We start from the raw sequence: 115,343 nt of genomic DNA, 5'->3' as shown, positions 1-115,343 counted from the left end.
AATATACTAATCGTGGTTTACAATTTTTAGATTTAATTCAGGAAGGTAATATTGGCTTGATGAAGGCTGTAGATAAATTTGAATATCGCCGTGGGTATAAATTTTCCACTTATGCTACTTGGTGGATTCGTCAAGCTATTACTAGATCTATTGCTGATCAAGCTCGTACTATTCGTATTCCTGTCCATATGATTGAAACTATTAATAAACTTAATCGTATTTCACGTCAAATGTTACAAGAAATGGGACGTGAACCGACTCCAGAAGAGCTTGCTGAACGTATGTTGATGCCAGAAGATAAAATTCGTAAAGTACTTAAAATTGCTAAAGAGCCAATTTCTATGGAAACACCAATAGGTGATGATGAAGATTCGCATTTAGGAGATTTTATTGAAGATACTACGCTAGAACTACCTCTTGATTCAGCGACATCAGAAAGTTTACGATCAGCTACACACGAAGTTCTAGCAGGTTTAACTGCTCGTGAAGCAAAAGTTCTACGTATGCGCTTCGGAATTAACATGAATACTGATCATACTTTAGAAGAAGTAGGTAAACAATTTGATGTAACTCGCGAAAGAATTCGTCAAATTGAAGCTAAAGCTTTACGTAAATTACGTCATCCGAGTCGTTCAGAAGTATTACGTAGCTTTTTAGATGAGTAATATTTTTATTTTTAGATAAATTAGATGTACTGTAATTTAAAATTAATATAAATATTAATTTTAAATTAATATAAAAAATTTATTTACTAATACATAATAAGTATTATAGTATTTTATGTTTCTTAGGCCCCTTAGCTCAGAGGTTAGAGCAGGCGACTCATAATCGCTTGGTCGCTGGTTCAAATCCAGCAGGGGCCACCAAAATTTAAAATACTAATAAATTTATTTTATTATTTTCTAAACACTAACATCTAGTGCTTTTTACAAGGATATAAAAGTAATAAATTACTTACTTATGTCATTATTTTAAAATAATTTATTATTTATTTTTTTTTTGTCATATTGAATTTATATTCAATAATACATAAAATAGTTTTATATAAAAAAATATTAAAAATCTTAAATAGTATGTATAGTAAAATACATTTATAACCTATCAAAAAGTTAAATTTATCAAAATAAATATAAATCTTATTTAACTATATTTTTTAATTGTATAATCATATAAATAACTAAAAATTATATAAAATTTGTCTAATAATATATTTCAATATATATTATCTATATAAATTTTAATTTAAATTTAAAATATAAATAGTAAGTATTAGCTGCCATTTCATCAGTACTACTTTAAATTTTCTCATCTTCTGTCTATTCTTAATAGATAGGGACATGGTTTATTTTAGATATAATTAAATAATTAAAAGATCGTTTTATACGATATAAAAGTTAATATTAATTATGAGTGAATGATAATTTCACTTATCCAAAAATATTTAATTATTGCTAATATATATAGCATTATTTAATTTAATATGAAATTAATAAAATACAAATTTTCAATTTGTTTTTTTTAAAAAAAGTAAAATCAAAAGGATATATTATTATGGTTAAACAAACATCTTTTGAACATTTACGTACAGAATTAAAAAATATAACTAATAATCTAGAAGAAGTGATTAGTAGTTCAGCAGATAAATCTAAATTTGAAGTTAATAAACTGCGTAACAAAGCAAAACACGTTTTAGATAGTTCACTTGATCGTATTGATCAATCTAGCGCCTATATTGCAAAAACTACACGAGAAACAATAAAAAAAGCAGATAATTACTTACATAAGAATCCTTGGCAAGGTACAGGTATGGGAATAGTAATAGGTTTTATTTTAGGAATTTTGATTATACGACGTTAATATGAATAATAAACAGATAAACAAAGGACAAGGACTAGGAAAAAGTATTTTTAATATTAGCCAACAAGTAATAACTACATTGGTTAACATAGTAGATACTCGTTTAAAGTTAGCAATAGTAGAATTAGAAAAAGAAAAAAATAATTTAATTCAAATATTTATTTTAATTGGATTGACTATACTCTTTACAGCTTTTGGTTTAATGAGTTTAATATTACTACTAATATGGAGTTTAAATATTAAATATCGTTTAATAGCTATAACTATAATTACATTCGTTCTATTTATATTAGCAGTGTTTTTCGGTATTTGTGTTCTTATAAAATCACGTAATTCTAGGTTACTACGACATACTCGTCAAGAATTAGATAATGATCGTAAATTATTAGAGGAATATGATTGAGGAATATGATTTATGAATCATAAAATGAGTAAATATCAAATTTATAAATTAATAGATAAAATAAACAAACAACGTAAATCTTTAAACACTGCTTGTACTAATTGGCTAAATAATACTACACGATATGATCGTATTTGGATGATATTATTAAACATACGTCGTTACTTAACACTTATTAGTAGTATTTTAGCAGTGATTTCTATTAAAAGTCCTTATCGTTTAATACGTTGGATAAAACGTGGGTTTGGCTTATGGGGTTTATGGCGAATTATCAAATCAATTATGGTTTCTCATCATATTTCATTAAAATAAAAATTAAATAGTTTTGATGGAACTAGATATTATATTTTTATAAACTAGTTCCTAATTATTTTAGGATATATAAAATATAAATAATATTTTTTATTATATAAAAATAAATATAAATAAATCAAATTAATTTAAGTCAAATTAATTATTGAAACTAACCTATAAGCCGGGTTCTGTCATGGACAGTCATTCATCTAGGCCAGTAATTACTTACTGGCTCAAGCGACCTACCCGAGTATTAGTACGGGCAATACTATATCCCCCTATTTGGTCTTGCTCCGAGTGGAGTTTACCGAGCCACGATCTGTTACCAGCCGTGCGGTGTGCCCTTACCACACCATTTCACCCTTACCTAATCTCATATGTATACTACAATAGTATCATACATAATTATCGGCGGTTTATTTTCTGTTGCACTAGTCGTAGGTTTACACCTCCCAGGTATTACCTGGCACTCTGCCCTATGGAGCCCGGACTTTCCTCTCCTTTATTTATATGGTTTGCAACACATAAAAATATGTTTAAGCAGCGACTGTCTGGTTAGTTTCAATAATTAGATTATAAAGAATCAATTTTTATTTGTCATCTTTTTGTTGATTTAAAACATATTTATAAAGAGTATTTTTAGTTATTCCATGAATTTTTGCTGTTAATTTAGATGCTATTTTTAATGGTAGTTCTTGTTGTAATAATATTAGAGTACGTAACGTTGAAGAATCTAAAATATTGGCATCAACTTTTTTTACATAACCTTTTACAATTAATACTATTTCTCCTTTATAGCGATTTTTATCTTCCAATACCCACTCTAATAATTTTTCAATTGATGCTCCATATAAAGATTCCCAACTTTTAGTTAATTCCCGAGCTAAAACTATATAACGTTTGGAGCCCCATTCTTTTATCATATCATGTAAGCTATATATTAGACGATGAGGAGATTCGTAAAAAATTAAAGTACGTGATTCATAAGCTAAATTCCGAAGGATATCACGACGAGCCTTAGTTTTAGATGGTAAAAATCCTTCATAACAAAAACGATTAGAGGGTAATCCAGATGCACTTAATGCTGTAATTGCTGCACATGCTCCTGGTAATGGAATAACTCTTATATTTATTTCACGACAACAACGTACAAGATAATATCCAGGATCGTTAATCAATGGAGTACCTGCATTGGATACTAAAGCTATGCTTTTACCATCTTGTAGTTTCTCTACTAATAATTTTGTTTTTTGCTGCTCATTATGAACATGTAACATAAATAATTTATTTTTAATGGAAAAATGTTTAAGCAATAATCCAGTATAACGTGTATCCTCAGCTGCAACTAAATCAACATGAGATAGTACTGTTAATGCCCGTTGGGTAATATCATTTAAATTACCGATTGGAGTAGGAACAATATAAAGAGTACTAGCATAAATTTTTTCTTGATAGTGATATTTCATCAATTATTAAACCCACATTAAGCTTTTATTTATTAAATATCATAAAAAATTTATATTATAATAATGCTCATTATTATAATAATATATATAAAATACAGTGATGATTAAGATAGAATATAAAAAGATATTTTTATAATAGGTAGAATTTAAAAATATAAAAAAATGAAGTTAAAGTAATTAATTTTATTAAAAATAAAGTTATATTTTTATTGTAAATTATGATAATCATAAAACTAAGTAAAAATACTAACCATACTAAATATGTTAACAACATATACTTTTTATTTTTAATAAGTCTTTATTTAAATAAAGCATTACTATTCAAATGGTTGCTAATATTTAATATTAGTATAGCAGATTAATATAATCTCTACTACAAACTTAGGATTTAATATTAATAACAATAAATAATAAATATAATTACCTAATATTAATACTGTAGTAAATTAAAAGTCTAAAATAGAAACTATTTTTATTTACTATTATCTCTAGATGATGAGAATCATCATATAATACTGAATAGAAATTATGATCTATATGGTCAAATTTATACTAAAAAATAGAAAAATTATTTAAAAGGAAAACATAAAAAATATATATTTATTTTTAACTAAAGATAAAATTCGATTACTAATATTGTAGTATTTTATACTAAAGTTAATAACAACCATGCAAATAAATACATTAAAAAATATTATCATTTTATTATTATCTATATTATTACAGGGGTGTGTTACCATAATTGCTAGCAACGCTGCTGTTGCTACTAAAAGTATTAACGATCCTCGTACAATTAGTATGCAGATAAAAGATAATCTATTACAACGCTCTATAACTAACACGATATCGCAGGATCATGCTATTAAAAATCAAGCTCACATTATAGTTATCGTATATAATGGAAAAATATTATTAATTGGTCAAGCTCCAACTCAAAAATTAGTTCATCGCGCCATATATCGTGTAATGACCATAGTAAAAAATACAAGAAAAATATATAATGGAATTCGTGTTAACCATCAAAAAATTAGTATACCTATTTCTTTATCGGATACTTTGATAACAACACAAATCTGTTTATATATATTCAATAGTAATCAAGTAAAATTATCTAATATTAAAGTTATTACTGAGAATGGAGAAGTTTTCTTATTAGGTTTAGTCACACAGCAAGAAGCAGCAGCAGCAGCAAATATTGCTAGTCGAGTAAAAAATGTAAGACATGTCATAACGGTATTTACTATTTTAAAATAGATTATTAATCAATATAATTGAAATTGAATTAGTATATATAAAAAATATTACTTGAATTTGCATAATTTATATATTATTAAATTAAGTATTAAAAGATAAAATATATAAATGATTTTGATAATTAAATATAAATATATTGAATAATAATTCATTAACTTTTAAAAATTACTAATCAATACATATCCATATTATAAATTTTAATTATATATGTTCTACTTTCTATTCATTAATTATTCACCTAGTTAATAATTTTTATATTAATTTAATTATCATTTTTTTTATAATTCTTTTTCTATAAAATTAAAATATATAAATATTTATAATAGTATTTCTCAAAGAAATGATATTTAGCCAGCCAACTATATTATTATTACAATATTTAATGTATAATAATCTGATTACACCATAATTAATTATTTATTGTATTTAATTATAAATTAAATACATAATATTTAACTAAAGTTAAGTTTTAAGATAGATATGATGAAAAATTATTTACCAGCAATGTTCATTTCAGGTAATAAAACTGAACCACATTGGATATTACTACGTGTTTCAATATCATCACCAATTGTTATCATATTGCGCCACATGTCTTTTAAATTACTGGCAATGGTGATTTCGCTTACAGGATATTGAATCTCATTGTTTTCAACCCAATAACCTACTGCACCTCGCGAATAATTACCATTAATATAATTAACACCTTGTCCCATGAGTTCTGTTACTACAAGACCACGATTCATTTGTTTTAGTAGGTCTTTAAAGCTATACCCTTGTCCAGGAATATACCAATTATGTATACCACCAGCATGACCAGTTGTTTGTAAACCTAATTTACGTGCTGAATAACTAGTCATTAACCAATTCTGTAATATCCCATTATTAACAATATTACTTGTTTGAACACGTACACCTTCACTATCAAATGGTTTTGAAGCTAAACCTTTTAATATATGTGGATTTTCTTTAATGGTTAACCATGATGGAAAAATAGATTGACCAAGAGAATTTAGTAAAAAAGTAGATTTAAGATATACACTAGTTCCGCTAATAGCATTAATAAGATGACTAAATAAATCAACTGATACTTCTGGAGTAAAAAGTACCGGTGCTTTCATAGTAGAAAGTTTACGAGGTAATAAGCGTGATAATACACGATGAGCACATTCCTTACCTACCCACTCAGCACTCTTAAGATCATCAATGGAACGACCAATAGTATAAGCATAATCACGTTCCATGCTACCATTTTGCTCTGCAATAACACAACTAGAAAGAGAATGCCGACTAGAACAGTAACTTTGTAACATACCATAGTTACTTCCAAATACTTTAATACCTACATGGCTATTAAAATTGCCGCCTTCAGTATTAGTAATTCGTTTATCTGCATTTAACGATACTTGTTCAGCATGTGCTGCTAAGTTTATAGCATGTTCAACGTTAATTTCCCAAGGATGGTAAAGATCAAGATCTGGAGATTCAAACGCTAATAATTCACAATCAGCTGGTGCTGCATAAGGATCAGCTGAAGTATAGTACGCAATATCGATTGCTGCTTGTACAGTAGCTTTAATAGCTTTTGGAGTTAAATTAGTTGAAGATGCTATACCTTTACAATTTTTGTGATAGACAGTAATATAAAGTGCACCATCATTATTAAACTCAACATTTTCAACTTCACCATAGCGAGTACTAACACAAATACCTATAGTTTTAGTAATAGTTACTTCTGCGCCATCAGTACTAGACTTTGCTAACTCCAAAGCTTGTGCAGCTGCACTTTCTAATAATTTACGTTGTTCGTTAATCTGAGTCAATATGTTCATTATGTAGTTATTTAACCTTAATATATATTGTACATACATATATATAGAATGATACTATCATCACATTGAAAAAATATTTTTAATACTATTAAATAGAAAAAAAACGTTTTAACCTTAAAAAACAATAAAAGTAATTAAATATTAATTTTCAAATTTATTGGTAATAATCTTTTCTATAATTAAATATTATTTTTTATTAAAATAATATAGCTAACTATAATTAAGAAAATTTAAGTATATTTAATACTTACTATAAAAAATTAGTAAAATACTTTATATATTAAATTAAATAATTATAAATCTAAAGTTATAAATTTTTTAAACAAGCCAAAAGCTTTTGGTAAATGTTACTAAAGTATGTATTAGTGCTAATGATTAAAATAGAGTCACCTAGCTAGGCTGCTTTCACTACTATTTCTAATAGTACATCAATATCTGCACTTCAATGTGCAGGCTGTATCCATGAATTAATAATATCTAATGCTTGCTATTAGCTATCATGTAGCTATTAGCTATCATTTAATTAAAAAAAACACTTCATCAGCACGCCCTAATGATAGCCCTATCTCGTGATTATTTATACCTATTTTCATGGTATTAGAATTTAGTTCTACTATTGCCAAAATATGTGCAGTGCCTCCAATTTTACTACGTAACGCTGCTAACGTAGCAAGAATAGCTATAGGATGATTAGCAAAATCTTCTTATATACTTTAATTCCATTTAATACCCCACACAATTCAATACGACGACGTACATTAATAAATTTATTAAGAGCTTGACTAGCATCAGATGGCTTAACTCCAACATGACGAGTAGCAGCAATTGCCATTAAACCATTATGCATATTATGCTCTCCTATTAGATTCTAATTTACTTTTGCTATTTTTTTATTATTAAACCATATTTCCCAACAAGATGCATCTAAAGTAATTTTTTTCGCTTGCCCTTGACTATAAAAACCTATCATTCCCTGTTCGCTCCAACATCCCATTGCCATCACTTGCTTTAAGTGATTATCATATTTTGGTGATAAAATCTTTCCATAATCTGGTACAGTATAAATTAAATAATGAAATTATTTTTGAATTGAGTATAAATCATTAAAAATATCTGCGTAGTTAAATATAAGATTATTAAGTATTAATGTACGAGGGCAATAATAAATAAACTGAAAGCGTTTATCAAAAAAGCGCTATCATATTCATCTGCTTCAACAACAAATAACGTACTTTTTCCTAATTGAGCTAAAACATTAAAATTTCTAGGAATATCTTAGATAGTAAATCCAGGTTCAAATCCATAATATTCTAAAATCCATGCTATCATTCCTGCAGTAGTAGTTTTTCTATGAGTACCTGTTACTGCAACTACCCAACGATCACCTAATATAAAATCATGCAACCATTGTGGACCAAAAATAAGGTATATTACGTTCTAAAACCATTTATATACATAGATTACCACGATTAATTGAGTTACTAAACTAATAATAACTATATCTGGAATTGGATTTAATTGACTTGTATGATACAATTTAATCAATTTAAATGATTGCTTTTTTAAAATTTTACTTGCTGGTGGATAAAAATTAACATTTGTACCAGTTGTGATGTCCTAATGAACGAGCTAGTATTGCAATTCCACTCATGAAAGAACCACAAATCCCAATGATATGAATATGCATACAAGAGATCCATTACTTAAAAATTTAGTAAATTCTCACTTTCAGTGATTTAACAGACTTTAATAAAAAGTAAATAAATTTATTATTAGTCATAAGCGATACTTATTTCATTTTATTCATGGATTAAATGATAACAATCATTTCTTATTTACTTACTTTAAATATTTAATTCATTTATTTATATCAATAAAAAGATTAAAAAAAGGAAATTAGATTAGTATTTATTAATTCCAATTTATTCTCACTAAAAAATATAATGTTACGACTAGCAATAAAGCAATTTATAATGTCTTAACTGAAATAGTATCTAGTAAAATAATATTTTATTACTTACCGTAGCTAATAAATTAGCGATGATTTTAAAAATTTTAGTAAGTAAGAGTAATATTTATTATTAATTAAATAAGATTTAAAACTTACATTTATTGTAAATAATGTATATTATAATAAATAAATAAATAAAATAATACTATTTAAAATTAATCGTTATAACATGCGCTATTATCAAGGTAAAAATTATGGCTAATTATGATTCAACTATTATTATTATTTGCCTTGCCGTTCTTAGCTATTTTGTACATAATAACGCTGTTACTATTTCCATTTTAATTTTACTAACGATTCAGTTAACTCCATTATCTCAATTATTACCATATATTGAAAAACACGGTATCTACATAGGTATTATTATACTCACTATATCAGTAATGGCACCTCTAGCAAGTGGTTCTCTAACAAGTTCTTCTTTATTAAAATCTTTTTCTAATTCACAGTCAATTTTAGCAATTATTATCGGTATTTTTGTTGCTTGGCTAGGAGGGCGCGGCATTCATTTTATGACAGTGCAACCATCTATAATAGGTGGATTATTAATTGGTACAGCAATCGGTGTAGCTTTCTGCCGTGGTGTACCAGTTGGACCATTGATTGCTGCTGGTATCGTTTCTTTATTTTTTACGACAAGATAAATATCTAATAATTTCATACATTAAAAATGTATGATTAATTTTTTTAGATGATATAGTAATTTTAATTTAATAGAATAGTTTAAGGATATTTAAATGTATTTAAGCCAAGAAATACCTACAGGTAAAAATGTACCGGAAGATATTTATGTTATTATAGAAATTTCTGCTAATAGTAATCCAATAAAGTATGAAATAGAGAAAAATTCTGGTGCATTATTTGTAGATCGTTTTATTCCTAGTACCATGTTTTATCCATGTAATTATGGTTATGTAAATAATACGTTATCTCTAGATGGTGATCCAATTGATGTATTAGTCCCATCTCCTTATCCTCTTAATCTTACATCTATAATCCTTTGTCGTCCCATAGGAATATTAAGAATGATTGATGAATCGGGAATAGACACAAAAATAATTGCTGTACCTCATACAACAGTGAGCAAACAATATGATGATATTAAAGATATAACAGATCTTTCAAAATTACTCCGTTCTCAAATTACTTACTTTTTTGAACATTACAAAGATCTAGAAAAAGATAAGTGGATAAAAATTGAAGGATGGGATGATGTAAAAGCTGCAAAAGAAGAAATTATTTCATCTATTAAACGTGCACAAAGAATAAATTAATTTTTTAATATAATTTATTTTCTTCTTAGTAAGAATTACATGTGATTATTACTAATCAATAGATTAGTACATTTTTTATATTAGTTAAACATTATTAATATAAATACTCAAATACAGTCAATTAATATTTTTATCACTATTTATTAAATTTTCAATTTTTCTAAATTTAAATGAATTATTTTAATATAAAAATTAATTAATCAAAATTCAAATTGATATATTAAATCTATTGCTTGATTAAGCCCTGATATAATTTCTAAATAAAATTTAGGCATAAGACGATAACGAATAGTGAATGTAGACAGTGAATTAAATATTCCAATATCATATTTTACTTGTAAATTCGGTAATAAATAACCATTTAGCTGTACTTGACGACTATTACCAATATTTAGTACAAGACTACTAATACCAAATCTTTGTCCAATTTCAGTGATAATATGTTCACTTTTTGCAATTCCTATACTAATAAATATTGAAGTTAGTACATTAATATCACTATCTCTACTGAATTCTTTACCATGTAATAAATAAGAGAGAGCTTCTTGTTTGGACATTACTGGATTTGAAAAAACTTCTATTTTAGGCGCATTAATTAAACCAACAACATGCAATCCAGAGGTCACATTATTTTTAGTAATACTAGGATTACGAATCGCTTCTAAATTAATATAAGGATTATATAGTGGTCCTGAAAATTGTAATTCACCTTTGCGGACAATTAAATCTTGACCATATGCTTGAAAACGACCAGAAGAAATATTAATGTGTCCATGTAATCCAAAACCAGTATTATCTTGTATTAGTTTAAGATTACCATGTAATTTACCATTTAATCCAAACGCAGAAAACTCTATATTATTCCCAAGATGAACATTTAAATTTAAGTTAATAGGTATTATAAAATTTTTTGGTTTTTTAATAGATTGTAACTTTTTATCCAGCATTACTTCATCAGAAGATACACCATTAACTCTTGCAGGTACTTTCTGAATTTTAATATGTGCACTAGGAATATCAAACGTACCTTTTATACTTAAAATAAATGGATTAATTTCAACTAATATATAAGGAAATATATCCATATTTATAATAGACGGTATCACTATGTGCATATGATTGCTTTGTACAGTAGTACGTATATACCAATTATCTAATTGATTCCAATTAGCATCGCCATTAAGATGGATATTACCTTCTTTTGTTTTTATAGATCCTTTAATTATAGCATTAACACCTATAAAAAGTATTTTAAAGTTAGAAGCTATAATATTAATTGGTATCGCTTTATTTTTAAATTTTACATTAACCAATCCTAATTCACCAAATAATTGTGGATGTTGCAAATTACCTTTTAGAAGTAAATAACTATTTACATTACCTTTAATATTAGAAATATTATTGAATATAGTATTAAACATACTTAAGGAGATATTCTTTACATTAATTAAACCTGCAATATAATCTTTGTTTTCTTTGTAATCATGAATTACTTGTATATTACCTTTTAATTGACCGTTATGAACTATACTTATTAACCATTTTAAATTAAATTCGTTATTATTATGCAATGTAGCATTTATCTTAAATGTTTCACATATCACTAGTAATATGTTGTCTTGAATGTCTTGGCTAACTTTTATATTTTTCCCCGTTAAAGAAAGATTAACTATTGGTAATATACTATTAGGATTCCAATAAATAAATGTATCCCCATTTATCATTCCATTAATCGTAATAGAATAATTAAATAAAGATTTTACCATTGCAAGATCAAAGTTATTCATCACTATATGCAAATATCCTTTTGGACCTATTTTAATAGGTTTTGGAATACATAGCTGAGATTTCATATTTTGCCAACAATGTGGTTTAATTATAATAGTGTGAATGCTATTTAAATAGTCGATTGATATTGATTGCATTAACTCCCAGTTACCTATTAAAGTATTAAGTCGTGTTTTTTGTATTTTTCCATACCAATGTCTATTTTTTCGATTAAATTGACCATGTAATAATAATAAACCTGATATATTAGGAGTTTTTATATTAAGAGTGATATGATGTTGTTGCTCATTACCATTAGCAAAAAATATTAAAGAATTTAATTGGCTTGTATCTTGTTTTAATTTTTCTATATATAATTGTAACTTTCCAGTAATTTGATTACTAGATTTTAGATTACTTTTCAGTAATAAACGATGAATTTTTAATTTTTTCCAACGAAATTCATTTGCACTAATCTTAGCTAATAGTTGAGGAGAATTGAAAGTTCCACCTATTTTTATAGTACTTTTAATCATACCTCCTAAATTTGGTAAAGTATGATTAAGTTTTAAAGCATCGATATTTATATCTAAATTTAATTTATTACCTAACTCACCTTTTATAATTAAAGAATTAAGACCAAAAGTAACATTAATACTCGGTATTTTCCAAAAATAATTACTATTACCTATAAACGAACCACTAGCATGCATTAAATTATTTCTAATATTACCATTTACAATAAACTTAAGAATACTAAATGACCAATTAGGACTATCTAAGATCCCACAAGCTAAAATTTCACCATTAAGCTTTGTAGGCCATTTTGGATAATGATTTATAAGATCTATATTAGAGAAATTTAAATTACTATACCAGTTGATATTTGTATTCCAATCCACTAAAGCGGTTAAATTAATATAACTTTTCGAAGATATTAATTGTAATTTATCAAGCCTTAATTGTTTGAAATTACCTCGAGCATTTAATACTATATTAGATAATGGTATTATATTACTTTTAAATATAGTACGTAATGACATTATATAATCATTAACTCTACCGGTTAATTTATAATTGAAATTATATACTTGATATTGTACTGAATCACTTAACGGCCAGTGTAATTCTGAACTACTAATTACTAAAGATAAAGGTAATCCCACCTTAGATAGTTGTAATACTGCATCAAGTTGAGCACACATTGGACCTAATAAAATCATCCTTATTTTAAGATTATCATATATTTCTCCAGTAAGATTTAATTTAATTTTTTCATTTATGAAAGACAAAAAATGTACTTTACTAGTCAGTATGAATTTTATTGGCCAATTATTAATTAAATTAATATTACCATTAGCAATTAAATTGCCATATGACGAATTAATAAACAAAGTTGTAATTTGTATATTCCTATTAATCATTTGTGCTTTTAAAAAAAATAAATTAATAATAAATAAATTAAAGCCATTAGTTATTTTTATATGATTAATTAATAATTTTTGTAATATAATATTTATAGGTAATTCAATATTACGATAATCTGGTATAATTTTTTTTAAAAAAATGAATTTCAGTTTTTTATGGATATCTTGTACATTAAAATTTTCATGAGAGTCTTTTAAATCTAATGCTTTCTTATTGAACCCTTGAGTTAATTTTGGTAGTATTACTAGTAAATTTTCGATATAAGATGGTAATAATGTTATCGTATGATCTTTTAAATGAACACTAGCAGCTAAATTCCTAAATGAAATGATCATGTCATCATTTCTTATATTTACATGCTGTATTGTTATTTTATTAAAAGTAATAGAAGATTTTTTAAAAAAAATGGCATTCCAGATAACTTTATTAAAGATATTATCTTCTTTTTTTAATTTTTTATTAGTAATTAGTTTGTTGTTAATTACTATTTTAATGTCTTTTATGACAAAATTGTCAACACAAATTAATGAGTGTAATAAACAATTAAGTTTAAGTTTAGAATGGAAATGTTCTACATTAATTTTAATTCCTGGTATTTCATAGGTAATAGAACCCAATGTTAGATTTTTCCAACTACCATGGATATTTTGGATAGATAATCCAGGAACTAAAAAATTAGTACCTTTGAATAGTAAATGTAAACCAGTTGTTGTTCCTATCATAAAAGCGATGGTACTACACAAAAGCATGAAAAAAATACTAATGATAATTAGACTTTTTTTCCATAGCTTCATAACTCAAGCCCTAGTCCTACATAAAACTGCAAACAATGTTCTTTATTATCAATAGGTAGAACAATATCAAACTTAATTGGTCCTAAAGGGGATAACCAACGAACTCCAATACCAGTACCTATTTTAAAATGATTATCTCGAAGATCATTAACAGCTTCACCAGAATCAATAAAAATAGCACTCCACCATTTATCTTTTAAGTTATATTGATATTCTAAAGATCCTGTTAGTAATTTTGAAGCACCTATTAAATGTCCATTTCTATCATATTGAGCAACATTTTTGTATTTATATCCACGAATACTATGGTCTCCACCAGCAAAAAATCGTAAAGTTGGTGGAATTTTATTAAAATTATTAGTTTCAATCCAACCAAAATTAGCGCGTACTAAAAATCGATGCTTTTCACCTAATGTACGAATCCATATATTTTGTGCCTGGAAAATCAGAAATTCGACATCAGATCCCCAAATAGGATTAGATATATCCACTAAATATAATTGTTCATCTCCCCAAGTAGGAATTAATCCACCGTATGAATGGATTCTTTTTAAACTAATACTTGGATAAATTAACATAACATTATTAGTTGTTAATTCTCCTTGAGTAAAATGATCAAAACTCCAATGTAAACTTATTTGCTTTTGCCAATTGCTATCTTCTAAATTACGAGATATAGTCAGTATAGTTGAATTTGATTTAAGTTCATTAATATTACTATACTTTATACCACTAGCAATGGTATAGTAATGTTCGAGAGGACTTTCTAATAATGGAATTTTATACCTTAAATCTATTTGTTGTTCTAGTGGAGAAATATAGGTATTGGTAGTTAAATTACGACCTTTATTATCTATCAAAGGTTTTTCCCACGTACCTTTAAGGCGAAAACCTACATCCGTAGAATAACCTATGCCGGTCTTAATAAGATTTTCAACGTTCGGTAATAAAAATGCATTTAAAGATAATATCTTATTGGTACTAGCTGTACGAATTTCCGGATTTATTATTACTGACTTAAACCAACCGGTTGCAGAGAGACGACGATTTAATTCTGCTAAAATATATGAATTATAAATATCGCCTTTTTTATATGGTATAAGATTTTTTAAATAAATTACATCAACTGGAGAACCATAAAAATTTATATCACCTAAGTGATAACGTAAACCACTATCATAATCAATATTCCATAATGCTTCATGTCGTTTAATAGAAACAGCCAATTGAGTCTGCTGAAATTTAGCGTCAAAATAACCATTGCTTAGTGCTAAATTAGAAAGTTCATTTTTAAATTTTTCATAGTCTTCATGATTAAGTTGAGTACCAACTTTAAGCTTACTTGATTTTATTAATGATTGATAATTAAGATCTTTTTTTGCTTCTCCATTTAAATTAATATTAGTATTAATTATCTTTATGGGTTTACCAGCATTAATATAAATAACTAAAATAGGTATTTTATTATGGGATAAAACTATAAACCATTTAAAATTAATATTAGGTTCATAATATCCAAATGCACGTAATCCTTCTTTAATCGATTTTAATAGTTTTATTTGAAAAATATTATCATGTAATCCTTTATTTATTATTTCTTCATTATAAATAATAGTAGATAAACGCGACGTAATATTTTTTTTGAAATTTTGATTAACTCCATCAATATTTAAACATATTTTAGATGCTTCAACCGGTGTAAATATTAGGATAATCAAAAAATATATATAATTTTGTAGCAAACTTTACTCCTGTTAATCACTGTAATCATGTATTTTACAGGTGCTTTAATTCGCTTAGAATATAATTCTATATTAATAGTGCATATAATGAATTTATCTGATAAGTAATTAAATAAAATAGCTAATTGAGCAATTTCCTTAACTATTATGAGTAAATAGATTAAATATAAATTATTCTTTTTTTATTAAAAAATTTTTTTTAAAGAGAAATAAAACATTAATAAATAACTTTATTAATTTTATTTCTATAATTAATTATAGATTAATGAAATATAAAATCATAAAATTTATTACATTGTAATAATAAATAGATACTAAAATATATTAATTATGAATATAATTCATATCAATTATGATTATAAAAAGATATAGATAGATATGTAAGGAATTTAGATAGCATATAGAGAGATTATTTTAAATTATTACTGAAATAGTATATTAATAGTTTTTATATGAAGGTAAAGAAACACAAAATCCATCATTAATAAACGATTCACGCGGTGAATAATCCAAATTTTTACCTTGCCAATTATATACATGTGCACCAGCAGCAATTGCTATTGCATGTCCTGCTCCTGTATCCCAAATATTAGTAGTTCCAAATCGCGGATATATTTGTGCTTTTCCTTCCGCTATAAGGCAAAATTTCAATGATGAACCAATTATAATTATTTTATGTTTGCCTAATTCATGTAAGTATTCTTTTAATTCAATATCTGTATGATGTGAGCGGCTTACTACAACTAGTGGAGGAGAATTTAAATGTGCATGAATCTGTATTTTGTTAGTTCCTTTTTGCTTCCACGCTTTACCTTCAGCTGCAAAATATATGACTTCAAAAGCTGGAGCATATACTACTCCTAATATTGGTTTTCCTTTATTAATCAAAGCAATATTTACGGTAAACTCACCATTACGTTTAATAAATTCCTTAGTACCATCAAGAGGATCTACTAACCAATATTTTTCCCAATTTCGACGATCATGCCAACTAGGTGGATTTTCTTCAGAAATTATAGGTACTTCTGGATATAAATCTTGAATTTTTTGCACAATAACTCTATGTGCTACTTTATCTGCTTTAGTAATTGGTGATTCATCTAATTTATATTTGACATCTATATGTTCTTTATCATTATAAACTTGCATTATAGCTTTACCAGCATCAATAGCTATCTGACATATTTTATTTAACATTTTTTATGTTTTCATCTCGGTATTTAAATTATTTATTTTTATATATATTATGAATTAATAAATATTATATGATAGAAAGACGAATTTTATTTATTGCTAGCTTTTTAAATTTAATAAAATACTAAAATAGTAAAAATAACAATATTTTTGAAGTAAGAGCGGAATATATAAATTAGAATTTATAGGTTAGGAATAATTCATTTATTTAGAACGAACAAATATCAACGTAGTAACAAAATAAATTTATTTAAGAAGATAATAGATATGTGAAATTATATACTATTAGACTATTAGGTCAACTAAAAAATGTTTTATTTACACTAAAATAATAATAATTAATTATTTAATATTAAATAATTAATTAGGAATAATATTATTCAGCAATAATATTTACAATTAACTTAACAAATACTTCATTATGAAAGTGAAATTCAACTTCATGTTCTCCAATATGACGCAAAACTCTATGAGATAATTGAACTTCGTTTTTCGAAACGTCAATACCTGCTGCAGTGACAGCTTTAGCAATATCACGTGCACTAATGGAACCAAATAACTTACCTTCACTTCCTGCTTTACACTTAATATTGATAGCACCTAATGATCTAATTTTTTCTGCACGGATATTAGCAATTCTCACAATATTAAATTGTTTAGCTTCTAATTCAGCACGACGCTCTTCAAAAAAAATAATATTTTTTTTAGTAGCAGGAACAGCTTTACCTTTTGGAACTAAGAAATTACGAGCATATCCAGCTTTTACTTTAACTGTATCACCGATATTACCTAATTTAACTATTTTATCAAGCAGAATAACTTGCATTAATTTATATCCTTAACATTATAATAGATAATATTTTATAGTTTATACTTTATTATTGGTGTCGGTCGGTATAAGGCAACAAAGACAAGTAACGTGAAATTTTAATAGCACGGCTTAATTGTCGCTGATATTTTGCTCTAGTACCAGTAATACGACTTGGTACAATTTTACCACTTTCACTTATATAATTTTTAAGTGTTGATATATCTTTATAATCAATTTCTTTAATACCTTCTGAGGTAAAACGACAGAACTTACGACGACGGAAATGACGTATCATTTTATTAATTTCCAGAATTATTAGAATATTTTCTATAATAATTAATTAAAATTTTTAAAAGTAAGTTTTATATAAAATTACTTTATGTGTATTATAAATGCCTAATTAGATTACTTTTTTAACTGTTTTTTTATACGATAATAAATAAACTAACCTTGTTTACTACTATGCTTAATCATCAACATTATTTTCAATATCAGAATCATTTGATAATTCATTAACAAAACCATCACGACGTTCACGACGTTCTTCTTTTAATTTAATCATTAGAGAAGTATCACTTATAGGATGTTTAACACGCATAATCATATTTCTAATAATAGCATCGTTAAAACGAAAACTATTCTCTAATTCTTCGATTAAGCGTTGACTAGCTTCTATATTTATAAGCACATAGTGTGCTTTGTGTAGTTTATTTATGGGATAAGCTAATTGACGTCTTCCCCAATCTTCTAAACGATGAATTGTACCCTGTAAATTACTAATAGTTGTAGTATAACGCTCAATCATCGCTGGAACCTGTTCGCTCTGATCGGGATGAACCATAAATACAATTTCGTAATTACGCATCAGTGCTCCTTATGGATTATAGCCTTCTAAAGGCTCGGTTAAAATCTCTACAACCTATGAAAGCAAGGAACTTTAGTCAGGTAAGCATGTAGGATATTACATCAATTATCTAATCAAACTTATACAATGTATTATTAATGATAAAAATTATTTCATATAAAATATATATATTAAAGATAATATCATATATTGATATATATAAAACATATTTTTATTAAAAATAAAAATAAATGTTTTAAAAGATAATATTATCAATGAATTTAGTATTCATAAACATAAAAAATTGTATATAATTACACTATAAATGATAAATATTTTCTTTTAAAGATTAATATAAATAATAATTATTGTTAAAATCGATATTTTTTAATGTTTTGTACAAGAAAGATAAATATTTAAATAAATATAATGTTATTTTTGATTATCTACTATAGATATTATTTATTACGTTGACGAACTGCTTCAAATAAACAGATACCATTTGCAACTGATACGTTTAATGAAGTTACACTACCTACCATAGGAATACTAATTAACTCATCACAATGTTCTCGTGTTAAACGACGTATTCCTTTTTCTTCTCCACCCATTACTAAAGCTATCGCACCATTCATATGACTATCATAAAACATTCGATCTGATTTTTCAACAGTACCAATGATCCATATATTATATTCTTTTAATAAGCAGATAGTACGTACTAGATTAGTAACACGAATTAAAGGTATATTTTCTGCGGCTCCGCTAGCAACTTTTTTTACTGTACAGTTAAGATCTGCTGAACGATCTTTAGGGACAATAACAGCATGTACACCAGAAGCATCAGCATTACGTAAGCATGCTCCTAAATTATGTGGATCAGTTATCCTATCTAAAATAAGTAAAAAAGGTTTCTCTATCAAATTAAGTAAATTAATAAGTTCGTATTCCTGATGTATTTTACTTAATTTAATATTAGCTATAATACCTTGATGTACAGCTCCTTTTACTTGAGAATCAAACCATTGACGTTTGGCAAATTGAATAATAATTCCATGAGATTTTAACTCAGTTATCAAACATTGCATGCGACGATCATCTCGTCCTTTAAGAATAAATACTTTTTTAATAAGCTGTGGATTTCGCTTCAATAATGCATGTACAGTATGAATACCAAAAATGATTTCTCTCATCACTTAACTCAACATCAAATATCAATTTGCAACAATTAACTTAGTACAAAAAAATATAATTTCTTTGAAATATTTTTTAAAGATATGGTCTTATTTTTTTAATTGTACTATAAAACTTTATCTATTATTTTTTTATATATAAAAAACTAATTCTAAATTAAATTTATTTGTTTATTTAATTTTAAAAATTATAGATGCTTCTATTATTTATTTTACATTTATGACGAAATATACGTTGCCTATTACTAGAAATTAAAGAAAAGTCAATTTTACGTTCTTCTATATGTACTTTATCTACTTGGACTTCTACTGCATCTCCAAGACAATAAATACAACTTCCAGATTCACCAATCAAACGTTGTCCGACTGAATCGAAATGATAATAATCGTTATCTAGTACAGAAACATGTACCAAGCCATCAATACATAGATGATTTAAACGCACAAAAAAACCAAAACCAGTAACACTCGAAATAATTCCATTAAATATCTTTCCAACTTGATTTTGCATGAAATCACATTTCAGCCAATCTGAGACATTACGTGTAGCTTCATCAGCACGACGTTCAGTCATAGAACAATGCTTACCAAATTGAAGCATCTGCTGTAAATCATAGTGATAACCGCCTGTAAATGTACTATTATTTACAATAATGTTACCTGATTTTTTTGCTATAATATACTTAATTGCACGGTGTAATAATAAATCTGGATAGCGGCGAATCGGTGATGTAAAATGTGTATAAGAAGCTAATGCTAAACCGAAATGACCACGATTTTTAAAATCATATACAGCTTGTTTCATTGAACGCAATAACATAGTATTCAACATTTCTGAATCATCGCGATTAATAGTTTGCTTTAGTAAATGAGCGTAATCAATTGGCTTAGGTTTTGCACCACCAGAAAGATTTAAACCTAATTCTTTTAATACGCTACGAAAACTACTAATACTATCATCACTAGGATAATCATGATCACGAAATAATGAAGGTTCTTTATTTTTTTCAACAAAATGAGCCGAAGCAATATTAGCTAATATCATACATTCTTCTATAATTTTATATGCATAATTAGGTACAATACGCTCAATACGTTCAATACGACGATTAGTATTGAAAATAAATTTCACTTCTTCAGTTTCAAAAGAAATACCTCCACGTTCTTTACGTGCTGTTTCTAATACTTTATATACTTGGTATAGATTGTTAAGATGCTTTATTAAAGTAGAATACTGCTTACATAATTTTTGATTACCTTCTAAAATATTCCACACTTTTGTATATGTAAGACGAGCATGAGAATTAATCAAAGCTTCGTAATGCTTATAACTAGTCAATTTTCCGTGTATAGAAACAGTCATTTCGCAAACCATACATAATCTATCTACATGTTGATTAAGTGAACAAACTCCATTAGATAAAACTTCTGGTAGCATTGGAATTACTTGTGAAGGAAAATATACTGATGTACCACGTTGATAAGCTACCTTATCTAACTCAGTCCCGGGACGAACATAATAGCTTACATCAGCAATAGCAACCAACAATCGCCAACATCCATTACTTTTTTTCTCACAATATACTGCATCATCAAGGTCAAATGCATCTTCATTATCAATAGTAACAAATGGTAGCTCGCGAAGATCACGTCTATTTTTCTTAGTAACTTCAGGTATATATTCTTTTTGAAATTTAAAAGTTTCTTTTAATACCTCTTCTGACCAATTATATGGAATTTCATGAGTACGCAAGGCTATATTTATGGCAAGTTCTGTACCCATGTTATTACCTAGTACCTCAGTTATTTTACCAATTGCTTTAGTATGGCGTATCGCACGCTTAATAATTTCTACCACTACGATTGAACCTATAATAGCATTATGCTCATTTCCTTGAGGAATAATGATATCGAAATTTAAACGGTTATCATCAGGTACTACAAAACCAATACCAGAATTAATTAAATAACGTCCAATAATTTGACTATTACGAGGTTCTAATATACGTACTACTCTAGCATTACACCGATTTTTATTATCTAGATTACCAGGTTGAGCTAATATTATGTCGCCATGTAAACAAAATTTCATCTGTACGTGAGATAAGTAAAAATCATGTTTCTTACCTTCAACACGTAAAAAACCATAACCGTCACGATGTGCTATAACTTTACCACGTAGCAAATCAAGCCTCTCTGGTAAAGCATAACATTGTCGGCGAGTAAATATCAATTGACCATCTCGCTCCATAGCACGTAATCTCCGACGCAAGGCTTCTAATTGCTCTTGATTTGAAATATTTAATTTTTGTGCTATCTTATGACGACTAGTTGGTTTTTTGCGTTTTTTTAATACAGTCAAAATAAATTCACGGCTAGGAATAGGGTTTTTATATTTTATAGCTTCTCTCTCCTTAAATGGATCTTTCAACATAATGATTCCTTTAATCTCATTAATTTAATTGTTACTAGTTTTTTATCTTAATATGAAATTATGTATAGTCTGCTATTATAAATCAATGTATAGTGTTTTTATTAATGTATAATGTTTTTATTTAAGATGAATTAGTTTTTGTTTATTTATATTAATTAATAAGATTTATTTGATTAATTAAATACATTAATAATTATTAGATGAAGTTACTAAATAGCTAATTATCTAGAATAGATTTATAATCTATTGTATTGTTTAAAGCAGTAATATATTTATTAAAATTAAATTAAATTAAATTAAATTAAAGATAAAATATAAGCCGGATTAAAATCTTAATCCGGCTTATTAAATCATAAATTAAATGGATCACGTATAATCATAGTCTCATTGCGATCTGGACCAGTAGAAATAATATCAATAGGTATATTTGTTACTTCCTCTATGAGCTTGATATAATCACGTGCAGCTTGTGGTAGTTCTTTAATATTTTTTAACCCAAAGGTTTTTTCATTCCAACCTGGTAATGTTTCATAAATAGGTTCAATATATTCTCCACTTTTGACTGATTGTAATGAATTAACTTTACGTCCATCTGACATGCGGTACTCTACACACACTTTTACTTCTTTGAGACCATCTAATACATCTAACTTTGTCATACAAAAGCCTGATATTGAATTTATTTGAATTGCACGTCGTAAAGCAACTGCATCCAGCCAACCAGTACGACGACGACGTCCAGTAGTTGTACCAAATTCATGTCCTTGTAAACAAAGAAATTCACCTATTTCATCAAATAATTCAGTGGGAAATGGTCCTGAACCTACACGAGTAGAATATGCTTTTACCACACCAAGTATATAATCAATATAACGTGGACCGAAACCAGTTCCAGTTGCTACACCACCAGCCGTAGTACTAGAGGAAGTTACATATGGATAAGTACCATGATCGATATCGAGTAATGTACCTTGTGCACCTTCAAACATAATTAAATCACCACGTTTACGAGCACTATCCAATAACTCAGATACATCGACTGCTATACTAGTTAAACTTTCGGCCAGCAACATTACATTATTTAATACTTTTTTATAATCCACAGGATTTTCTTTATAATAATAAATTAATTGAAAATTATAAAAATCAATAATTTCTTTTAATTTATCTGCAAAATTTTTTTGATGAAAAAGATCAATTACTCGTAAACTACGACGTGCAACTTTATCCTCATAAGCTGGACCAATTCCTCGTCCTGTAGTACCAATAGCTTTAGCAGCACTTATTTTTTCACGTGCTAAATCCATAGCTATGTGATATTGTAAAATTAAAGGACAAGCTTCAGATATAAGTAGACGTTTACGTGCTGGTATACCACGATCTTCTAAAAATTTTATCTCTTTTATTAAAGCTTCTGGAGATAATACAACACCATTACCAATAACGCTAATGACTTCTTCATGTAAAATACCTGATGGAATTAAATGAAGAATAGTTTTTTTGCCATTGATCACAAGTGTATGACCTGCATTGTGACCTCCTTGGTAACGTACAACGTATTTTGCACGCCTTGTTAGAAGGTCTACGATCTTACCTTTACCTTCGTCACCCCATTGGGTGCCAAGTACGACGACGTTCTTACTCATTTTAAAATTACCGATTGCTTAAAAATAGATTTTATCATCTGTTTTTTCCACTTTCAGTATTTTTTACTATAATATATATTTTATTTTAATATTGAAGAAGATAGACTATATATTTAGTTTTTTAAAAAATTAGATAAATTTTTAATTTATGCCTTATTTAAAGGAATAAGGTGGTTTCATATAATAGAAAAAATCGTTTTTTGGATCTAATATTAAGATATCCTGATTATTAGAAGAAAAACTATTTTCATATGCATGTAGACTACGAATAAAAAAATAAAAATCTGGATCTTGGTTGAATCTAGTAAATATTCTTGCTGCTTCAGCATCACCTTCACCACGGTAAATAATAGCCATACGTTGTGCTTCTGCTAAAGTATGAGTAGCCTGATAGTCTGCTGTAGCACGTACTTTCTCTGCTTCTTCTAACCCTTGAGAACGTTGACTACGTGCTACAGTTTCACGTTCAGCTCTCATCCGGTTATAAATAGCATCAGATACTTCAATAGGTAGATTAATTTGTTTAATACGGACATCAACTACATGAATACCTAGTGCAGCCATACTATTTTGATTTGATAACTCTTTAGTATTAGTTCTAAGTTTTATTTTGGCTACATCTGTGCTAGTAATAATCTTGTCAGTAACTTTTTTTGTATCTTCTATATCATTTTGTTCATTTGTTCTACCACTATTAAGTGCATTACGGACATCAATAGTTAAACGACCTCGAGAATCAGTGACAATATCTTTAACATCTAAACGTCCTATATCAGAACGTAGTCTATCATTAAATTTACGCTTTAATAATACTTCAGCTTGAAAAATGTCTCCTCCATTTGTTGTTAAATAGTATCTACTAAAGTCAGTAATACGCCATTTTATATAAGAATCAATAATTAAATCCTTCTTTTCTTTTGTTAAAAACCGATCAGCCTGGTTATCCATAGTCTGAATTCTAGCATCTAGATATTTTACTTTTTCAATAAATGGAATTCTAAAGTGTGGCCCAGGCATAAAATTTTTTGGTCTATTTTCATCATCACGCACAACTTTACCAAAACGTAGTACGATACCACGTTGACCTTCTTGTATAATAAAGAATGAAAACAATAATAAAAATACTGGTATTATCATCGTAAATACAATTATTGATTTACGCATTATCTAATCTCTCCTTTAATATTAGGTTTCCGCAAAGCATTCAGCCGTCTTTGATCCATAATATTTGAGTTTTGTACTAAAATATTATTAGAGTCTGCATGATGGGAAGATGACGGAAATATTATTTTTGATTTTTTAAGATCACTAATATCCTTAGATTTTTTACTATCTTCGTCGTACTTGAATTGATCAAGAGGGAGGACCATTAAATGATTACTACTATCATTAATTAATATTTTATGGGTATGACTTAATATACGTTCCATACTTTCAATATAAAGACGTTTTTTCATAATTTTTGGATTAGCTTTATATTCTATTAACATAGTGGAAAAACGCGTTATTTCGCCTTGTGCTTCTAATATTGTACGTTCTTTATAAGCACGTGCGTCTGAAAGAATACGCTGAGCTTGACCATTAGCACGTGGTTGTACCTCATTTGCATATGCTTCTGCTTCTCGTACATATTGTTCACGGTTTTCAAGTGCAGCAATTGCATCATCAAAAGCAGCTTTAACTTCTTCTGGTGGACGTGCTGTTTGAAAGTTTACATCTAATAAAATAATACCCATATCATATGGACGAATTGTTCTTTCAATTTCACGTTGAGTTTCACTACGGACTACAGTACGTCCTGCAGTTAAAATACGATCCATAGTAGATCTTCCAATAACTCCGCGTAATGCACTATCTGTAGCTTGACGTAAGCTATCGTCTGCATTAGTTACAGAATATAAATATTTCTTTGGATCAATGACTCGATATTGTACGTTCATTTCTACACGTACTACATTCTCATCCGAGGTCAACATCATACCTGATGTTCCCAGTTGACGAACAGCTTCTACATTTACTGCTTGTACTTGTTCAATAAAAGTAGGCTTCCAATTAAGACCTGGCTGAACAAGGTGAGTAAATTTACCAAAACAAGTTAAAACACCACGCTCTGCTTCTTTAATTGTATAAAAACCGCTAGATATCCATAAAATAGTTATTAATAGAATTATCATGGTCAAAAATTTACTACTACCAACCCCACCTATTTTATTACTTATTTCACGAAAAAGATCATCAATATCATGAGATGGTTGATTATTTTTTCTTTGATTCTTTCCTTCTGGATTAATACGGCTCTTACCCCACGGATCGCGGTCCTGTCCGTTATTTTCAGGTTGATTCCACGCCATGTTATCTAGACTCCATTTATTATTTTTATGTATATGTTTTATAACATAGCGTATATCTTATGTGATAATATATACGCTGTTATGTTATATTATGTTATGTTATGTATGTTATAGTAAATTTTTTTAATGTTAAATAATATAATTGGTTAGTGATGGTTCCTGTATGCATAGATAGCGCCAATGATTAATAGGTATACGTATATGTAAAATAACACTACCATCATCTTCATTCCATTCTTTCTCAATTACCTTTAATTGATAAAACTGACTACGTAAACGGCTTGCCATTGGGGGAAGACATAAATTATATTGAACTATTTCCCCTAATAAATACTTAGATAACGCTTCCCATAACAATGAAAGACCTAGACCGCTTTTAGCCGAAAGCCAAACACGTATAGGTTGATTATTTTTGTCATAATCAATACGTGGTTTAAAAGAGTCTAATGCATCAATTTTATTCATAATTAGTAATACCGGAATATTATTTGCTTTAATTTCCATTAAGATATCATTAACTACTTTAATTTTTTCATTAATGTATATATCAGTAGCATCTATAACGTGTAGTAATAATTTTGCTTGACGTGTTTCTTGTAACGTAGTTTTAAATGCTACTATTAAATCATGCGGTAAATGGCGAATAAAACCAACAGTATCAGCTAGTATCACTTCTCTTAGATTTACATTATTTAATCGGCGTAAAGTAGGATCTAATGTTGCAAATAATTTATCTGCAGTATATGCATTTGCAGAGGTCATGATATTAAATAAAGTAGATTTTCCAGCGTTAGTATATCCTACCAAAGATATAGTTAATTTATCTGCTTTATTACGAACTCTTCTACTTTGTGTACGTTGTTTTTCCACTCGGTTTAGACGAGAAAGAATGAGCCTAATACGATTAGCTAACAAACGACGATCAGTTTCCAACTGAGTTTCACCTGGACCACGTAAACCTATACCACCTTTTTGACGCTCAAGATGTGTCCACCCGTGTACTAATCTAGTAGAAAGATAGCGTAACTGTGCTAACTCAACTTGTAATTTGCTTTCATAGCTACGTGCACGCTGAGCAAAAATATTAAGAATTAAACCAATACGGTCAAGAACATTACATTTATACAATTGCTTAAGATTACGTTCTTGAACAGGAGTTAAGGTATGGTTGAATAAAATAACCGATGCTTTACTCACTTTTATTATCTCAGCAATTTCTAATGCCTTTCCTTTACCGACAAAATATTTGGAATGTGGTATATTTCGTTTACCAATGACAACTTGCAGCACTTCTATACCAGCTGAAGTAACAAGATTTTTAAACTCTTGTAAATTTTCCAATTCTTTATCTTGGAAGAACCAGATATGTACTAATACGGCTCGCTCGCCAGCATCATAACGGTTAAACAAACTATACCTCACTATATTATAATAAATAATCCTAAAAATATTTGATTTAAAAATGAAAACCATAGTATTATGAATTTATTCTAAGTTATCATTTTCTTTTTTTGCTGTTCTTCAAGCATTTGATTATTTTCTCCATGATAATAATCATTACTAATTATACCTGTATGATTATGGTGCGATATTGGACGAGAAGGAACTACTGTAGAAATAGCATGCTTATATACCATTTGATTAACAGCATTTTTTAAAAGAATAACAAATTGATCAAATGATTCAATTTGACCCTGTAGTTTAATACCATTAACTAAATATATCGATACTGGTACACGTTCACGACGTAATGCATTTAAAAATGGGTCTTGTAATGATTGCCCCTTAGCCATTTTATTTTTCCTTATGTACTTGTTTATTAAAGACCGTAATTTGAAAAATTCAATAAAAATTTATGTATAATAACGGACTAATTGTACACAATCATCTTTGATTCTTACTAAATACTTCAGCTATTGTATTACATGCTAAATTTAACTCATCACTATTAATCCATTGAACATTTGACCATTTACGTAACCACACCATTTGATGTTTGGCTAACTTTTTAGTAGCACAAATACCTTTATAAATCATTTCTTCGTAATCGATGTTTTTAGATAAATAATCCCACATTTGACGATAACCTACACAACGTATAGCAGGCATATTTATATGTAAATCATCTCTTGCAAATAAAGAAGTAACTTCTTTCTCAAAGCCTGATATTATCATTTGGTTATAACGTAAAAGGATACGTTGGTATAATAGTTCACGACTTTTAGGGGCGATAGCAAACTGATACACATCGTAAGGTAATGTTTGACCAGATATTTTTGTTAATTCTGTTAAAGTTTGACCTGAAATGAAAAAAATTTCCAATGCACGTAAGATTCTATAATGATCATTTGGATGAATACGTTTAGCGGCAAGTGGATCTATTTTACATAATTGTCGATATAGTGTTTCATAGGAGTTTTTTCCTATCATTTGCTTTATTTGTCGACGAATTTCAAGATTAGTAGAAGGCAATGGAGATAACCCTTCAAGTAATACCTTGAAGTAAAGCATAGTGCCGCCGACAAGTAATGGTATATTACCATTTTTAGTAATTTCCGCCATTTCTATTAAAGCATCTCGGCGAAATTCTGCAGCAGAATAAGATTCTGCTGGATCACGGATATCCAGTAAGCGATGTGGTGCTAGTTTTAATTGTTCTTTTTTTGGCTTTGCTGTACCAATATCCATTCCACGATAAATTAAAGCAGAATCTACACTAATAAGTTCTACAGGGAATCTTTGACGTAACCAAATAGCAATTTCTGTCTTTCCTGAAGCTGTAGGTCCCATTAAAAAAATTGCTTTTGGTCGATTATTTTTATTTAATTTACTTATGTAATTCATTAATTACACTTTTAATTTCAATATTCTGTATTAGATTTGAAGGTGGTAACTGTAATAGTTGTGGACTATTTTTTTCTAATTCTGCTAATAAAATAACAGCCTGTGAATAATTCCAATAAGATTTTTCATCATCTTGTTGATCTACTAACCATTCAGTTAGAGAAGCTATAGAAACATTTTGCTGATGAGCAAGATAATTTAACATTTCTTCAATTAATTTTTTTAAATTTTGTTTTAATAACGGTATGGGAACTGCACGTAGAATTAAATGTTGTTTTTCTACTTGTAAGTCAATTCCTATCAAATTTAAAATTGCAGAATGAATATTTATAAGTTCAATTTTATGATCTGTAATCTTTAATAGAATTGGTATTATCAAAGGTTTTGATTTTAATTGACCTTTACCTGGAAAAATTTGAGTATATTTTAAAAAACGATTTGCGACAGAAAGCGATAAAAGCTTTAAAGAATCTTTTTTCTCTAATAGTGCATACCGTGAATCAAAAACATGCAATACACGACCAAAAGTTTCCACTGGTAATTGATTTTTTTGATTTATGTTATGATTAATATCCTTTTTAAGGATTGAGGAATTCTGTTCGTTATTTAGTTCTTTATTTTTTTCTATAGATAGAGGTAAAAAAGAATTCTCTTTATCATTAATAGATAATATAACCGGTTGTATAAATTGATTATCTCCTGCACTTTGAAGGTTACGTATTGATTTTAAATAGAATGTATAATCTGTAGGTGAATTAGTTTGTAGAGCGTTAATTATACTTTGCAAAATAAAATCATGTACCAACCTTGATTGGTGAAATTTTATTTCATGTTTAGCTGGATGGACATTAACATTAATATCACGAGGATTGATGTTTAAATATAATACATATGATGGTGGATGGTTGTTATCTCTAATTTGGATTTGATATGCTTGATGGATTGCATGTTTAAACAGCTTATTTCGTACTATACGTTTATTAACATAGCAATATTGAATATTGGGAATCTTATTCCAAGAATTTGGATCAGCTATCCATCCATTTAAGCTCAAATCATTATGATGCCAATCAATACGTAATGCATTCTGAATAAAATTTTTACCACAGATTAAACTAAGTCTACTTTCTATTTTTGTATCATGATTAACGGCATTATATTTACTTATTAGTTTACCGTTATGTGTCAGCACAAGAGAAACATTAAAAGAAGTCAATGCAATACGTTTTATTACTTCTTTTATATGTTGAAATTCAGTCTTTTCAGAGCATAAAAATCTACGTCGTGCAGGTGTATTATAAAATAAATCAAGTACATCTAATGATGTACCTATCGGATGTGCCGCTGGTTTTACTATTACCTGCATATCTCGCCCTTCCGAATAAGTTTGCCAAGCTTCATTTTGATATGCTGTATTCGAAGTGAGGATTAAACGAGAAACTGAGCTAATACTAGAAAGAGCTTCGCCGCGAAAACCAAAGCTCATAATATTTTCTAAATCATCAATAGATGCAATTTTACTAGTAGCATAACGAGATAATGCTATAGATAATTCATCTTTAGGTATACCACAACCATTATCTCGAATATGTATTAACTTACTACCACCTTTTTTAATATCTATCTCAATATGAGTGGCACCAGCATCTAAACTATTTTCTACAAGCTCTTTTACAACAGATGATGGACGATCTATTACTTCACCTGCAGCAATTTGATTAGCTAGCTGTAAAGGTAAGATTCTTATAGGAATATCACTACTCCTTAAATGTATATTAAAAATACTAATAAGTTAAATTAAAGATATAAAATTTTAAAATATCTCCTTAACAAGAAAATATTTTAGTTCATATGATACAGTTGTGGATTCATAACGTAACGCATTGTAATTGTAGTAAGTAAATCGCTACGAACTTTTGGATAAAAATGCATAGTCTTATTATAGGGGGAAATTATGTTAGTTGATAGCTGAAAATGTTTTGCTACATTCCCTTTTATTAATTTATTTACCATCAAATTTCTTTGTTGCTTTAAAGTTGATTTCAACGGATGAGCTAAAAAATAGCTACGTATTCCTTTATAAATAGATAAAGCAATCTTCCTTTGATATGTATTACTACCAAGTAAGCGTTCTTCCTTAACATTACTAATAAAACCAGTTTCAATAAGTAAAGAAGGAATATCTGGTGAACGCAATACACCAAGACTTGCATATTCCGGTAATCGCTTATGTAATCGCACAATACCGTTTAGCTGTTGTAGTACTTTTAATGCTACTTCATAACCAATACGTTGAGAATAAATAAACTGTAAATCAAGCATAGCTTGACTAAGATATGGATCAGTACGGTTATGTGTTAATATATCAGCAGTGCCACCCAATAATTCTGATTGTTTTTCTTTTTGTTCGAGCCAATTCGCCATTTCACTATTAGCACGACGTTTTGATAGTAACCATATTGATGCACCAGTTACTGCATGATTCGGTGCGGCATCAGCATGAAGAGATATTAATAAATTTGCATTTTTTTTACGTGCCACTTCAGATCTGTTCATAACTGAAATAAAATGATCGCTGTTGCGAGTTAATACTGATTTAAACATATTATCTTTATCCATCAAAGCTTTTAATTTTTTAGCAATAGCTATCGTTACATTTTTTTCATGTAAACCGTGCTGACCTAAAGCACCTGGATCTTGACCACCATGCCCAGCATCAATAGCAACAATTATTACTTCATGATTAATATTAGCATTTGAATTGATAATTTTTTTATTATTATGACTGAATTTCATAAAAATAGGTGTTTTTTTTACATGGTTCATATTAAGAATACTAATTACAACACGGTATTGATCTTTATCAAATTGAATCATATTAGTATGTATATTTACTTTTCTTGTTAATTTAAATAATAAATGTATAAGTTGTTTATTTTTTAACTTAATACTATTAATACGTTTTAGCATATTTTTCCCGCTAAAATTCAAAGGTAATTCTTTAAATATCCCACTTTGGCGCATCTTTAATAAAAAACAATTATGATTGTGACATGGAAAGATACTATATACTGGTTTACCTTTAAATCTTAAGGTAATGATCGCTATATTAGTACTATTTTTTACTTGAATATCAAAAAGCGTAGCTGATAGAATAGGTGTAGAAAATATGCAAAACACAATTATTGAAAATATTTTTATCTGTGAAATCATACCTTATTCCTATACTGTTGAAATTTTTGTACTAAATATTTACCTTCATCAGAAGTCGCTTTAATTTCAACCTCACGTATGATTTCAACATAATTTAATTTTAATTTAAGATCTGATTCAGGAATAATACCTATTGCCTGTTGCGGCCATTCTACTATACATAAAGCATTATTACTGAAGTAATCACAAATTCCTATTAATTCTAATTCTTCTGGATTATTTATACGATAAAAATCAAAATGGTGTAATAAGCGTGATCCTACTTCGTATGATTCAACTAATGTATAAGTTGGGCTTTTAATTTTATTTTTATAACCTAACCCATATAAAAATCCACGAGTAAATGTAGTTTTTCCAACTCCTAAATCACCATAAAGATAAATTATTAATTTACTCCTTATACAACATTGTGCTAATTGCATTCCTAAATGCAGGGTTTCCCGTTCATCAAATAATTGAATAACATAAGTCTTCATATTTTATTTTCTACATTATTTCTGGATTAACAAATTGCCATAATACTTCAAATAAATCCGTAGCTAACATGCCACGAGTACCACGCTGAGCAGCAATTGTATCACCTGCTGCACCATGTGCAACACATCCTGCACAAGCTGCATCTATTAATGTTAATTTTTGACATAGCAAAGCAGCAATAATCCCACTCAATACATCGCCCATACCACCAGATGCCATACCTACATTACCTACATCTGCAATAGCTATTTTACCTGTATAGTCAGCTATTATAGTACCAGCTCCTTTTAATACTACTACTCCACCATAACGTTGAGCTAAAAGTGGTGCAATTTGTAAAAGATTACTTTTAACTTCACTAATTTTCATACCTAATAAACGAGCAGCTTCACCTAGATGAGGAGTAATAATACGGTTATTTCGATGATCTTGATTCATTGCTAATAAGTTAAGTGCATCTGCATCCCAAAGCATAGGTTTTTTACTAATTGAAATTATTTTTAAGGCATTCCTACCCCAATCACGTTGACCTAAGCCAGGTCCAATAACAATTACATTTGCCCACTCTAGTGATTTCTGTAAGAGTTCTTCATTAAGTACATCTACCATTAGTTCTGGACGAGTACTGATAAAAGAACAAATATTATCTTTATGCGTCAATACGCGTACAAGTCCTGCCCCACTACGTAAAGCAGCTTCAGCAGTCATTTTAATTGCACCTCCAGTACCAATATCTCCACCGATTACTAATAAACAACCATTATTATATTTATGTAAGCTTTTTTTAGATTGCTTAAACCAACTATTTAAATCTTTTACATCATAACGAATAATAGGGGCTTCTTGATTTTTACTAAAAAGGAATGAAGAAAGACCAAGATCATCATAATGTAAACAACCTACATAATCACGTGCTTCACCAATAAGTTGTCCTGGTTTTAATCCAATCATACTAATCGTATGATTTGCAACAACCGTTGCTGAACCCAACGTTATTCCGTTATTGGCACTCAATCCAGAAGGAATGTCTATTGATAAAACAGGAGCAACATGAGAATTCATCATCTCAATAAGATTATTATAAGGTTCAATAATTTCTCTATTAATACCGATACCGAATAGTGCATCTACTATAAGATCAACATTTTTAGGCCAAGTTATATCAGTAGGATATATTACCCCTCCTACTGATAACCAAGCATCACGAGATTGTTGAGCTTCTTTGGATAATATATAATGTTCATGTGCTAATAAAGTTACATTAATACCAGATAGATAAGCTAATCTTGCAATTACATAACCATCACCACCATTATTACCATGGCCGCACAAGATCATCCAGTGTTGAGATAAAGGCCATATTTCTAATGCTAATTTATAACTAGCTTTACCAGCACGTTGCATCAATTCATATAAAGTAATGTCTAAAGTATTAATTGCTTCATACTCTAACTTATTTATTAACTGTATAGGCCATACAGTATGTGGTAATATGTTTTTATATATTCTTTTTTTCTTAGTTATCATGATACTCTCTTTTTCTTTAATAAATTATTCAATAAATTCAAGAAAATCAAGAATTATTTAGTTTTCATTAGATTTTATTGTCTTTGATTTGAATACTGAATTAAAAAAATATTTTTTTATATTGAAATTAGAGATTAAAAGGATATTTTTTATTTTTTGCTGATTTTGATTTTTAAATTATTAAATCAATTTATATTGATTTATAAATCATATTTAATATTCATTAATTTTAACTATCAATGCTATTAACTTTATTACAGTTAAGATTTAACACTATAAAAAATCATCTCGGTTTAGCTTGTCATTATAATAAATTATTAAAAAATTATTTTTTTAATAAAAGTAAACAAAGCATATTTATCCCAACAACATACTTTTTTAAAATTAAATACAATAAAAAAATTATAATTAAAGAATAAAAATAGATTTTATTAGCTATATGATAAATGTTATTAACATTTTATTGATTTATCTTAAAATAATTATTTATTTATAAATATGAAGAGAAACTAATGAAGAGTAATTTAATATTTTTAAATAAAACACGTATAGCATTATTATTAAAATAATAAGCTATCCCTTTTATTTTATTTAATTATTAAATAAATATAAAATTATAATATTTTTCTATTTTTATACTATAAAATAAAAAACATATTTCTTTTCAAAAAAAGATTTGATTGAAGATAAAGATCTCGAATATTTATCTCTAATTAAAATAATAAAAATTATTAAAAAAAATAAATTACTTTGAAGTTATTTAATAATATTGAAATACTAAAAATTAATAAAGATAAATATTAATAAATTATTTATTATGGAGCGGGAAACGAGACTCGAACTCGCGACCCTGACCTTGGCAAGGTCATGCTCTACCAACTGAGCTATTCCCGCATATTATATATATTATTTATTTTTTAATAGATAAAATATATATTATACAAAAAATTATTTATACTGCAATATTTTTTTAAAAAACTTTTCACTATAAAATTAAAGATTCATTTTTCAAACTTATTTAATAATTAATAAAATTAAAGATTTAATAAATTTTTACGATAGTATAATAATTCTGCTACTGATTCTCGAATATCGTTCAATGCTTGATGGTTTCCATTTTTTTTAAATCCTGAAAGAATATGAGGTTTCCAACGACGAGCTAATTCTTTTAAAGTGCTGACATCTAAGTAACGATAATGAAAATAAGTTTCTAACTCTGACATATATTTACGTAAAAAACGACGATCTTGACCAATACTATTTCCACAAATTGGTGAAGTGTTTGCCGGTACCCAATTTTTTAAAAAATCAATAGTTATTCGTTCTGCAATTTTATGATCATATTTACTATTTTTCACACGTTCAATTAATCCACTATTAGTATGCGTTAGAATATTCCATTCATCCATCATAGCTAATTGAACATCTGATTGATGTATAGCTATTACTGGACCTTCTGCAAGAATATTTAGGTCAGGATCAGTTACTAATGTGGCAATTTCAATAATGTGATGACATTCTGGATTTAATCCAGTCATTTCTAGATCAATCCAAATTAAATTATTTTCGCTTATAGTGGTAATCATTTTATTTACCTAGTCATTAAAATTCTTTTAGATGTATCATAAACTACTTTATTAAACAATGAAGCAAATCATATTAAAACTTTAATGCAGAAGATATGTTCATAAATAACATTTATCGCAACTTTAATCACGTTATTATATTAGTATTATTAATCATCAAAACTACCTATGACAAAATCATAAATAAATAATTTATCATCATGGAATGGATAATAATATGTTTAGTGCAGCAAGAGAAGGCATTATAATCAGCCGATTTGGAATACATGCAGATGTAGAAGATAACCTAGGTATAGTATATCGTTGTAATATACGACGTAATATATCATCTTTAATAACAGGTGACTATGTTATATGGCGTGCTGCTACTAATAAAAGTAATAAAGGCATTATAGATTCTGTTCTTGAACGTAAGAATGTATTAGAACGTACTAATACGTATGGCAGTATTAAACCAATTGCTGCTAATATTAATCAAATAGTTATCGTTTTTTCTATCTTACCAAAATTATCACTGAATATTATTGATCGTTATTTAATAGCTAGTGAAATACTTGGTATTAAAGCACTTCTGGTATTAAATAAAACAGACTTAATTACTGATAAAATATTTAAATTGATTGATATTCAAATGGATATTTATCGTCACATAGGATATCAAGTCTTAAAAGTATCAAGCTATTCTCAAGATGGTTTGTTAGAGTTAAAAAATGTACTTGCAGGACATGTTAATATTTTTACTGGTCAATCTGGAGTGGGAAAATCCAGTTTACTAAAAATATTACTTGATCGAAGTATAAATGACAATAAAATATTGATTAATGATCTTTCTAAGATATCTAATCTTGGCAAACATACTACTACTACAGCACGACTGTATCACTTTCCATATGGCGGTGATGTAATTGATTCACCAGGCATACGTGAATTTAGCTTAGGGAATATAAATTTAAAACAAATTACATGGGCATTCATAGAATTTCGTAAGTTTCTTAGGTACTGTAAATTTCGAGATTGTAGCCATAAAGATGATTTAGGTTGTGCCATTCGTACAGCTGTTAAAAATAAAAATATTAATATATCACGTTTTAATAATTATCATAAGATTATTAAGGATAAAAGTATTGATAGATAAAAATCTATTGCTATTAATTAAATTTAATTCCTATTATAAAACAAGTAATAACTTAAAATTAAAGAATAAAACCATATGTACTTAATTTTTATCAATTAACCAACTAGGAAAATACAGTGTTTGATAGTTTAAAAGTAATTTTAATTAAAATTATGCCTAAAAAATTATTAACTAAAATGATAAGTTGGATTGCTAACTTTCAAGGAGGATGGTTAACAACTACGATGATAAATATTTTTATTTGGTTTTATAAAGTAGATATGAGTGAAGCACTTTATTCTAATTCATCTAGTTATTGTACTTTTAATGATTTTTTCATTCGACCCCTAAAAAAAAATATGCGTTTAATTAATTTTGATACTTCATTACTAGTAATGCCAGTAGATGGTATTATAAGTCAGCTAGGTCGTATCGAAGGAAATCAAATGTTTCAGGCAAAAAATCACTATTATAGTTTACAAGCTTTATTAGCTGGTAACAACAATCTTGCCAATTATTTTCTAAACGGTTATTTTGTTAATATTTACCTATCATTACGTGACTATCATCGTGTCCATATGCCTTGTAATAGTACCTTGCGTGAGATGATTTATATACCAGGGAAACTTTATTCAGTAAATCGTTCGGCTACAAGAAAAATACCAAACCTTTTTGCTCGTAATGAACGAGTTATTTGTGTATTTGATACTAATCATGGTCCAATGATACAGATTCTTGTAGGTGCTATAATTGTAGGAAGTATTGAAACTAGTTGGGTTGGTACTATAACGACGCCTAGAGAAGGAATGGTAAAACGTTGGCGATATCCATCTGCAGGTCATAACGGAGCTATAGTATTACTAAAAGGCCAAGAAATGGGTCGCTTTAAATTGGGTTCAACAGTAATTAACTTATTTGCACCAAATCAAATAAAATTACTAGAGCATCTTAAACCTGAAAGTAAAACACGCGTTGGGCAACCTTTAGCAACTGTTTTACCTAATCTTAATAACATTACGCTTGAATAACTTTAAAAAATTTTCTATACGTTATTCTCTGTTAATATTTCTGAGTAGCATACTCAGCTCTCTTGATTTTGCTGCTAATATTCCTATAGCTAATCAATTTCAACAAAAATTAGACATAACAAAATTTAATAACCATATTTCAGTTAAAGCTGAACAATCTCAAATTTTAGAAGTAGCACTAAATTTTCTTTTTGAACGAAATAAATCTCTTGAACACATTAAGCAATATCAACAAATCATAGAAAATTTCCCACTTTTAGTACATGATATTCGGAAAAAAATCTTAAGTTTGATGACTGAGCAAAAAGTATTACATACTAATATGAATAGTGCTGAATTAGATCAAAAAATATTACAAGCGAGTAATCAACTATTAGAAGAAAGCCGTCAAGTGTTGCAGGAACAAGAAACTGCACGTGAAATTAGTTATGAACTATCACAACTGCCACAACAACAAACTACGGCAAAGCGTATTATGATAGAAAATGAACATAGAACACAAGGATTAATTTTTACCAGTACATCTTTGTCTCAAGTTCAAATTTATATGAAACAAGCGGAAAATGCAGCTAATCAAGCTCGTATAAATGAGCTAGAACTAGCACAATTATCCTCTATTAACCAACAAGAATTAGCACATATGCGTGCTGAATTACATCAAAAAAAAATAATTCAATTAGATGATTACTTAAAAAAATTACGTAATAATCTAAATAATCAGCGCCAACTTGAAGCTAAATTAGCATTAAAGCGTACTGAAAATTTAATAGAAAAAAGTATAGGAATACCAAATGTAATTAGTAATCAATTTCAGATTAATCGTGAGTTATCTAATGATCTTAATAATCAAACAAAACGTATGGATTTTATTGCAATACAGCAGCAATTAATAACTAATCAAAACTTACAAGTACGTCAAGTATTAAGTTCATTACATGAACAATCTCGTTGGATAGGTGCGTCTAATTTATTAGGAGAAGCATTACGTACACAAATTGCACGTTTACCGACAATCATAAAATTTCAGCAAATAGATAGAGAAATGGGAGAACTACGTGTAAAACGTTTAAAATATGAAGAATTATTAGAACATCAGCAGATACTACTTAAAAAGAAACAAGATAATGGAATTTATTTTACTACTTATCAAATGCGTATATTAAATGCACAATTAAAAATCCAGCATGCACTATTAAATTCTCTGATTTCGAGTTGTGATACACTTATTTTAGAAATAACAAAATTAAAAGTAGGTAATATACAATTACAAGACTCATTCAGAGAATTAAAAGACGCAACGCATCGTTACTTATTTTGGATTGGTGACGTCAACCCAATAGGGCTAAGGTATCCTATTCAAGTTGCACAAGATTTAACACGCTTTCTATCTTTAGATACTTTAAATCAGTTAGGAAAAGCCCTAACTATGATGTTTACTAGTAAAGAAACATTGTTACCTATTATTAGTGCTATTCTATTGGTAGGATTAAGTATAGGTTCAAAACGACATTATAATGCATTTATGATACGAGCCTCTAGCCGTGTCGGAAAAGTTACTCAAGATCAATTTAACTTAACACTACGTACTGTACTTTGGTCAATTTTAGTAGCTTTACCACTACCAGTTCTTTGGGCAGCCTTTGGATACGGTTTACAGCATGCTTGGCCTTACCCAGTTGCCATAGCTATTGGTGATGGCATTACTGCAACATTACCTTTACTGTTGGCATTTATGATTAGTGCTATTTTCGCTCGTCACGATGGTTTATTTGTAGTACATTTTCGCTGGCCTCAGAAACGGGTAATACGTGCTATGCGTTATTATTTGCTCACAGTTGGATTAATTGTACCTTTAATAATGCTATTAATAGCTTTTACTAATTTAAAAGATCTACAATTTTCTGCTTCACTTGGTAGATTGTGCTTTATTTTAATTTGTACAGCACTTAGCATTGTCACTGTCAGCTTAAAACGTGCCGGTATTCCATTATATCTTTATGAAGAAAAAAGAGATAAAGAAAAATGGAAAGAAGGTAAAGAATCAGAAAAAGAAGATGATTTAATTAACCGAATTTTATGGAATATAATGATAATAATGCCAATACTTGCATTATTAGCTTCCTGTATTGGATATTTATCAACAGCACAAGCATTGCTAGTAAGGTTAGAAACCTCTATTGGTATTTGGTTTTTTCTGCTTGTAATATATCATATCATAAGGCGATGGATGTTAATTCAACGACGTCGAATTGCCTTTGATCGTGCACGTCAACGCCGTGCTGATATACTAGCCAATCGTGCACGTAGTGAAGAAGAAAAAGAACAATCTATATCTATTAATAATGATATTATTGAAATTGATGAACCAGTTATAAATCTTGATGAAATTAGTGCACAGTCTCTACGTTTAGTTCGTTCTATTATTACTTTAATAGCCTTAGTTTCTCTTATTGTATTATGGTCTGAAATTCATTCTGCTTTTAGTTTTTTAGATAATATTGAATTATGGGGAGCTAGTACTATTGTACAAGGAGTTGAAAGCATCCATCCAATTACTCTTGGATCAGTACTTATTGCTATTTTAGTTTTTATAATCACAACTCAACTAGTACGCAATATGCCTGCTCTTTTAGAATTAGCATTATTACAACATCTTAATTTATCTCCTGGAACAGGTTATGCAATAACTACTTTAACTAAATATATATTAATGCTTATAGGTAGTTTAATTGGTTTTTCAATATTGGGTATTGATTGGTCAAAACTACAATGGTTAGTAGCAGCATTAGGTTTAGGATTAGGATTTGGTTTACAAGAAATTTTTGCTAACTTTATTTCTGGTTTAATTATTTTATTTGAAAAGCCTATTCGCATTGCTGATACTGTAACAATTCGAGATCTAACTGGTAGTGTTACTCGTATCAATACAAGAGCTACAACTATTACTGACTGGGATCGTAAAGAAATTATTGTGCCTAATAAAGCATTTATTACCGAACAATTTGTTAATTGGTCGTTATCTGATTCTGTAACACGAGTAGTACTTACTGTTCCAGCTCCATCTTGGGTTAATAGTGATAAAATAACAGAAATTCTTAAACAAGCAGCTGAGCGCTGTACTTATGTACTTACTTCTCCTATACCAGATGTGTTTCTTGTCGATTTACAACAAGGTATTCAATTGTTTGAATTACGTGTACATGCAGCAGAAATGAGCCATCGTATGCCATTGCGACATGAATTACACCAATTAATTCTTAGAGGTTTTGAAGAGAATAATATTGAAATACCATTTCCACCATTTCAAGTGCGTGTGGAAACAATTAATAAAACAATATCTAATGAATATGAATATGAATATAATAAGTCTACTAGACAGTTTTTTAAATCTGGTAGTTTATAAAATAAAATGTATATCCATATATTTTATTTTAACATAAATTCTTCTCCTTGAATTATATCTTTTTTTAAAGTTGTTAACATACTGTATAAAAGTTGGCTTTCAAATATGCTTAACAATTTAAGAGGCTCAATTTTCTCTACACCATTTTTCCCTAGTATTAATGGCTGTGAAAAGAAACGGGTATATTTACCATCACCTTCTACATATGCACATTCTACTATGTTAAGTATTCCTTGTAGTCCATTAATGAGCGATAATACAAAACGTGCTGCTGCATATGCCATTGATAAAGTTGCTGATCCATTACCTACTTTAGCTGCTACGATCTCATTTCCAGCATTTTGAATACGTTTAGTCAAATTGATAATTTCTTTTTCAGTAAAATTAATATTTTTTACATGCGATAATAAAGGTAAAATAGTAATACCTGAATGTCCTCCAATAACTGGCACATTAATATCATTTGGTTGCTTATTTTTTAACTCTGCAACAAAAGTATTAGCACGAATGACATCAAGTGTTGAAATACCAAATAAACGTCTTTTATCATAGACTCCTATTTTTTTTAACATTTCTGCTGCAATAACTACTGTAGTATTTATTGGATTAGTTATAATCCCAATTAGTGCTTTAGGAACAGTATAAGCAATGTGTTTAATTAAATTTAAAATAATTTTACCATTAACATCTAATAAATCAGAACGCTCCATACCAGGCTTACGTGCTATTCCGGCAGATATGATCACTATATCAGAATTTTGTAGTGCAGATATTATATCTTTATTACTAAAATTTTCTATTTTTACTGTTGTTGGAATATGGCTTAGATCCATAATAACTCCAGGAGTAATCGGTGCAATATCATAAAGTGAAAGAATTGAACCTACAGGTAATTGAATCTTAAGTAATAAAGCAAGAGCTTGTCCAATACCACCAGCTGCACCAATAACAGTAACTTTCATTCTTAACTCCTTATGCATATTAGGAATTAGACATTATTTTAAATTTACATTAAGCTATTAATTTAATCAATCTTTTAAAAAGAGATTTATTTGTATTATTCTATATATTAGCAGTTATATTTATTCCTTTTTAAAAAATATTTTAGATATTAAATATTTTACTTTATAATAAGTAAAAAAATAATGATTTATTATCTAATCTACATGTAGACTTATAAATCTAAATTTTAGTTTTTTATATTAGAATACTATTAATTTAACTGATGATATCAGCATTATTTATATTTAAGATTGATTGTATTATATATATTTATTCATAAATAATTATTATTTAATTTGTATTAAATTTTATTTAAATATGTATTTCATTACTTAATTATTGCTTATTAAATAAATTATTATAATGATTTAATTTAATATACTTTTGATAAAATTTTCTTGAATTATGGTAACATATGCAAAGTTTATTTAAAAAAGATGATATTAATAGAGCTTTTAAAGCTTTATTAAGAGAAGAAAGATTTAGTTCACAAAGTGAAATTGTACAGGCTTTGCAAAAAAATGGTTTTAAGCATATCAATCAGTCAAAAATATCTCGCATGATGACTAAATTTGGTGCTGTTAGGATACGTAATGCTAAAAAGAAAATGGTATATTGTTTACCATTAGAATTAAATATACCAACTACTACAAGTCCTTTAAAAAATTTAGTACTCGATATAGATTATAATAATACTCTTATTATAATTCATACTAGCCCAGGCTCAGCACAATTAATAGCACGTTTATTAGATTCTTTAGGTAAAGAAGAAGGAATTCTTGGAACAATAGCTGGCGATGATACTATTTTTATTACACCTGAACGTCATTTCACAGTTAAGCAATTATATGTTTCTATTGTAATGCTCTTTAAACAAGGATTATAATAGTAATTATTTTTTATAAGTTAAGAGTAATATAATTATAAATGTTATTATAAATAACATTTATAATTACAAAACAAGAAAATTATTAATCTATTAAAATGAAAGTATAAATTAAAAAAGTAAAATATTTATAAGTTAGATTGTATTGAATAATAGATAATTGCTATCTATCTATATAAAGATGGATTTAATTAAAAATAAAATTAATATATTTGATTTACACTATTATCTTTTTATAAGAAATTTAAATTAATATTAAAATATGAATTTTTTAAATTAGCTACTTCAAATTGCAAATTGATATATTTGCTTCCTTGCGTATCTCATTTCAAGACATGTAGGCTTGCATATATTTAATGTGTCTATGAATACTAAATTAGTATGTAAATTTTTTATTTAAATAGTAAGATTATATAACAGTCCCACCTACAATTAATTGATTTATTTTAAGGGTAGGTTGACCGACACCTACTGGAACACTTTGACCATCTTTACCACAAATACCAGTACCTTTATCAAAGGCTAGATCATTACCAACCATTGATATTTGTTGCATTACTTCAATACCAGAACCAATTAAAGTAGCACCTTTAACAGGATTCATTACTTTACCTTTTTTAATAATATAAGCTTCTGATGTAGAAAACACAAATTTTCCAGAAGTAATATCCACTTGACCTCCATTAAAATTAGGTGCATATAATCCAAATTCTACACTTTCAATGATCTCTTCCGGAGTAGAGCTACCAGATAGCATGTAGGTATTAGTCATTCGAGGCATAGGTAAATATGCATAAGATTCACGACGTCCATTTCCTGTTGGATTCATTCCCATCAGACGTGCATTTAATTTATCTTGCATATAATTCTTTAATATTCCATTTTTAATTAATATATTATATTGACTTGGAACTCCTTCATCATCAATAGATAATGAACCTCGCAATCCTTTAAGAGTACCATCATCAACTACTGTACAAAGTTCAGAAGCTACTAATTGTCCAATTTTACCACTGAATACTGATGTAGAACGGCGGTTAAAATCACCTTCTAAACCATGTCCAATAGCTTCATGTAATAATATACCTGGCCAACCAGGACCAAGGACTACTGGTAAAGTACCGGCAGGAGTAGCAATTGCAGATAGATTCACTAATGCTATACGTACTGCTTCACGAGTCCATATATCTACTAATACTTCACCGTTCTTATCAGATGATAAAAAAAAGTCATATCCAGTACGAGCACCACCTCCGCTTGAACCACGTTCACGCTTACCTTGTTCTTCTACCTGAACACTAATCGAAAGACGTACTAGAGGTCTTATATCGGCAGCTAAAGTTCCATCTGTTGCTACAATTAACACTTGTTCATATATACCACTTAAAACTGCATTTACTTGCTGAACTCGTGGATCGGTATCACGTGCTATTTTATCTATTCGACGTAATAGTTCAATTTTATATTCACGCGTTAAACTATCTAGTGGATTAATTGAATCATATAGTGAACGGTTCATTATTGCCGATAATACATGTATTTTTCCATTAGAATCTTCACGTACAATATTACGAGCAGTTTCTGCAGACTGACGTAGTGTATTCAGCGAAATTTGATCAGAGTAAGCAAAGCCAGTTTTATCCTTTCTAACAGCACGTATACCCACTCCTTGATCTATATTATAAGAACCATCTTTAATAATTTTATCTTCTAGTACCCAATCTTCATGAATGCTGGATTGAAAATATAAATCAGCATAATCTAAACAACGTCCTGAAAGATATTCTAATAAAGAGAGAAGATCATGTTGATTAATGTTATTGGCAGCTAATAGCTGTTCACTTACTAATTTTATAGTCATTATTCCCTTCTTATTAAGAGTTTATAACATCATAAACTAATGAAATATACAGTAAATTTACATTAATAAGTTAATGTAAAATACATTACAATATTTTTATATTACTCATTTTTTTTATTTATTTTAATAGATAAAAATAAATAAAAGTGGCAGTGTAAAATTAAATAGTTTTTTAGTTAAAAATATAATGTTTTACTTTTTGACTATAAATTAATTGATAATAAAATTACATAAATTATATTAAAATGGGTTTAACTAAATTTAGTTTTAATAATAATTCTTATCTTTTAAAGAATGTTACATGAAGGTACTTTAATTTTTTGATGTTTATATAAATTTTACTTTTATGATGTAATAAATTATATGCTTCATAATATTAGTGATTTAAATAAATATACTAAAAGTATCATAGTTCTTTAATGAAAGAAAGTAATATAGTATTTAATTACTATACTAGTTTTTTCGCATTCTAAGAATGAAATAAATGTATTTAAAATATTAAATGTATAATAAAATTAGTTAATTTTGATAATTTCTTCTCCAATACATTAACTAATGTATGGTATTACTAATAGTAATAATATTTGATGTTAATTAAATTGAATAAATTTAACAAAAAAATAAGAATAAAAATTCTATTATTATTAATAAATGCAAAAACATTAGCAATTTTTTTTTATTAAAAATGAAATTACAGGCCAGATTATACCATCAACAATTGCATTCCAAAATATTTCTGATTGAAATGAAATATGAATAACCAAAAAATTTAATAAAAAAATAATTATTTTTACAAATAAAGACAATAACATAATAATCAGTATCTGATACCAAATAGCTAATTTAAGGAATAGATGAAGTTTTAAAACTATTAAAAAATAAGAAATAACTATAAATGCTAATGCATGTACTCCTAAAGTGGTTCCAATTATTAGATCTATAAATATTCCTAGAATAAAAATAATTCTTAAATTAAATAAATATGGAAAAACACTAGTCCAATAAATAAAGGTTAATAAAACCCATGATGGGTAAAATATACATGTACGTATTGGTAAAGGTATTATTTGTAAAATGATGGCAATCATAAAAGATAAAGAAATAATAAAGCGATTTTGGATACGATAATTAATCAAAATTTACTTCCAAAAGTATTTAAGGTTTCTTTATAAGATATTTTAGTTAATCTATTATTCTTACTTTGACATAATATGCATCAACCGTGTATTAGCAATACGATTAACCTCTTTTGAAGTTATAGTATTATGATGGGTACTCCATAGTAATAAATAATTCATTTGTTTAAAACTAGCTGTTGGATGTGCTTGAATAATAGTTTCAGAATGTTTAAAATTGGGTTTAACTGAGGAAACTATAGCCACTGGATAACCTTCTGGGAAACGATTGCCTATACCTGAAGCAACCAAAATATCACCAACACGAATATCGATATTTTTTGGCAAATGTTCTAATTGTAATTCATTATTACATCCATTACCAGAAGCAATCATGCGAATATCATTACGTAATATTTGGATTGGTATAGCATGTAATATATCACAAATAAGTAGTACACGACTAGTTAACCGGCTAACTGACATGACTTGACCTACAACACCTTTATCATCAATGACTGCCTGTCCTTTATAAACTCCATTAGCGCTTCCTTTATCTATAATCAATTGATCTATATAAGGATTATTACCTAAAGAAAGTACATTAGTAATAATTTTATATTCATTTTGATACAAAGGTGAACCAAGTAATTTACGTAGAGATATACTCTCCTCTTTGTAGTGTTTTAGTAATAATACCTCACTACTTTTTAAAAAAAGTTCACGCTGTAATTTTTTATTATCTACTTTAAGATTTTTATATGATATTAATTTTTGAGAAACAGTATCAAAAAATTGACGTACTTCATTTATTAAAAAATATAATGGACTCACCGATATATCTAAAGAACTTCTAATTTTAATAAAAGAATATATACGACTATCGGCGATAATTAAAACTATAGCCATAATAAATATCAAAAAAAACCGTAAATGCAAAGGAATTAACTTATTAATAATTAATTTCATAAATTTTATGTGTTCCTTAAAATTAAGAAACAACGTTCAATATATATTATGATACATAATCATAACGTTAAGGTTCTTTATTTAACTCATAAATATTAAATAATAAAAAATCACTCTTCGCTAAATAAATCACCACCATGCATATCAATCATTTCTAATGCTTTACCACCACCACGGGCTACGCATGTTAAAGGATCATCAGCTATAACAACTGGAATACCAGTTTCTTCTCTTAATAAACGATCTAAATTACGCAATAGTGCTCCACCTCCAGTTAATACCATACCTCTCTCAGAAATATCAGATGCCAATTCTGGAGGACACTGTTCAAGTGCTACCATTACAGCACTAACAATACCAGTCAATGGTTCTTGAAGTGCTTCTAATATTTCATTAGAACTCAAAGTAAAACTACGTGGAACACCTTCTGCTAGATTACGACCACGTACTTCAATCTCTCGAACTTCGTCTCCAGGATATGCAGAACCAATTTCATGTTTAATACGTTCTGCAGTTGCCTCACCAATTAAAGAACCATAGTTACGACGTACGTAATTAATAATAGCTTCATCAAAACGATCTCCACCAATACGTACAGAAGAAGAATAAACAACACCATTTAACGATATAACTGCTACTTCAGTAGTACCTCCACCTATATCAACAACCATTGAGCCTGTAGCTTCTGAAACAGGAAGACCAGAACCAATTGCTGCAGCCATAGGTTCTTCAATTAAAAAAACTTCACGAGCTCCAGCACCTTGAGCAGATTCACGGATTGCACGACGTTCAACTTGAGTTGCACCAACTGGTACGCATACAAGAACACATGGACTAGGTCGCATAAAACTATTACTATGTACTTGTTTAATAAAATGTTGGAGCATTTTTTCCGTTACAAAAAAATCAGCTATAACACCATCTTTCATGGGACGTATAGCAGCAATATTACCTGGTGTACGACCTAACATTTGTTTTGCATGATATCCAACAGCTGCTACACTCTTAGGAGAACCAGCACGATCTTGTCTAATAGCAACCACAGAAGGTTCATTTAATACAATACCTTGCTCTTTTACATAAATTAAAGTATTTGCTGTACCTAAATCAATAGATAAATCATTAGAAAACATACCACGAAATTTTTTAAACATGCTAATAGAAATAATCCTTCATGTAAAGAGAGCAAATTTATTTACTTTATCAGCGATATAAAGTTATTTCAATATTGAGAAATATTCTTATTTAAGTGAGAAAATATAATGAATAATTTCTTAGTTATTATTATATATTTTAAATATATAAATTTTTACTAAAAAAATGTTCTTTTGAATATTTTATATTCTAAATAAAAAAATATTTTTCAATATATTTGATTGAAATCTATTTATTAATAATAAACGTTAATTTATTAGTTTCAAATCTCAAATTTGAATATTAAAAAATTAAATGCTAAATTATGGTAATAAACCATGAAAACATAAATATTTATGTATATATAAGTATTTTACCACTTAAACTTAAAAATGTAACATACCTATATACTGATTTATACTACATTTATATCATTAGTTAATTTTTTAAAAATCCTATTTTTTATTATTTTATAATAATAAATTCATTAACTTAATTTTAAAATACTATATAATAAATACAATCTTACAAAAAGAAATTGATTTCTTATGAATAAAGATATTATCTTCACAATAATTGAATTCATTACTTAACTAATTTAGAATTATTTTTAAATATTAACTATATATAAACTTTTAAAATATATAATAGTTAATACTATTACTATATAATTTATATAGCCATTTGAATATAAAATAACAAATATACCTAAATACTAATAATTAAAAGTAAAAGAGCTTAAATATATAAAAATCATTAGTAACAATATTATTAATAGAAAATATTTAAATTTTAATCAATTAATTAGTAAATAAATAAATCTTTAATTATGTTATTAACATAACATGTATTATATATAAATAATAAATTAATTTTAAATAATTTTAATTTTTTTATAAATAAAATAAATCAAATATATGATTTTTAATGAGTTAAATAATTATTTATTAAATTTAATTATTATTTTGAGTAAACTATTTTATATGTATGTTACATATTAGAGATAAAATAAAATGAATAATAGAAAATATTTTAATTAAAAACTTTCAATTTGTTAACAACAATAATTATTTAATTTGATATGAAAAGTATCATTGATCACTATACTATAGTGTATAACATAAATAAATTAAAATTTTTGTTTATTTATGTTATACACAAGCTGAATATATTATTCAGTATATAATTAATTCTAAACAATGTTATAATATGATAACGAACATTAATTTACTCTATCATGCGAATTCAAATTAATATGGTTTATTGTTATCCTCTATAGCTATATTAAAATATTAAATATTCTAAATATCAAAGTTAAAATATAACTAATTAAATATCTTTAAATTAGTTTTATCATTCATACAAGTCTTTTAATATTATTTGAAACGAAATAAAAAAAATTTTTTTAGAATAAATATAAATTTTATTTATTTTGAGGTAATAGATTAAATATATTGAGATATTTTATGCCACAATAATTTTAGAAGATAAGGATAAGAAATAAATGAAACAAAGATTTCATGTATTAGTTTTAAATGGACCTAATTTAAATTTATTAGGAATACGCGAACCCAAAAATTACGGTGATATTACTATATCAAAAATTATTGATAATTTAACTCAAAAAGCTAATGAAAATAACGTAAAATTAAGTCATTTACAATCTAATGCAGAATTTCAATTAATTGATCGTATTCATAAAGGACGAGATAATGTAGATTATATTATAATTAATCCTGCTGCATTTACTCATACAAGCATTGCGTTGCGTGATGCTCTTTTAGCAGTAAATATTCCTTTTATTGAAATACATATTTCAAATGTACATGCGCGTGAACCTTTTCGACATTATTCATATTTTTCTGATATATCAGCAGGTGTGATATGCGGTATAGGTATAGATGGATATACCTGGGCTTTACAAACAGCAATAAAAAGACTATCCATTTCTAAAGTAAATATATAGAGTATGGAAACTATCCTCATGGATATACGTAAAATTAAAAAACTAATTAAAATAGTTGAAAAATCCAAAATTTATGAATTAGAAATATCTGAAGGCGAAGATTCAATTCGTATTAATCGCTCGGGTATTAATCTCACTTCTTCTATGCAAGAACAAACTTCTAAACCCACAATATCGCAGCTTGCACTTACAAAATCATCTGTATCATCTACTATCTTATCTGAAAAACCTCAAATTAAAAAAACAGAAGTAAGTAGCTATATTGTTCGTTCACCAATGGTTGGTACTTTTTATAATACACCTAGTCCTCAAGCAAAACCATTCATAGAAGTCGGTCAAAAAGTTAATGTAGGGGATACTTTATGTATAGTAGAAGCAATGAAAATGATGAATCGAATAGATGCTGATAAATCAGGAATTATTAAAGCTATTTTAGTAGAAACTGGACAATCGGTTGAATTTGACGAACCTCTTATAATAATAGAATAATAATTTCAATAGAATTAGAATAATAAGGCAAAATATGCTGGATAAAATTTTAATTGCTAATCGTGGTGAAATTGCTTTACGTATTTTACGTGCTTGCAAAGAGCTAGGTATAAAAACTGTAGCAGTACATTCTACAGCGGATAGAGATCTAAAACATGTTCTTTTAGCAGATGAAAGTGTTTGTATTGGACCGCCTCAATCATTAAAAAGTTACCTGAATATTCCTGCATTAATTTCTGCTGCAGAAATTACTGGGTCAGTTGCGATTCATCCAGGTTATGGTTTTCTATCTGAAAATGCTGATTTTGCCGAACAAGTAGAGCGCTCTGGTTTTATTTTTATAGGACCAAAAGCAGATACGATTCGCTTAATGGGTAATAAAGTTTCAGCAATTAATGCAATGAAAAAGGCTGGTATACTAACAGTGCCAGGATTTGATGGTCCATTAACTGAAAACATGAATAAACTCCGTGCTTTTGCTAAGCACATTGGATATCCAGTAATTATTAAAGCTTCTGCTGGTGGTGGTGGTCGTGGAATGCAAGTTGTATATCGTGATCAAGAACTTGAACAGTCAATTAATATAATTAAAGCAGAAGCTAAAGCAACTTTTAGTAACGATATGGTATATATGGAAAAATACCTTGAAAAACCTCGTCATATTGAGATTCAAGTATTAGCTGATGGTCAAGGTAATGTTCTTCATCTTTCAGAACGTGATTGTTCTATGCAACGTCGTCACCAAAAGATCATCGAAGAAGCACCGGCTCCAGCTATTACACCAACATTATCTCGTTATATTGCTAAACAATGTGTAAATGCTTGTATTAATATCGGTTACCGTAGCGTAGGTACATTTGAATTTTTATATGAAAATGGTGAGTTTTATTTTATAGAAATGAATCCTCGTATCCAAGTAGAGCATACAGTTACAGAGATGATTACTGGGATAGATCTAATAAAAGAACAATTACGTATTGCATCTGGTCAACCATTATTTATTAAACAAAAAGATATAGTAGTTTGTGGTCATGCAATAGAGTGTCGAATTAACGCTGAAGATCCTAATACTTTTCTCCCTAGTCCAGGAAAAATTACACGCTTTCACGCACCAGGAGGATTTGGAGTTCGTTGGGAATCTCATATTTATGCTGGATATAACGTATCTTCTTACTATGATTCAATGATCGGTAAGCTAATTACATATGGTGAAAATCGTAATGTAGCTATTTCTCGAATGAAAAATGCATTAACAGAATTAATTATTGATGGAATAAAAACAAACATCGAATTACATATGAAAATTATGTATAATAAAAATTTTCAACAAGCTAGAACTAACATACATTTTCTAGAAGAAAATTTTATTTAGAGAAAACATGATTTTTATTAGTTTTAAATACATATAATATTGCTCATATTTTACAACCTTTTTTAAAATCATGCCATTTATTCAAATTACAATTAATAGTACTAAAGAACATGCTAAAATTATAAGTGATAAATTCAAAGGAATAGGTGCTTTATCTATTACTTTTCAAGATTGTAATAGTAATCCAATATATGAACCTCTTCCAGGTGAAATGTTATTATGGGAAAAAACTAATGTCATTGCTCTATTTGATAATAAAATTAATATAAATAATATTTTATCTGAATTAAATCATTTTCTAAAATTAGATTTAGAGGAATGTAACTATAAAATAGAATATATTGAAGATAAAAATTGGCAACTAGAACATATGAATAATTTCCATGCACTTTATTTTGGTAAAAATTTATGGATTTGTCCAAGTTGGTGTAAAATTCCTAATCCTCTTGCAACTAATGTAATATTAGATCCAGGATTAGCATTTGGTACTGGTATCCATCCAACAACTTCACTATGTCTAACATGGTTGAGTAGTTTATGTCTACGAGATAAAACTGTAGTTGATTTTGGTTGTGGTTCAGGTATTTTAGCTATCGCTGCATTAAAGCTTGGAGCAGCTCATAGTATTGGAATAGACATTGATATACAAGCAATACAAGCTAGTTATGATAATGCCAACCGTAATAAAGTAGCTAAACAACTCTCATTATATTATTTACCTCAACATAAATTAAAAAATTTACAAGGAGATATTGTAATAGCAAATATTTTTTATAATTCATTATGTCAATTAGCACCAATAATTGCTACGTTAATAAAAACAGGTGGGCTTCTTGCTTTATCCGGTGTTTTAGGTAATCAAATAGAAATAGTATACAAAGCGTATAACAAATATTTTAAACTCAATATAATTACTGAAAAAGAGAAGTGGTATTTTATTACTGGAGTACGTTATTAATTATAAAAAATTTAAGATACTTAATTATTTTTTATAATTAATAAAAATATCATTTTATTTTTAACAAATTATCAAAATAATACTTATGTTTCTAGAAATATTTTCTAATACTCAGATAAGTAAATAGTGGAATCAATATCTAATCTACCGACTATTTTATCATTAATAATTAATTTTCAATACATATTTTTAGTTATTAACTAATAAAATAAATACTACTAAGACGTTAAAAGCATAATTTTTATATAATTTTATTTAAATGGAATAACAGGATCAAGTGATTTAAAAACCTTAAGTGATTTTATTAAACAAGTGACTTAAAAATTATTTTTTTCAATTAAATGGTCAAGATATCATTAATAATTTATATTATATACTATTTAGTAGAGATTGAACAATCTTTAATAGATGTAGTAATGCAATATACTGGTAGAAATCAGAGGAGAATAGCTTTATTAATGGGTATAAATCAAGGTACCTTACGTACGTAAAAAAAATATGTAATGAATTAATATTCATCGTAGTAATTTAAAAGCGATATAATTAATCTTAGCGCTCATTAATCTTGTTTATATTATCGATTAAAAAATAAAATAAATTTTTATTCAAGACTAGGCGTCATATAACGTAAATCAAATGGTGTAATTTGATAAACATAATAATTAAGCCAATTAGAAAAAAGTAAATTTCCATGACTACGCCACTTTGCACAAGGTAATAATTCTAGATTATCTTTAGGAAAATAATTATTAGGAATATTAGGATTTAAACCAGCATAAAAATCTCGATAATATTCATGAGATAATGTAAGCGCATCATATTCTGGATGACCAGTTACAAAAACAAGTCTCTTATCTTTACTTGCCATTAAATAAGCACCCGTAGTTTCTGAATCAGAAAATAATTCTAAATCTGTATAGTCAAGAATAAATTGACTGATAAAATCAGCATAACGCGAATGAGGAGCAAGAAATGTATCATCAAATCCACGGGTTAATAATGCATGTTGATGTACAATATGGTGTTCATAAACACCAAAAAGTTTACTTTTACGCGTTTGTTTAGGAATACCATAAAAAATATTTAATGCTGCTTGAACTGCCCAACAGACAAAAAGTGTAGATGTTACATGTTCCTTAGACCAGTAAAAAATATTTTTTAATTGTGACCAATACTCTACTTCGCCAAAGTTTACTAATCCTAATGGGGCTCCAGTAATAATCATTCCATCAAAATTATCATGTTTAATATGATCAAAGTTGCAATAAAAATTATTTAAATGTTCATCTGGTGTATGACGTGATTTATGATTATTAATACGTAAAAATTGTATATCAATTTGCAATGGAGAATTAGAAAGTAGACGCAGAAACTGGTTTTCAGTTTCTATTTTTTTTGGCATTAAGTTAAGGATCAGTACTTTTAATGGACGAATCTCTTGAATATTAGCACGAGATGATGTCATAATAAAAACGTTTTCATTACGTAAAAAACTTACTGCTGGTAACTCATCCGCAATTCTGATTGGCATAATCTACATACCTTATTTTCATAATAATGAAACTTAAATAATAAAATATTAATAAATAATTTTTAGATATTTTCGAGTAAACATTTTATTGACTATCATTTTATTTTAATCAATTAAAATATTTTATTTAGATTTATTAAGAGAATTTATTGTAGAGTAGAGTAAATACTTGTCTAATTTTATATAAATTAAATTCAATAACTATTAATAATATTAAATTACATGCATTAAGATAATATAAGAATTAATATAATATGATTTTAGAAAATCAATAAAATATAAATAAAAGTTATTAATGTATATTAAACGAATTTTGTGATTGATTAATAAAAAATATTAATTTTAACAATAAAATCATTCACTGTTATCTTGATAGAGAGATATTAGGAATAATAATTACAACAATAGATAGAATAAAAAATCAATGATTAAGATGTTAATTCTTATATTATAATTTCTAGTATTTCTTTTTAGTTATATAATAATATGAAAAAAATAAACCAACTTCAAATAAACAATACATAGGTATAGCTAATAAAGTTTGAGAAAAAATATCTGGAGGTGTGAGTAACATTCCAACAATAAATGTACCTATTAAAATATAAGAACGTTTATTTTTTAGATTTTCTGGTGTAGTAATACCACTCCAACATAGTAGTACAATAGCAATAGGTATTTCAAATGCTATTCCAAATGCCATAAAAATAGTCATAACAAAATCTAAATAGTTTGTAATATCAGTCGCAATAGTAACATCTTTCGGTACGGTTTTAGAAAAAAAACTGAATGCTAAAGGAAGAATAATAAAATATGCAAAAGCTATTCCCAAATAAAATAAAAATGTACTAAACAAAAGTAAAGGCATGATTAATTTACGCTCATGCCGATAAAGTGCTGGTGCTATAAAAGCCCATATTTGATATAATATCATAGGAATAGAAATAAATATTGAAACAATAACTGTAAGCTTAATAGGAGTTAAAAAAGGTGAGGTAACATTAGTAGCTATCATGTTACCACCTATCGGCAACTGTTTAATTAAAGGTAATGCAATAAAATGATAAATATCATTGGAAAAATATATTAGTACAAGAAAAATGATTAATACTGTAATAATACAATTTAATAATCTTTTACGTAGCTCAATTAAATGGCTAATAAGTGGTTGAGTATCTTGAACTGCCATAATTTATTATTATTCTTCATGCTTTTTGAAAAATATTTTTAAGTACTTTGTACAGTACTACTAATATTTAATTAATCTTAAATATAATAAAAAATTTAATTAAACACTGTATTATCTTTTATTTATACTCAATTTTTTATTTTGTAATAATTTAAGATATAAGCTATTAAATAACATCAACTTTATTTTCTGAATTTTCTATTTCTTTAAAATTGATAATTTTATTTATAGAATTGTTTATTCATTTAGTAGTTTTATTTAAATCTTTTATTGGATCTTTAAAATCTGTTAAGAGCACATTATGTATTTCTATTTCTGCTTTTTTTAAACTATCTTGTAATTCTTGACACTCCACTTCTTTTGTCAATTCATATTCTATATTAGCAACTGAAGAACGAATAGTTCTAATTAAACTTATTATATTTTTTATCACAATAGGTAGCTTTTGAGGACCGAGCACAATTAAACCTATGACAGATACCAATATTATTTCACTAAAACTAATATTAAACACAATGTATTTTGCTTATTTTTATGTGATTTTGGTTATTAAAATTAATATTTAAGTATTATGGTTTAAATTGAATTATTTTTTTATTATTTAAGTATCAATACCTTATAGAAAATAATACTTTATTAAATAATATTTTTATTTAATGATAAAATCAAGTATTAAGTTATTTATTTTTAGATAAAATAAATAACTATTTGTTTTTAAACCATAAAAATATTAATTTCACTTTTGTTAATAAAAATCAAATATTATAATAATTGTAATATTATTTCAATATTTATATTGAAATAATATATATGAAAATTATATTAATTTATTTGTATATACTGATAATAACTATTTATTAAAATCATTTACTAATCAATTAAATTAATTAAAATTTTAAAAAACCTTTTAATAAAAATAAAAGATTTAATTTGGATTTATTCAATAAAATTATACTATGTATTGCTAGTAATATACTACTATTCTAAATAAAAATAAGAAACTATTTCCCAATACTAATTGAAATTTATAGTATTGGGAATAAGAATACTATAAATACGCTTTATCAAAAACATAATTTAACTACATTGATTTCAATATCCTTGATCTCAGTATCCTTTAGAAGATAAAAAATCTTTTAATATATAAAATTCCCACTAAGACAAATATGATTAGCTGTTTTATGTAATAAATTAAACTTATTAATTAAAATCTTTCATAATCAAATTTTATTTGAATTTCATATTAATACTTTGAAAGCATATCTAGTTTTATTACCTTAATAACAAATTTCTAATCATTCTTAACTTTTAGTAATATAATACTCAACTATGTTATAGAAACACACTCTAAATATTTTATAATAAAATTATTAAACTAAATTTAACATTACCTTTGATTAATATTCTATAATTTTAAGAAGTAATGTCATTAAAAAAATCAATAAACTATATAGTATAAATATACAGAATTTTTCTTCTATTAGATATCGACTACTTCTTGATGAGAATCTTCCACTAATTGTGAATTAATAGGTCGTTTAATTTCAACGCCGAGTGCACGAAAAGCTTCACTTTGAGCAATTAAATTACCACGACCTTCAGAAAGTTTTTTCATTGCTAAGGTGTAGCTATTCTGAGCTTTATCAAGGCTATGTCCAATATTAGTCATATCATCAATGAATAATCGTATTTTATCGTATAGACGTGTAGCACGTTCAGCAATACGTTGTGCATTACGGCTTTGATGTTCATAACGCCAAAGATTGTTTATGGTACGTAAAGCTACAAACAATGTAGTAGGACTTACTAACATAATATTTTGCTGAAGTGCTTCACTAATCAACTCAGGTTGTTTATTAATTGCTAATAAAAATGCTGGCTCTATAGGAATAAACATCAATATATAATCAAGAGAACGTAATCCAGGTAATTGTTGATAATCTTTTTGACTTAATTGCTGTATATGACTACGTATTGCATTAAGATGCTCATGAATAGCTTTTTCTCGTATGACTTCATCTTCAGAGTTAAAATAACGCTCATAAGCTACGAGTGTCATCTTAGAATCAATAATTACATTTTTACCCTGTGGTAACTTAATTATTACATCTGGCTGTACTCTACTTTGCTGTTCTAACTGTACACTTACTTGAGTTTCATATTCATGCCCTTCGCGAAGACCAGAGTTTTCCAGCACACGACTCAGCACTACTTCACCCCAATTCCCTTGAATTTTATTATCACCTTTTAATGCTTTAGTAAGATTAATAGCTTCTTGAGCCATTTTTGAATTCAGCTGTTGTAATTGATGAATTTCATGTACTAATATATCTCTATCGCGTATTTCTTGGCAAAGATTATCATTCATTTGGCGTCTAAACTCATCTAATTTATCTCGTAATGGATGAATAAGACTGTTAAAGCTTTGTCGATTTTGTTCGTTAATACGTTGTCCAGTATTTTCAAAAATACGATTAGCTAAATTTTCAAACTGATCACTTAAACGTCTTTCACTATCAGTAAGTAGTCGTTGTTTTTCTTCAAAAGCAAAACGCGTTTCTTCTAAACGAATAGTAACTTCACGTAAATTTGCTTCCTGTTTACTATTAATTTCTATTTGATTGCGTAATTCGCAACTAAGTTTTTCACTTTCTTTACGCCAATAGTTTATTTGTTGTAAAAGTTCTTGATTATTACTAAGGGCACTGTTTAATTGACATAATTTTTGTTCACGTTCTTGTAATTGATGTTGTAATTGTTTGATATTTTGTTGTAGTTGATTTTGTGCTTCTATTAATAAATGTCGTTCTGTATTAAAACTAGCATGTTGATAACTAATACGAAAATAAGTGATAATCCACCCAATACCTAAACAAATAATTGCTAATACAATGCTAATAATCAGTTGCTGATACATAATCCCTAATTTTAAACTCATAACAGAGAAAATTACTTATAATATATTAAAATAACACTTATTAATACTTGGTTTAAGTTAAAAAGAATAATTTCCTCTCTATAATTATTTATTAAAAATTTTTAAAGAAAAAATATTGTTTATTTTTTATTAAATAAATTTAATAAATAAGTGCTACAAGTTATTTAATATAAAAGAATATAATTCTCAATTTTCATTTAGCAGTTAATAACTTTAAAAGTTATTAACTTAGATTTATAATATGTAATATTTCATTTACAATGAATTATCAATTAAAAAGTTTATAAAAAAAAATAATAAATAATTAAATCGTATTTTATTTAAAAAATTATTGTATAATTTATTCAAATTATATTAATAGGACGCAACTGTTTTACGTCCTAAAAAATATATTATTTTAATATTAATTTTTCATCTTCATTACGTAATATTTTTGCAGCTTTAACCATATTTGCTAATGCTTGACGAGTTTCTTCCCATCCACGGGTTTTGAGACCACAATCTGGATTAATCCATAAGCGCTCTTTAGGAATGCTTTGAGTTGCTTTTTTTAAAAGATTTATTATCCAATCTACACTCGGAATATTTGGTGAATGAATATCATAAACACCTGGACCAATTTCGTTTGGATATGCAAATTCTTTAAAAGAATTGAGTAATTCCATATCAGATCGTGATGTTTCAATAGTAATTACGTCAGCATCTAAAGAGGCAATAGCGTTCATAATATCATGAAATTCACAATAACACATATGAGTATGAATTTGAGTATTATTTTGTGCCACTGATGCAGTAAGACAAAAAGCATTAACAGCCCAATTTAAATATATCTTCCAATCAGATTTATGTAGAGGTAATCCTTCGCGTAATGCAGGTTCATCTATCTGAATAATACCAATCCCTGCTTTTTCTAAATCTTTTACCTCATCACGTAATGCTAATGCAATTTGATTAGCTATAGTTTTACGATCTATATCTTCTCTTGGAAATGACCAACATAAAATAGTAACAGGACCTGTTAACATTCCTTTAACTGGTTTATTAGTTAATGATTGAGCATATTTAGTCCATTCAACTGTTATAGCTTTTGGACGACTAATATCACCAATAATAACTGGTGGTTTCACACAACGTGAACCATAGCTTTGTACCCATCCATTCTGAGTGAAGATAAAACCATCAAGATTTTCTCCAAAATACTCTACCATATCATTACGTTCAGGTTCTCCATGTACTAATACATCTAAACCTAATAATTCTTGTTCAAGAATAATTTGTTCAATATGTTTAGTTATATTATTGTAATAACTAATGAAATTAATATTTCCTTTCTTTAAAGCAAGCCGTAATTGTCTAATTTCAGTAGTCTGTGGAAATGAACCAATAGTAGTAGTTGGCCAAAATGGTAGTTTAAAACGCTTATGTTGTTCTTTTGTGCGTTCGATATAAGGACTATTACGTTTTATATCTTTTGTTTGAATTTGTGCTAGACGTTTTGTAACTTCTATATTATGTACCCTTGTTGAAGTCATACGTGTTTTAAGTGGTAGATTCCAATCAATTAAAAGTTTTTTATTATTATTATTCAATGCATTACTTAATAATGATAATTCTATACATTTTTGGATTGCGAAAGAAAACCAACTTTTTACTTCGTTATCAAGATGTTTTTCTACGTTTAGATCTATTGGAGTATGTAGTAAAGAACAAGAAGAACCAATCCATAGGTTTTTACGTTGATTAACTAATGGTTGTAGCTTTTCAAACCAAGAGCTTAGATCTGCACGCCAAATATTACGACCATTAATAATACCTGTTGATAGTAACCATTCCGGTGGTAATTGTTTATTAAGATAATATATATCGTCTTTACCATTAACTAAATCTACATGTAAACCTTGTACTTTCATTGTTTGAATTATATCTATATTTTGTGTAATGCTTTCAAAATAAGTAGTTAACAATAATTTAGTATGGCCATATAAAATATCATAAGTAGGTTTGAAGACTGTACGCCAAGATTGAGGTAATTCTAATGCTAAAATAGGTTCATCGAACTGTACCCATTCAATACAACGTTTTTTAAGTTCAATTAAGACTTCTTTATAAATTGGTAAAATTTTATTTATTAAAGATAGACGATCAAACTGATGATATTTTACTTTACCTAACCATAAATATGTTACTGGACCAAGTAGTATTGGTTTGATTTTATATCCTAAAGCTAAAGCTTCATCTACTTCATCTAGGAGTTGTGTCCAAGTTAATTTAAAATCTTGGTCTTTAGTAAATTCTGGAACAATATAATGATAATTAGTATTAAACCATTTAGTCATTTCAGCAGCAGCAACTGATTTTCCAGTTGGTGCACAACCACGACTAATTCGAAATAAGGTATCTAAATTAATAGAAGCATCATTATCCTGATAACGATAAGGTATATTTCCTAACATTAAACTAGTAGTTAAAACATGATCATACCATGCAAAATCACCAACGGGTATAAAATCTATTCCTGCATTTTTCTGTTGTTGCCAATGACGAGCACGTAATTCACGACCAACCATTAAAAGCTCTTCCTGTGAGCTTTTATTTGCCCAATATCGTTCCTGAGCTTTTTTAAGTTCGCGATGTAAACCAATTCTTGGAAATCCTAGTGTGTGGTTTAAAATCGTCATTTAACATTCTCCAATATAATTTTAATAACAGCAGCATAAACTATAACAATAGTTACAACAATCCTCCGTATAATCCTAGCAAAAATTAATAATAAGATTGATATTCCTTACAGCAAAAGATTTTAAATATCTATTACTTATATATTTTAAATTATTCTTAATATCTGTATATCTATATTCATAATGTTAATAAAAAATTAACTAAATAATTGATAATAAATAATATTATTATAATAGATATAATCTTTTAAAATATTTTTTAAAAAATGTAATTAAAATACATATAATATATTATTATATAGTATAATTATACTTTTCTAAATTTAATTTATTTATCTAAAGCATTAGATAGAGTTTAGTATACTATTCTAATATTAAGTTATATTTTTAGTAACTAGAATGAGTATATTGATGTAATAGATACATAGGATATTGCTAAATAGTACTAATTAATTCAATTGCTTTTTAGTTGGCTAGCTAAAAATAATTTATGTAAAATATGTGGTACGGTTTCATCAGCATTACTCCCAATAACTTCTAATGTTGGTAACATATCTTTTAAACGTTGATTTGCATTATACATAATGCAACCTTTTCCGACCATACTAAGCATTTCAAAGTCATTCATACCATCGCCAAAAGCAATACATTTCTCTAAAGAATATCCAAGATTTTTAGCAACTGATTTAAGAGCATGTCCTTTTGATACACCTCCTGCCATTACTTCTAAACAAGTTGGCAATGAAAAACTAACGTTAACACGGTCTCCCCAGCGAGTTTGAATTGATTCCTCTAAAGAATTTAAAAGCAATGGATTCTTACATGTAAAAAACACTTTACTTATACCATCGACCGGTAGAACACTAGGTTGATATATTTGATATCTAAACACTGATTCTGGGAAATAATCTTGTTCATCTGGAGTATGCCGACTTATAAACCATTCATCATTTCTGTAAACATGTGTTAATATTAATTTATCATCATACTTTATATAATAAAGTTCATTGGCAATATCAGTATTAAGATCATGACTAAAAATTAATTTACCATTGATATCATGGACACGAGCACCATTAGAAGTAATCATATATGCTGGAATTCCAAGTTTATCACGTATCTGTCCTACATCAATATAATGACGGCCAGTTGCAAAAACAAAATGTATATCAAGGGCTACTAGATTTTGAAGAGTAATATAAGTAAAAGGAGTTAATCGATGATCTGGCGAAAGAAGAGTACCATCCAGATCAGATGCAACAATATGGTACATTTCAACCTCTGAAAATAATTATTAATAATTACATTTTTTTAGGTAAGTAAGTTAATACCAACAAAATAATCCTGAGATTAATCATTAGATTTAATACTTATCATATTTATTTTTATATGTGTTTTTTTCTGAAATCTTAAATATCCTATCGTATAAAAATATAAATAATAAAACTATTAAATGATAATTATACCTTACTAGATATTTTGATTATTTATATATAATACTTATAGTTTTTCTTGATTAGAGATAAGAAAATATTTCCATTAAAATAATTGGTATCTAACTAATAAATATAAATAAATTTAGCATTGATAATAGCGAAAAACATAAACCAGCTCAAAATAATAGCAATAAGAATAGAATCAAATTTATTTGAATTTTTATTTTTATGATAATAGTATAATATGTAATGGTTGGTAACTTGATTTATTTTTTAATAATTACTGTTTGTCTTAAATGATTGTTTATCTGATCTTTATACACATATGGGGAATAAATATTAATTTTTAATATTATTTAATATATAACGTATAATTAAATTATAACCAGTTTTTTCTTTTAAAATATAAGTAGGGTGCTAATCCTGAAAGAAACATTAAAACAACAGCACTAGGATAACCAAAGCTCCACTGCAATTCAGGCATAAACTTAAAATTCATACCATAGCTAGAAGCAACTAAAGTTGGAGGTAGGAATACTACTGACATTACTGAAAAAATCTTAATAATACGATTTTGTTCTATATTAATAAACCCCATAGCTGCTTGCATTAAAAAATTCACTCTTTGGAATAGAGATTCATTATGAGGCAATAAAGATTCAATATCACGAATAATTTCACGTGCCTGTTCTAGTTGATTACTCGGTAAACGTGTTTTACGTACTAAAAAATTTAATGCACGCTGAGTATCCATCAAACACAGACGAACCTTCCAACCAATATCTTCTAATTCTGCTAAGCGTGATAGTGCTTCATCATATTCTTTACCTTGTTGCCCTTCCATAATAACACGACTAAGTTTTTCTAAAGCACTATAAATATTTTCAATTTCATCAGCTAATTGTTCAATTTTTGTTTCAAAAAGATCTAATAATAATTCATATGCATTTCCGTCAGTCATAGTTTGATTTCGTGCTCTCATACGATAAAGACGAAAAGCTGGAAGTTCGCGCTCACGTAAAGTATATAGACGATCTTCTCTTATAGTAAAAGCTACAGTGGAATTACCAGCATGATCTTCTGCATCTTCAAAGAAGAAAAATGAATGAATATGTAATCCATCTTCATCTTCAAAAAAACGTGCTGAAGCTTCAATGTCTTCTAGTTCAGGACGAGTTACTAAATTTTGGCCAAGTTCAGACTGTACTAACTCACGTTCGACATCATTAGGCTCAATTAAATCGATCCATATAGACATGTTAAGTTTTTCTTTATTTTCTTCTAGCTCGATACGAGTCAGGAGACTGCAATCAAGTTTAAATGCGCTCAACATGGCAATCATTCCTACTATTATTAGTAAATAGGACAATGTATTATTATATAATTATTTATCCTCTATTAGTTTTACTTAATATTAACGATATAGAGTAATATTTAAATAAAAAAAATTCTTTTAATAAAAAAAGGTTTATTAATTCAGGTAATATGACAAATAAAAATTAAATATTAAGAATTATTTTTCTAATTTAGATGATTAACTAATTAAAATTGAAAGTTCTAAAAGTCATCCATTATTATATATATAATATTATGCTTAGATAAAACAATCGTCAAGATTACATAACTTATATCCTAAAGTCCTTTTAGACGAGCATATGCAATTACTAACCATTTTATTCCATGATTTTGAAACGCAACTTGGATCTGACTATGTTTACCACTACCTGCAAAGTTAATGATAATGCCTTCACCAAACTTAACATGATTTATACGCTGACCTAATACAAAATCCTTATTAATTGACTGTATTTGATTCTTATATATAGATTTAGTACGTAAATTCACTTCTTCTATATATTCTATTGGCAGTTCATTTATAAAACGTGATGGACGATGACTAAATTCCTTGCCATAAAGACGACGTGTTTTAGCATAAGTTAAAGTTAAATTTTTTATTGCCCGCGTCATCCCTACATACGCTAAACGTCGTTCTTCTTCTAAACACTCTTCTTTATCAAGCGACATTTGACTTGGAAAAATACCTTCTTCCATTCCGACGATGAAAACTTTACTAAACTCTAAACCCTTAGCTGCATGTATAGTCATTAATTGTACTGCATCTTGACATTTATTTTCCTGTTCTCCTGTTGATTCTAATACTACATGTGATAAAAATTTTTTTAGTGGCATGAAAAAATTGCATTCATCATAATAATTAAACTGTCGTGTAGCTGTTATTAATTCTTCAAGGTTTTTAATACGAATTTGACCTTTTTCACTTTTATCTTGTTCATACATACACCATAATTTAGAATCGTGAATCACGCGTTCTGTTTGAACTGGTAAAGGCAAATTTATAATTTCTTTTTCTAAGCAATCAATTAGCTCACAAAAACACTTTAATGAATATGCTATGCGTCCAAATAAAGTTTTAGAGTATAATAGATCTTGAGTTGCCTGCCATAAAGTTATTCTATGATTGCCAGCTATTTCTCTTATGCGTTCTACAGTACGATTACCAATACCGCGAGCTGGTATATTTATTACACGTTCAAAAGCAGCATCATCATTACGATTTACTATTAATCGTAAATATGCTAATACATTCTTTACTTCTTGACGTTCAAAAAAACGAACTCCACCATAAATATGGTATGGTATTCTCAATTGAAGTAATGCTTCTTCGAGAACACGAGACTGAACATTACTACGATATAAAATAGCACAATTATTTAAAATATTACCATGTTCATGCCATTTTTTAATACAATTAATTACGAAACGTGCTTCATCTAATTCATTAAGAGCACAGTAAAGTGAAATTAAATCACCATCACTACCATCAGTCCATAATTTTTTACCAAGACGATCGTTATTATTTTCTATAAGGGCATTAGCTGCTCTTAAAATATTATTAGTTGAACGATAATTCTGTTCTAACCGAATAGTTTTTGTATTTGGGAAATCATTTAGAAAATGTTGAATATTTGCAACTTGTGCTCCTCTCCATCCATAAATAGATTGATCATCATCGCCTACAATAATTACTCGGCCTGTATCACCAGCTAAAATTTTAATCCATGCATACTGAATATTATTAGTATCTTGAAATTCATCTACTAGAATATTAGAAAAACGTTTACGATACTGATTCAGTATTTTTGGTTTATTTAACCATAATTCATGAGTACGAAGAAGTAATTCAGAAAAATCTACTAATCCAGCACGATTACATGTCTCTTGATATATTTCATAAATATATACCCAAGTTTTTTCTGCTAAATTACGATAATTTGTAATATGATTAGGACGTAATCCTTTATCTTTTTTACCATTGATGTACCACATTAGTTGATGAGCTGGCCATTTTCTTTCATCTAAGTTCATATCTTTAATTAAACGTTTTAATAAGCGTAATTGATCTTCTTCGTCAAGAATTTGAAAATCATTAGGTAAACCTGCATCAAGATGGTGTATACGTAATAAATGATGAGCTAAACCATGAAAATTCCCGATCCACATGCCAATCTTATTATTACCAATCAGGCAATTAATTCGTTTACGCATTTCTTCTGCTGCTTTATTAGTAAAAGTAACAGCCATAATAGAATATGGTGAACAATGTTCTACAGATAATAACCAAGCAATACGATATGCTAATACACGAGTTTTACCACTACCTGCTCCAGCTAATACTAATATATTACGACGTGGAGCCATTACTGCTTCACGCTGTTTATTATTTAAGTTTTTTATTAATTCATTAACTTGCATAATTACCATTTTAAACAGTTTAGATGAATATTAAATACATTTATAAATATAAATAACAATTAAATATTAAAAATTAATTATGATATTTACACATATTTTAGATAAAATAAGTCTATAAATATACTTAAAAGAAGCTTATTTATTTTTAATGTATATTACTTAATAGAATTAATAAATTCTATTAACAACGGAATTCAATTCAATATAAATTAAGCTTAATGTATTAAAATAAAATAGGAATATATAAAGAAATAAAGGATTTTTTAAAATATTTTTATTATTTTTAAATTAAATATTTTTATTAATATAGTTAGTATTCTATAAATAAATAAAACCATCGAATACATGTGTAGCTGGCCCTGTCATAAATAAATGGTTACCTTTTCCGTTCCAAGCGATAGATAAGCTTCCTCCTAGTAAATCAACACGAACTTTTTTTGCTAACATTCCTTGATTAATACCACACGCTACTGCTGCACAGGCACCGCTACCACAGGCTTTAGTTTCTCCTATACCACGTTCATATACACGTAATTTAATATATTCAGGACTTATTATTTCCATAAAATTAACATTAACATGTTCTGGAAAAAGCTCATGTTTTTCTAATAAAGCTCCTAAAATTTTTACTGGAGCTTTATTTATGTTTTCTACTGGAATTACACAATGTGGATTACCTAGCGATACTACACTTAATTTTACTATTTTTTCTGCAACACGTATTAGATAAAAATCTTTTACTTTATTAGTATAAAATGGAATATATTTTGGTTCAAAATTAGGTTCTCCCATATTTACGCATACTAATTCTTTATTAATAATACTGAGAACCATACGACTAGTTTGAGTACTAACAATAATATTATTTTTATTTATTAATTTTTTTAAGAAAACAAAGAGAGCAAAACAACGTGCACCATTACCGCACTGTGCTACTTCACTTCCATTAGCATTAAATATTCGATAATGAAAATCTACATCTGGATCATAAGGTGGTTCAACTAATAGTAATTGATCAAAACCAACACCTAAATTCCTATTTGATAAATAACGAATAAGTTCTAGTGAAAAGAAGACTTTTTGCGTTATTGTATCTACAACCATAAAATCATTACCAAGACCATGCATCTTAGAAAATTGCATCTTTCGTTTCACTAGATTACTCATATAAATATAATCAATTGCTTAATTATTTTAATCTTTATTTTATTTGATGTTATTTTTTGATTTATTGACTAGAAATAAAGTGGTCCTTTTAAACCACAACCTACTAAAATCATTAGTATTACAATAATATTAAATTGCTTTAAAATATACATAATATTTTTTTCTTAAAATGGATTTAAATTAAATAATATTTCAACATTATACTTAATAATAATTTTTATTATGAATTAAAATTCATAAAAGTTAACTTATTTTAAAAGCATTATATAATAGATAGATAATTTTTACTAATTTTTTAAAAAAAGTATCAAATTTTAAAGCATCAATATTAAGTTATTTAATTACCTTTAAATAGTTTCGGATAATCTTCAAGAATCAATGAAATCGAATTTTGGTTTGATATTTTTTTTATCGATACATTAATACGTTCAAAAAATAAACTCCATATTTGTCCACCTACCTGTAATGTTTTAAATCTACATAGCTCCTGATGCATACTTAATAAACGTAATTCTATACATTCTAATACTAGATGTCGTACGCGAGAATGAATGAGATTACCAAAATGTTTACTATAACAAAATACATCTAATGTATTAGGTGGAGCAGCTTCTTGATGTATTTTACAAAGAATAGTTTTTAGCGCTTCTGTAATTGCTTGCTCTCCACTAAAGTGAAGCGTATGAACTTCATTCCATGAATTCCGATATAATAAGTCAATACTGCCAATTAAGCATATTTTTTTTTCACCAAAATTGAATACATCAAAATTACAAAAATTAAAATGTATCAATTTATTATGAAGAATAAATGTCGGATCATCTTCAAGATTAATCATAATAGCTAAATGACGAATTTCACATAAACTATAAAGATCTTGAGGTTTAGGAGAAGGCAAGTGTAGCGGAAAGTTAGTTATTATATCATTTACTAATTTCTGTAATCGTATTAAATCGCAAATATTATTGCCTTTAATATATAATTTAGTTTTACTAGTTAGTAAACCATTAAACCAAGCCCAAGCTACTAATGTATTAAGGTAACTATTATATTCTAAATGTTGATGATTTATAATGAGTCCATTTTTAAATGATTGATTATATAAATACCATCCTACATGATCGACAGTGGTACTTGAAATATAAATAAAAGTGAGTTTTTTTTCTGAAATATCAAGAGAAATTTGAGGATTTACTAGTGTTACTTTACCAGGTATTTTTTCAAACTCAGCATATAATTTACGAGTCAATAAATTGATATCTTGTGAGCTAGCACTAATAGTTAAATTATTACGACGTGAAAAACAAGTTAAATTATGATAGCTTTGCATCATCGTATCTAGCAATTCATGATGTACTTCACGTACTTGTTCTATTTTCCATTGTGCATGATTATCTAACATTGCTAACTTATTATTATCCCAACCCCATTCTTTTACTAATTGAGTTAATATTTTACGACGCCAACTAAAATGATTTTTCTTATCTTTTTTTCTATTAGATAATTTTTCACAAACTTTTAAATAGAAGCATCGACGTACTAAATCAAGACGTGACATATCATCAACACTAATAAGATATTTAGTAACACGTTCTAACATCATACAATATGAATCTAGACCGAAACAGACTATTTCTCCATTATGTAATCGTTGTTTAACATCCATAGCTAATGATTGTGTATTAGGATATTCCCAGCTATAAGCTTCAAGTAATAATGTTTTGATGACTGATTTATATGGTGAATCAATACTTTTATATAATTGCCAAAGACTAGCACCGAAATATTCTTCTGCTAAAAATTTACCAATACTACCAAGATCTAGCCATTCATTCGGTATTAAAATTCCTTGTGAATATAAGGACATTACATAATCATCATAATGATATTCTTCTTCATGTGGTACCATATTCCAAAGAATACGTTTACCGGCTATACGTACAGCAGTACGGTAAAATTCGTCTAATAATAAAAATTGTTGAGTTGAGCCACAATCTTCTTCATTAAGACTACCGATCTCATTATTGCGAAAACGATTTTCATCAATTAAGAAAAAACTAACTGCCATGCCCATGGATATACACCATTTTTGTAATAATCTACATTTATGTTTTAAATTAAAACGTTCTTCATTATCAAGCCATGATTGATGACATATCCAAATATCTAGGTCAGAAATATTATTTTGTCCTACTGATGAACTACTACCCATTGAATAAATACCGGTAACTGGTCTCTCTCCTTTGACTATACTACTCAAATAAAGTGGCTTTCCTCCAGCTAAATCCTGAAGTTGCTGTTGCTGATTTTTATTAGGAGTAAAAGAACTTACCCCATAAGGAACACTACCTTCTAAATAACCAGGTATTAATGGATGATGATAATGCAATAATGTTGGTAATAAACTATAGAAACGCTGGAAGACTGGTCCTTTCCCAGATAATGCACGATCAATTCGTAACTGGTTTATTGCATCCAGTCTTTGTTTCAGTATCTCAATATAGAGGTACAAGACATTTCGCCTAATTATATAATGTTAGGAAATCTATTTCTAAATAATTATTTTATTACGTTTTATTTTAAAAATTAAGATATAACTTACTTAATATTTAAAAAAGTTCGTAAAACAAAAAGATACATGTTTTATTATTTTAAAAATTTTTATTAAACATAGGTTTTTTAAACAATACCTCCATATTTATACTATTATAATTTAATATTTATTAAACTACCTTTAATATTCTTCTTTAAAAGATTCAATGTAATAAATTTACTTGTTAAATAATAAAATTATCTATAACTGATTAAACTGATTACATATTATGCTAGATAAAATTTTTAGAATTGCCACAAGGCAAAGTCCACTTGCCTTATGCCAAGCACAATATGTTCAACAACATTTAATGGCAGCGCATCCTGGATTACGCATTGAGTTAATACCAATGATCACAAAAGGTGATCTTATTTTTAATACGCCCTTACCAAGGGTAGGTGGGAAAGGTTTATTTGTCAAAAATCTTGAATTAGCAATATTAAAAAATAGAGCTGACTTTGCTGTTCATTCTATGAAAGATGTACCAGTTGAACTCCCACAAAACTTAGGTTTAGTAACAATTTGTAAGCGAGAAAATCCATATGATGCTTTTGTTTCTAATCATTATAACTCTATTGAAAAATTACCACAATTCTCTATCGTTGGTACATCTAGTTTGCGTCGACAATGCCAAATAAGTGCATATCGTCCAGATCTAGTGATTCGATCATTACGTGGAAATATTGGAACTCGTTTAAATAAGCTTGATTCTGGTGAATATGATGCAATTGTTTTAGCTGCTGCTGGATTGAAGCGTTTAGGTTTAGAAAAACGCATTAGACAAATATTATCAGCTGAATTTTTATTACCAGCTGTTGGTCAGGGTGCAATCGGTATAGAATGTCGTATTCATGATAATGAATTAATAACATTGTTAAAAGTATTAAACCATAATGATACTGCTGTGTGTGTAAATGCTGAACGTGCTATGAATAATCGTTTAAAAGGGGGCTGTCAACTTCCTATTGGTAGCCTTGCTGTACTTGAAAATAATAATTTATGGCTACGAGGGTTTATTGGATTTTCCAATGGCAATAATATAGTTATTGGTGAAAGACGAGGAACACGCGATGAAGGTGAACAAATGGGTATATCTTTAGCTGAAGAGCTGATAAAGAAAGGATCAAATATTTTTTGAAATAAACTTTATCCTTATCAAGGACACAACATGAGTATACTTATAACTCGTCCAGAACCAGCAGCTAGTGAGTTGGTTTTACGTCTAAAAAACATAGGAAAATTTGCATGGGCATTACCGTTAATTCAATTTACTCCAGGTCGTGAGCTTCATTACCTTCCTCAAAGATTACAAACTTTACATCATGGTGATCTTGTTTTTTTACTATCACAACAAGTAGTATATTTTGCAAATCCTACTCTACAAAATAGTATAATATCTTGGCCTAAATTTTTAGACTATTATGCTATTGGACGTAGTACAGCACTAGCCATGAAAAATGTGACTAATCTTGAAGTAAATTATCCTCATAAGAGAGAATCAAGTGAAGAACTGATTCGTCTTAATCGTTTAAAAAAAATTAATGGTAAAAATGCATTAATTCTACGTGGTAATACAGGACGTGAATTATTAGCTGAAACGTTGGTTATGCGTGGTGTAAAAGTAAAATATTGTGAATGTTATCAAAGACATAAAAAATATTATGATGGTAAAATTGAAGGTAGACGATGGCGTAATATTGGCATTACAACACTAGTAGTTACTAGTGGCGAAATGCTAGAACAACTTTTCGTTATGTTTACTCCGATTGATCGCTTACAATGGCTGTTACGTTGTAGATTGTTAGTAGTCAATGAACGCTTGGCTATTCAAGCTGCTAAATTAGGATGGAGAAATATTGATGTAGCTCATGGTGCTGATAACAACTCATTAATATATGCATTACAATAAATACTATTAGATTTATTATTAATTTAGTTAATAATAAATCTTTTTCTATTTAAATACAATAGAACAATTTAATAATATATATATTATTAAAAATAAATAACATACTTAAATATGATCGGCGAGAGAGGATTTGAACCTCCGACCCACTGGTCCCAAACCAGTTGCGCTACCAAACTGCGCTACTCGCCGAATATTAATCGTATAAAATCATTGATTATTTAATAAATAAATTTTTCTATGCATTATATAATAATAAATGATTTTATACAATTAATAACTTTATTATTTTTAATTTTGCTTTCAAAATTTTGGGTGGTTAATGGGATTCGAACCCACGACAACTGGAATCACAATCCAGGGCTCTACCAACTGAGCTATAACCACCATTATGTTTTCTTTTATAAGAATTAATTTTTAATATATTAAATGATAATATATTGTATTATATATGTTATGATTTTTTTTGCATTAAAATCATTAAAATCAAAGATACGCCCGACAGGACTTGAACCTGAGACCTCTACCTCCGGAGGGCAGCGCTCTATCCAACTGAGCTACGGGCGCATAATGATTTAAATATACATTAAATCTTTGATAAAAGTAATAAGTAATTTAAGAAATAATTTAATAAATATATAATATTTTTATTTAAAACATGTATTAAGTAATCATTTTCATATACTATGATTCAATATAAATATATTTTTACTAAATAATTCATTAAATGCCTAAGTTAATCATTACCTAATAAAAATATATATCAAAGTCATATATTAATATATTCTATATATCTCTTAAATTGATTTAAAAAAATAAATAAATACAAAACTAAAATAATATTTATACTTATTATTTATTAATACTTATTAATTATCTTAGAAATTTTTCTCTAAATTTAAAGCAAAAAATAATATAAATAGATTAAAACAATTAAATAAATAAATTATACTGAGTTAGTTTTTTTATTATATATATTAATTTTAAGAACGTTTCATCATATCAAAAAACTCATCATTAGTTTTAGTCATAGATAATTTATTAATGAGAAATTCCATAGCATCTATTTCACCCATAGGTTGAATGATTTTACGTAATATCCACATTTTTTGTAACTCTTCTTGAGAAGTTAATAATTCTTCTTTACGAGTTCCAGAACGATTATAATCTATAGCTGGAAATACACGTTTTTCTGCTATTTTACGTGATAAATGTAATTCCATGTTACCAGTACCTTTAAATTCTTCATAAATTACTTCATCCATTTTTGATCCAGTATCTACTAAAGAAGTAGCAATAATAGTTAGGCTACCGCCTTCTTCTACATTACGTGCAGCACCGAAAAACCGCTTTGGACGATGCAAAGCATTAGCATCAACACCACCTGTTAATACTTTACCAGAAGCAGGAACTACGGTATTATACGCTCGTGCTAATCGAGTAATAGAATCAAGTAAAATAATAACATCTTTTTTATGTTCTACTAAGCGTTTAGCTTTTTCAATAACCATTTCAGCAACTTGTACATGTCGTGAAGCAGGTTCATCAAAAGTTGATGCTATTACTTCACCTTTTACTAAACGCTGCATTTCTGTGACTTCTTCAGGACGTTCATCTATTAATAATACCATCAAAACACAATCTGGATAATTATAAGCAATGCTCTGTGCAATATTTTGCAAAAGCATAGTTTTACCAGCTTTAGGTGGTGCTACAATTAATCCACGTTGACCACGACCAATTGGAGAAGCTAGATCTAAAACTCGAGCAGTTAAATCTTCAGTAGAACCATTCCCTCTTTCCATTCCTAAACGATTATTAGCATGCAATGGTGTAAGATTTTCAAATAAAATTTTACTACGAGCGTTTTCTGGCTTATCATAATTAACTTCATTAACCTTTAATAATGCAAAGTAGCGTTCTCCTTCTTTTGGAGGCCGAATTTTACCAGAAATAGTATCTCCTGTACGAAGATTAAATCGACGAATTTGGCTAGGGGAAACATATATATCATCTGGTCCAGCAAGGTACGAGCTATCTCCAGAACGAAGAAAACCAAATCCATCTTGTAATATCTCCAGTACACCATCACCGAAGATATCTTCACCGCTTTTTGCATGTTGTTTTAAAATGGCAAAGATAATATCTTGTTTACGCATACGTGCTAAGTTTTCCAGTCCCATATTTTCGCCGACAATAATCAACTCAGAAACTGGTGTATTTTTTAATTCGGTAAGATTCATAGTGATGAGTTCTTAAATTATGATAGGCTCTTAAGTTCTAGATAATTATCGAAACATTTATCGTAAATGACATGATAAAAACCATGCATTTTAATTATGGCCCTTTCAATTTTAATCTCTCTAACTTAACAAATATCATCACGTTAAATATGAACATAGAAAACAAGAAGATAGTTGAAAGGTAAAAAATATTTAAATTATCAGTGCCAAACTACGAAAACTTTCAATGCAAAAAGGGTTAAGCTTTAAATGTAAGAGCACAATGCAGTGATATCAACTTACATATACCTGAATAGATACGTCCACAACAATGAAAAATAATAATCATTGCGGACGAGATACTATACTTGAGTTGAATTAAGCCAAATTCTCGTTCAAGAACTCTTTAAGTTGACTTTTAGATAAAGCACCAACCTTAGTCGCTTTTACTTTATTGTTTTTGAACAATAGCATAGTAGGAATCCCACGAATATTATATTTAGATGCACTGTCTGGATTATCATCAATGTTTAATTTGGCAATAGTAAGCTTATCATTATATTCTTCTGCTATTTCATCTAGAATTGGAGCGATCATTTTACAAGGACCACACCATTCAGCCCAAAAATCCACTAAGATCATACCTTCTGTTTTGAGAATATAATCATCAAAACTATTATCGGTTAGTTGAACAATTTTATCGCTGCTCATGCTTTAACTCCAAAATAAATATTATTAACGAATTGATATAAAATAATCAATTATAAGTTAACTTTAATTTATTTAATACACATTCGTAAAGTACTTTTAATTTAGCAATTAACTATACTTAGCTATGAGCAGGATACAGTTAATCATACAAAATTCTGACTTTACCCTTTTGCTTTATCTTTTGAACTATACAATTTTTTAAAAAATAAATCCAAATAAAAAAAAATAATTTTTAATACCTCTATTATTTAAATAATTCAAACATTTAACTTCTATGGAAATTAAAGTATAATTCATATATTATAAAATAATATTTTTTAAAATTAATACTGTTATCTATAAATAATTAAAATTAAAATATTCTGATGTTAAATATATTTATGTAATTCATAGATAAAATTATTTTATTAAGTCTTATTAAGTATTACTAATTTATAAAACAAAATAAATTACCAATATAATATAAATTATTATTATATTATAATCTATAATGTTTTCATATAATTGAAAAATATTATATATAGAATAAATATTCTATATATAATATTTTAAGTTAGATTTTTTTAATAAATTTTAAAGTAAATTATAATAATTGATTTATTGATATTTACTTTTAATTTCTTGATTTTATACAAATAATTTGAAAATTATTTCATAACTATTGAAAAATCTATTATTTATTAAAATAATTATTTGGTATTAATATTACATATTAAATTAATGATAAAATCAAATTTCGATATTAGTATATGTATTTATATACCGTTTAAAAAACAAAATTGAACATATATACATTATATTTATCTTCAATTCTTCATTGAAGATATTGAGTTCAATAATCATTTAATTATTTTAATTTTACTCTGAAAATAAGATAGAAATATACTAAATTATATAAAAATACTATTTATTTACAATAGAATATTACAATACTGTTTTTCCTTTAGCAAGTTATATATATCATTACAAATAATATATATAAGATCTTATCTTAACTTATAGCGTATTTTCTTCTAACACTAATATTAAACTTTAAATTCTAATATATAAAAATGATTGTAGATAATTAATTGTATAAAATTTATATTTTTTCTATCACTAATAGTATAGTATATTATACTCTGTATTTTAAATAAAACATGTAATATACACTTAACTATAAAAGTAATAAATAGATAATTTTAAATTAAAGTAGTAAAAAATAAAAATTTTCTTATATTTTTACTATTATTTTTATTATATTATTATAGATTATGTAATATGTTGCGTTTTACACAAGCTGTTTGATAAATTTGTTCAATCAAATTATCTAAAAGTATACTGCGACGACGATATTCAGATCTCTTTTTGCTAACAATTTCTTGTGTATTCTTACGTTTTATATATGTTGGTAAATCAAACATATTATCCTTACGAGTTTTTCCTCCTAATGAAATCCAAAACTCATTGTAGCTTGCAAAAAACTTATGTTTTTTACTATAACGGTAACGTAAACTATAAAAAACATGTGTTCTATCACTTACAGCTGCAATTTTTTTTATATTACATAATTCTGCAAGAATATAAGCAACTTCAACAAGTAAACGTTTGGGAAATATTCCATACATCGCTTTAGTAGCATCACGAATCGTATTAATAGAAGTAACATGACGGGGTCCTTGTAAACCTCCAATTAATAATGTTTTTTGTTTATTTTCTTGAATAATGGAAAACGAAAGTGATGCGACTAATAATTTTTCATAGAGTAAAATTAAAGTAATTTCACCTTCACGATCAAAACTAGCAGGACAACAAATTACTAAAAAACTTGTATTATTTTTGCCTGTAAAACTAGCAAGTGGAGTATCATTATAATTTTGCATCAATTTACGTAAGACAAGACTATCTAGCTGATCTAACGATGTATAATGATCTATTATAGCCTGAGCTCGCTGTGCTGTACTAAAACCAGTACGTAAATATGGACGATGTAGCTTTGCTGGCAATAAACCTTGTATAGTTAGTAACTTAGGAAAATCAGTAATTTTTACTAATTGACTAAGATAATGAAAAGTAGTAACAGGGAATACAAGAGATCTCAAAGCAAATTTAATACGAAATTTTCTTTTATCCCATGAATTATTCGGTCTGAACTGACCACTTACTAAGGATAAAAAAAATGATATTAACTCCTTATTATTTATTGGATATTTTTTTAAAGAAATAGACATACTTATAATAGCTTCACGAGTCAAACTATAACGATATTATATTATTAATTGTAATTAAACTATTGTCAATTATAAAAATAATTAAATTTTATCAAAATAAACTCCATTTATAATAAACTACAATAGTAAAATATGAACATTTTATTTATTCATATTATTAAAAATGTCTAATGCTTCATTCCAATTGACAACATTCCAAAATGCTTTTATATAATCATTGCGTCTATTTTGATATTTTAAATAATAAGCATGTTCCCAAACATCTAAAGCAAGAATTGGATAACCTGATATACCAATAATATTTTCACCCATTAAAGGGTTATCTTGATTAGCAGTAGAAACTATGGATAGTTTATCCTCTTTTTTTATTAACCAAATCCAACCAGAGCCAAATCGAGCTAATGCTACTTTTTCAAATTCTTCTTGAAATTGATTTACACTATTGAAATCTTTTTCAATAGCAAGTTTTAAAGTTCCTTGTAGAGTAGTACCTTTTTTTAAACCTTTCCAAAAGAAACTATGATTAGCATGACCACCTGCATTATTACGTAACATTTCCTTTTTATTTTTTGGTAATTGATCTAATTTAGAGATTAATTCATTAACTGATAAGGTTTTAAACTCAGTATTTTCTAACGCTAAATTAGCATTATTAACATAACTCTGATGATGTTTAGTATGATGAAGTTCCATTGTTTGCTTATCAAAAAATGGTTCTAATGCATCGTATGCATAGGGTAAAGATGGTAGTAAATAACTCATATTGACCTCTTAATGTTTATTTATTATTTTTACATAAATAAGTCTTATTTTATAGAAACCTATAAAATATAAAATAAATAAGAAAATTATAAGATATAAAATTATGTATTTATTGAAAAAATAAATACATAATAACTTACGTATATTCAAATATAGTAGTTATATATTATGTTATTTTTCAGAAATAGATTATATTTAATAAATAAAAACATTTTATTTCTAATGCTTTTATAAAATTAAATAATATGATAAATATCTGTATATTATCATATTAAAATAACTATAACAAGCTAACGATTGGCATTATTCTAATATTAATAATATAGATTATAGAAATAAATTTAATATTCTTATATTTAGAAATGATTTAGAAATGATTAAGAATTAAAATATTCGCTGTGGATAACTATAAATCGTAGCATTAGTAGACTTACTAAATCCTACTAAAGTTAAGTTGCAATTTTTGGCTACATCAATAGCTAATTGAGTGACGGCAGATATAGCAAATAAAATTTCTACGCCGCACATAGCGGATTTTTGAACTATTTCATAACTGGCTCTACTCGATATTAATACTGCTCCTTCATACCAATGATTTTGACTACGATAACCAAGTAACTTATCTAAAGCTACATGACGGCCTATATCTTCATAAGCACTAATTAAATCTCCATGAGGTGACATCCATGCTGCTATATGTGTACATCCAGTTAACTTACCAATAGGTTGGTAACACCGTAGTTGTTTTAGTCCTACCTCAAGGTTTATTATATTAAATTTTTGAGTAAATGGTAAAGATTTAATAGGTTTACTAATATAGTCTAAATGTTCCACACCACATATACCACATCCTGTACGACCAGTGATCATACGGCGGTATTTTTTTAATGCCATGAAACGACGATTAGATATTTCTATTTGTATTTGAATACCATTATAACTTGATACTATATCTATATTAAAAATATCATTTAGATCTAAAATAATCCCTTCGGATAAAGAAAACCCAATAGCTAACTTTTCTAAATTACTAGGTGTAGCCATTATAACTACATGAGAAATACCATTATAAACTAATGCTACTGGTACTTCTTTAGCTACCCAATCATTTTTTATTGGATTAGTATCATTCTTCCATATTTGTGTTTGATGTACACCAGTCATTGAACTAATATTTTTATTATTTTTTTGTTTTTTTATTTTCACTGTTATCTCTAGAAGAAATTAGTTTAATAGAATATTTCTTATTTTCTAAATTCATTACTCATTATACAGATGTAAGTATATAAAATATTTTTAATAATACTCTAAAATGAATAGATGGATTAAATATAATTAATATTTAATTTCATTAAATCCATAATAACATGTGAAAATCTTCTAATAAAAACTTAAAAATAATTAATAAAAAATAATTAATAAAATTATAAAAATATATAATTATTAGATTAATTACATATAACTCTAATAAGTTAATTATAGTGTATACGTATATATATTATAATTATAATATGTAAGTATAATACTAAAAATATATTTCTCTACCATATGAATAATCTTAATATTTATTAATTGAAACAAATTTATTTAAAAATAACTCATTAAAAATTTTTATTTTTTAAATATAAGCAATATTAATGTTATTATTATTTCATAATATCTATATCAAATAGATAATATTTAAATTCTTAAAATAAATAAAAAAACTAATTTCAATAGTTACATTTAGATTTTTAATCTATAACTGAAGCAAGGAAATATCTGCAATATAAAGAAATAATTTTCTTAGTTTTACTAGTATTGTTAGACGATTAATACGTAATGCAGTGTTACTAACGTTTACCATAATATTATTAAAAAAATTATTTATTAAATCAATTGATTGCATTAATTCAATCAACGCATCTTGATAACGATTTTCTATTAATAGAGGTTTCAGTTTATTTTCTAATTCAACGATAAATATTGACAATTCAATCTCTTCTTTTTCTTTTAAAAGAGATCTTTGAATATTAGTATTCAATTTTTCTTTAGATTTAGCCACAATATTACAAATACGTTTATTAACTATAATTAAAGCGTTAACTTTTTTCATATTACGTAAATATGCAATTGCTTGTATACGTGCATCAAAATCTATTGGACGCATTGGACGACAAGCTAATACAGCTTGAATAATATCTATAGTATATCCTTTGTGTTTATACCAAGTATAAAAACGATTAAATATAAAATTAATAACTTCATCCACAATATTTGAATTTTTTATTTTTTCACCATATTGATATACAGTTTTTTTTACTAAATTTTCTAAATCTAAAGGTAACTTTTTTTCAACAATAATTCTCAGTATGCCTAATGCAATACGGCGCAATGCAAAAGGATCTTTATCTCCTTTTCCTTTTGGATTTAAACTAATACTAAAAATACCTACGAGAGTATCAATTTTATCAGCAATAGCTACAGAACAAGCAATTAATGTAGAGGGCAAAGAATCACCAGCAAAACGTGGATGATATTGTTCATGAATCGCTATAGCTACATCTTCAGGTTCACCATCATAACGTGCATAATACATACCCATAGCGCCTTGTGTATCTGGAAATTCAAATACCATCTTCGTTAAGAGATCACATTTAGAAAGTAAACTAGCACGGATAGTATGATTTATATCTGCTCCAATCTGCTTAGAAATCCAACAGGCCAATAATTGAATACGATTAGTTTTATCGCTTAATGTCCCTAAGTCTTTATGAAATAAAATACTTTTTAAATGAGGAATTTTACTTTCTAAAGAGTTTTTACAATCAAGATTAAAGAAAAACTCTGCATCAGTCAAACGTGATCGTACTACATGCTCATTGCCAATGATAATTTTCTGTGGATTTCTTGATTCAATGTTAGCAACAAATATAAAATTAGGTAGTAATTTTTTATTATTAGAGTATATTGGAAAATACTTTTGATCGTTTTTCATGATCGAAACTAGTGCTTCTGTCGGTATAGCAAGAAATTTTTTATTAAATTTCCCCATTAATATTACTGGCCACTCTACTAACGAAGTTACTTCTTCTAATAGACTATCGCTTATATCTGCGTATCCCCCTAAATTGTAAGCTATAGCTTCTACATCTCTTTTAATTTTAGCTTTACGTACCGCATAATCGGCTATTACTTTACCACACTCTAATAATAATTGAGGATACTGATTGGCATGATCTAAAATTAACTTAGCCTCACCCATAAATCTATGACCGTAAATTACGCGATCTGAATTAATCCCTAATATATTCTCTGAAATTATTTCATCTCCTAACAACATAGTTATTGTATGAACAGGACGAATAAATTCTACTTCACCTTTACCCCAACGCATAGGTTTTGGAATTGGTAGTTTACGTAGTACTTTAATAAGCAAAATTGGAAGTAATACTTTGGTACTTTCACCTTTTACCAAAGAACGATATACTAACCTTTTATCCTTACCTATAATTAAACGTTCAGCTTGATCTACTGTAATGCCATTACTATGTGCCCAACATAAAGCTGCCTTAGTTGCATTACCATCATCATTAAAAGCTGTAGAAATAGTAGGTCCTTTTTTTTCAATTATTTGATCAGGTTGAAAAATATTAAGTTGTGTAACTATTAAAGCTAGACGTCGTGGCGTAGCAAACCAAGTTACTTTAGTATAACTTAAATTAACCTTATCTAGTTCATCACAGAAGAAAATAGCAAAGGATTGTGCTAAACTGTATAAAGATTTTGGTGGTAATTCTTCTGTGCCAATTTCTACTAAAAAATTTTTCTTTTCCATTAATTAAATCTTAAATTATTTTTATTACACATTGGGAATCCGAGTGCTTTACGGGAAGCATAGTAAGATTTAGCAACAGCTTTAGTGACAGTACGAATACGAATAATATAATGTTGACGTTCAGTTACTGAAATTGCTTTACGTGATTCTAAAATGTTAAAGATATGTGCTGCCTTTAAAATACATTCATAAGCTGGTACACTCAGAGGTTTTTTTAACGACAATTGTTGTTGAGCTTCTTTTTCATATTGTTCGAAACAATTAAAAAGAAAATTAATATCTGCATGCTCAAAATTATAACTAGATTGTTCTAATTCGTTTTGAAAAAAGAGGTCTCCATAAGTAATTTTTCCTAGAGAACTATGACTCCAAATAAGATCATAAACGTTATCTACTCCCTGAATGTACATTGCTAAACGTTCTAAACCATATGTAATTTCACCAGTTATAGGGCGACACTCCATGCTACCCACTTGTTGAAAATAAGTAAACTGTGTTATCTCCATACCATTTAACCGTACTTCCCATCCTAATCCCCAAGCTCCAAGAGTTGGATTTTCCCAGTTATCTTCTACAAAACGGACATCATTCATATTTAAATCTATATTTAAATATTTTAAAGATTCAAGATATAGATCTTGAAGAGTACTAATAGATGGCTTAATTATTACCTGAAACTGATAGTAATGTTGTAAACGATTTGGATTTTCTCCATAACGCCCGTCAGTAGGACGACGAGATGGTTGTACATAAGCAATAGAAATTGGTTCAGGACCTAATGCACGTAAACAAGTCATTGGATGAGAAGTACCAGCTCCTATTTCTATGTCTAGAGGTTGAATTATAGTACAGCCATGACCCATCCAATAATTTTGCAAGGCCATAATTAAACCTTGAAAAGTATTGATATCAAAATGTTGCATATTAAATTTGTACGCAATATAATTATATTAAATCAAAAAGTATTAATACTATACACTGTTTAATTTGCATTATGTAGTTAAAATATTAGGATTTTTATTATCTCACGGTTCGAATAATATCGATATCAATTCTAATATTTAAAATTCATAAATCTCCTTATTATATCATTATTCAAAATAACAACAATTAAATTTTACTTATAACTAGTATAGAAAGACTTGATTTTATTAAAAATACTATAAGTAGTAATTTACTTAATATAATTAATATCATTCTTTAATATAATAAAAATTTATTTAAATTTAAATAAATTTAATGATTAGCTAATAGAACAATAAATATTTAAAATTTTATTATATATAAAAAATAATAACATCTATTCTGTTTAAGTAGATTACTTATAAAGTAATACTTTATAATGTATTATAATAAATAATAGAAATAAAGGGATTAATATGCCTAATAAACAAACATATTATAATATGCAGTATATAATACTTTGTTGTATTACTGCTTCATTTGGTGGGCTATTAATGGGATATGACTCTTCAATTATATCTGGAGCAATCGAACCTTTAAGTAATTATTTTCAATTAACACCATCTAAAACTGGTTGGGCTGTTTCAAATATTTTGCTAGGAAGTTTGATAGGATGTCTTATTGCTCCAAGATTAAGTGATACTTTTGGACGTAAAAAATCACTATCAATTACTGCTCTATTATTTAGTTTATCTGTTATAGGAACTTCTTTAGCATATGATTTTGATATTTTTGTTATTTTTCGAATTATTGGTGGTCTAGCTATTGGTTTAGCTTCAGTAATTTCGCCAATTTATTTAGCAGAGCTTTCACCATCTAAATTTCGTGGGCGAACTACTGCATTATATGCAGTATGTTGTGTAGGAGGACAGTCAGTAGTATTATTAACTAATTATTTTATAACTAAATCTATTTTACCTGAAATAATGGTAGAAATAGGTTGGCGTTATATCTTAGTAACGGCATTATTACCTTGTATATTATTTATTTTTTTTCTTGTATTTATTCCAGAATCCCCACGCTGGAATATACTAAAAGGACAATATAATGAAGCGTTAGATACATTAATAAAAATATCAAATTACAAACATGCAAAAATAGTATTTAAAGAAATCAAATATTCATTTTTAAGTAATAAAAATCAAAATTATAAGTCTAATTTATCGTTGGATAAAGCTACTATATCATTACTAGTAATTGGTATTGGATTAGCTGTAGGAAATCAAATTAGTGGTATTAATGTAATTCAATATTTCGGACCAATCTTATTAAAAAATATTTCTTCTAACATGGACCATGCATTATTACAAACGTTTTGGTTATCAATATGTCAATTTATTGGTATTTTAATAGGAATGACACTTATAGATAAAATAGGCCGTCGTAAATTATTATTACTAGGTGCATTAGCTTCCTATATTTGTCTTACTTATTCATTTATTACTTTTTACTATCATTTATCGGGTTTAATCGCAATATTTGGTTTGGTTTCTTATATGATTTTTTTTGGTATGACTTGGGGACAAGTTGTATGGACAGTACTAAGTGAGATTTTTCCAACTAAAATTCGATCTATGTGCATGGGTATTTGTATCTGTACTATGTCACTCACAAATTTTGTAATAAGTACTATATTTCCAATTCTTAACAGTAATACTTTATTAATCCATAAATTTCACGGTGGTTTTCCATTATTACTATTTGCAATCTTTTCGTTATTTATATACTTATTTACTTTTCGTTATTTACCAGAAACTACTGGTATGTCTTTAGAAAAGATCAATAATGTCTTATCAAATAAATTAAATAGTAATACTTAAATTAATAAATTTTAGGTTTATTAAAACTAAATAAAAATACTTAATATTATAAGAATTATTATGAAGTATAAATTTATTATTAGCAATAACATACGAATATTAGTATTCATCTCCTCGTACGCGACTACGGTAGCTTTCCCAATCAAAACGCACCCATAAACTATTTCCTAAACGCATACGATCCATTACACGTTCTCCAAACAATGTATTCATACCAGAAGGATCTAAGTTAGAAAGCATACCAGTAGGACGTTTTGAAGAAGAACGACGATCAACAATTTGATTAATAATCACTTTTTCATAACGAGATTCACTTTGCATACCTATTTCATCTATTACTAGTAAATCAACATGACTCAGATCATATAATAAACATTCTTCTGTAATATTACTTCCTCCACTGAAAGTTCCTTTGATACTAGACATTAAATCAGCTACAGTTACTATTAATACACTTTTACCACGTAAAATTAAGTCATTACCTATTGCTGCTGCTAAATGATTCTTACCTGTTCCAGGACGACCAGAAAAAACAAAACTAGCAATACTATTTTGAAAACTAGCAGCATATTCACGTGCTAAATTTAACGCTTTACGTTGTCCATCATTTTCTATTCGATAGTTATCAAAAGAGCAATTCATATGTAATTCTCTAATGCCAGAATGTCCCATAATACGCTGCATTTTCATAGCACGATTTTCACGAACAATTGCTTCAGAACGTAAACGTCCTTGTTCTTGGTTCCAAGCTAATAGTTCTTTACCACTTTTAAATTTTGGTTCTACATTAGAAGGAATGATTTTTTTAAAACGATTGAAAAGATCATTCGGTGTTTTCATTACTCACCTCGAAAACCATCGGGGATATCATAATCAGTATTACTAATTTGAGTGATATCACGCTTGAAATAACCACTATTAATAATTCTATTCATTTGTACATGACGTGCTAACTTTTGTTGCCATTGTACATGATGAAATAAACAACCTTCTGCTTCCCAATATGTAATAAAAGCAGCTAATTCATTCGTAGTAACCGGTTCTTTTAACGTAATTCCCCAAACCGCTGCTTGCCGTTGAAAATCAATATCTGGATGCCAACCTTGATACATGGAAAATTTACCTACTGATGCAAAATTTTCTGTATTTTGCCTTTTGAAAATATTTTTATTCAAAAAAATATTATTTTTTTGAATAAAATTTGATTCTAACGCTAATAAATTTGCTAATCGCTGTGGTGTTATAGCATAAAATGCTGGTATATTATGGCATAGTATTGCTAATGTACCGTTATCAGCTTTAAGCATTGAAGTAAGAGGATCTTGGCAAAAATTATCTATCCCTACTAATGTTGAAGTTAAGACTTTTACTAACATGGAAAAACCTAATATTAATAAATATTATATATTCAGTAAAATCTAGTCATTACATATATTGAAAAATTTATATTATATTATATTAACATTTAGCAAAAAACTCTTAAAATACATGTAATCCTATGCTGGTGTCATATAAATAAAATTTATATTTCTATTTTAATGAAAAAATTACTATAAACTTAAAATAATGTATAATTATATACATTATTTTTTCTTTAATGTTATATTAAATAAAACTATTATAAAGCTTATAATGAAAGATATTGTTATAATTAATTGAATAATACTTGTTTATTTTGATGTAAAACTTATAAAATAATAAAATTAAGAAAAATATTACTTTTTACATTAATCAGTTAAATATTTTAAGGTAAAGTTTAAAAGATTAAATATCTATATTAACTACTTTCAAGGCATTTTCTTCAATAAAAAGACGACGAGGTTCAACTGCATCGCCCATAAGTGTAGTAAAAAGTTGATCAGCAGCAATCGCGTCGTTAATAGTCACACGTAACATATGACGACTCTTTGGATTCATAGTAGTTTCCCATAGCTGTCTTGGATTCATTTCACCTAAACCTTTATATCTTTGTATAGATAAGCCGCGACGAGATTCTTTTAGTAGCCATTCAAATGCTTGTTCAAAATTAGTTACTAAATGATATTTTTCACCACGTTTAATCATAGCTTCTTTTTTGATTAAACCACGTAATTGGTTACCTAAAATACAAATTTTACGATATTCTGGCCCATAAATAAATTCATAATCTAATCGATAATTTGTATTTATACCATGAGTACTAATACATAATACTGGCTCAAATAAATTTTGTTGCAAATTCTTATGTACTTGAGCTATGTAACTACTATTACTATGTACTTCATGTTCAATTAAATAAATTATAAGTCCGTCTAACCAATTTTTTACTACTATTTCATCATTAAGATTATTCAAAGTTGAATAGTATATTAACGAATATAATAAACTTAGTGGAAAACGTCTTTCTAGACGTCTAATCATTTTCTGTATGTGATTGAAATCACATACAAGCTTATATAAACTATCATTACTTAATAATGATATATTAATATCATCTTTAGTTTGTAAACTGGCATTTTCTAATGCAATTGAAATTTGATACTTATCCATCTCTTCATCATCTTTAATATATTTTTCATACCTACCTTTTTTAACTTTATAAAGTGGTGGTTGAGCAATATAAATATGGCCACGTTCAATAATTTCTGGCATTTGACGATAGAAAAAAGTTAACAGTAATGTACGAATATGAGAACCATCAACATCTGCATCTGTCATGATAATAATACTATGATAGCGTAATTTATCTGGATTATACTCATCACGTCCTACACCACAACCTAGTGCAGTAATTAAAGTAGCTACTTCTTGAGAAGAGATCATTTTATCAAAACGTGCTTTTTCAACATTAAGAATTTTACCTTTAAGCGGCAAAATAGCCTGATTCTTACGGTTACGTCCTTGTTTAGCAGATCCACCTGCAGAATCCCCTTCTACAAGATATATTTCACATAGTGCTGGATTTTTTTCTTGGCAATCTGCTAACTTACCGGGAAGACCAGAAGGATCAAGAACAGCTTTACGACGAGTCATTTCTCGTACACGACGCGCTGCTTCACGCGCACGTGCTGCATCAATAATCTTATTAACAATAATTTTAGCATCAGATGGATTTTCTAATAAATATTCATTTAGTAATTCATTTATCTGTTGTTCAATGACTGATTTAACTTCTAAAGATACTAACTTATCTTTAGTTTGAGAAGAGAACTTAGGATCTGGTAATTTTACTGAAACAACTGCTACAAGCCCTTCACGGGCATCATCGCCTATAGTATTAACCTTAGTTTTTTTATTATATCCCTCTTTATCCATATAAGCATTCAATGTACGAGTTATGGCTGAACGAAATCCCGCAAGATGTGTTCCACCATCTCGCTGTGGAATATTATTAGTGAAACAATAAATATTTTCTTGAAAACCATCATTCCATTGAAGTGCTAATTCAATACCAATACCATCTTTTTCAGTAGATAAATAAAAAATACTTGGATGGATAGGATTTTTATTACGATTTAAATATTCTACAAAAGATTTGATACCTCCTTTGTAATGATAATGATCATTTTTATCAACTCTTTTATCCTTAAGGAAAATAGATATACCTAAGTTTAAAAATGAAAGCTCACGTAAACGTTTAGCTAAAATTTCATATTTAAATTCAATAACATTGGTAAATGTTTCATAACTTGGCCAAAAGCGTATATAAGTACCTGTTATATCAGTATTTCCAATGATACTTAATGGATTTTGTGGTATACCGTGAACGTAGATTTGATGATGTATTTTACCATCTCGATAGATAGTCAATTCTAATTTTTGTGATAAAGCATTTACTACTGAAATGCCTACTCCGTGTAGACCTCCAGATACCTTATAAGAATTATCATCAAATTTACCACCAGCATGTAATATGGTCATAATTACTTCAGCAGCAGAAACTCCTTCTTCACTATGTATTCCAGTTGGAATACCACGACCATTATCTTTTACAGAAACAGAATTATCAGTATGAATAGTAACAACAATATTATTACAATAACCAGCAAGTGCTTCATCTATGGCATTATCAACTACTTCAAATACCATATGATGAAGACCTGTACCTTCATCTGTATCCCCAATATACATACCTGGACGCTTACGTACCGCATCAAGTCCTTTTAGAACCTTGATACTAGAAGAGTCATAACTTGACATCAAAGTTTCTCACTAATGTTTAAAATTAAATCACTACTATTTTACTCTTAAATACATATTTAAAAGTAAAGTGACTTTGATAAAAATCCTATATATAAAAAATATACTTTAATTTTATATTAACAGACGATTATGGTTATTTAATTTTAGATATTAAACATGATCTATATAACTAAAATAGTTATTTTATTTGATATTATTATCAATGATAACAATTGAGTATATTTGTATATTTCATTAATTAAATGATATTAAATTAGTAATATTAGTCATTATATTTAATGATAGTTTGAATATTTATTAATAAAAAATACCATAATAGCTAAAACTTATTTATCTTATAGTTAAATTCAATTCAATTCAATTTAAATTTATTAATCTATAATCGCATTGGCATAACAACATATACTGATATAGGATTATCAACATCTTCAATTTGTACACTAGATATTGAATCTGTTAATAGAATTCGCACCTTTTCACATTTTAAAGCATTTAATATATCAAGTATATAACTAACATTAAAACCTATTTCTAAGTCACTTCCATCATAGTAGACATCTAATATTTCTTCTGCTTCTTCTTGTTCTGGATTATTGGCGATTATTTTAAGCTGATTTTTAGTAATATAAAGACGTACACCACGAAATTTTTCATTCGAAATAATAGCTGCACGGGCAAATGCTTGTTTTAATAAGTCACAATTGGCTTCCAATATTTTATCTGGATTTTTTGGCAATACGCGACGATAGTTAGGAAAATGTCCATCAACTAACCGAGATGTAAAAATAAAATTTCCTACATATGTACGAATATTACCACTACCTATTTGGATCTGTATAGAAGTTTCCCCACCATCTAAAAGACGTGCTAATTCTATTATTGCTTTTCTAGGCACAATAACTGAATAATTTGGTAATAACTGCTTAATAGGAATAGAGCACACTGCTAAACGATGTCCATCAGTAGCAACTGTTCTTAGAATTTTATCTTCTGTTTCTAATAACATACCATTAAGATAATAACGAACATCTTGATGAGCCATAGAAAATTGAGTAGACTCTATTAAACGCTTTAATATTATCTGAGGTACTATAAATTCTACTTCACTTCGCCAATCATCTAAATTTGGAAAGTCACTAGCAGGAAGTGTAGCTAGTGAAAATCTACTACGACCAGAGCGCACTAATATCCTATCACCAATTAAAGTAACGTTAATTTCTACACCTTCTGGTAGACAACGACAAATATCGTAAAATTTACGAGCAGGTACAGTAATAGCATTTGATTGATATGCTTGAGTTAGTACAATACGAGCTACCATTTCTATTTCTAAATCAGTAGCAGTTAGTGTTAAAAAACCTTTATTTACTTGGAGTAATAAGTTTCCAAGTATTGGTAACTTTGGACGTCCGCTAAGCGGGTTACTAACTTGTTGTAGCGGTTTTAATATCTGTTCACGTTCTATAATAAATTTCATAAAATTTTATATATTAACAGGATAATATCCTAATAAGATTAGAAAAATCTTTTTTAATATTATGATTTTCTTCACGTAATTGTTCAATTTTACGACAAGCATGAAGTACCGTAGTATGATCACGTCCACCAAAAGCATCTCCAATTTCTGGTAGACTATGATTAGTCAATTCTTTTGCTAGTGCCATCGCCATCTGCCTTGGACGAGCGACAGATCTAGAACGGCGTTTGGATAATAAATCTGATACTTTAATTTTATAGTATTCTGCTACAGTTTTTTGTATATTGTCTATGGTAATTAATTTTTCTTGTAAAGCTAGTAGATCACGTAAAGCTTCCCGAACAAAATCAATAGTAATAGCACGACCAGTGAAATTAGCATTAGCAATTACACGATTCAATGCACCTTCTAGTTCACGAACATTAGAACGTAATCGTTTAGCGATAAAAAAAGCTACTTCATCTGGTAAGAAAATTTCATTTTCATCAGCCTTCTTCATTAAGATAGCTACTCTAGTTTCTAATTCAGGTGGTTCAATCGCTACAGTAAGCCCCCATCCAAAACGAGATTTTAAGCGATCTTCTACGCCGTTAATTTCTTTTGGATAACGATCTGATGTTAGAATTATTTGTTGATTACCTTCTAATAGAGCATTAAAAGTATGAAAGAACTCTTCTTGAGAACGTTCTTTATTAGCAAAAAATTGTATATCATCAATAAGTAATGCATCTACTGAACGATAATAACGCTTAAACTCTTCAATTGCATTCTTTTGCAATGCCTTGACCATATCTTGTACAAAACGTTCAGAATGCATATAAACAACTTTAGAATGTAATTTATGTATAATAATATCATTACCTACTGCATGTAATAAATGAGTTTTACCTAAACCAGTTCCACCATAAAGAAATAGTGGATTATAAGAACTTCCTGGATTATTAGCTACTTGCTGTGCAACTGAACGTGCTAATTGGTTAGATTTTCCTTCTACAAAATTATGAAAATTATGTCTAGTATTAACATTAGAATAGTAAATAAGCTTTGGTGGTGCTAAAACAGAATCCCAACTAGGTCGTACTATTCTTGTTGGTAGTATACAATCATCTATATTTATAGAAGTTGTAATATCATTATTTATTGAAGAATCAAGTGTAGAAACTTGAACTATTGGTCGAGTACCTACCTCAAACCGTAGTAATGGAACATTCGAACCACAAAACTCATTTAGCAAAACATTAATACTATTAAGATATTTATCTTTAACCCATTCCAATACAAAACGATTTGGTGCATACAATGCTAACGTATTATTATTTAATTCAGCCTGTAGTGGACGAATCCACATACTGAACTCAGTAGCAGGAAGATTATCCTGAAAACGTATAAGACACTTTTGCCAAAGCGTAAGTGACACGATGAACTCCACTCATACAAAATCGATAAGATTATCAAATGCTAATAAATATTTTTTATATAAAACTTAATTTTTAAAAAAGACGGTAAAAAAGCTAATGAACACTCATTTCACGGTAATTTTACTAGCAATTTTATTGAAAATTGTTAGCGTACTAAAAATAATAGCGCACAGCGAAGTAGAGTTCTTATCTATTCTACACAGTTTTAAGATAATTTATCCACAGGGTATAAATTATTGATGATAAAAACATGTTTAAATATTATAAGTATTGTATTTTTTATTAATTTTTAAATTTTAAGTATAAAATATTTAAATATAAATGATAATTTTTTTTAACAATTTAATCTATAAAAAAAATTTGTTACTTAAGTAAAAATATATACTCTTAACTAAGCTAGTTTTAGCTAAAATAAGTAATGTATTGAATCCTATGGATTGAATTGACTCCAAGCTATAGAATTATTATAATTTAACGTTACTATTAAATATATATCGAAGCACTAGTCATATATTAGTTTAAAGTGCTTTGTCTATGAAATATTTTTAAATATATAGGTAAAAAACTATTATGAAACGTACTTTTCAACCATCTATATTAAAACGTAATCGTTTGCATGGTTTTCGTGCTCGTATGTCTACCAAAAATGGTCGTCAAATTTTAGCACGGCGACGTGCTAAAGGACGTCATCGTCTTACCGTTTGTTAGTAGTAATAATTAGTGAATAATTTTTCATTTCCTAGGGAGTTACGCTTATTTACTCCTACGCATTTTACTTTTGTTTTTCAACGAGCACAAAAAGTGGGTAATTCAAAAATTACCATACTTAGCCGATTTAATATGTTAGGATATCCCCGCTTAGGTCTTACTATTGCTAAAAAACATGTAAAACACTCCCATGAACGTAACCGTATTAAACGAATAATTCGTGAAAGTTTTCGTTTACTCCAACATGAATTACCTGCAATGGATTTTATAGTTATAGCAAAAAAAGGAATTATCAACCTTAATAATCGTGCAATTACAGAAATATTAAGTAAACTATGGCTTCATTACTGTAGATTAAAAAATAGTCTCTAATAGTTTATATTTATTAAATAGTTATTAACTAAGATTAAAATCTTATTATCGAGTTTTATCTCATTTTTTTAATGCTGGATGATATCGCATATTGTTTTATAAAAAAAGTAGTGAATATATATTCAAAACAGTAATAAATACTATTATTTTTTATTTAATGAATCGATTTTACTGCCAAAAACTTTTAATCAGAGAACATTAAAGATGGATTCGCAACGCAATTTTTTTATTATTGCTTTTCTGTTCGTGTCTTTTATGCTTTGGCAAGTCTGGCAAGAGGATTATACTTCAAACCAGGGTCAAATTACACAAGATATAAGCAGAACTGCAAATGATATCACCTCATATAATTTATTAACTAATGATAAAAGTACAATTATTACTGTTAAAACTGATTTACTATCATTAGACATCAATACTCGTGGTGGCGATATAGAGCGAGCTGAGTTATTAACTTACTTTGATAAATTGGGTTCAAATGTACCATTTCAAATTTTAGAAACCACACCTTCATTTATTTATCAAGCTCAAAGCGGATTGACTGGCCGTAATGGTCCAGATAATCCTCATAATGGCAATCGTCCAATATATAAAAGTTCTAAAAATTACTTTGAAATGAAAGATAATGAAAAAGAATTACACGTACCACTTATATGGAAAGGGGAAAATGGTGTAACATATACAAAAACATTTACTTTTAAACATGGTGAGTTTTTAGTGAATGTAAACTACAAGATTAAAAATACAACTAAGCATCCACTAAAAATGATGATGTTTGGTCAACTAAAACAAACAATTAATATACCAAAATATCGTGATACTAGCAGTAATAATTTTGCTTTGCATGGCTTTCGTGGTGCTGCATATTCAACAGATCATACTAAATATGCAAAATATAAATTTGATGATATTGCAAATAATGAAAATTTAAATACAACTACTAATCATGGTTGGATAGCTATGCTACAGCAATACTTTGCTACTGCTTGGATACCACGCACTAATGGTAATCATATTTTTTATACTAGCCATCTTGAAAAAGGAATTGCGGCTATAGGGTATAAATCTGAACCTATTACTATAGATGCAGGTGTACAAAAAAGTCTTAATGCAGATTTATGGATTGGACCAGAAATTCAAAATCAAATGGCATTAGCTGCATTAAATCTAGACCTAAGCGTTGATTATGGTTGGCTGTGGTTTATATCACAACCATTATTTAAACTATTAGCATTTCTTTATAAATTTATTGGTAACTGGGGTGTTTCTATCATAGCTATTACTTTTATTGTACGGGGAATTATGTATCCTTTAACTAAAGCACAATATACTTCTATGGCTAAGATGCGTATATTACAACCAAAAATTCAATTAATAAGAGAACGGTTAAGCAATGATAAACAGAAAATGAGTCAAGAAATTATGGCTCTATATAAAGCAGAAAAAGTCAATCCATTAGGTGGTTGTTTACCAATATTTATCCAAATGCCAATCTTTCTTGCTTTATACTATATGTTATCAGGTTCTGTAGAGTTACGTCATGCACCTTTTATATTATGGATTAATGATTTATCAGCACAAGATCCATATTATATTTTACCAGTGATTATGGGTCTGACCATGTTATTAATTCAAAAAATGTCACCCAATACCATTACAGATCCGATGCAAAATAAACTTATGAACTACATGCCAATAATATTTACTATCTTTTTCTTATGGTTTCCATCTGGTCTAGTATTATACTATATTATTAGTAATTTAGTTACTGTCTTTCAACAACATATAATTTATAATGAATTAGAAAAACGTGGGTTACATAGCCGAGTATAAAAAAACATAATATTTCATTATATTTATAATAATTAAATATGAGTAAAAATGATACTATTGTTGCTCAAGCAACACCTCCAGGTCGTGGAGGAATTGGCATATTACGTATTTCAGGAAATCAAACATCTGAAATAGCTAAAGCTATTTTGGGTAAATTACCAAAACCACGATATGCTAATTATTTACCATTTATGGATATTAACGGTACAGTTCTCGACTATGGAATAGCACTATGGTTTCCAAAACCTAATTCTTTTACTGGTGAAGATGTATTGGAATTACAAGGTCATGGAGGGCAGATAGTGCTAGATATGTTATTAAAGCGTATATTAACAATACCAGGAATTCGTATCGCCCAACCTGGAGAGTTTTCTGAACGTGCTTTTCTTAATGAAAAGTTAGATTTAACTCAAGCAGAAGCTATTGCTGACTTAATCAATGCTAATTCTGAACAAGCTGCTAAAGCAGCATTAAATTCTCTTAGAGGAGAGTTTTCCCTACGTATTAATAAACTATTAGAAGATCTTACTTATTTAAGAACTTATGTAGAAACAACTATAGATTTCTCCAATGATGATATTAATTTTATATCCAATGATAAAATCAAAACACAGTTAAATATAATCATTCATGATTTAAATCATATTCGATCCGAAACAAATCAAGGTATTTTAATAAGTGAAGGAATAAAAGTAGTTATTACTGGCCATCCTAACGCTGGTAAATCTAGTCTTATTAATAAATTATCAGGATATGAAGTTGCTATCGTTACCGATATTGCTGGTACTACACGTGATGTAATACGTGAGCATATTTATATTGATGGTATACCATTACATATAATTGATACTGCTGGCTTACGTAAAACTAAAGATAAATTAGAGAGCATAGGTATTGAACGTGCTTGGAAAGAAATTAAAAATGCTGATCATATTTTGTTTATGATTGATAGTACTACTGTTAGTATTACTAATTCATCCATCTTACCTAATTTTATAAAAGATTTATCTATAAAAATACCAACTACTATCATCAGGAATAAAATAGATATTACCGGAGAAAAATTTGGTTTAATAGAAGTTAATAATGTTTCAATTATTTGTCTTTCTATTCTTACTGGAGAAGGAATAAGTACCTTACGCAGTCATTTAAAAAAAAGTATATCTTTAGATAGTAGAAATAGTATGGAAAGTAATTTCCTTGCACGGCGCCGCCATTTACAAGCTTTAGATATAGCAGCTAAATACTTACAAAGTGCTAAAGAACAAACAATTCACTTTTGGTCAATAGAATTGATTGCAGAAGATCTCCGGTTAGCACAAAAAACATTAAACGAAATTACTGGTAAATTTACTTCTAATGATTTACTAAACCGTATTTTTTCTAATTTTTGCATTGGTAAGTAATTTTTTTCTACTATTAGAACTTAAGATAATAGAAAAAATTCATTAAGTTCATCATAAATTAATTAATCAATTACTTCTTTTATTTATTACGTAATAATAATTCATATAATCTATCACCACCTAAATGACGAAAATCCTTACCTTTAATAAAATAAAAAATAATTTCACAAATATTTTGACATCGATCTCCAATACGCTCAATAGCACGTGCGCATAATAAGGCCGTTAATACACTAGGAATACAACCTGGTTTTTCCATCATATAGCTCATTAATTGACGTATTATATTTTCATATTCTTCATCAATTTTTTTATCTTCACGATAAATTTTAATGGCTTTTTTAAGTTCCATATAAGCAAATGCATCTAATACATCATGTAACATCTGTACTGTATGATGCCCTAGAGATTCTAATCTTACTAACATTACTAAATGTTGTTGATCAAAATCTTCTAAAGCAGTACGACTGATTTTTTCAGCAACATCTCCTATCCGTTCTAATTCAGAAATTGTTTTTATTATTGCTATAATTAAACGTAAATCACTAGCCGTTGGTTGACGTTTAGCGATAATGCGAACACAAGCTTCATCAATTTCTACTTCCATCATATTGACTTTTTCATCATTATTAATCACATGATTTGCTAATTTACTATCTTGATTGTGCATAGCCATGATAGAATCAGTAAGTTGTTGTTCAACTATTCTACCCATATCCATTACTTGAGTACGAATATGTTTTAATTCCATATTAAATTGACCGGAGATATGTTTATTCAAATTTAAATTATCCATTTATATCTCCTATATTAACCATAACGACCTGTAATATAATCTTCGGTTTGTTTTTGTACTGGTTTAGTAAATAATGTATTCGTATCACTATATTCAATTAATTCACCCATATACATAAAAGCAGTGTAATCAGAACAACGAGCTGCTTGTTGCATATTATGAGTAACAATAACTACAGTATAATCTTGTTTTAATTCAGTAATCAATTCTTCAATACGACCCGTTGAAATTGGATCAAGTGCTGAACATGGCTCATCTAATAATAACACTTCAGGCCGAATTGCAATACCACGTGCGATACATAAACGTTGTTGTTGACCTCCAGATAAGCTGTAACCACTATGATGAAGCTTATCTTTAATTTCCTCCCATAAAGCTGCTTTAATTAAAGCAGACTTTACACGCTCATCCATTTCAGTACGAGATAACTTTTCAAATAGACGTACACCAAACGCAATATTATTATAAATTGACATTGGAAAAGGTGTTGGTTTTTGAAATACCATACCGACACGAGCACGTAGTAATGCTATATCTTGATGAGAAGACAAAATATTATCTCCATCTAATAAAATTTCACCTTCTGCTCGCTGATCTGAATAAAGACAATACATTTTATTAAATGTACGTAATAGAGTAGATTTACCGCAACCTGATGGACCAATAAATGCTGTAACTTGATTTTGGGCAATATTAAGATTAATATTTTTTAATGCATGAAATTTACCATAATAAAAGTTCAAATTACGGACTTGAATTTTTCCAATAGAAGTAGAAATAGTTGACATATTCATTACTTGTCCTTCAGTTTATATAAGATCTTAATCCATTCTAATATTTATTTTTAGCACATATTATACGCGCTAAAATATTGAGTAAAAAAATAAATAATATCAGAACTAGGATGGCTGACCATGCTAAATTTTGCCATCCTTTATAAGGGCTCATAATGAATTTTAAAATAGTTATAGGTACGTTAGCTAATGGCTGCATCATATTTATACTCCAGAATTGATTTGAGAGTGTAGTAAACAATAACGGAGCTGTTTCACCAGTAATACGGGCAATAGCTAGTATTACACCTGTAATAATACCAGATAATGAAACTTTTAAAATAATAGCAAAAATTAATTTCCACTTTGGAGTACCTAGAGCATAAGCTGCTTCACGTAGATTATTTGGCACTAAACATAGCATATTTTCAGTAGTACGAGTAACAATTGGAATATGCAATAATGTTAATGCCATCACACCAGCCCATCCAGAGAAATGATGCATTTGTGATACTACTATAGTATAAACAAATAATCCTATTACAATAGAGGGTGCTGATAGTAAAACATCATTGATTAATCGAATAAACTTTGTGAAATACTTCTTTTTTCCGTATTCAGCAAGATAAATTCCTACTAAAACACCTAATGGTGTTCCAAAAAAGGTAGACCAAAAGATTAATAAACCGCTACCTAGAAAAGCATTTGCTAAACCACCACCAGTATTATTAGGAGCTGGGGTAGAAGAAATAAAAAGAGATAAGTCTAAACGCTTTATACCATACGTTAAAATTGAAATAAAAATCCAAATTAGCCAAAATAAACCAAAGACCATTGTAAATAATGATAATACCGATGCAATTTTATTTTTAATAGAACGCCAGATATACATCTTACGAGCGGAATTTTCTAATTTAATATTTCTATATGTCTCAATCATAGTCATAAACAGGATCCTCCATCCCTATGAGACAATCGTAAAATAATGAATTTAGAAATCACAATAAAGATAAACATTATTACGAATAATATTAATGCTAATTCCATTAACGCTGCCACGTGAATATTAGAATCTGCTTCAGCAAATTCATTGGTAATTGCTGAAGTAATAGTATTGGTTGGCGTAAATAAAGAAAAATGCATTTGATAAGTATTACCGATTAAAAAAGTCACTGCCATAGTTTCACCTAAAACACGACCAATGGCAAGGATTATAGCACCTACAACACCGTTTCTAGTAAATGGCAAAACAATACGCCACACTACTTCCCAAGTAGTACAACCAATTGCATAAGCAGACTCTTCTATGATAGATGGTGTTTGTTCAAACACATCACGCATTACAGATGCCATATAGGGCATTATCATAACAGCAAGAATAATACTAGCAGATAATACACCTATACCTAATGGTAGACCTGAGAAAAAAAAATTTAAAAGAGAAGTATTAGATAAAAAATTATAAATTGGATATTCAAAATATTTTAGTAATAATGGAGAAAAAACAAATAAACCCCACATTCCATAAACAATACTAGGAATAGCTGCTAATAATTCAATTGCTATACCTAAAGGACGACTTAACCAATTTGGTGCTAATTTAGTTAGGAAAAAAGCAATACCAAAACTTATTGGTAAAGCTATAATAATAGCAATCGTAGACGAGAAAATCGTTCCATAGATTGGAACTATAGCACCAAATTCTTCATTTGTCACATCCCAATTTTTTCTCAATAAAAAAGAGAAACCAAATTTTTGAATACTCGGCCAAGAAGATATTGTAAGAGAAATTATAATCCCAATCAAAAAAAACAAAATAATTAGCACCGAAAATTTCACTATAGTGCTAAAAATTATGTCTCCTTGTTTGCCAGGGGCTTTAAATCTAGGCTTAATGGCAGACATGGCATTCTCAGTTATATAGATGTTATAATCATAACTAATGTTATTATTACCATTAGTCCAGTAAATAAATATTCGGTGCTACTTAATTATTACTTTAAAATCGCATTACCAAAACGATCTTTAATATTAGCTTTCCAAGCAGTACGTATTAAAGAAATTACATTTTCTGGTAGATTAACATAGTGTAATGACGTAGCTATCTCACGACCATTTTTATAAGCCCAATCAAAAAATTTCAATATTTCAGTTCCTTTATCTATATCCATTTGATTTTTATATATTAATATAAATGTAGTCGAAACAATTGGCCAAACATTATTACCTTTTTGAAAAGTTAAATCTTTAGTAAATGATTTTTTCCATTGGATATTTTTAGTAGCATTCGCAAAAGTAATTGCATTTGGAATAACAGCTTTACCATTAGCACCAATCAACTGTGTATAGTTCAGATTATTCTGTTTAACATATGTATATTCAACATAACCAATAGAACCTGATAACCGTTGTACAAAAGCAGCTACACCATCATTACCTTTTCCTCCTAGACCAGTCGGCCAATTAACAATATTACCTTTGCCAACTTTATCATTCCATTCTTTATTTACTTTACACAAATAATTAGTAAATACGGAAGTAGTACCAGAACCATCTGCACGATGTATCACATTAATGTTAGTATTTGGTAGAGTAAGATTTGGATTTAATTTAGTTATAGCTGGATCATTCCATTTTTTAATTACACCTAAATAAATATCACCAACAATTTTACCATCAAGTATCAATTGTCCTATTTCTATTCCAGGAATATTAACTGCTAATACAACACCACCTATAACAGTAGGAAACTGAAATAAACCATTTTTATTCAATAAACTATCTTTCATTGGCACATCAGATGCACCAAAATCAATATTTTTAGCTATGATTTGTTTCACTCCTCCTGAAGAACCGATGGCTTGATAATTAATTCTACTACCTGTAAGCTGTTGATATTCTACAGCCCACTTAGTATAAACTGGTGCTGGAAATGTTCCACCAGCACCAGTTAGATCGGTGCTTGCATAAACAGATAATGTAATTATTGATAAATTAAGAATAATGATACGCACTAAAAATTTATGTATCTTTTTATATAATGTCATTTTATTTTCCAAATAGCTAATTAAGTATCATATAGTAATTTTTAAAAGAGTATTTAATTACAGTAAAATTATACTTATGAAAGCTATAATGACTTACTAAAATAAAGTTAGCTTCAAAAGTTATTTTTTTAAAAATTATTCAACAGTAACAGATTTTGCTAAGTTCCGTGGTTGATCAACATCAGTTCCTTTAATCAAAGCTACATTATATGAAAGCAGCTGAAGTGGTATAGTATAAAATATAGGAGCAGTAATCTCATCAACATGAGGTAATGATATAATTTTCATACCATCACTATTGCTAAAACCTGCATATTGATCTGCAAAGACATATAATGAAGCACCACGAGCGCGTACCTCTTCAATATTTGATTTTAATTTTTCTAAAAGTTCGTTATTCGGTGCTATAACAATTACTGGCATATCGGCATCTATTAATGCTAAAGGACCGTGTTTTAATTCACCAGCTGCATAGGCTTCTGCATGAATATATGATATTTCTTTTAGTTTTAGTGCTCCTTCCATTGCAATAGGATATTGATTACCTCGACCAAGAAACAAAACATGATTTTTATTTGAAAAATCTTCTGCTAACTTTTTAAATATATGATCTTTTTTTAATATTTGCTCTATACTATTAGGTAGTGACTGTAATGCACGTATAATTTCAAATTCTATTTCCATTGGTATATTATTATGTAAACATCCTATTTTTACAACAAGAATAAGTAAGATAGTAAGTTGTGTAGTAAAAGCTTTAGTAGAAGCTACACCAATTTCAATACCAGCTTTCGTTATTAGTGACCAATCAGATTCACGTACTAAAGATGATGCTTGGACATTACAAATAGATAAATAACCAAGATAATTTAACTTTTTTGCAAGACGCAAACTAGCTAATGTATCAGCTGTTTCTCCTGACTGTGATAAAGTAATTAATAAACTATTTTTGCGTACTATAGATTTACGGTAACGAAATTCAGACGCTATTTCAATATCACATGGAATCTTAGCCAATGATTCAAACCAATAACGTGATACCATACCAGCATGGTAAGAAGTTCCGCAAGCAATAATTTGAATATGATCTATTTTTTTTAATATAGTTTCAGCATGAGAGTTTAATTCGTTTAGAAGTATTTTACCTTGTTTTAAACAACCTGTCAGAGTATTTCTAATTGCCGTTGGTTGTTCATAAATTTCTTTTTTTATATAATGACGATATGTTCCTTTATTACTAGCATCATATTCTACATTAGATTCAATTTCAGTACGTTTTACTAATTGTCCATTTTGATTTATGATGATAATATCACGACGAGTTACTTCAGCTATATCTCCTTCTTCTAAATAAATAAAACGACGAGTAACTGGTAATAATGCTAATAAATCTGAAGCGATAAAATTCTCACCAACACCGCATCCAATTACTAATGGGCTATTCGACCGTGCAGCTATTAAAATAGAAGTATCTCTTTTATCCATAATTACTAGACTATAAGAACCTTGCACTTGTAAAATTACTCGTTTTACAACCTCACATAACGTACCACCTTGCATTTGCTCCCAATGTACTAAATGAGCTACTACTTCAGTATCAGTTTCAGAGAAAAAATCATATCCTTTATTAATAAGTTGTTTACGTAATAATTTATAATTTTCAATAATACCATTATGAACAACAATTATATTTTCAGAAATTTGTGGATGAGCATTAATTTCTGATGGTTCACCATGAGTTGCCCAACGTGTGTGTGCAATACCTATACTACCATGCAATGTTTGGTTATTTACAGCTTCGATTAATTTGTTTACTTTACCTAAACGACGTAACCGTATCATATGACCTTGATTATCTACTACAGCTAAACCAGCTGAGTCATATCCACGATATTCGAGACGCCTTAAACCTTCTAGTAAAATTTCTACAACATCACGCTGAGCTATTGCACCAATAATTCCACACATATAAATTCTCTGATTTATAACTCTTAACTATGGTATATTATATAGATATTCAAAAACTATTTTTCTTTTATAGAATGCTTCTTCCATCCTGATTTTTCATTTTGTTCTTTACGATTATAAACTAAATTATCTTCTGTAACATTTTTTAAGACTGTGGTACCAGCAGCTACTGTGACACCCCTAGCAATCGTTACTGGTGCAATAAATTGGCTATCAGATCCTATAAATACATCATCGCCAATAATAGTTCTAAATTTATTAGTACCATCATAATTACAAGTAATAGTACCGGCACCAACATTCACATTTGCACCAATCTCTGCATCACCAAGATAAGACATATGACCTACTTTAGATCCACTACCTAATATAACATTCTTAGTTTCAACAAAATTACCAATATGAACTTGCTCTTCTAATTTACTTTTTGAACGTAAATTTACAAATGGTCCAACAGTACAAGCTTTAGCTAAATTAGAATTTTCAATTAATGTATATGGGCTAATATGACAATCATCAGCTATTATGCTATTTTTAATAATACATCCAGTATCAATTTTAACACGATTTCCTAGTATAACCTTTCCTTCGATAATAACGTTAGTATCTATTTCAATATCTCTACCATATTCTAGAGTACCACGCAAATCAAACCGTGTTGGATCTCGTAGCATAACCCCAGATAATAATAATTCTTCTGCTTGTTCTTGTTGATAAATTCGCTCTAGTAATGCAAGTTGTAAGCGATCATTTACACCATAAATTTCACTAATGCCACTTGGATGTACTGATTTAATAATGCGGCCATTTTGATGTGCTATAGCAATAATATCAGTTATATATAATTCATTTTGTTTATTAAAATTGTTTATTTGAGACAACCAATTCTTAAGATCTCTACCATTAGCTATTAATACACCAGCATTGATTTCTTGAATATTTAACTGTTCTGGTGAAGCATCCTTTTGTTCTATAATACCAGTAATTATATTATCTTTGCGAATAATACGACCATAACCTGTTGGATTATTTAATATTACAGTAAGTAAACTAATTCCACCATCCGGTTTAGATTCACATAAACGCTGTAACGTTAACTTAGAAATTAAAGGAACATCTCCGTATAATATTAAAATATTTTCATCGTCAGAGAAAAAAGGAGAAGCCTGTAGTAAGGCATGACCTGTACCTAATTGTTCTGATTGTAATACCCAATTAAGAGTATTATCAATTAAATTAGATTTAAGAAAATTACCACCATGACCGTAAACGACATGAATATTCTGTACACCTAAGGATGTAGTAGTATCGATTACATGTTGAATCATTGGTTTTCCTGCCAAAGTATGTAGTACCTTAGGCATATCAGAACAAATACGAGTACCTTTGCCAGCAGCTAAAATTACTACACTAATCGTATTTATAAACATAACTATTTTAACTCAATTTAATATTAATTAGTGTATAATACAAATTATTTATCATATTTATTTTTAATAATATAAATTCTTAGTAATTACTTTACTTTTTTGATAAGCTCTATAATACGTAATTTTGCTATAGCTTGAGCTAGTTCTGCAGATGCTTGAATATAATTAATATCTTCATGACTTTTTTTAAGGTTCTCTTCTGCTTTCAATTTAGCTGTGAGAGCGCGTTCTTCATCAAGCTCTTTACCTCGAATAGCTGTATCAGCTAAAATAGTAGTAATATTAGGCTGAATTTCCATTATACCACTAGATAAATAAATATATTCTTCTTCATTGTTTTCTTTAATAATATAAACCATACCAGGCTTAATAGTAGTAAGTAAAGGAGTATGACCGTAACGAATGCCCATTTCTCCTTCGCTACCTGAAACTCGTATTCTATTAACAGCACCAGAAAATATTTGTTGCTCAATACTAACTACGTCTAAGTGAAAAACAATAGTCATTCTATTCCTCTTCATTTATGAAGATATTATTTATTATTATTATTATTTATTATTATTTATTATTATTTATTATTATAATTTTTTAGATTTTTCTATAGCTTCTTCAATATCACCAACCATATAGAAAGCCTGTTCAGGTAAATAATCGAATTCTCCTTGTATGATTCCTTTAAATCCAGAAATAGTATTTTTTAATTTTACATATTTACCTGAGAAACCAGTAAAAACTTCAGCTACAAAAAATGGCTGAGATAAAAATCTTTGAATTTTACGAGCACGTGCTACTAATAATTTATCTTGTTCACATAATTCATCCATGCCTAAAATCGCAATAATATCTTTAAGCTCTTGGTAACGTTGTAATAAAGATTGAACACCGCGAGCAACATCATAATGTTCTTGACCTACAATAAGTGGATCTAACTGACGACTAGTAGAGTACAATGGATCTACAGCTGGATAAATACCAAGAGCAGCAATCTGTCTACTAAGTGTAACTGTTGAATCTAGATGAGCAAAAGTAGTTGCTGGAGATGGATCAGTTAAATCATCAGCAGGAACATAAACTGCTTGTACAGAAGTAATAGAACCATTTTTAGTAGAAGTAATACGTTCTTGTAATACCCCCATTTCTTCTGCTAGTGTTGGTTGATACCCTACTGCCGAAGGAATACGACCTAATAATGCAGATACTTCTGTACCAGCAAGAGTATAACGATAAATATTATCTATGAATAGTAATACATCATGCCCCTCATCGCGAAATTTTTCTGCTACTGTTAAACCTGTTAATGCTACACGTAAACGATTACCAGGAGGTTCATTCATCTGTCCATATACCAACGCCACTTTATCGATCACATTAGAATCAGTCATTTCATGATAAAAATCATTACCTTCACGAGTACGTTCACCAACACCAGCAAACACTGAATAACCGGAATGTTCAACCGCAATATTACGGATTAACTCCATCATATTAACCGTTTTTCCTACGCCTGCTCCACCAAATAATCCAACTTTACCCCCTTTGGCAAAAGGACACATAAGATCGATAACTTTAATTCCAGTTTCCAATAATTCTTGAGAATGTAACTGTTCTTCATAAGATGGAGCTATGCGATGAATAGAAGCAAATTCTACTTTACTACCATCTGCTTCTTTGATCTGACCTTTCATGTCAATTGGTTCACCCAACACATTCATAATACGACCTAATGTTGCTTTACCAACTGGAATTTGAATTGGTCTTTTTAAATCAATAACTTTTAAATTACGTCTTAAACCATCTGATGAACCCATGGCTATAGTACGAACTACACCACCACCTAATTGCTGTTGAACTTCTAATACTAGACGAGCATTATCATTCCTAACTTCGAGAGCATTATATATTTTAGGTACCGCTTTTTGAGGGAACTCAACATCAACTACAGCACCTATAATTTGGATAATTTTTCCAATTGCCATCTTGATCTCCATGTTAATTCATTGCCTGTTTAAACTGCTGAAGCTCCAGAGACAATCTCGTTCAGTTCCTGTGTGATACTAGCTTGACGTACTCTATTATATATTAACTGCAGTTCATTAATAAGGTTACCGCCGTTATCAGTTGCAGATTTCATAGCTATCATACGTGCTGCCTGTTCACTAGCTAAATTTTCTACTACACTCTGGTAAACTTGTGATTCAATATATCGATTTAGTAAAATATCAAATAGCTTTTTTGAATCTGGTTCATATAAATAATCCCAAGTTTTATATTGAATTTCTTTTTTAGCTTGAATTTCTGTTTGTTCTTTTTTAAATAAATATAACGGTAATAATTGAGTAATGATAGGAGTTTGAGACATTGTATTATTAAATTCATTACTGGCTATATATAGCCTATCAATACGCTCTTTATTATAAGCTTCCAACATCACCTTTACTGGACCAATTAAATCTGATAATGAAATATTGTCACCCATGCCTGTCATTTGTGCAACAATATTACTACCAATAGAATTAAAAAAAGAAACACCTTTAGACCCTATAATGGCTAATTCACTTTTGATATTTTTATCAGACCAGTGTTTTATATCTAACAATAATTTTTTAAAAAGGGTACTATTTAAACTACCACACAAACCACGATCAGTTGAAATAATTAAATATCCAATATTTTTTATTATTTTACGTTGATATAGATAAGGATGTTTATATTCTAAATGGCCTAATAAAAGGTGATTAATCACTTTCCGAATATTATTGGCATAAGGGCGACTAGTTACCATCCGTTCTTGTGTTTTACGCATTTTAGAAGCAGCTACCATTTCCATTGCCTTGGTAATTTTTTTCGTACTTTGTACGCTTACAATCTTAGTACGAATTTCTTTTGCACTAACCATGCGCTCTCCTAAGAATCACATTCTATTATAAACAAGTTACTAAATGTTACCAAGATTGAGTTGCTTTAAAAGATTTTAGGATACTTTCTAATTTTATTTTAATATCTTCATTGTAGTTACCAGTTTGATTAATTTCTGACATAATTTCAAAATGTTTTTCATGTGTAAACTCTAATAAAGTAGTCTCAAACTTTCCAATATCTTCCAGTTTAATATCATCTAAAAAGCCTTTAGAAATAGCAAAAAGGATTAAACCTTGTTGTGCAATTGACATGGGTGAATATTGTTTTTGTTTAAGTAATTCAGTTACTTTTTGACCATGATCAAGCTGTTTACGAGTAGAATCGTCTAAGTCAGAAGCAAACTGAGAAAAAGCTGCTAATTCACGATACTGTGCCAATGCAGTACGTATACTGCCAGATAGTTTCTTAATTATTTTAGTTTGAGCAGCTCCACCAACACGAGAAACCGAAATACCTGGATTAATAGCTGGCCGAATACCAGAATTAAATAAAGTTGACTCTAAAAAAATTTGACCATCAGTAATGGAAATAACATTAGTTGGAACAAAAGCAGACACGTCACCTGCTTGCGTTTCAATAATAGGTAATGCAGTTAACGAACCAGTTTTGCCTTTTACTTTACCATTAGTAAAACGTTCAACATAAGCAACGCTAACACGTGATGCACGTTCTAATAAACGAGAATGAAGATAAAATATATCTCCTGGAAATGCTTCACGTCCAGGTGGACGACGTAGTAAAAGAGAAATCTGACGATAAGCTATAGCTTGCTTAGATAAATCATCGTATATAATTAAAGCATCTTCTCCACGATTACGAAAATATTCACCCATACTACATCCAGCATATGGTGCTAAATATTGTAATGCAGCAGATTCAGAAGCAGATGCGACAACAATTATAGTATTAGACAAAGCACCATATTCTTCTAATTTATGAACAATACTTGAAATAGTAGAAGCTTTTTGACCAATTGATACATAAATACATTTAATACCTGAATTATTTTGATTTATGATCGTGTCAATTGCTAATGCAGTTTTTCCAGTTTGACGATCACCAATAATTAATTCACGTTGACCACGTCCGATTGGTACCATAGAATCAATAGATTTATAGCCAGTCTGTATTGGTTGATTTACTGATTGACGATCAATAACACCAGGTGCAATAACTTCAATTGGCGAAAAACCATCATGATTAATTACTCCTTTACCGTCTATTGGTAAACCTAAAGTGTTTACTACTCTGCCCAATAGTTTATTGCCAACTGGAACCTCTAAAATACGACCAGTACACTTTACATTCATGCTTTCACTAAGATCAGTATAGCTACCCATAACTACGGCACCAACCAAATCACGCTCAAGGTTCAATGCAATAGCATAACGATTTCCAGGAAGAGCTATCATTTCACCTTGCATTACATCAGTAAGTCCATGTATTCGGATAATACCATCGCTTACAGATATAATAGTTCCTTCATTATAAGATATACTTGATATATTAAACTGAGTGATGCGTTGTTTAATAAGTTCACTAATTTCATTAGAATTAAGTTGCATATGCTTCAAATCTCTTTAAAAACATAAAAAATTTGCTAAACGGTCAAGACGACCACGTATACTACCATCAATAACTAAATCTCCTGCGCGTATAATAATACCTGCAATTACAGATTTATTAATTTTGCAATTTAATTCAATTTTACGTGATAGACGATTTTCCATTGCAATCCTAATTGAAGTCAATTGACTATGGTCTAGTGTACTAGCAGAAATGACATCAACATACATTGTCATTTCGTGTCTGTCACGTAGTTTAATAAACTGTGCTAGTACAAATGGAAGCGCTATTAGACGATTATTTTCTGCCATAATCTTAATTAAATTTTTAGCATATTGATCAAGATGAACATCACATACTTCATTAAAAAATGAAGATAAAGAATTCGGCGATAAAGCATATGATAGATTTAATATACGTTCATTACCAACTACTTTTACAGCAAACTCTAACATAGCTTGCCAATGTTCAATTTTTTTATGCTCAACAGCAAAATCAAAGGCTGCTTTTGCGTAAGGACGAGCTATAGTAATTAGTTCGGACACTAATCTATTTCCTCATTACAGTTCGGCAAGTAATTTATCAATTATTTTTCTATTCGTACTTTCATCAATAACATGTTCAATAATTTTTTCTGTTCCAACTAATGTAAGTAATGAAATTTGTTTACGTAATTCTTCATAAACACGTAATCTTTCAACTTCTATTTCTAATTGCGCTTGTGAAACAATACGGTTGTGTTCTAATTTAGCCTCAGTTTTAGCTTCCTCTATGATTTGTATACGACGTTTATTTGCTTCTTCAATAATAAAAATAGATTTATCTTTTGCTTTTTTTAACTCTGCAGTTGCATTTATTTTAGCCAAATATAAATCTTTCTTTGCACGTTCAGAAAATTCAATAGCTTCCGTAATTTCTTTTTGGCGTCTTTCAATACTAAATATAATAGGAGGCCACACGTATTTCATACAAAAAGCAACAAATACGATAAATGCGATTACCTGTCCTAAAATTGTTGCATTAATATTCATACTAAAGTATCCCTTATCATTATTTTATTAACTAATTTTTTCTGTTGGTATATTTCAAACAACATAATAGATTTATAATGACATAATAGACAAAAAGCTTTTATTAGAATTTAAGCAACAGCAAACATTACATAAAGACCTAAACCAACAGCTATCATAGGAATAGCATCTACTAAACCCATCACAATAAAAAATTGTGTCCGTAGCAAAGGAATTAAATCTGGTTGACGTGCTGCACCTTCTAAAAATTTACCTCCAAGGATACCAATACCAATAGCAGCACCTATTGCTGCTAATCCCATCATTACAGCTGCAGCTATATAAAGTAAATCTACGTTTAGTTGTTCCATAAAAGTCTCCAGTTTTAATTTAATTAAATACATCTTAAAATTAATGTTTTTTAGATGCTATAGATAAATAAACAATAGTAAGAATCATAAAAATAAAAGCTTGTAAAGAAACAATTAAAATATGAAAAATAGCCCAAGGAACATTCAATATCCATTGAGACCACCATGGTAATAGAGCAGCAATTAAAATAAATATTAATTCACCAGCATACATATTACCAAATAGTCTTAAACCAAGTGAAATTGGCTTAGAAAATAATGTAACAGTTTCAAGTATTAAGTTGATAGGAATTAGGATTGGATGATGAAAAGGTTGCAGTATTAATTCTTTAATAAAACCATATATGCCTTTAATTTTTATACTATAAAATACAATAAGAATAAATACACTTAATGCCATAGCAAGAGTAATATTAATATCTGCAGACGGAACTACCCTTAGAGCAGGCAATCCTAGATAATGTTGACTGATAAATGGTAACATGTCTATAGGCAATAAATCCATAAAATTCATTAAAAAAACCCAGACAAAAATTGTTAAAGATAAAGGGGCAATAAGTTTACTATTATCTTGATATATTTCTTGAACATTACTATTAACAAAGTTTACTATAAGTTCAATAGCAACCTGTAATTTAGTTGGAATACCACTGGTAATACATTTTGCTACTTTAGAAAATAACAATAGAAAAATACATCCAAGCACTATAGCAAAAAACATAGAATCTAAATTTAACACCCAAAACGTTGTTGGTAAATCATGTTTACTTACCAATTTTAAATGACATAGATCCAATTGCAGATGCTTCAAGTGATGACCTATATATTTCTGTGGCGTTAAAATTTCTTTTACGGTCATAATAACTCTAATCCTTATTTATGTATTACTATTAATAATATGATTTGTAATATCATTATCAATAACCAAGTAATAATAAGTGGTAAAAAAAAAGCTTTAAATACAACTAACGCCACGATAAAAAAAATAACCATCATAAATATTTTAATTAATTCTCCTAAAACAAAATTCCATGCTATAAGTTTTTTATGCATTTTAGTTTGATTAAATACAAAAATATTAAGATGTTGAGACACAAAAATAAATACCATAGTTGGTAACCAAGCAGCTACTCCACCTGCTAAAGCAGAAAGCCCCCAGCTTATACTTTTTAAAGAAAAAAACGTACTTATTATACCAATTAAAAATAACTGGATAAACAGTAGTTTTAGTATTGATTTCATACTAATAAAAAGGATATGTGGCATTAATAATTTGATATTAAAAGAAGGAGGATAAAATATAAGCAAAAATGATATAAATCAATATTAAATTAACAAATTTAAAATAGTCAATTTTATCTAAATAATTTATCAAATTTATATATTACTTAATATAAATTAATATAATTTTATTAATATAAAAATATTTAAAATTAATTTTTAACATAAAAATTATATAAATACAACTAGTAATTTAACTAATCGATTTCCAATGAAAATTAATTCAAAAAACTTATATTTTTAAAATTACACAATTTATATAAAATATTTATATACCATTACATATTGTATATAAATATGAAATAATTATATACGTATTATATATACTAATTAATGCAATTATTATAATTAATTTATATATAATGCTAAATTTGTATATAAAATTAAACATTATAAATTAAATGCCATAATATTTATTATTATCATAATTGATTCAATTAATTTTAATGTATCCTATATTATTTCTTTTATAAAAAAAAAAAAAAAAAATAATTGCATTCATTAATTAATAGATATTTTTTTCATGTAAATCAATAAAATCGAAATTGCAGCTGGAGTAATACCAGAAATACGTGAAGCTTGTCCAATTGAAGATGGTTTATACTTTTTAAGTTGATAAATAACTTCGTTTGATAAACCTGTTACTTTACAATAATCGAAGTCTATAGGTAATTCTGTATGTTCATTCCGACGTTGACGATTAATATCTTCTTGTTGACGAGCAATATAACCTTCATATTTTACTTGAATTTCAACTTGTTCTGCTGCTTGTGTATCTTCAAGTGAAGGGCCATAATGTGTTACGGAAGTTAATAGTTTATAATTAATTTCAGGACGACGAAGTAGATCTTCACCAGTAACTTTTTTTATTAAAGGTGTACTAATTATACTATTTATTTCTTTAACGTTATTTGATTTAGGATGTATATATAAATTACGTAAACGTTGACGTTCTAGCTCAATTGTTTTAATCTTTTGATTATACCGTATCCAACGTTTATCCTCTATCAAACCTAATTTTCGTCCAATATCAGTTAAACGTAAATCTGCATTATCTTCACGTAATATTAATCGATATTCAGCTCTAGAAGTAAACATACGATAAGGTTCTTTAGTTCCTAAAGTACATAAATCATCGATTAAAACACCTAAATAAGCTTGATCTCGACGTGGTATCCAATAATCTTTATCAGAAGATTGTAATGCTGCATTTATCCCAGCTAATAGACCTTGAGCAGCAGCTTCTTCATAACCTGTTGTGCCATTAATCTGACCAGCAAAAAAAAGACCATGAATAAATTTACTCTCTAATGTCAATTTTAAATCACGTGGATCGAAAAAATCGTATTCTATGGCATATCCTGGTCGGATAATATTTGTATTTTCTAATCCTTTTATCGATCGTATAATTTCTACTTGAACATGAAACGGCAAACTAGTCGAGATTCCATTTGGATAAATTTCATTGCTAGTCAATCCTTCTGGCTCAAGAAAAATCTGGTGAGTATCACGATCGTTAAAACGTATAACTTTATCTTCTATTGATGGACAATAACGTGGACCAATTCCTTCTATTACACCGTTATACATAGGACTTAAATGAATATTATTACGAATAAGATCATGTGTTTTTTTATTAGTATGCGTAATCCAACACGAAACCTGTTGTGGGTGATGAGATGCTTTACCTAAAAAAGAAAAAACAGGTACTGGATTATCTCCTTCTTGCCTAGCAAGTAAATTAAAATTAATTGTACGTTTATCAATACGAGGTGGAGTTCCTGTTTTTAAACGATTAACGTTCAAAGGTAATGATCTTAAAAATTGTGCTAATGAAATAAATGGAGGCTCACCTGCACGCCCTCCACTATAGTTATCCAATCCGATATGAATTTTTCCGTCAAGAAATGTTCCTAAGGTAAGAACTACAGTTTTAGAATATAATTTCACATCTATTTGGGTAACAATACCAAGAACTTTATTATTTTTTATAATTAGGTTTTTAACAACTTGTTCTAGGATTGTTAAATTTGGCTGATTATATAAAGCTATACGGATAGCTTGGCTATATAAAACACGATCAGCTTGTGCTCGTGTAGCACGTACTGCCGGTCCTTTATTGATATTCAATATTTTAAAGTGAATTCCTGCTCTATCAATAGCTTTCGCCATTAAGCCTCCTAAAGCATCTATTTCCTTGACTAAATGTCCTTTTCCAATGCCCCCGATTGCAGGATTACAAGACATTTTACCAATAGTATCAATGTTTTGAGTAATTAATAAAGTATTTTTACCCATTCGAGCAGCAGCCATTGCAGCTTCTGTACCAGCATGTCCTCCACCGATTACGATAACATCAAAAGGATTTGAATAAACCATTAAAACCTCATAAATATTTCGACAAAAACTTTATTCATACTTATAAAAATATTTTTTTGCTATACAATAAAAAAATAGAAATGAAAAATTTATAATCAATATAACAAATAACAATATAGATTTATTATATATATATATATATATATAGATTTATTGTATATATAATGTTTATTATATATACCATTAACTTATTATAAAGTATTTTATTTATATATAATAAACACTTATTTCATAACTATTGTTGTGGATAATAGGTTAAACTAATCTGTATAACTATTTAATAACTTCATTTACATATAAATAAAATTAACAGCATAAACAAAAAAAAGATATATATATGATTACTAATGTTAATGACATTAATTAATTAAATTTCAATATTATAATTAGGATAAAGTTAATTTAAAAAAATAAATTTATAGAAAATAACTTTTTTGGAAAAATATAAATTAATTTTTTAGTGATATTATTTCAAAAATATAAATATATAAAATATCAACTTGCTTAACCATGTATTATACGAATATACTTTAATTAACTTAAAGAAAATAATTAAATTTTCATGTTATTTATTTAAAACTATAGAGGTTGATTTTTTATATTAATTTAAAAAAATATAGTTAACCATATCCTTCGACCTAATTTATGATTTTTGCTTATTTATATACACTATTCAACAAAATATTAAAAACTTACTAACATAAAAAATTCTTTCAGGTGATTTAGTTCTAGAAAAAATTATTAAAATAGAAGTAGAAAAAGTACTAATGTACTTAATTGTTTTTTATCAAAAAAATTAATTAGTAGATATTATTTTTAATTTAAAAGCATTTTTAAAAATAAATACTTGATTGATTATATAAAAAGTTTAGGATAGACTACACTTAATAAAGTATGTTGTATAGTTCTTTAATAATTTATTATATAATTTGATGTGGGCACTTATAGGCGTAATATCAATATTTTTAGATATAAAATGTCTAATTTCTGATGAATAAATACGTAATTTTATTACAAATTTTAATTCACAGAACAATAAACAAACTTTAAAATTGAAGAGTTTGATCATGGCTCAGATTGAACGCTGGCGGCAAGCCTAACACATGCAAGTCGAACGGCAGCACAAAAGAGCTTGCTCTTTGGGTGGCGAGTGG

88 protein-coding genes, 5 tRNA genes, 1 rRNA gene, 1 other RNA gene and 2 pseudogenes (1 of these 97 running past the window's edge) are annotated in these 115,343 nt (G+C 27.9%); 25 read left to right on the top strand and 72 right to left on the bottom strand.

The features are described 5' to 3' along the window. From rpoD to FD728_RS02955, 5 genes are all read left to right on the top strand, one after another. Nucleotides 1-665: the end of an RNA polymerase sigma factor RpoD gene (gene rpoD / locus FD728_RS02975; RefSeq protein ID WP_159934678.1), read on the top strand. It extends 1,171 nt beyond the left edge of the window; the window shows 665 of its 1,836 coding nt (coding positions 1,172-1,836); the start codon falls outside the window, past its left edge; the stop codon is at nucleotides 663-665. Between the two features lie 125 nt (nucleotides 666-790). Then, nucleotides 791-866: transfer RNA gene (locus FD728_RS02970), tRNA-Ile, on the top strand. Between the two features lie 685 nt (nucleotides 867-1,551). Continuing rightward, nucleotides 1,552-1,857, top strand: coding sequence for a YqjD family protein (locus FD728_RS02965; RefSeq protein ID WP_159934676.1), 306 nt, complete (start codon nucleotides 1,552-1,554; stop codon nucleotides 1,855-1,857). A 1-nt stretch (nucleotide 1,858) separates the two neighbouring features. Then, nucleotides 1,859-2,260 (top strand): phage holin family protein, encoded by a 402-nt coding sequence (locus FD728_RS02960; RefSeq protein WP_159934674.1) that lies wholly within the window; start codon nucleotides 1,859-1,861, stop codon nucleotides 2,258-2,260. A gap of 12 nt (nucleotides 2,261-2,272) precedes the next feature. Then, a complete protein-coding gene (locus FD728_RS02955; protein WP_159934672.1) occupies nucleotides 2,273-2,572 on the top strand; it encodes a YqjK-like family protein in 300 nt (99 codons plus the stop codon). 143 nt (nucleotides 2,573-2,715) lie between these two features. Here the strand turns inward: FD728_RS02955 and rnpB are convergent. Both rnpB and rsmI read right to left on the bottom strand, forming a co-directional pair. Then, an RNA gene (rnpB, locus tag FD728_RS02950) (RNase P RNA component class A) lies at nucleotides 2,716-3,117 on the bottom strand. 27 nt (nucleotides 3,118-3,144) lie between these two features. Next, the gene (gene rsmI, locus FD728_RS02945) at nucleotides 3,145-4,020 is read right to left on the bottom strand and encodes a 16S rRNA (cytidine(1402)-2'-O)-methyltransferase (RefSeq protein WP_159934670.1); all 876 of its coding nucleotides are present in this window, start codon (nucleotides 4,018-4,020) and stop codon (nucleotides 3,145-3,147) included. Nucleotides 4,021-4,689: 669 nt separating this feature from the next. On the opposite strand from rsmI, the gene dolP reads away from it, so the two are divergent. Next, nucleotides 4,690-5,274: a division/outer membrane stress-associated lipid-binding lipoprotein gene (gene dolP / locus FD728_RS02940; protein ID WP_159934668.1), complete on the top strand. Its 585-nt coding sequence runs from the start codon at nucleotides 4,690-4,692 to the stop codon at nucleotides 5,272-5,274. A 491-nt stretch (nucleotides 5,275-5,765) separates the two neighbouring features. Here the strand turns inward: dolP and pmbA are convergent, their stop codons facing one another. Then, entirely contained in the window at nucleotides 5,766-7,106 is a 1,341-nt protein-coding gene (pmbA, locus tag FD728_RS02935) for a metalloprotease PmbA (protein WP_159934666.1), read from the bottom strand. 307 nt (nucleotides 7,107-7,413) lie between these two features. Then, nucleotides 7,414-8,793 (bottom strand): annotated as a pseudogene (gene mpl, locus FD728_RS02930) (UDP-N-acetylmuramate:L-alanyl-gamma-D-glutamyl-meso-diaminopimelate ligase). 518 nt (nucleotides 8,794-9,311) lie between these two features. On the opposite strand from mpl, the gene FD728_RS02925 reads away from it, so the two are divergent. Both FD728_RS02925 and ppa read left to right on the top strand, forming a co-directional pair. Then, entirely contained in the window at nucleotides 9,312-9,761 is a 450-nt protein-coding gene (locus tag FD728_RS02925; protein WP_159934664.1) for a DUF441 domain-containing protein, read from the top strand. A gap of 93 nt (nucleotides 9,762-9,854) precedes the next feature. After that, on the top strand, nucleotides 9,855-10,391 hold the full coding sequence (ppa, locus tag FD728_RS02920) for an inorganic diphosphatase (RefSeq protein WP_159934662.1): 537 nt from the start codon (nucleotides 9,855-9,857) through the stop codon (nucleotides 10,389-10,391). Nucleotides 10,392-10,591: 200 nt separating this feature from the next. On the opposite strand, the gene FD728_RS02915 is transcribed toward ppa, so the two are convergent. The 20 genes from FD728_RS02915 to orn form a co-directional block, all read right to left on the bottom strand. Then, nucleotides 10,592-14,380 (bottom strand): translocation/assembly module TamB domain-containing protein, encoded by a 3,789-nt coding sequence (locus tag FD728_RS02915; protein WP_159934660.1) that lies wholly within the window; start codon nucleotides 14,378-14,380, stop codon nucleotides 10,592-10,594. Continuing rightward, on the bottom strand, nucleotides 14,377-16,122 hold the full coding sequence (locus FD728_RS02910; protein ID WP_159934658.1) for an autotransporter assembly complex family protein: 1,746 nt from the start codon (nucleotides 16,120-16,122) through the stop codon (nucleotides 14,377-14,379). The genes FD728_RS02915 and FD728_RS02910 overlap by 4 nt, the downstream gene beginning before the upstream one ends. A 438-nt stretch (nucleotides 16,123-16,560) precedes the next feature. Continuing rightward, on the bottom strand, nucleotides 16,561-17,319 hold the full coding sequence (gene cysQ / locus FD728_RS02905; protein WP_159934656.1) for a 3'(2'),5'-bisphosphate nucleotidase CysQ: 759 nt from the start codon (nucleotides 17,317-17,319) through the stop codon (nucleotides 16,561-16,563). Nucleotides 17,320-17,692: 373 nt separating this feature from the next. Beyond that, nucleotides 17,693-18,142: a 50S ribosomal protein L9 gene (rplI, locus tag FD728_RS02900; protein WP_159934654.1), complete on the bottom strand. Its 450-nt coding sequence runs from the start codon at nucleotides 18,140-18,142 to the stop codon at nucleotides 17,693-17,695. Nucleotides 18,143-18,194: 52 nt separating this feature from the next. Continuing rightward, nucleotides 18,195-18,422 (bottom strand): 30S ribosomal protein S18, encoded by a 228-nt coding sequence (rpsR, locus tag FD728_RS02895; RefSeq protein WP_159934652.1) that lies wholly within the window; start codon nucleotides 18,420-18,422, stop codon nucleotides 18,195-18,197. A gap of 171 nt (nucleotides 18,423-18,593) precedes the next feature. Continuing rightward, on the bottom strand, nucleotides 18,594-18,992 hold the full coding sequence (gene rpsF / locus FD728_RS02890; protein WP_159934650.1) for a 30S ribosomal protein S6: 399 nt from the start codon (nucleotides 18,990-18,992) through the stop codon (nucleotides 18,594-18,596). A gap of 437 nt (nucleotides 18,993-19,429) precedes the next feature. After that, complete coding sequence (rlmB, locus tag FD728_RS02885; RefSeq protein WP_159934648.1) at nucleotides 19,430-20,164, bottom strand: 23S rRNA (guanosine(2251)-2'-O)-methyltransferase RlmB; 735 nt, start codon at nucleotides 20,162-20,164, stop codon at nucleotides 19,430-19,432. Between the two features lie 181 nt (nucleotides 20,165-20,345). Continuing rightward, nucleotides 20,346-22,598 carry a ribonuclease R gene (rnr, locus tag FD728_RS02880; RefSeq protein WP_159934646.1) on the bottom strand — a complete coding sequence of 751 codons (2,253 nt, stop codon included), beginning with the start codon at nucleotides 22,596-22,598 and terminating at the stop codon, nucleotides 20,346-20,348. 350 nt (nucleotides 22,599-22,948) lie between these two features. Further along, entirely contained in the window at nucleotides 22,949-24,244 is a 1,296-nt protein-coding gene (locus FD728_RS02875) for an adenylosuccinate synthase (RefSeq protein WP_159934644.1), read from the bottom strand. 153 nt (nucleotides 24,245-24,397) lie between these two features. Continuing rightward, complete coding sequence (gene hflC / locus FD728_RS02870) at nucleotides 24,398-25,408, bottom strand: protease modulator HflC (RefSeq protein ID WP_159934642.1); 1,011 nt, start codon at nucleotides 25,406-25,408, stop codon at nucleotides 24,398-24,400. Further along, nucleotides 25,408-26,595, bottom strand: a complete 1,188-nt coding sequence (gene hflK / locus FD728_RS02865; RefSeq protein ID WP_159934640.1) for an FtsH protease activity modulator HflK — start codon at nucleotides 26,593-26,595, stop codon at nucleotides 25,408-25,410. The genes hflC and hflK overlap by 1 nt, the downstream gene beginning before the upstream one ends. A 129-nt stretch (nucleotides 26,596-26,724) precedes the next feature. Continuing rightward, nucleotides 26,725-28,005 (bottom strand): ribosome rescue GTPase HflX, encoded by a 1,281-nt coding sequence (gene hflX / locus FD728_RS02860; protein ID WP_159934638.1) that lies wholly within the window; start codon nucleotides 28,003-28,005, stop codon nucleotides 26,725-26,727. An 80-nt stretch (nucleotides 28,006-28,085) separates the two neighbouring features. Next, nucleotides 28,086-28,388: an RNA chaperone Hfq gene (hfq, locus tag FD728_RS02855; RefSeq protein WP_159934636.1), complete on the bottom strand. Its 303-nt coding sequence runs from the start codon at nucleotides 28,386-28,388 to the stop codon at nucleotides 28,086-28,088. A gap of 91 nt (nucleotides 28,389-28,479) precedes the next feature. Beyond that, entirely contained in the window at nucleotides 28,480-29,430 is a 951-nt protein-coding gene (miaA, locus tag FD728_RS02850) for a tRNA (adenosine(37)-N6)-dimethylallyltransferase MiaA (RefSeq protein ID WP_370516248.1), read from the bottom strand. Further along, entirely contained in the window at nucleotides 29,423-31,192 is a 1,770-nt protein-coding gene (gene mutL, locus FD728_RS02845; protein ID WP_159934838.1) for a DNA mismatch repair endonuclease MutL, read from the bottom strand. Before mutL ends, miaA begins: the two co-directional genes overlap by 8 nt. Before the next feature lie 89 nt (nucleotides 31,193-31,281). Further along, complete coding sequence (locus tag FD728_RS02840; protein WP_159934632.1) at nucleotides 31,282-32,652, bottom strand: N-acetylmuramoyl-L-alanine amidase; 1,371 nt, start codon at nucleotides 32,650-32,652, stop codon at nucleotides 31,282-31,284. Next, on the bottom strand, nucleotides 32,649-33,128 hold the full coding sequence (gene tsaE, locus FD728_RS02835; RefSeq protein WP_159934630.1) for a tRNA (adenosine(37)-N6)-threonylcarbamoyltransferase complex ATPase subunit type 1 TsaE: 480 nt from the start codon (nucleotides 33,126-33,128) through the stop codon (nucleotides 32,649-32,651). Before tsaE ends, FD728_RS02840 begins: the two co-directional genes overlap by 4 nt. Nucleotides 33,129-33,138: 10 nt before the next feature. Beyond that, the gene (gene nnr / locus FD728_RS02830) at nucleotides 33,139-34,656 is read right to left on the bottom strand and encodes a bifunctional ADP-dependent NAD(P)H-hydrate dehydratase/NAD(P)H-hydrate epimerase (protein WP_159934628.1); all 1,518 of its coding nucleotides are present in this window, start codon (nucleotides 34,654-34,656) and stop codon (nucleotides 33,139-33,141) included. Between the two features lie 818 nt (nucleotides 34,657-35,474). Further along, nucleotides 35,475-35,550: transfer RNA gene (locus FD728_RS02825), tRNA-Gly, on the bottom strand. A gap of 140 nt (nucleotides 35,551-35,690) precedes the next feature. Then, a complete protein-coding gene (orn, locus tag FD728_RS02820; RefSeq protein ID WP_159934626.1) occupies nucleotides 35,691-36,242 on the bottom strand; it encodes an oligoribonuclease in 552 nt (183 codons plus the stop codon). Between the two features lie 217 nt (nucleotides 36,243-36,459). Between orn and rsgA the strand changes: the two genes are divergently transcribed. From rsgA to mscM, 3 genes are all read left to right on the top strand, one after another. Then, on the top strand, nucleotides 36,460-37,377 hold the full coding sequence (rsgA, locus tag FD728_RS02815; RefSeq protein WP_159934624.1) for a small ribosomal subunit biogenesis GTPase RsgA: 918 nt from the start codon (nucleotides 36,460-36,462) through the stop codon (nucleotides 37,375-37,377). A gap of 116 nt (nucleotides 37,378-37,493) precedes the next feature. Then, on the top strand, nucleotides 37,494-38,384 hold the full coding sequence (gene asd, locus FD728_RS02810; protein WP_159934622.1) for an archaetidylserine decarboxylase: 891 nt from the start codon (nucleotides 37,494-37,496) through the stop codon (nucleotides 38,382-38,384). A 16-nt stretch (nucleotides 38,385-38,400) separates the two neighbouring features. Next, on the top strand, nucleotides 38,401-41,787 hold the full coding sequence (mscM, locus tag FD728_RS02805; protein ID WP_159934836.1) for a miniconductance mechanosensitive channel MscM: 3,387 nt from the start codon (nucleotides 38,401-38,403) through the stop codon (nucleotides 41,785-41,787). Nucleotides 41,788-41,810: 23 nt separating this feature from the next. On the opposite strand, the gene mdh is transcribed toward mscM, so the two are convergent. After that, complete coding sequence (mdh, locus tag FD728_RS02800; protein ID WP_159934620.1) at nucleotides 41,811-42,749, bottom strand: malate dehydrogenase; 939 nt, start codon at nucleotides 42,747-42,749, stop codon at nucleotides 41,811-41,813. Nucleotides 42,750-43,204: 455 nt separating this feature from the next. Here mdh and argR point away from each other — a divergent pair, with 455 nt between their 5' ends. Further along, nucleotides 43,205-43,675 carry a transcriptional regulator ArgR gene (gene argR, locus FD728_RS02795; protein WP_159934618.1) on the top strand — a complete coding sequence of 157 codons (471 nt, stop codon included), beginning with the start codon at nucleotides 43,205-43,207 and terminating at the stop codon, nucleotides 43,673-43,675. A 409-nt stretch (nucleotides 43,676-44,084) separates the two neighbouring features. Here the strand turns inward: argR and tldD are convergent, their stop codons facing one another. The 4 genes from tldD to mreB form a co-directional block, all read right to left on the bottom strand. Further along, on the bottom strand, nucleotides 44,085-45,536 hold the full coding sequence (gene tldD / locus FD728_RS02790) for a metalloprotease TldD (RefSeq protein ID WP_159934616.1): 1,452 nt from the start codon (nucleotides 45,534-45,536) through the stop codon (nucleotides 44,085-44,087). A 662-nt stretch (nucleotides 45,537-46,198) separates the two neighbouring features. Next, the gene (mreD, locus tag FD728_RS02785; protein ID WP_159934614.1) at nucleotides 46,199-46,672 is read right to left on the bottom strand and encodes a rod shape-determining protein MreD; all 474 of its coding nucleotides are present in this window, start codon (nucleotides 46,670-46,672) and stop codon (nucleotides 46,199-46,201) included. A gap of 60 nt (nucleotides 46,673-46,732) precedes the next feature. Next, entirely contained in the window at nucleotides 46,733-47,620 is an 888-nt protein-coding gene (gene mreC, locus FD728_RS02780; RefSeq protein ID WP_159934612.1) for a rod shape-determining protein MreC, read from the bottom strand. 110 nt (nucleotides 47,621-47,730) lie between these two features. Then, nucleotides 47,731-48,774, bottom strand: coding sequence for a rod shape-determining protein MreB (mreB, locus tag FD728_RS02775; protein WP_159934610.1), 1,044 nt, complete (start codon nucleotides 48,772-48,774; stop codon nucleotides 47,731-47,733). Between the two features lie 1,484 nt (nucleotides 48,775-50,258). On the opposite strand from mreB, the gene aroQ reads away from it, so the two are divergent. From aroQ to FD728_RS04745, 5 genes and pseudogenes are all read left to right on the top strand, one after another. Next, entirely contained in the window at nucleotides 50,259-50,720 is a 462-nt protein-coding gene (gene aroQ / locus FD728_RS02770; protein ID WP_159934608.1) for a type II 3-dehydroquinate dehydratase, read from the top strand. Nucleotides 50,721-50,738: 18 nt separating this feature from the next. Beyond that, nucleotides 50,739-51,209, top strand: coding sequence for an acetyl-CoA carboxylase biotin carboxyl carrier protein (gene accB / locus FD728_RS02765; RefSeq protein ID WP_159934606.1), 471 nt, complete (start codon nucleotides 50,739-50,741; stop codon nucleotides 51,207-51,209). A gap of 34 nt (nucleotides 51,210-51,243) precedes the next feature. After that, nucleotides 51,244-52,581 (top strand): acetyl-CoA carboxylase biotin carboxylase subunit, encoded by a 1,338-nt coding sequence (accC, locus tag FD728_RS02760; RefSeq protein WP_159934604.1) that lies wholly within the window; start codon nucleotides 51,244-51,246, stop codon nucleotides 52,579-52,581. 70 nt (nucleotides 52,582-52,651) lie between these two features. After that, nucleotides 52,652-53,539: a 50S ribosomal protein L11 methyltransferase gene (gene prmA, locus FD728_RS02755; RefSeq protein WP_159934602.1), complete on the top strand. Its 888-nt coding sequence runs from the start codon at nucleotides 52,652-52,654 to the stop codon at nucleotides 53,537-53,539. Between the two features lie 285 nt (nucleotides 53,540-53,824). After that, nucleotides 53,825-54,030: pseudogene (locus FD728_RS04745) on the top strand (Fis family transcriptional regulator); the annotation flags it as partial. A 110-nt stretch (nucleotides 54,031-54,140) separates the two neighbouring features. On the opposite strand, the gene metA reads toward FD728_RS04745, so the two are convergent. The 11 genes from metA to FD728_RS02700 all read right to left on the bottom strand — a co-directional run bounded on the left by metA (nucleotide 54,141) and on the right by FD728_RS02700 (nucleotide 70,761). Continuing rightward, nucleotides 54,141-55,070, bottom strand: a complete 930-nt coding sequence (gene metA, locus FD728_RS02750; protein WP_159934600.1) for a homoserine O-succinyltransferase — start codon at nucleotides 55,068-55,070, stop codon at nucleotides 54,141-54,143. A 457-nt stretch (nucleotides 55,071-55,527) separates the two neighbouring features. Beyond that, nucleotides 55,528-56,256 carry a Sec-independent protein translocase subunit TatC gene (gene tatC, locus FD728_RS02745; RefSeq protein ID WP_159934598.1) on the bottom strand — a complete coding sequence of 243 codons (729 nt, stop codon included), beginning with the start codon at nucleotides 56,254-56,256 and terminating at the stop codon, nucleotides 55,528-55,530. A gap of 241 nt (nucleotides 56,257-56,497) precedes the next feature. Next, entirely contained in the window at nucleotides 56,498-56,770 is a 273-nt protein-coding gene (gene tatB, locus FD728_RS02740; protein ID WP_159934596.1) for a Sec-independent protein translocase protein TatB, read from the bottom strand. A gap of 966 nt (nucleotides 56,771-57,736) precedes the next feature. Next, the gene (gene rmuC, locus FD728_RS02735; RefSeq protein ID WP_159934594.1) at nucleotides 57,737-59,173 is read right to left on the bottom strand and encodes a DNA recombination protein RmuC; all 1,437 of its coding nucleotides are present in this window, start codon (nucleotides 59,171-59,173) and stop codon (nucleotides 57,737-57,739) included. Nucleotides 59,174-59,586: 413 nt separating this feature from the next. Further along, nucleotides 59,587-61,872, bottom strand: coding sequence for a 5-methyltetrahydropteroyltriglutamate--homocysteine S-methyltransferase (gene metE, locus FD728_RS02730; RefSeq protein WP_159934592.1), 2,286 nt, complete (start codon nucleotides 61,870-61,872; stop codon nucleotides 59,587-59,589). A gap of 454 nt (nucleotides 61,873-62,326) precedes the next feature. Further along, nucleotides 62,327-63,145: a sugar/pyridoxal phosphate phosphatase YigL gene (gene yigL, locus FD728_RS02725; protein WP_159934590.1), complete on the bottom strand. Its 819-nt coding sequence runs from the start codon at nucleotides 63,143-63,145 to the stop codon at nucleotides 62,327-62,329. Between the two features lie 542 nt (nucleotides 63,146-63,687). Further along, nucleotides 63,688-64,641, bottom strand: coding sequence for a magnesium/cobalt transporter CorA (gene corA / locus FD728_RS02720; RefSeq protein ID WP_159934588.1), 954 nt, complete (start codon nucleotides 64,639-64,641; stop codon nucleotides 63,688-63,690). 299 nt (nucleotides 64,642-64,940) lie between these two features. After that, on the bottom strand, nucleotides 64,941-67,082 hold the full coding sequence (gene uvrD, locus FD728_RS02715) for a DNA helicase II (RefSeq protein WP_159934586.1): 2,142 nt from the start codon (nucleotides 67,080-67,082) through the stop codon (nucleotides 64,941-64,943). Between the two features lie 318 nt (nucleotides 67,083-67,400). After that, nucleotides 67,401-68,225: a diaminopimelate epimerase gene (gene dapF, locus FD728_RS02710; protein ID WP_204162626.1), complete on the bottom strand. Its 825-nt coding sequence runs from the start codon at nucleotides 68,223-68,225 to the stop codon at nucleotides 67,401-67,403. A 92-nt stretch (nucleotides 68,226-68,317) separates the two neighbouring features. Further along, nucleotides 68,318-68,401, bottom strand: coding sequence for a lipoprotein (locus FD728_RS04795; RefSeq protein WP_159934834.1), 84 nt, complete (start codon nucleotides 68,399-68,401; stop codon nucleotides 68,318-68,320). Nucleotides 68,402-68,586: 185 nt separating this feature from the next. Further along, on the bottom strand, nucleotides 68,587-70,761 hold the full coding sequence (locus tag FD728_RS02700) for a class I adenylate cyclase (protein ID WP_159934582.1): 2,175 nt from the start codon (nucleotides 70,759-70,761) through the stop codon (nucleotides 68,587-68,589). 310 nt (nucleotides 70,762-71,071) lie between these two features. Between FD728_RS02700 and hemC the strand changes: the two genes are divergently transcribed. Both hemC and hemD read left to right on the top strand, forming a co-directional pair. Beyond that, nucleotides 71,072-71,980 (top strand): hydroxymethylbilane synthase, encoded by a 909-nt coding sequence (gene hemC / locus FD728_RS02695; RefSeq protein ID WP_159934580.1) that lies wholly within the window; start codon nucleotides 71,072-71,074, stop codon nucleotides 71,978-71,980. Nucleotides 71,981-72,010: 30 nt separating this feature from the next. Further along, on the top strand, nucleotides 72,011-72,751 hold the full coding sequence (hemD, locus tag FD728_RS02690) for a uroporphyrinogen-III synthase (RefSeq protein ID WP_159934578.1): 741 nt from the start codon (nucleotides 72,011-72,013) through the stop codon (nucleotides 72,749-72,751). A 115-nt stretch (nucleotides 72,752-72,866) separates the two neighbouring features. On the opposite strand, the gene FD728_RS02685 is transcribed toward hemD, so the two are convergent. From FD728_RS02685 to glyQ, 10 genes are all read right to left on the bottom strand, one after another. Then, nucleotides 72,867-72,940: transfer RNA gene (locus FD728_RS02685), tRNA-Pro, on the bottom strand. A 122-nt stretch (nucleotides 72,941-73,062) separates the two neighbouring features. Beyond that, a tRNA-His gene (locus FD728_RS02680) sits at nucleotides 73,063-73,135 on the bottom strand. 106 nt (nucleotides 73,136-73,241) lie between these two features. Further along, nucleotides 73,242-73,315: transfer RNA gene (locus FD728_RS02675), tRNA-Arg, on the bottom strand. 416 nt (nucleotides 73,316-73,731) lie between these two features. After that, on the bottom strand, nucleotides 73,732-74,991 hold the full coding sequence (rho, locus tag FD728_RS02670) for a transcription termination factor Rho (protein ID WP_159934576.1): 1,260 nt from the start codon (nucleotides 74,989-74,991) through the stop codon (nucleotides 73,732-73,734). Between the two features lie 357 nt (nucleotides 74,992-75,348). Further along, entirely contained in the window at nucleotides 75,349-75,681 is a 333-nt protein-coding gene (gene trxA / locus FD728_RS02665; protein WP_159934574.1) for a thioredoxin TrxA, read from the bottom strand. 1,244 nt (nucleotides 75,682-76,925) lie between these two features. Further along, on the bottom strand, nucleotides 76,926-77,891 hold the full coding sequence (locus tag FD728_RS02660) for a VirK/YbjX family protein (RefSeq protein WP_159934572.1): 966 nt from the start codon (nucleotides 77,889-77,891) through the stop codon (nucleotides 76,926-76,928). 141 nt (nucleotides 77,892-78,032) lie between these two features. Next, complete coding sequence (gene sodA, locus FD728_RS02655) at nucleotides 78,033-78,653, bottom strand: superoxide dismutase [Mn] (RefSeq protein ID WP_159934570.1); 621 nt, start codon at nucleotides 78,651-78,653, stop codon at nucleotides 78,033-78,035. Nucleotides 78,654-79,037: 384 nt separating this feature from the next. Next, a complete protein-coding gene (gene fdhD / locus FD728_RS02650) occupies nucleotides 79,038-79,859 on the bottom strand; it encodes a formate dehydrogenase accessory sulfurtransferase FdhD (protein WP_159934568.1) in 822 nt (273 codons plus the stop codon). 532 nt (nucleotides 79,860-80,391) lie between these two features. After that, a complete protein-coding gene (gene glyS / locus FD728_RS02645; protein WP_159934566.1) occupies nucleotides 80,392-82,470 on the bottom strand; it encodes a glycine--tRNA ligase subunit beta in 2,079 nt (692 codons plus the stop codon). Further along, the gene (glyQ, locus tag FD728_RS02640; RefSeq protein ID WP_159934564.1) at nucleotides 82,470-83,393 is read right to left on the bottom strand and encodes a glycine--tRNA ligase subunit alpha; all 924 of its coding nucleotides are present in this window, start codon (nucleotides 83,391-83,393) and stop codon (nucleotides 82,470-82,472) included. The genes glyS and glyQ overlap by 1 nt, the downstream gene beginning before the upstream one ends. A gap of 456 nt (nucleotides 83,394-83,849) precedes the next feature. Here glyQ and FD728_RS02635 point away from each other — a divergent pair, with 456 nt between their 5' ends. Beyond that, nucleotides 83,850-85,253, top strand: a complete 1,404-nt coding sequence (locus tag FD728_RS02635) for a sugar porter family MFS transporter (protein WP_159934562.1) — start codon at nucleotides 83,850-83,852, stop codon at nucleotides 85,251-85,253. Nucleotides 85,254-85,352: 99 nt separating this feature from the next. Here the strand turns inward: FD728_RS02635 and dnaC are convergent, their stop codons facing one another. The 5 genes from dnaC to dnaA form a co-directional block, all read right to left on the bottom strand. Next, nucleotides 85,353-86,093 carry a DNA replication protein DnaC gene (gene dnaC / locus FD728_RS02630; protein WP_159934560.1) on the bottom strand — a complete coding sequence of 247 codons (741 nt, stop codon included), beginning with the start codon at nucleotides 86,091-86,093 and terminating at the stop codon, nucleotides 85,353-85,355. Further along, the gene (gene dnaT / locus FD728_RS02625) at nucleotides 86,093-86,629 is read right to left on the bottom strand and encodes a primosomal protein DnaT (protein WP_159934558.1); all 537 of its coding nucleotides are present in this window, start codon (nucleotides 86,627-86,629) and stop codon (nucleotides 86,093-86,095) included. The genes dnaC and dnaT overlap by 1 nt, the downstream gene beginning before the upstream one ends. A gap of 388 nt (nucleotides 86,630-87,017) precedes the next feature. Beyond that, nucleotides 87,018-89,435: a DNA topoisomerase (ATP-hydrolyzing) subunit B gene (gene gyrB, locus FD728_RS02620; protein WP_159934556.1), complete on the bottom strand. Its 2,418-nt coding sequence runs from the start codon at nucleotides 89,433-89,435 to the stop codon at nucleotides 87,018-87,020. Between the two features lie 376 nt (nucleotides 89,436-89,811). Continuing rightward, nucleotides 89,812-90,912 carry a DNA polymerase III subunit beta gene (gene dnaN / locus FD728_RS02615; protein WP_159934554.1) on the bottom strand — a complete coding sequence of 367 codons (1,101 nt, stop codon included), beginning with the start codon at nucleotides 90,910-90,912 and terminating at the stop codon, nucleotides 89,812-89,814. 13 nt (nucleotides 90,913-90,925) lie between these two features. Further along, on the bottom strand, nucleotides 90,926-92,329 hold the full coding sequence (gene dnaA / locus FD728_RS02610; protein WP_159934552.1) for a chromosomal replication initiator protein DnaA: 1,404 nt from the start codon (nucleotides 92,327-92,329) through the stop codon (nucleotides 90,926-90,928). 571 nt (nucleotides 92,330-92,900) lie between these two features. On the opposite strand from dnaA, the gene rpmH reads away from it, so the two are divergent. The 4 genes from rpmH (at nucleotide 92,901) to mnmE (ending at nucleotide 96,649) form a co-directional block, all read left to right on the top strand. Further along, nucleotides 92,901-93,038, top strand: a complete 138-nt coding sequence (gene rpmH, locus FD728_RS02605; RefSeq protein WP_159934550.1) for a 50S ribosomal protein L34 — start codon at nucleotides 92,901-92,903, stop codon at nucleotides 93,036-93,038. A 12-nt stretch (nucleotides 93,039-93,050) separates the two neighbouring features. Then, nucleotides 93,051-93,410, top strand: coding sequence for a ribonuclease P protein component (rnpA, locus tag FD728_RS02600; RefSeq protein ID WP_159934548.1), 360 nt, complete (start codon nucleotides 93,051-93,053; stop codon nucleotides 93,408-93,410). A gap of 204 nt (nucleotides 93,411-93,614) precedes the next feature. Then, nucleotides 93,615-95,243, top strand: a complete 1,629-nt coding sequence (gene yidC, locus FD728_RS02595) for a membrane protein insertase YidC (RefSeq protein WP_159934546.1) — start codon at nucleotides 93,615-93,617, stop codon at nucleotides 95,241-95,243. A gap of 38 nt (nucleotides 95,244-95,281) precedes the next feature. Further along, nucleotides 95,282-96,649, top strand: coding sequence for a tRNA uridine-5-carboxymethylaminomethyl(34) synthesis GTPase MnmE (gene mnmE, locus FD728_RS02590; RefSeq protein WP_159934544.1), 1,368 nt, complete (start codon nucleotides 95,282-95,284; stop codon nucleotides 96,647-96,649). A gap of 79 nt (nucleotides 96,650-96,728) precedes the next feature. On the opposite strand, the gene phoU is transcribed toward mnmE, so the two are convergent. The 17 genes from phoU to mnmG form a co-directional block, all read right to left on the bottom strand. After that, nucleotides 96,729-97,445 (bottom strand): phosphate signaling complex protein PhoU, encoded by a 717-nt coding sequence (phoU, locus tag FD728_RS02585; protein WP_159934542.1) that lies wholly within the window; start codon nucleotides 97,443-97,445, stop codon nucleotides 96,729-96,731. A gap of 14 nt (nucleotides 97,446-97,459) precedes the next feature. Beyond that, on the bottom strand, nucleotides 97,460-98,233 hold the full coding sequence (pstB, locus tag FD728_RS02580; protein WP_159934832.1) for a phosphate ABC transporter ATP-binding protein PstB: 774 nt from the start codon (nucleotides 98,231-98,233) through the stop codon (nucleotides 97,460-97,462). A 43-nt stretch (nucleotides 98,234-98,276) separates the two neighbouring features. After that, nucleotides 98,277-99,164: a phosphate ABC transporter permease PstA gene (pstA, locus tag FD728_RS02575; protein WP_159934540.1), complete on the bottom strand. Its 888-nt coding sequence runs from the start codon at nucleotides 99,162-99,164 to the stop codon at nucleotides 98,277-98,279. Next, the gene (pstC, locus tag FD728_RS02570; protein ID WP_159934538.1) at nucleotides 99,161-100,123 is read right to left on the bottom strand and encodes a phosphate ABC transporter permease subunit PstC; all 963 of its coding nucleotides are present in this window, start codon (nucleotides 100,121-100,123) and stop codon (nucleotides 99,161-99,163) included. Before pstC ends, pstA begins: the two co-directional genes overlap by 4 nt. Nucleotides 100,124-100,212: 89 nt before the next feature. After that, nucleotides 100,213-101,265, bottom strand: coding sequence for a phosphate ABC transporter substrate-binding protein PstS (gene pstS, locus FD728_RS02565; RefSeq protein WP_159934536.1), 1,053 nt, complete (start codon nucleotides 101,263-101,265; stop codon nucleotides 100,213-100,215). A gap of 135 nt (nucleotides 101,266-101,400) precedes the next feature. Continuing rightward, on the bottom strand, nucleotides 101,401-103,233 hold the full coding sequence (glmS, locus tag FD728_RS02560) for a glutamine--fructose-6-phosphate transaminase (isomerizing) (protein ID WP_159934534.1): 1,833 nt from the start codon (nucleotides 103,231-103,233) through the stop codon (nucleotides 101,401-101,403). Nucleotides 103,234-103,289: 56 nt separating this feature from the next. Beyond that, nucleotides 103,290-104,663 (bottom strand): bifunctional UDP-N-acetylglucosamine diphosphorylase/glucosamine-1-phosphate N-acetyltransferase GlmU, encoded by a 1,374-nt coding sequence (glmU, locus tag FD728_RS02555; protein ID WP_159934532.1) that lies wholly within the window; start codon nucleotides 104,661-104,663, stop codon nucleotides 103,290-103,292. An 86-nt stretch (nucleotides 104,664-104,749) separates the two neighbouring features. Next, nucleotides 104,750-105,169 carry a F0F1 ATP synthase subunit epsilon gene (locus tag FD728_RS02550; protein ID WP_159934530.1) on the bottom strand — a complete coding sequence of 140 codons (420 nt, stop codon included), beginning with the start codon at nucleotides 105,167-105,169 and terminating at the stop codon, nucleotides 104,750-104,752. A 72-nt stretch (nucleotides 105,170-105,241) separates the two neighbouring features. After that, nucleotides 105,242-106,639 (bottom strand): F0F1 ATP synthase subunit beta, encoded by a 1,398-nt coding sequence (gene atpD / locus FD728_RS02545; protein WP_159934528.1) that lies wholly within the window; start codon nucleotides 106,637-106,639, stop codon nucleotides 105,242-105,244. Between the two features lie 29 nt (nucleotides 106,640-106,668). Continuing rightward, nucleotides 106,669-107,559, bottom strand: coding sequence for a F0F1 ATP synthase subunit gamma (gene atpG / locus FD728_RS02540; protein WP_159934526.1), 891 nt, complete (start codon nucleotides 107,557-107,559; stop codon nucleotides 106,669-106,671). A 46-nt stretch (nucleotides 107,560-107,605) separates the two neighbouring features. Continuing rightward, nucleotides 107,606-109,147, bottom strand: coding sequence for a F0F1 ATP synthase subunit alpha (atpA, locus tag FD728_RS02535; protein WP_159934524.1), 1,542 nt, complete (start codon nucleotides 109,145-109,147; stop codon nucleotides 107,606-107,608). Nucleotides 109,148-109,162: 15 nt separating this feature from the next. Continuing rightward, complete coding sequence (gene atpH, locus FD728_RS02530; RefSeq protein WP_159934522.1) at nucleotides 109,163-109,693, bottom strand: F0F1 ATP synthase subunit delta; 531 nt, start codon at nucleotides 109,691-109,693, stop codon at nucleotides 109,163-109,165. A gap of 15 nt (nucleotides 109,694-109,708) precedes the next feature. Continuing rightward, the gene (gene atpF / locus FD728_RS02525; RefSeq protein WP_159934520.1) at nucleotides 109,709-110,179 is read right to left on the bottom strand and encodes a F0F1 ATP synthase subunit B; all 471 of its coding nucleotides are present in this window, start codon (nucleotides 110,177-110,179) and stop codon (nucleotides 109,709-109,711) included. Nucleotides 110,180-110,289: 110 nt separating this feature from the next. Then, nucleotides 110,290-110,529 (bottom strand): F0F1 ATP synthase subunit C, encoded by a 240-nt coding sequence (gene atpE / locus FD728_RS02520; RefSeq protein WP_159934518.1) that lies wholly within the window; start codon nucleotides 110,527-110,529, stop codon nucleotides 110,290-110,292. Nucleotides 110,530-110,569: 40 nt separating this feature from the next. After that, nucleotides 110,570-111,388 (bottom strand): F0F1 ATP synthase subunit A, encoded by an 819-nt coding sequence (gene atpB, locus FD728_RS02515; RefSeq protein ID WP_159934516.1) that lies wholly within the window; start codon nucleotides 111,386-111,388, stop codon nucleotides 110,570-110,572. Nucleotides 111,389-111,402: 14 nt separating this feature from the next. Continuing rightward, nucleotides 111,403-111,795, bottom strand: coding sequence for an ATP synthase subunit I (locus tag FD728_RS02510; protein ID WP_159934514.1), 393 nt, complete (start codon nucleotides 111,793-111,795; stop codon nucleotides 111,403-111,405). 516 nt (nucleotides 111,796-112,311) lie between these two features. Next, nucleotides 112,312-114,189: a tRNA uridine-5-carboxymethylaminomethyl(34) synthesis enzyme MnmG gene (gene mnmG, locus FD728_RS02505; protein ID WP_159934512.1), complete on the bottom strand. Its 1,878-nt coding sequence runs from the start codon at nucleotides 114,187-114,189 to the stop codon at nucleotides 112,312-112,314. A gap of 1,049 nt (nucleotides 114,190-115,238) precedes the next feature. Here mnmG and FD728_RS02500 point away from each other — a divergent pair. Then, nucleotides 115,239-115,343 (top strand): 16S ribosomal RNA (locus FD728_RS02500); the annotation flags it as partial.

The sequence above is a fragment of the Pantoea sp. Aalb genome (genome assembly GCF_009829985.1).
In the GTDB taxonomy this organism is placed as follows: domain Bacteria; phylum Pseudomonadota; class Gammaproteobacteria; order Enterobacterales; family Enterobacteriaceae; genus SZZU01.
The sequence above is the reverse complement of the archived record's forward strand: the minus strand, read 5'-3'. Positions and strand labels throughout refer to the sequence as shown.

What these genes read in the sequence shown, in the direction of transcription:
- FD728_RS02965 (WP_159934676.1), top strand. Translation starts at nt 1,552, where the DNA reads ATGGTTAAACAAACATCTTTTGAACATTTACGTACAGAATTAAAAAAT.
- FD728_RS02960 (WP_159934674.1), top strand. Translation starts at nt 1,859, where the DNA reads ATGAATAATAAACAGATAAACAAAGGACAAGGACTAGGAAAAAGTATT.
- FD728_RS02955 (WP_159934672.1), top strand. Translation starts at nt 2,273, where the DNA reads ATGAATCATAAAATGAGTAAATATCAAATTTATAAATTAATAGATAAA.
- rsmI (WP_159934670.1), bottom strand. Translation starts at nt 4,020, where the DNA reads ATGAAATATCACTATCAAGAAAAAATTTATGCTAGTACTCTTTATATT.
- dolP (WP_159934668.1), top strand. Translation starts at nt 4,690, where the DNA reads ATGCAAATAAATACATTAAAAAATATTATCATTTTATTATTATCTATA.
- pmbA (WP_159934666.1), bottom strand. Translation starts at nt 7,106, where the DNA reads ATGAACATATTGACTCAGATTAACGAACAACGTAAATTATTAGAAAGT.
- FD728_RS02925 (WP_159934664.1), top strand. Translation starts at nt 9,312, where the DNA reads ATGGCTAATTATGATTCAACTATTATTATTATTTGCCTTGCCGTTCTT.
- ppa (WP_159934662.1), top strand. Translation starts at nt 9,855, where the DNA reads ATGTATTTAAGCCAAGAAATACCTACAGGTAAAAATGTACCGGAAGAT.
- FD728_RS02915 (WP_159934660.1), bottom strand. Translation starts at nt 14,380, where the DNA reads ATGAAGCTATGGAAAAAAAGTCTAATTATCATTAGTATTTTTTTCATG.
- cysQ (WP_159934656.1), bottom strand. Translation starts at nt 17,319, where the DNA reads ATGTTAAATAAAATATGTCAGATAGCTATTGATGCTGGTAAAGCTATA.
- rplI (WP_159934654.1), bottom strand. Translation starts at nt 18,142, where the DNA reads ATGCAAGTTATTCTGCTTGATAAAATAGTTAAATTAGGTAATATCGGT.
- rpsR (WP_159934652.1), bottom strand. Translation starts at nt 18,422, where the DNA reads ATGATACGTCATTTCCGTCGTCGTAAGTTCTGTCGTTTTACCTCAGAA.
- rpsF (WP_159934650.1), bottom strand. Translation starts at nt 18,992, where the DNA reads ATGCGTAATTACGAAATTGTATTTATGGTTCATCCCGATCAGAGCGAA.
- rlmB (WP_159934648.1), bottom strand. Translation starts at nt 20,164, where the DNA reads ATGAGAGAAATCATTTTTGGTATTCATACTGTACATGCATTATTGAAG.
- rnr (WP_159934646.1), bottom strand. Translation starts at nt 22,598, where the DNA reads ATGTTGAAAGATCCATTTAAGGAGAGAGAAGCTATAAAATATAAAAAC.
- FD728_RS02875 (WP_159934644.1), bottom strand. Translation starts at nt 24,244, where the DNA reads ATGAGTAAGAACGTCGTCGTACTTGGCACCCAATGGGGTGACGAAGGT.
- hflC (WP_159934642.1), bottom strand. Translation starts at nt 25,408, where the DNA reads ATGCGTAAATCAATAATTGTATTTACGATGATAATACCAGTATTTTTA.
- hflK (WP_159934640.1), bottom strand. Translation starts at nt 26,595, where the DNA reads ATGGCGTGGAATCAACCTGAAAATAACGGACAGGACCGCGATCCGTGG.
- hfq (WP_159934636.1), bottom strand. Translation starts at nt 28,388, where the DNA reads ATGGCTAAGGGGCAATCATTACAAGACCCATTTTTAAATGCATTACGT.
- FD728_RS02840 (WP_159934632.1), bottom strand. Translation starts at nt 32,652, where the DNA reads ATGATTTCACAGATAAAAATATTTTCAATAATTGTGTTTTGCATATTT.
- tsaE (WP_159934630.1), bottom strand. Translation starts at nt 33,128, where the DNA reads ATGAAGACTTATGTTATTCAATTATTTGATGAACGGGAAACCCTGCAT.
- nnr (WP_159934628.1), bottom strand. Translation starts at nt 34,656, where the DNA reads ATGATAACTAAGAAAAAAAGAATATATAAAAACATATTACCACATACT.
- orn (WP_159934626.1), bottom strand. Translation starts at nt 36,242, where the DNA reads ATGATTACCACTATAAGCGAAAATAATTTAATTTGGATTGATCTAGAA.
- rsgA (WP_159934624.1), top strand. Translation starts at nt 36,460, where the DNA reads ATGTTTAGTGCAGCAAGAGAAGGCATTATAATCAGCCGATTTGGAATA.
- mdh (WP_159934620.1), bottom strand. Translation starts at nt 42,749, where the DNA reads ATGAAAGTTACTGTTATTGGTGCAGCTGGTGGTATTGGACAAGCTCTT.
- argR (WP_159934618.1), top strand. Translation starts at nt 43,205, where the DNA reads ATGCAAAGTTTATTTAAAAAAGATGATATTAATAGAGCTTTTAAAGCT.
- tldD (WP_159934616.1), bottom strand. Translation starts at nt 45,536, where the DNA reads ATGACTATAAAATTAGTAAGTGAACAGCTATTAGCTGCCAATAACATT.
- mreC (WP_159934612.1), bottom strand. Translation starts at nt 47,620, where the DNA reads ATGAAATTAATTATTAATAAGTTAATTCCTTTGCATTTACGGTTTTTT.
- mreB (WP_159934610.1), bottom strand. Translation starts at nt 48,774, where the DNA reads ATGTTTAAAAAATTTCGTGGTATGTTTTCTAATGATTTATCTATTGAT.
- aroQ (WP_159934608.1), top strand. Translation starts at nt 50,259, where the DNA reads ATGAAACAAAGATTTCATGTATTAGTTTTAAATGGACCTAATTTAAAT.
- accB (WP_159934606.1), top strand. Translation starts at nt 50,739, where the DNA reads ATGGATATACGTAAAATTAAAAAACTAATTAAAATAGTTGAAAAATCC.
- accC (WP_159934604.1), top strand. Translation starts at nt 51,244, where the DNA reads ATGCTGGATAAAATTTTAATTGCTAATCGTGGTGAAATTGCTTTACGT.
- prmA (WP_159934602.1), top strand. Translation starts at nt 52,652, where the DNA reads ATGCCATTTATTCAAATTACAATTAATAGTACTAAAGAACATGCTAAA.
- metA (WP_159934600.1), bottom strand. Translation starts at nt 55,070, where the DNA reads ATGCCAATCAGAATTGCGGATGAGTTACCAGCAGTAAGTTTTTTACGT.
- tatC (WP_159934598.1), bottom strand. Translation starts at nt 56,256, where the DNA reads ATGGCAGTTCAAGATACTCAACCACTTATTAGCCATTTAATTGAGCTA.
- rmuC (WP_159934594.1), bottom strand. Translation starts at nt 59,173, where the DNA reads ATGTATCAGCAACTGATTATTAGCATTGTATTAGCAATTATTTGTTTA.
- metE (WP_159934592.1), bottom strand. Translation starts at nt 61,872, where the DNA reads ATGACGATTTTAAACCACACACTAGGATTTCCAAGAATTGGTTTACAT.
- yigL (WP_159934590.1), bottom strand. Translation starts at nt 63,145, where the DNA reads ATGTACCATATTGTTGCATCTGATCTGGATGGTACTCTTCTTTCGCCA.
- corA (WP_159934588.1), bottom strand. Translation starts at nt 64,641, where the DNA reads ATGTTGAGCGCATTTAAACTTGATTGCAGTCTCCTGACTCGTATCGAG.
- uvrD (WP_159934586.1), bottom strand. Translation starts at nt 67,082, where the DNA reads ATGCAAGTTAATGAATTAATAAAAAACTTAAATAATAAACAGCGTGAA.
- dapF (WP_204162626.1), bottom strand. Translation starts at nt 68,225, where the DNA reads ATGCAATTTTCTAAGATGCATGGTCTTGGTAATGATTTTATGGTTGTA.
- FD728_RS04795 (WP_159934834.1), bottom strand. Translation starts at nt 68,401, where the DNA reads ATGTATATTTTAAAGCAATTTAATATTATTGTAATACTAATGATTTTA.
- hemC (WP_159934580.1), top strand. Translation starts at nt 71,072, where the DNA reads ATGCTAGATAAAATTTTTAGAATTGCCACAAGGCAAAGTCCACTTGCC.
- hemD (WP_159934578.1), top strand. Translation starts at nt 72,011, where the DNA reads ATGAGTATACTTATAACTCGTCCAGAACCAGCAGCTAGTGAGTTGGTT.
- rho (WP_159934576.1), bottom strand. Translation starts at nt 74,991, where the DNA reads ATGAATCTTACCGAATTAAAAAATACACCAGTTTCTGAGTTGATTATT.
- trxA (WP_159934574.1), bottom strand. Translation starts at nt 75,681, where the DNA reads ATGAGCAGCGATAAAATTGTTCAACTAACCGATAATAGTTTTGATGAT.
- FD728_RS02660 (WP_159934572.1), bottom strand. Translation starts at nt 77,891, where the DNA reads ATGTCTATTTCTTTAAAAAAATATCCAATAAATAATAAGGAGTTAATA.
- sodA (WP_159934570.1), bottom strand. Translation starts at nt 78,653, where the DNA reads ATGAGTTATTTACTACCATCTTTACCCTATGCATACGATGCATTAGAA.
- glyS (WP_159934566.1), bottom strand. Translation starts at nt 82,470, where the DNA reads ATGGAAAAGAAAAATTTTTTAGTAGAAATTGGCACAGAAGAATTACCA.
- glyQ (WP_159934564.1), bottom strand. Translation starts at nt 83,393, where the DNA reads ATGCAACATTTTGATATCAATACTTTTCAAGGTTTAATTATGGCCTTG.
- FD728_RS02635 (WP_159934562.1), top strand. Translation starts at nt 83,850, where the DNA reads ATGCCTAATAAACAAACATATTATAATATGCAGTATATAATACTTTGT.
- dnaC (WP_159934560.1), bottom strand. Translation starts at nt 86,093, where the DNA reads ATGAAAACACCGAATGATCTTTTCAATCGTTTTAAAAAAATCATTCCT.
- dnaT (WP_159934558.1), bottom strand. Translation starts at nt 86,629, where the DNA reads ATGTTAGTAAAAGTCTTAACTTCAACATTAGTAGGGATAGATAATTTT.
- dnaN (WP_159934554.1), bottom strand. Translation starts at nt 90,912, where the DNA reads ATGAAATTTATTATAGAACGTGAACAGATATTAAAACCGCTACAACAA.
- rpmH (WP_159934550.1), top strand. Translation starts at nt 92,901, where the DNA reads ATGAAACGTACTTTTCAACCATCTATATTAAAACGTAATCGTTTGCAT.
- yidC (WP_159934546.1), top strand. Translation starts at nt 93,615, where the DNA reads ATGGATTCGCAACGCAATTTTTTTATTATTGCTTTTCTGTTCGTGTCT.
- mnmE (WP_159934544.1), top strand. Translation starts at nt 95,282, where the DNA reads ATGAGTAAAAATGATACTATTGTTGCTCAAGCAACACCTCCAGGTCGT.
- phoU (WP_159934542.1), bottom strand. Translation starts at nt 97,445, where the DNA reads ATGGATAATTTAAATTTGAATAAACATATCTCCGGTCAATTTAATATG.
- pstB (WP_159934832.1), bottom strand. Translation starts at nt 98,233, where the DNA reads ATGTCAACTATTTCTACTTCTATTGGAAAAATTCAAGTCCGTAATTTG.
- pstA (WP_159934540.1), bottom strand. Translation starts at nt 99,164, where the DNA reads ATGACTATGATTGAGACATATAGAAATATTAAATTAGAAAATTCCGCT.
- pstC (WP_159934538.1), bottom strand. Translation starts at nt 100,123, where the DNA reads ATGTCTGCCATTAAGCCTAGATTTAAAGCCCCTGGCAAACAAGGAGAC.
- pstS (WP_159934536.1), bottom strand. Translation starts at nt 101,265, where the DNA reads ATGACATTATATAAAAAGATACATAAATTTTTAGTGCGTATCATTATT.
- glmS (WP_159934534.1), bottom strand. Translation starts at nt 103,233, where the DNA reads ATGTGTGGAATTATTGGTGCAATAGCTCAGCGTGATGTTGTAGAAATT.
- glmU (WP_159934532.1), bottom strand. Translation starts at nt 104,663, where the DNA reads ATGTTTATAAATACGATTAGTGTAGTAATTTTAGCTGCTGGCAAAGGT.
- FD728_RS02550 (WP_159934530.1), bottom strand. Translation starts at nt 105,169, where the DNA reads ATGACTATTGTTTTTCACTTAGACGTAGTTAGTATTGAGCAACAAATA.
- atpD (WP_159934528.1), bottom strand. Translation starts at nt 106,639, where the DNA reads ATGGCAATTGGAAAAATTATCCAAATTATAGGTGCTGTAGTTGATGTT.
- atpG (WP_159934526.1), bottom strand. Translation starts at nt 107,559, where the DNA reads ATGGTTAGTGCAAAAGAAATTCGTACTAAGATTGTAAGCGTACAAAGT.
- atpA (WP_159934524.1), bottom strand. Translation starts at nt 109,147, where the DNA reads ATGCAACTTAATTCTAATGAAATTAGTGAACTTATTAAACAACGCATC.
- atpF (WP_159934520.1), bottom strand. Translation starts at nt 110,179, where the DNA reads ATGAATATTAATGCAACAATTTTAGGACAGGTAATCGCATTTATCGTA.
- atpE (WP_159934518.1), bottom strand. Translation starts at nt 110,529, where the DNA reads ATGGAACAACTAAACGTAGATTTACTTTATATAGCTGCAGCTGTAATG.
- atpB (WP_159934516.1), bottom strand. Translation starts at nt 111,388, where the DNA reads ATGACCGTAAAAGAAATTTTAACGCCACAGAAATATATAGGTCATCAC.
- FD728_RS02510 (WP_159934514.1), bottom strand. Translation starts at nt 111,795, where the DNA reads ATGCCACATATCCTTTTTATTAGTATGAAATCAATACTAAAACTACTG.
- mnmG (WP_159934512.1), bottom strand. Translation starts at nt 114,189, where the DNA reads ATGGTTTATTCAAATCCTTTTGATGTTATCGTAATCGGTGGAGGACAT.